At 73.2% G+C, this 115,343-nt stretch carries 100 protein-coding genes, 1 pseudogene and 3 riboswitches (1 of these 104 running past the window's edge); of the genes and pseudogenes, 36 read left to right on the top strand and 65 right to left on the bottom strand.

The genetic code is table 11. From position 1 onward, the window contains the following. Positions 1-3,337, bottom strand: the 5' portion of a protein-coding gene (dnaE, locus tag BLU95_RS27880) for a DNA polymerase III subunit alpha (RefSeq protein WP_093862385.1). Its footprint begins 221 nt before the window's first position; 3,337 of the gene's 3,558 nt are visible here — the first part of the coding sequence; the start codon lies at positions 3,335-3,337; its stop codon lies off the left edge, out of view. Positions 3,338-3,527: 190 nt separating this feature from the next. Between dnaE and BLU95_RS27875 the strand changes: the two genes are divergently transcribed. Then, on the top strand, positions 3,528-4,856 hold the full coding sequence (locus BLU95_RS27875; protein WP_093862384.1) for a DUF2252 domain-containing protein: 1,329 nt from the start codon (positions 3,528-3,530) through the stop codon (positions 4,854-4,856). Positions 4,857-4,858: 2 nt separating this feature from the next. Here BLU95_RS27875 and BLU95_RS27870 read toward each other — a convergent pair whose 3' ends face one another. Beyond that, positions 4,859-5,992 (bottom strand): hypothetical protein, encoded by a 1,134-nt coding sequence (locus tag BLU95_RS27870; RefSeq protein WP_159425010.1) that lies wholly within the window; start codon positions 5,990-5,992, stop codon positions 4,859-4,861. Positions 5,993-6,272: 280 nt separating this feature from the next. Between BLU95_RS27870 and BLU95_RS27865 the strand changes: the two genes are divergently transcribed. Continuing rightward, a complete protein-coding gene (locus BLU95_RS27865) occupies positions 6,273-6,518 on the top strand; it encodes a hypothetical protein (protein ID WP_093862382.1) in 246 nt (81 codons plus the stop codon). Between the two features lie 429 nt (positions 6,519-6,947). On the opposite strand, the pseudogene BLU95_RS27860 reads toward BLU95_RS27865, so the two are convergent. Continuing rightward, positions 6,948-7,076: pseudogene (locus BLU95_RS27860) on the bottom strand (dienelactone hydrolase family protein); the annotation flags it as partial. 21 nt (positions 7,077-7,097) lie between these two features. Between BLU95_RS27860 and BLU95_RS27855 the strand changes: the two are divergent. The 3 genes from BLU95_RS27855 (at position 7,098) to aspS (ending at position 9,294) form a co-directional block, all read left to right on the top strand. Further along, positions 7,098-7,493, top strand: a complete 396-nt coding sequence (locus BLU95_RS27855) for a DUF5753 domain-containing protein (protein ID WP_093862381.1) — start codon at positions 7,098-7,100, stop codon at positions 7,491-7,493. Beyond that, a complete protein-coding gene (locus BLU95_RS27850) occupies positions 7,490-7,717 on the top strand; it encodes a DUF397 domain-containing protein (protein ID WP_093862380.1) in 228 nt (75 codons plus the stop codon). The genes BLU95_RS27855 and BLU95_RS27850 overlap by 4 nt, the downstream gene beginning before the upstream one ends. A gap of 269 nt (positions 7,718-7,986) precedes the next feature. Continuing rightward, complete coding sequence (gene aspS, locus BLU95_RS27845) at positions 7,987-9,294, top strand: aspartate--tRNA(Asn) ligase (protein WP_093862379.1); 1,308 nt, start codon at positions 7,987-7,989, stop codon at positions 9,292-9,294. A gap of 70 nt (positions 9,295-9,364) precedes the next feature. Here the strand turns inward: aspS and BLU95_RS27840 are convergent, their stop codons facing one another. After that, on the bottom strand, positions 9,365-9,949 hold the full coding sequence (locus BLU95_RS27840; protein WP_231977820.1) for a dienelactone hydrolase family protein: 585 nt from the start codon (positions 9,947-9,949) through the stop codon (positions 9,365-9,367). Between the two features lie 193 nt (positions 9,950-10,142). Here BLU95_RS27840 and BLU95_RS27835 point away from each other — a divergent pair, with 193 nt between their 5' ends. Further along, positions 10,143-11,777: an alkaline phosphatase D family protein gene (locus BLU95_RS27835; protein ID WP_093862378.1), complete on the top strand. Its 1,635-nt coding sequence runs from the start codon at positions 10,143-10,145 to the stop codon at positions 11,775-11,777. Positions 11,778-11,868: 91 nt separating this feature from the next. Here BLU95_RS27835 and BLU95_RS27830 read toward each other — a convergent pair whose 3' ends face one another. The 6 genes from BLU95_RS27830 to BLU95_RS27805 form a co-directional block, all read right to left on the bottom strand. Next, positions 11,869-12,735 carry an ABC transporter permease gene (locus BLU95_RS27830; RefSeq protein WP_093862377.1) on the bottom strand — a complete coding sequence of 289 codons (867 nt, stop codon included), beginning with the start codon at positions 12,733-12,735 and terminating at the stop codon, positions 11,869-11,871. After that, positions 12,732-15,557, bottom strand: coding sequence for an alpha/beta fold hydrolase (locus BLU95_RS27825; RefSeq protein WP_093862376.1), 2,826 nt, complete (start codon positions 15,555-15,557; stop codon positions 12,732-12,734). Before BLU95_RS27825 ends, BLU95_RS27830 begins: the two co-directional genes overlap by 4 nt. A gap of 179 nt (positions 15,558-15,736) precedes the next feature. Further along, complete coding sequence (locus tag BLU95_RS27820) at positions 15,737-16,198, bottom strand: GNAT family N-acetyltransferase (RefSeq protein ID WP_093862375.1); 462 nt, start codon at positions 16,196-16,198, stop codon at positions 15,737-15,739. Between the two features lie 102 nt (positions 16,199-16,300). Further along, positions 16,301-17,239: an RluA family pseudouridine synthase gene (locus tag BLU95_RS27815; protein ID WP_093862374.1), complete on the bottom strand. Its 939-nt coding sequence runs from the start codon at positions 17,237-17,239 to the stop codon at positions 16,301-16,303. Between the two features lie 70 nt (positions 17,240-17,309). Continuing rightward, positions 17,310-18,029 carry a signal peptidase II gene (lspA, locus tag BLU95_RS27810; protein WP_231977819.1) on the bottom strand — a complete coding sequence of 240 codons (720 nt, stop codon included), beginning with the start codon at positions 18,027-18,029 and terminating at the stop codon, positions 17,310-17,312. A 210-nt stretch (positions 18,030-18,239) separates the two neighbouring features. Continuing rightward, positions 18,240-18,749: a TraR/DksA family transcriptional regulator gene (locus BLU95_RS27805; RefSeq protein ID WP_231977818.1), complete on the bottom strand. Its 510-nt coding sequence runs from the start codon at positions 18,747-18,749 to the stop codon at positions 18,240-18,242. A gap of 580 nt (positions 18,750-19,329) precedes the next feature. Here BLU95_RS27805 and ileS point away from each other — a divergent pair. Next, a complete protein-coding gene (ileS, locus tag BLU95_RS27800) occupies positions 19,330-22,461 on the top strand; it encodes an isoleucine--tRNA ligase (protein WP_093862371.1) in 3,132 nt (1,043 codons plus the stop codon). 212 nt (positions 22,462-22,673) lie between these two features. Here the strand turns inward: ileS and BLU95_RS27795 are convergent, their stop codons facing one another. From BLU95_RS27795 to rsmH, 16 genes are all read right to left on the bottom strand, one after another. After that, positions 22,674-24,023: a DivIVA domain-containing protein gene (locus BLU95_RS27795; protein WP_093862370.1), complete on the bottom strand. Its 1,350-nt coding sequence runs from the start codon at positions 24,021-24,023 to the stop codon at positions 22,674-22,676. Between the two features lie 59 nt (positions 24,024-24,082). Beyond that, the gene (locus BLU95_RS27790) at positions 24,083-24,364 is read right to left on the bottom strand and encodes a YggT family protein (RefSeq protein ID WP_030391443.1); all 282 of its coding nucleotides are present in this window, start codon (positions 24,362-24,364) and stop codon (positions 24,083-24,085) included. Positions 24,365-24,457: 93 nt separating this feature from the next. Beyond that, entirely contained in the window at positions 24,458-25,060 is a 603-nt protein-coding gene (locus tag BLU95_RS27785; RefSeq protein WP_030391444.1) for a cell division protein SepF, read from the bottom strand. 227 nt (positions 25,061-25,287) lie between these two features. Then, positions 25,288-26,094: a YggS family pyridoxal phosphate-dependent enzyme gene (locus tag BLU95_RS27780; RefSeq protein WP_093862369.1), complete on the bottom strand. Its 807-nt coding sequence runs from the start codon at positions 26,092-26,094 to the stop codon at positions 25,288-25,290. Beyond that, the gene (pgeF, locus tag BLU95_RS27775; protein WP_173862143.1) at positions 26,094-26,825 is read right to left on the bottom strand and encodes a peptidoglycan editing factor PgeF; all 732 of its coding nucleotides are present in this window, start codon (positions 26,823-26,825) and stop codon (positions 26,094-26,096) included. Before pgeF ends, BLU95_RS27780 begins: the two co-directional genes overlap by 1 nt. After that, positions 26,822-28,051: a cell division protein FtsZ gene (gene ftsZ / locus BLU95_RS27770; RefSeq protein ID WP_093862368.1), complete on the bottom strand. Its 1,230-nt coding sequence runs from the start codon at positions 28,049-28,051 to the stop codon at positions 26,822-26,824. Before ftsZ ends, pgeF begins: the two co-directional genes overlap by 4 nt. Before the next feature lie 408 nt (positions 28,052-28,459). Continuing rightward, complete coding sequence (locus BLU95_RS27765; protein WP_093862367.1) at positions 28,460-29,236, bottom strand: cell division protein FtsQ/DivIB; 777 nt, start codon at positions 29,234-29,236, stop codon at positions 28,460-28,462. Further along, on the bottom strand, positions 29,229-30,335 hold the full coding sequence (murG, locus tag BLU95_RS27760) for an undecaprenyldiphospho-muramoylpentapeptide beta-N-acetylglucosaminyltransferase (protein WP_053648156.1): 1,107 nt from the start codon (positions 30,333-30,335) through the stop codon (positions 29,229-29,231). Before murG ends, BLU95_RS27765 begins: the two co-directional genes overlap by 8 nt. A gap of 6 nt (positions 30,336-30,341) precedes the next feature. Continuing rightward, entirely contained in the window at positions 30,342-31,685 is a 1,344-nt protein-coding gene (gene ftsW / locus BLU95_RS27755) for a putative lipid II flippase FtsW (protein ID WP_093862366.1), read from the bottom strand. Positions 31,686-31,791: 106 nt separating this feature from the next. Further along, positions 31,792-33,264: a UDP-N-acetylmuramoyl-L-alanine--D-glutamate ligase gene (gene murD / locus BLU95_RS27750; protein WP_093862365.1), complete on the bottom strand. Its 1,473-nt coding sequence runs from the start codon at positions 33,262-33,264 to the stop codon at positions 31,792-31,794. After that, the gene (gene mraY / locus BLU95_RS27745) at positions 33,261-34,322 is read right to left on the bottom strand and encodes a phospho-N-acetylmuramoyl-pentapeptide-transferase (RefSeq protein ID WP_030391452.1); all 1,062 of its coding nucleotides are present in this window, start codon (positions 34,320-34,322) and stop codon (positions 33,261-33,263) included. The genes murD and mraY overlap by 4 nt, the downstream gene beginning before the upstream one ends. Continuing rightward, positions 34,322-35,722, bottom strand: coding sequence for a UDP-N-acetylmuramoyl-tripeptide--D-alanyl-D-alanine ligase (locus BLU95_RS27740; protein ID WP_093862364.1), 1,401 nt, complete (start codon positions 35,720-35,722; stop codon positions 34,322-34,324). The genes mraY and BLU95_RS27740 overlap by 1 nt, the downstream gene beginning before the upstream one ends. Next, the gene (locus tag BLU95_RS27735; protein WP_093862363.1) at positions 35,719-37,380 is read right to left on the bottom strand and encodes a UDP-N-acetylmuramoyl-L-alanyl-D-glutamate--2,6-diaminopimelate ligase; all 1,662 of its coding nucleotides are present in this window, start codon (positions 37,378-37,380) and stop codon (positions 35,719-35,721) included. The genes BLU95_RS27740 and BLU95_RS27735 overlap by 4 nt, the downstream gene beginning before the upstream one ends. 6 nt (positions 37,381-37,386) lie before the next feature. Beyond that, on the bottom strand, positions 37,387-39,762 hold the full coding sequence (locus BLU95_RS27730; RefSeq protein ID WP_093862362.1) for a peptidoglycan D,D-transpeptidase FtsI family protein: 2,376 nt from the start codon (positions 39,760-39,762) through the stop codon (positions 37,387-37,389). Continuing rightward, a complete protein-coding gene (ftsL, locus tag BLU95_RS43395; RefSeq protein WP_197698625.1) occupies positions 39,759-40,373 on the bottom strand; it encodes a cell division protein FtsL in 615 nt (204 codons plus the stop codon). Before ftsL ends, BLU95_RS27730 begins: the two co-directional genes overlap by 4 nt. Before the next feature lie 45 nt (positions 40,374-40,418). Beyond that, complete coding sequence (gene rsmH / locus BLU95_RS27720) at positions 40,419-41,393, bottom strand: 16S rRNA (cytosine(1402)-N(4))-methyltransferase RsmH (RefSeq protein ID WP_093862361.1); 975 nt, start codon at positions 41,391-41,393, stop codon at positions 40,419-40,421. 506 nt (positions 41,394-41,899) lie between these two features. Here rsmH and BLU95_RS27715 point away from each other — a divergent pair. The 4 genes from BLU95_RS27715 to BLU95_RS27700 all read left to right on the top strand — a co-directional run bounded on the left by BLU95_RS27715 (position 41,900) and on the right by BLU95_RS27700 (position 47,553). Then, the gene (locus BLU95_RS27715) at positions 41,900-42,442 is read left to right on the top strand and encodes a beta-class carbonic anhydrase (protein WP_093862360.1); all 543 of its coding nucleotides are present in this window, start codon (positions 41,900-41,902) and stop codon (positions 42,440-42,442) included. Positions 42,443-42,801: 359 nt separating this feature from the next. Next, entirely contained in the window at positions 42,802-43,788 is a 987-nt protein-coding gene (locus BLU95_RS27710) for an AAA family ATPase (protein WP_400742832.1), read from the top strand. Position 43,789: 1 nt separating this feature from the next. Further along, positions 43,790-45,112 carry a DUF58 domain-containing protein gene (locus tag BLU95_RS27705; protein ID WP_231977817.1) on the top strand — a complete coding sequence of 441 codons (1,323 nt, stop codon included), beginning with the start codon at positions 43,790-43,792 and terminating at the stop codon, positions 45,110-45,112. After that, a complete protein-coding gene (locus BLU95_RS27700) occupies positions 45,109-47,553 on the top strand; it encodes a transglutaminase TgpA family protein (RefSeq protein ID WP_093862359.1) in 2,445 nt (814 codons plus the stop codon). Before BLU95_RS27705 ends, BLU95_RS27700 begins: the two co-directional genes overlap by 4 nt. Before the next feature lie 88 nt (positions 47,554-47,641). Here BLU95_RS27700 and BLU95_RS27695 read toward each other — a convergent pair whose 3' ends face one another. The 3 genes from BLU95_RS27695 to BLU95_RS27685 all read right to left on the bottom strand — a co-directional run bounded on the left by BLU95_RS27695 (position 47,642) and on the right by BLU95_RS27685 (position 49,910). Next, entirely contained in the window at positions 47,642-48,034 is a 393-nt protein-coding gene (locus BLU95_RS27695) for an SCO2097 family morphological protein (protein WP_045938200.1), read from the bottom strand. A 408-nt stretch (positions 48,035-48,442) separates the two neighbouring features. Continuing rightward, positions 48,443-49,195, bottom strand: a complete 753-nt coding sequence (locus tag BLU95_RS27690; protein ID WP_093862358.1) for a methyltransferase domain-containing protein — start codon at positions 49,193-49,195, stop codon at positions 48,443-48,445. Between the two features lie 106 nt (positions 49,196-49,301). Beyond that, on the bottom strand, positions 49,302-49,910 hold the full coding sequence (locus tag BLU95_RS27685; RefSeq protein WP_159425009.1) for an SAV_6107 family HEPN domain-containing protein: 609 nt from the start codon (positions 49,908-49,910) through the stop codon (positions 49,302-49,304). 548 nt (positions 49,911-50,458) lie between these two features. On the opposite strand from BLU95_RS27685, the gene BLU95_RS27680 reads away from it, so the two are divergent. Beyond that, positions 50,459-51,094, top strand: a complete 636-nt coding sequence (locus BLU95_RS27680) for a DUF4126 domain-containing protein (RefSeq protein ID WP_093862357.1) — start codon at positions 50,459-50,461, stop codon at positions 51,092-51,094. A gap of 9 nt (positions 51,095-51,103) precedes the next feature. Then, positions 51,104-52,615, top strand: a complete 1,512-nt coding sequence (locus BLU95_RS27675; RefSeq protein WP_093862356.1) for a phytoene desaturase family protein — start codon at positions 51,104-51,106, stop codon at positions 52,613-52,615. A 78-nt stretch (positions 52,616-52,693) separates the two neighbouring features. Here the strand turns inward: BLU95_RS27675 and BLU95_RS27670 are convergent, their stop codons facing one another. Both BLU95_RS27670 and metF read right to left on the bottom strand, forming a co-directional pair. Next, positions 52,694-53,686, bottom strand: a complete 993-nt coding sequence (locus tag BLU95_RS27670) for a hypothetical protein (RefSeq protein ID WP_093862355.1) — start codon at positions 53,684-53,686, stop codon at positions 52,694-52,696. A gap of 155 nt (positions 53,687-53,841) precedes the next feature. After that, positions 53,842-54,756, bottom strand: coding sequence for a methylenetetrahydrofolate reductase [NAD(P)H] (metF, locus tag BLU95_RS27665; RefSeq protein WP_093862354.1), 915 nt, complete (start codon positions 54,754-54,756; stop codon positions 53,842-53,844). 219 nt (positions 54,757-54,975) lie between these two features. On the opposite strand from metF, the gene BLU95_RS27660 reads away from it, so the two are divergent. Further along, positions 54,976-56,082, top strand: a complete 1,107-nt coding sequence (locus BLU95_RS27660; protein WP_231977816.1) for a polyprenyl synthetase family protein — start codon at positions 54,976-54,978, stop codon at positions 56,080-56,082. A gap of 54 nt (positions 56,083-56,136) precedes the next feature. Here the strand turns inward: BLU95_RS27660 and thiE are convergent, their stop codons facing one another. From thiE to BLU95_RS27645, 3 genes are read right to left on the bottom strand one after another with little or no spacing between them, the layout of a single operon-like run. Further along, positions 56,137-56,781: a thiamine phosphate synthase gene (thiE, locus tag BLU95_RS27655; RefSeq protein ID WP_231977815.1), complete on the bottom strand. Its 645-nt coding sequence runs from the start codon at positions 56,779-56,781 to the stop codon at positions 56,137-56,139. After that, entirely contained in the window at positions 56,778-57,143 is a 366-nt protein-coding gene (locus BLU95_RS27650) for an Rv2175c family DNA-binding protein (protein WP_093862352.1), read from the bottom strand. Before BLU95_RS27650 ends, thiE begins: the two co-directional genes overlap by 4 nt. A gap of 55 nt (positions 57,144-57,198) precedes the next feature. Continuing rightward, a complete protein-coding gene (locus BLU95_RS27645) occupies positions 57,199-58,428 on the bottom strand; it encodes an NAD(P)/FAD-dependent oxidoreductase (RefSeq protein ID WP_400742009.1) in 1,230 nt (409 codons plus the stop codon). 110 nt (positions 58,429-58,538) lie between these two features. Further along, positions 58,539-58,651, top strand: a riboswitch (TPP riboswitch). On the opposite strand from BLU95_RS27645, the gene thiO reads away from it, so the two are divergent. The 4 genes from thiO (at position 58,646) to pknB (ending at position 62,745) form a co-directional block, all read left to right on the top strand. After that, complete coding sequence (gene thiO / locus BLU95_RS27640) at positions 58,646-59,809, top strand: glycine oxidase ThiO (protein WP_093862350.1); 1,164 nt, start codon at positions 58,646-58,648, stop codon at positions 59,807-59,809. It overlaps the preceding riboswitch by 6 nt. Next, positions 59,806-60,039, top strand: coding sequence for a sulfur carrier protein ThiS (thiS, locus tag BLU95_RS27635; RefSeq protein WP_093862349.1), 234 nt, complete (start codon positions 59,806-59,808; stop codon positions 60,037-60,039). The genes thiO and thiS overlap by 4 nt, the downstream gene beginning before the upstream one ends. A gap of 3 nt (positions 60,040-60,042) precedes the next feature. Continuing rightward, on the top strand, positions 60,043-60,840 hold the full coding sequence (locus tag BLU95_RS27630) for a thiazole synthase (protein WP_093862348.1): 798 nt from the start codon (positions 60,043-60,045) through the stop codon (positions 60,838-60,840). 108 nt (positions 60,841-60,948) lie between these two features. Beyond that, a complete protein-coding gene (gene pknB, locus BLU95_RS27625; RefSeq protein WP_093862347.1) occupies positions 60,949-62,745 on the top strand; it encodes a Stk1 family PASTA domain-containing Ser/Thr kinase in 1,797 nt (598 codons plus the stop codon). A gap of 41 nt (positions 62,746-62,786) precedes the next feature. On the opposite strand, the gene BLU95_RS27620 is transcribed toward pknB, so the two are convergent. Continuing rightward, a complete protein-coding gene (locus tag BLU95_RS27620; RefSeq protein ID WP_093862346.1) occupies positions 62,787-63,416 on the bottom strand; it encodes a sulfite oxidase-like oxidoreductase in 630 nt (209 codons plus the stop codon). Between the two features lie 217 nt (positions 63,417-63,633). Here BLU95_RS27620 and bfr point away from each other — a divergent pair, with 217 nt between their 5' ends. Continuing rightward, entirely contained in the window at positions 63,634-64,113 is a 480-nt protein-coding gene (bfr, locus tag BLU95_RS27615) for a bacterioferritin (RefSeq protein WP_030391478.1), read from the top strand. 52 nt (positions 64,114-64,165) lie between these two features. Here the strand turns inward: bfr and BLU95_RS27610 are convergent, their stop codons facing one another. Together BLU95_RS27610 and BLU95_RS27605 are read right to left on the bottom strand one after the other, a co-directional pair. After that, positions 64,166-64,450, bottom strand: coding sequence for a (2Fe-2S)-binding protein (locus tag BLU95_RS27610; RefSeq protein WP_093862345.1), 285 nt, complete (start codon positions 64,448-64,450; stop codon positions 64,166-64,168). Positions 64,451-64,603: 153 nt separating this feature from the next. Continuing rightward, positions 64,604-65,941 carry a class II 3-deoxy-7-phosphoheptulonate synthase gene (locus BLU95_RS27605; RefSeq protein WP_030391480.1) on the bottom strand — a complete coding sequence of 446 codons (1,338 nt, stop codon included), beginning with the start codon at positions 65,939-65,941 and terminating at the stop codon, positions 64,604-64,606. A 310-nt stretch (positions 65,942-66,251) separates the two neighbouring features. Here BLU95_RS27605 and BLU95_RS27600 point away from each other — a divergent pair, with 310 nt between their 5' ends. Then, positions 66,252-68,189 carry an anthranilate synthase family protein gene (locus tag BLU95_RS27600; protein ID WP_093862344.1) on the top strand — a complete coding sequence of 646 codons (1,938 nt, stop codon included), beginning with the start codon at positions 66,252-66,254 and terminating at the stop codon, positions 68,187-68,189. Positions 68,190-68,271: 82 nt separating this feature from the next. On the opposite strand, the gene BLU95_RS27595 is transcribed toward BLU95_RS27600, so the two are convergent. From BLU95_RS27595 to BLU95_RS27585, 3 genes are read right to left on the bottom strand one after another with little or no spacing between them, the layout of a single operon-like run. Next, on the bottom strand, positions 68,272-68,970 hold the full coding sequence (locus tag BLU95_RS27595; RefSeq protein WP_093862343.1) for a response regulator: 699 nt from the start codon (positions 68,968-68,970) through the stop codon (positions 68,272-68,274). A 25-nt stretch (positions 68,971-68,995) separates the two neighbouring features. Continuing rightward, positions 68,996-70,213, bottom strand: a complete 1,218-nt coding sequence (gene macS / locus BLU95_RS27590) for a MacS family sensor histidine kinase (RefSeq protein ID WP_400741991.1) — start codon at positions 70,211-70,213, stop codon at positions 68,996-68,998. Positions 70,214-70,250: 37 nt separating this feature from the next. Then, the gene (locus tag BLU95_RS27585) at positions 70,251-71,069 is read right to left on the bottom strand and encodes a lysophospholipid acyltransferase family protein (RefSeq protein WP_093865174.1); all 819 of its coding nucleotides are present in this window, start codon (positions 71,067-71,069) and stop codon (positions 70,251-70,253) included. A 286-nt stretch (positions 71,070-71,355) separates the two neighbouring features. On the opposite strand from BLU95_RS27585, the gene BLU95_RS27580 reads away from it, so the two are divergent. Further along, entirely contained in the window at positions 71,356-72,150 is a 795-nt protein-coding gene (locus tag BLU95_RS27580; RefSeq protein ID WP_093862342.1) for an alpha/beta hydrolase, read from the top strand. Between the two features lie 10 nt (positions 72,151-72,160). After that, entirely contained in the window at positions 72,161-73,009 is an 849-nt protein-coding gene (locus tag BLU95_RS44395) for a hypothetical protein (RefSeq protein ID WP_231977814.1), read from the top strand. Between the two features lie 256 nt (positions 73,010-73,265). Here BLU95_RS44395 and BLU95_RS27570 read toward each other — a convergent pair whose 3' ends face one another. The 5 genes from BLU95_RS27570 to BLU95_RS27550 all read right to left on the bottom strand — a co-directional run bounded on the left by BLU95_RS27570 (position 73,266) and on the right by BLU95_RS27550 (position 77,669). Further along, a complete protein-coding gene (locus tag BLU95_RS27570) occupies positions 73,266-74,030 on the bottom strand; it encodes an endonuclease/exonuclease/phosphatase family protein (protein WP_093862341.1) in 765 nt (254 codons plus the stop codon). A gap of 159 nt (positions 74,031-74,189) precedes the next feature. Beyond that, positions 74,190-75,134 (bottom strand): ROK family glucokinase, encoded by a 945-nt coding sequence (locus BLU95_RS27565; protein ID WP_093862340.1) that lies wholly within the window; start codon positions 75,132-75,134, stop codon positions 74,190-74,192. Positions 75,135-75,326: 192 nt separating this feature from the next. Further along, complete coding sequence (locus BLU95_RS44390) at positions 75,327-75,686, bottom strand: DUF5304 family protein (RefSeq protein ID WP_093862339.1); 360 nt, start codon at positions 75,684-75,686, stop codon at positions 75,327-75,329. A gap of 319 nt (positions 75,687-76,005) precedes the next feature. Further along, positions 76,006-77,178, bottom strand: coding sequence for an ArsA family ATPase (locus BLU95_RS27555; protein ID WP_093862338.1), 1,173 nt, complete (start codon positions 77,176-77,178; stop codon positions 76,006-76,008). Positions 77,179-77,213: 35 nt separating this feature from the next. Then, positions 77,214-77,669, bottom strand: a complete 456-nt coding sequence (locus BLU95_RS27550; protein ID WP_093862337.1) for an SRPBCC family protein — start codon at positions 77,667-77,669, stop codon at positions 77,214-77,216. A gap of 338 nt (positions 77,670-78,007) precedes the next feature. Between BLU95_RS27550 and BLU95_RS27545 the strand changes: the two genes are divergently transcribed. Continuing rightward, positions 78,008-79,801 (top strand): AMP-dependent synthetase/ligase, encoded by a 1,794-nt coding sequence (locus tag BLU95_RS27545; RefSeq protein ID WP_093862336.1) that lies wholly within the window; start codon positions 78,008-78,010, stop codon positions 79,799-79,801. Positions 79,802-79,858: 57 nt separating this feature from the next. Here the strand turns inward: BLU95_RS27545 and BLU95_RS27540 are convergent, their stop codons facing one another. Further along, positions 79,859-80,995: a glycosyltransferase family 4 protein gene (locus BLU95_RS27540; protein ID WP_093862335.1), complete on the bottom strand. Its 1,137-nt coding sequence runs from the start codon at positions 80,993-80,995 to the stop codon at positions 79,859-79,861. 255 nt (positions 80,996-81,250) lie between these two features. Between BLU95_RS27540 and BLU95_RS27535 the strand changes: the two genes are divergently transcribed. After that, positions 81,251-82,681, top strand: a complete 1,431-nt coding sequence (locus BLU95_RS27535; RefSeq protein WP_173862141.1) for a glycosyltransferase 87 family protein — start codon at positions 81,251-81,253, stop codon at positions 82,679-82,681. A gap of 75 nt (positions 82,682-82,756) precedes the next feature. Here the strand turns inward: BLU95_RS27535 and BLU95_RS27530 are convergent, their stop codons facing one another. The 6 genes from BLU95_RS27530 to BLU95_RS27505 form a co-directional block, all read right to left on the bottom strand. Beyond that, the gene (locus BLU95_RS27530; RefSeq protein ID WP_093862334.1) at positions 82,757-83,713 is read right to left on the bottom strand and encodes a hypothetical protein; all 957 of its coding nucleotides are present in this window, start codon (positions 83,711-83,713) and stop codon (positions 82,757-82,759) included. 236 nt (positions 83,714-83,949) lie between these two features. Further along, positions 83,950-85,014 carry a C40 family peptidase gene (locus tag BLU95_RS27525; RefSeq protein WP_093862333.1) on the bottom strand — a complete coding sequence of 355 codons (1,065 nt, stop codon included), beginning with the start codon at positions 85,012-85,014 and terminating at the stop codon, positions 83,950-83,952. Positions 85,015-85,278: 264 nt separating this feature from the next. Beyond that, on the bottom strand, positions 85,279-86,433 hold the full coding sequence (locus BLU95_RS27520) for a C40 family peptidase (protein WP_093865171.1): 1,155 nt from the start codon (positions 86,431-86,433) through the stop codon (positions 85,279-85,281). 10 nt (positions 86,434-86,443) lie between these two features. After that, positions 86,444-86,596, bottom strand: a riboswitch (cyclic di-AMP (ydaO/yuaA leader). Positions 86,597-86,939: 343 nt separating this feature from the next. Further along, positions 86,940-87,983 (bottom strand): C40 family peptidase, encoded by a 1,044-nt coding sequence (locus BLU95_RS27515; RefSeq protein ID WP_093862332.1) that lies wholly within the window; start codon positions 87,981-87,983, stop codon positions 86,940-86,942. 212 nt (positions 87,984-88,195) lie between these two features. Then, complete coding sequence (locus BLU95_RS27510) at positions 88,196-89,734, bottom strand: NYN domain-containing protein (protein ID WP_400741963.1); 1,539 nt, start codon at positions 89,732-89,734, stop codon at positions 88,196-88,198. 135 nt (positions 89,735-89,869) lie between these two features. After that, positions 89,870-90,133 carry a hypothetical protein gene (locus BLU95_RS27505; RefSeq protein ID WP_093862331.1) on the bottom strand — a complete coding sequence of 88 codons (264 nt, stop codon included), beginning with the start codon at positions 90,131-90,133 and terminating at the stop codon, positions 89,870-89,872. 201 nt (positions 90,134-90,334) lie between these two features. On the opposite strand from BLU95_RS27505, the gene BLU95_RS27500 reads away from it, so the two are divergent. Both BLU95_RS27500 and BLU95_RS27495 read left to right on the top strand, forming a co-directional pair. Next, positions 90,335-91,213: a rhomboid family intramembrane serine protease gene (locus BLU95_RS27500; RefSeq protein ID WP_231977813.1), complete on the top strand. Its 879-nt coding sequence runs from the start codon at positions 90,335-90,337 to the stop codon at positions 91,211-91,213. Beyond that, the gene (locus BLU95_RS27495; protein ID WP_030391503.1) at positions 91,210-91,491 is read left to right on the top strand and encodes an Lrp/AsnC ligand binding domain-containing protein; all 282 of its coding nucleotides are present in this window, start codon (positions 91,210-91,212) and stop codon (positions 91,489-91,491) included. The genes BLU95_RS27500 and BLU95_RS27495 overlap by 4 nt, the downstream gene beginning before the upstream one ends. 33 nt (positions 91,492-91,524) lie before the next feature. Here BLU95_RS27495 and BLU95_RS27490 read toward each other — a convergent pair whose 3' ends face one another. From BLU95_RS27490 to BLU95_RS27480, 3 genes are all read right to left on the bottom strand, one after another. Next, complete coding sequence (locus tag BLU95_RS27490; RefSeq protein WP_093862329.1) at positions 91,525-92,889, bottom strand: aminotransferase class V-fold PLP-dependent enzyme; 1,365 nt, start codon at positions 92,887-92,889, stop codon at positions 91,525-91,527. Between the two features lie 54 nt (positions 92,890-92,943). Further along, a riboswitch (SAM riboswitch) is annotated at positions 92,944-93,061 on the bottom strand. Positions 93,062-93,169: 108 nt separating this feature from the next. Then, complete coding sequence (gene trpD / locus BLU95_RS27485) at positions 93,170-94,246, bottom strand: anthranilate phosphoribosyltransferase (RefSeq protein ID WP_093862328.1); 1,077 nt, start codon at positions 94,244-94,246, stop codon at positions 93,170-93,172. Positions 94,247-94,420: 174 nt separating this feature from the next. Next, the gene (locus tag BLU95_RS27480) at positions 94,421-94,846 is read right to left on the bottom strand and encodes a hypothetical protein (RefSeq protein ID WP_093862327.1); all 426 of its coding nucleotides are present in this window, start codon (positions 94,844-94,846) and stop codon (positions 94,421-94,423) included. 396 nt (positions 94,847-95,242) lie between these two features. Here BLU95_RS27480 and ctaE point away from each other — a divergent pair, with 396 nt between their 5' ends. From ctaE to BLU95_RS27455, 5 genes are all read left to right on the top strand, one after another. Then, positions 95,243-95,863, top strand: a complete 621-nt coding sequence (ctaE, locus tag BLU95_RS27475; RefSeq protein WP_030301107.1) for an aa3-type cytochrome oxidase subunit III — start codon at positions 95,243-95,245, stop codon at positions 95,861-95,863. A gap of 187 nt (positions 95,864-96,050) precedes the next feature. Next, entirely contained in the window at positions 96,051-96,860 is an 810-nt protein-coding gene (gene qcrC / locus BLU95_RS27470) for a cytochrome bc1 complex diheme cytochrome c subunit (protein ID WP_093862326.1), read from the top strand. After that, the gene (gene qcrA / locus BLU95_RS27465) at positions 96,857-97,927 is read left to right on the top strand and encodes a cytochrome bc1 complex Rieske iron-sulfur subunit (protein ID WP_093862325.1); all 1,071 of its coding nucleotides are present in this window, start codon (positions 96,857-96,859) and stop codon (positions 97,925-97,927) included. Before qcrC ends, qcrA begins: the two co-directional genes overlap by 4 nt. Then, entirely contained in the window at positions 97,924-99,582 is a 1,659-nt protein-coding gene (qcrB, locus tag BLU95_RS27460) for a cytochrome bc1 complex cytochrome b subunit (RefSeq protein ID WP_093862324.1), read from the top strand. Before qcrA ends, qcrB begins: the two co-directional genes overlap by 4 nt. 124 nt (positions 99,583-99,706) lie before the next feature. Further along, positions 99,707-100,102, top strand: a complete 396-nt coding sequence (locus BLU95_RS27455) for a GntR family transcriptional regulator (RefSeq protein WP_093862323.1) — start codon at positions 99,707-99,709, stop codon at positions 100,100-100,102. A gap of 20 nt (positions 100,103-100,122) precedes the next feature. Here the strand turns inward: BLU95_RS27455 and BLU95_RS27450 are convergent, their stop codons facing one another. The 4 genes from BLU95_RS27450 to ctaC form a co-directional block, all read right to left on the bottom strand. Continuing rightward, complete coding sequence (locus tag BLU95_RS27450) at positions 100,123-101,382, bottom strand: L,D-transpeptidase (protein ID WP_093862322.1); 1,260 nt, start codon at positions 101,380-101,382, stop codon at positions 100,123-100,125. 170 nt (positions 101,383-101,552) lie between these two features. Then, entirely contained in the window at positions 101,553-101,969 is a 417-nt protein-coding gene (locus BLU95_RS27445; RefSeq protein WP_045938258.1) for a cytochrome c oxidase subunit 4, read from the bottom strand. Beyond that, the gene (gene ctaD, locus BLU95_RS27440) at positions 101,969-103,744 is read right to left on the bottom strand and encodes an aa3-type cytochrome oxidase subunit I (protein ID WP_093862321.1); all 1,776 of its coding nucleotides are present in this window, start codon (positions 103,742-103,744) and stop codon (positions 101,969-101,971) included. Before ctaD ends, BLU95_RS27445 begins: the two co-directional genes overlap by 1 nt. Further along, on the bottom strand, positions 103,741-104,595 hold the full coding sequence (ctaC, locus tag BLU95_RS27435; RefSeq protein WP_093862320.1) for an aa3-type cytochrome oxidase subunit II: 855 nt from the start codon (positions 104,593-104,595) through the stop codon (positions 103,741-103,743). The genes ctaD and ctaC overlap by 4 nt, the downstream gene beginning before the upstream one ends. A 364-nt stretch (positions 104,596-104,959) precedes the next feature. Here ctaC and BLU95_RS27430 point away from each other — a divergent pair, with 364 nt between their 5' ends. Beyond that, entirely contained in the window at positions 104,960-106,354 is a 1,395-nt protein-coding gene (locus BLU95_RS27430; protein ID WP_093865169.1) for a cysteine desulfurase/sulfurtransferase TusA family protein, read from the top strand. On the opposite strand, the gene BLU95_RS27425 is transcribed toward BLU95_RS27430, so the two are convergent. Beyond that, positions 106,347-107,324 (bottom strand): carbohydrate kinase family protein, encoded by a 978-nt coding sequence (locus BLU95_RS27425; protein ID WP_093862319.1) that lies wholly within the window; start codon positions 107,322-107,324, stop codon positions 106,347-106,349. The two genes, BLU95_RS27430 and BLU95_RS27425, sit on opposite strands and share 8 nt — an antisense overlap. A gap of 264 nt (positions 107,325-107,588) precedes the next feature. Between BLU95_RS27425 and BLU95_RS27420 the strand changes: the two genes are divergently transcribed. Beyond that, positions 107,589-107,807 (top strand): hypothetical protein, encoded by a 219-nt coding sequence (locus BLU95_RS27420; protein ID WP_093862318.1) that lies wholly within the window; start codon positions 107,589-107,591, stop codon positions 107,805-107,807. 125 nt (positions 107,808-107,932) lie between these two features. Further along, positions 107,933-108,676 carry a hypothetical protein gene (locus tag BLU95_RS27415; protein ID WP_093862317.1) on the top strand — a complete coding sequence of 248 codons (744 nt, stop codon included), beginning with the start codon at positions 107,933-107,935 and terminating at the stop codon, positions 108,674-108,676. A 119-nt stretch (positions 108,677-108,795) separates the two neighbouring features. Here BLU95_RS27415 and erpA read toward each other — a convergent pair whose 3' ends face one another. Beyond that, a complete protein-coding gene (gene erpA / locus BLU95_RS27410) occupies positions 108,796-109,149 on the bottom strand; it encodes an iron-sulfur cluster insertion protein ErpA (RefSeq protein ID WP_030391519.1) in 354 nt (117 codons plus the stop codon). 244 nt (positions 109,150-109,393) lie between these two features. On the opposite strand from erpA, the gene BLU95_RS27405 reads away from it, so the two are divergent. Then, positions 109,394-110,263, top strand: coding sequence for a GNAT family N-acetyltransferase (locus BLU95_RS27405; protein ID WP_093862316.1), 870 nt, complete (start codon positions 109,394-109,396; stop codon positions 110,261-110,263). 95 nt (positions 110,264-110,358) lie between these two features. On the opposite strand, the gene BLU95_RS27400 is transcribed toward BLU95_RS27405, so the two are convergent. From BLU95_RS27400 to BLU95_RS27390, 3 genes are all read right to left on the bottom strand, one after another. Further along, on the bottom strand, positions 110,359-111,726 hold the full coding sequence (locus BLU95_RS27400) for a pyridoxal phosphate-dependent decarboxylase family protein (protein WP_093862315.1): 1,368 nt from the start codon (positions 111,724-111,726) through the stop codon (positions 110,359-110,361). A 233-nt stretch (positions 111,727-111,959) separates the two neighbouring features. Continuing rightward, complete coding sequence (locus tag BLU95_RS27395) at positions 111,960-112,424, bottom strand: Lrp/AsnC family transcriptional regulator (protein WP_093862314.1); 465 nt, start codon at positions 112,422-112,424, stop codon at positions 111,960-111,962. A 172-nt stretch (positions 112,425-112,596) separates the two neighbouring features. Next, positions 112,597-113,520 (bottom strand): NADP-dependent oxidoreductase, encoded by a 924-nt coding sequence (locus BLU95_RS27390; RefSeq protein WP_173862139.1) that lies wholly within the window; start codon positions 113,518-113,520, stop codon positions 112,597-112,599. Between the two features lie 201 nt (positions 113,521-113,721). Between BLU95_RS27390 and nadA the strand changes: the two genes are divergently transcribed. Next, the gene (gene nadA / locus BLU95_RS27385) at positions 113,722-114,906 is read left to right on the top strand and encodes a quinolinate synthase NadA (RefSeq protein ID WP_369826238.1); all 1,185 of its coding nucleotides are present in this window, start codon (positions 113,722-113,724) and stop codon (positions 114,904-114,906) included. A 133-nt stretch (positions 114,907-115,039) separates the two neighbouring features. Here the strand turns inward: nadA and pspAA are convergent, their stop codons facing one another. Next, the gene (gene pspAA, locus BLU95_RS27380) at positions 115,040-115,333 is read right to left on the bottom strand and encodes a PspA-associated protein PspAA (protein ID WP_093862313.1); all 294 of its coding nucleotides are present in this window, start codon (positions 115,331-115,333) and stop codon (positions 115,040-115,042) included. Positions 115,334-115,343 lie beyond the last annotated feature (10 nt).

Raw genomic sequence — 115,343 nt, 5'->3', positions numbered from 1 at the left:
CGTCCGGGATGATGATGACGATCGGCGGCTCGGCGTGCGCGTTCGACAGGTCGGGGGCGCTCAGTTCCATCCCCATCAGCCGCGGCACGTCCTCCCGCTTGTCCACCTTGCCGCGGACGAACACCACCGCGTCCTCGACCAGTTGCGCGGACACCAGCTGGTAGCTGGCCGGGAAGAACATGCAGTCGATCGAGCCCGCCAGGTCCTCGACCGTCGCGATCGCCCAGGCGTTGCCCTGCTTGGTCATCTTCCGCTGGAGGCCCGAGATGATGCCGCCGATGGTGACGATCGTCCCGTCCGGCCGCTCGGCGAGCTCCGCCACCGCGCAGTCCGCCTTCTCCGCGAGCACGTGCTCGATGCCGTGCAGCGGGTGCGAGGAGACGTACAGGCCCAGCATCTCCCGCTCCTGGGCGAGCAGGAAGGACTTCTCCCACTCCTCCTCGGAGAAGACCACGTCCAGCCCGAAGGTCGGCTCGTCGCTGGTCGCGTCACCGCCGAAGAGGTCGAACTGCCCCTCCGCCTCCTTGCGCTTGATGCCCACCACGTTGTCGATCATCGGCTCGAACTCCGCGCTCAGGCCCTTGCGGGTGTGCCCGAGCGAGTCGAAGGCGCCGGCCTTGATCAGCGACTCGACGGTCCGCTTGTTGCAGACCACCGACTCCACCTTGTCCAGGAAGTCCGGGAAGGAGGCGAACTTCCCCTTGGCCCTCCTGGTCCGGATCATCGACTCCACGACCGGCCCGCCGACGTTGCGGATGGCGGTCAGGCCGAACCGGACCAGGGTGTCCCCGTGCGGCGTGAAGTCGGAGTCCGACTCGTTGACGTCCGGCGGGAGCACCTGGATGCCCATCTTGCGGCACTCGTTGAGGTAGACCGCCGACTTGTCCTTGTCGTCCTTGACCGAGGTCAGCAGGCCCGACATGTACTCGGCCGGGTAGTTGGCCTTGAGGTACGCCGTCCAGTACGAGACCAGCCCGTACCCCGCCGTGTGCGCCTTGTTGAACGCGTAGCCGGAGAAGGGGACGAGGACGTCCCACACCGCCTGGATCGCCGCGTCCGAGTAGCCGCGCTCCCGGCAGCCCTTCTGGAACGGGACGAACTCCGCCTCCAGGATCTCCTTCTTCTTCTTGCCCATCGCCCGGCGCAGCAGGTCGGCCTGGCCGAGCGAGTACCCGGCGAGGATCTGCGCCGCCTTCTGCACCTGCTCCTGGTAGACGATCAGGCCGTAGGTGGGCCGGAGCACCTCCTCCAGGGGAGCCTCCAGCTCCCGGTGGATCGGGGTGATCTCCTGCTGGCCGTTCTTGCGCAGCGCGTAGTTGGTGTGCGAATTGACGCCCATCGGGCCCGGCCGGTACAGCGCCAGTACGGCGGAGATGTCCTCGAAGTTGTCCGGCTTCATCAGCCGCAGCAGCGAGCGCATCGGGCCGCCGTCGAGCTGGAAGACACCCAGCGTGTCGCCCCGGGCCAGCAGTTCGTAGGTCGGCTTGTCGTCCAGGGGCAGCTCGAGGAGGTTGATCCTGACGCCCTTGTTCTTCTCGATCGCCTTGACGGCGTCGTCCATGATCGTCAGGTTGCGCAGGCCGAGGAAGTCCATCTTGAGAAGGCCGAGGCCCTCGCAGGTGGGGTAGTCGAACTGCGTGATGGTGACGCCGTCGGTGTGCCGGGTCCAGACCGGGATGTGGTCGGTCAGCGGCTCGGCGGACATGATGACGCCCGCCGCGTGCACACCGGGCTGGCGGATCAGGCCCTCGATGCCGCGCGCGGTGTCGATCACCTTCCGCACGTCGGGGTCGTTCTCGTACAGCCCGCGGATCTCGCCGGCCTCGCTGTAGCGCGGGTGGCTGCTGTCCGTGATGCCGGACAGCGGGATGCCCTTGCCCATGACGTCCGGCGGCATCGCCTTGGTGATCCGGTCACCCATCGCGTAGGGGTAGCCGAGGACCCGCGAGGAGTCCTTGATGGCGGCCTTCGCCTTGATGGTGCCGTAGGTGACGATCATGGCGACCTTGTCGGATCCCCACTTCTCGGTCACGTACCGGATCACGTCACCGCGCCGGCGCTCGTCGAAGTCGATGTCGACATCGGGCATGGAGACGCGCTCGGGGTTGAGGAAGCGCTCGAAGATCAGGCCGTGCGGGATCGGGTCGAGGTCGGTGATGCCCATCGCGTAGGCGACCAGCGAACCGGCCGCCGAACCGCGGCCGGGGCCCACCGCGATGCCCTGCCCCTTGGCCCACATGATGAAGTCCGCGACCACGAGGAAGTACGCCGGGAACCCCATCTGCACGATGGTGTCCATCTCGTACTCGGCGAGCTTGCGGTGCTCGTCGTCGTACCCGTTCGGGAAGCGCCACTCCATGCCCTGCCACACCTGGGACCGGAAGAAGTCCGCCTCGGAGTCGAAGCCCTCCGGGATCGGGAAGCGCGGCATCAGGTTGCGGAACTCGAACATGCCCGCGGTGTCCACCCGCTCGGCCACCAGCAGTTGGCTGTTGCGGCAGCCCTCCTGCCAGGCGTCGGACCCGTCCAGCGCGTACATCTCGGCGGCCGACTTGATGTAGTAGCCGGTGCCGTCGAACCGGAAGCGGTCCGGGTCGGAGAGGTTCTTCCCGGTCTGCACGCAGAGCAGCAGGTCGTGGGCGCCCGCGTCGGCCTCGGTGGTGTAGTGCGAGTCGTTGGTGACCACCGGCGGGATGCCGAGCCTGCGCCCGATCTCGATCAGCCCGTCCCGGACCCGCTTCTCGATGTCGAGGCCGTGGTCCATCAGCTCCAGGAAGTAGTTCTCCCTGCCGAAGATCTCCTGGTACTCGCCGGCCGACCGCAGCGCCTCGTCGAACTGCCCGAGGCGCAGCCGGGTCTGCACCTCGCCGGACGGACAGCCGGTGGTCGCCATCAATCCGCCGGACAGTTCGGAGATCAGCTCCTTGTCCATCCGCGGCCACTTGACCAGCCAGCCCTCGGAGTACGAGCGCGAGGTCAGCTTGAAGAGGTTGTGCAGGCCCTCCTTGTTCCGGGCCCAGATCGTCTTGTGGGTGTAGGCACCGGACGCCGAGACGTCGTCCTTCTTCTGGTGCGGCTGGCCCCACAGGATCCGCTTGGTGTTCGAACGGGACTCCGGGGCGACGTACGCCTCGATGCCGATCACCGGGGTGATGCCCGCGTCGGTGGCCTGCCGGTGGAACTCGGCGGCGCCGTACATGTTGCCGTGGTCGGTCATCGCGACATGGGTCTGCCCGAGCCGCTCGACCTCCTTGAACATCTGCTTCAGCCGGGCTGCGCCGTCCAGCATCGAGTACTCGGTGTGGACGTGCAGGTGCGCGAACGGCTGATCGCTCAAGGCGGGGCCTCCGTAGCTCGTGCTGGCAGATGGGCCGGCGAACGCGCAGGTCACAGAGGGTTCCCGAAAGAAATGAACAAGGCCCGAGCCACTGACCGGACCCGGACCGCCACTCACGCGTTCACGCTCCCTACTCTAGCCCTCAGGCCCTCGACTCCCCTTATCCACCCACCGCAAGGGAACCGCCACCATGCCCCATCAGTCGCCCTCCGCCACCGACCGTGCGGATACCGTCCTCGGCGTCTTCGACACGGCGTTCGGCGAACTCCTCGCCCAGGACCCGGCGGCCTTCCGGGTGAAGTTCCGCAAGATGGCCGCCTCCGCGTTCGCCTTCTACCGGGGCACCGCCGCCCTCTACTACGCGGACCTCACCACCGCCCCGTTCGATTCCTACGGCGCGTCCTTCCTCGACGACCGCACCCGCCGGGTCTGGATCCACGGCGACCTGCACGCGGAGAACTTCGGCACCTACCTGAACGCCGAGGGCCGGCTCGTCTTCAACGTGAACGACTTCGACGAGGCCTACGTCGGCGCCTTCACCTGGGACGTCCAGCGGCTCGCCGCCTCGCTCGCCCTGATCGGCTACGCCAAGGCCCTGTCGGACGCGACCATCACCGAACTGGTCACCGCCTTCGCCGGGGCGTACCGGGCCCGGATCGCCGCCCACGTCACTTCCGGCGACGCCGACCCGTACACCCTGGACACCGCCACCGGCCCGATCCTCGACACCCTGCGGAAGGCCAGGCTGCAGACCCGGGTCTCGCTGCTCGACGGCGACACCGTGGTCGAGGACTACGACCGCCGCTTCCGCCTCGGCGGCGGCGCGTTCGCACTGGACGAGCCCACCAAGAAGGAGGTCCTCGCCGCCTTCGAGCGCTACCTCGCCACCCTGCCGCCGTCCTCGCGGGTCAGCCCGACCGCCCTGCGGGTCAAGGACGTGGTCGGCCGCCGCGGCATCGGCATCGGTTCGGCGGGCCTGCCGTCCTACAACGTCCTCCTCGAAGGGCACACCGACGCCCTGGAGAACGACGTGATCATCTACATGAAGCAGGGCCAGACCCCGGCGGTCGCCCGCCATGTCACCGACCCCGCCATCGCCGGCTACTTCGAGCACGAGGGCCACCGCACGGTGATCTCCCAGCGCGCCCTGCAGTCCCACAGCGACCCCTGGCTCGGCCACACCACGCTGCGCGGCCGCGGCCAGCTGGTCGCCGAGGTGTCCCCGTACGCGACCGACCTCGACTGGCGGGACCTCAACGAGCTCCCCGACCTGCTGGCGGTCACCGAGTACCTGGGCCGCGCCACCGCCACCATGCACGCGGCGGCGGACGAGTCGTCCAGCGGCCACACCCTGGTCCCGTTCTCCACCGAGCACGCCATCCACGAGGCCATCGGCCGCGACGAGGCCAGCTTCACGCAGATGCTGGTCGACTTCGCCCACGCCTACGGTGCTCAGGCCCGCGCCGACCACCAGCTCTTCGTCGACCTCTACCGCAACGGCCGCATCCCGGGCCTGTAGCCCTACCCCGTCAGGGCCGCCAGCCTCTCCGAGGCGGCGGCCCTGACCTCTGCCTCCTCCAGCGCGTCGTCCCTGAGGTACACCAGCCGCTCCCTCACCTCGGGCCGGTCCGGCGCGTGCCGGACCCCCAGCAGTCGGGCATCGCCCTCGCAGTCCCAGAGGCACTCCACGTACACCGACTCCAGTCCGGTCGGATCGATCTCCGCGAGTGCCTCCAGATAGCTGACCCGCTCGTAGGAGTGCGGCGTCCACAGCCACAATCGCCTGAGCAGAGACACCGCCCCACGGGCCTCGGCCCCGAACCGCGCCAGCCCGTCGGCCGTCCGCTTCGGCCCGCACCACCGCCGCTCCACCCAGTCCCGCTCCAGGTCCGCAACCAGCACGGGCACGTCCTCGGCCTCCCCGCACGCGGCCAGCACGTCGTGCCCCCGCCGCCGCAACCACTCCGGTTCCGTCGCTACGGCCCACTCCCTCGCGGCGGGCACCGCCAGCGCCCCGAGCTTGTCGACCACCCCGATCAGCGGCCACAACATGTACTTCCCGTCCGCCGTGCCCAGCGACGGCACCAGCGGGATCACTCCGGGCTCCGGCCCCCGGTCGTCGATCACATCGAGCGCGGCGGCCCTGCGCTCCTCCGACTCCTCGGGATCCGCCAGCAGCTCCAGCAGCCGGGCGTTGTCGACCTCCGCGAACGGCTTGCGCTCCCGGGACCCGTGCACCGGCCCCGGACCGGCCAGCCCCCACCGGTACCACGGCTCCCCCCACCGGTCCTCCGGGTCCCGCTCCGCCCGCTCCCGCCCGGTCTCCGCCAGGTCGTCCCACCACTCCACCGGCCACCGGCACGCCATCTCCTCCAGCACCGCGACCCAGTGCTCCCCCTCCTTCACGTAAGCCCGCAGGGCGTCCCGGGCCTCCCCCGACCCGCCCAACGCCAGCAACCCCAGCACCCGGGCCGCCCGCTCATTGGCCGTCTCCCCCAAGCCCAGGCCCTCCACCACCGGCCCGAGCGGCAAGCCCAGATCCCGCACCAGCCGCGCCAGGTACAGCCCCCGCTCGTCGACCGAGTCCCACCGCCAGTCCCACCGGACGCACCCGTAGACGATCTCCGCCGCGCCCGCCGGATCCTCCAGAGCCATCCGCGCCCCGAGCCCCCGCCCCCGCTGCACCAGCCCGATCAACGACCCCGCCGGCGCATACCGCCCGTCACTCATCCTCGTCACACCCCCATCCTCCCCCGGGCCATTCAGCAGCCGGACACCTCCACCAAGGCGCAGACCACCTCCATCACCACCAGCACCGCGCCAGCCCCACCGTCTCCGAGCGCACCATCGACGGCCGCCTCCTCGTCGACTTCGGCGACGCCCCCGTCTCCACCCTCCTCAACCTCCTCGAACTGCTGCGCGAGGTGACCCGGGAGTGAGCACCTTCCTCGTCGGCGCCGCCTTCGCCGTCCTCCTCGCCCTCGCCATCGCCACCGTGATCACCGGCATCGTCACCGCCCTCAGGATCGGCCCGCCCCCACCCCCGATCACCCGCCACGGCCACTGGGAACCCCACACCCACCCCGACGGCACCACCGAACACACCTGGACCCCCCACCAGACCGATCCCAAGAACCCACAGCCAGCAAGGGGCCACCAGGAAAGACCTCCCTCGGAGTGAGAAGTCGGGACCGGCGACTTCCCACTCCGATCCCGGCTGTGCACCTCGGAACAACCGGCTGCACGTGGGAAGTCGGCCGTTCCGACTTCTCACGCCCCCGGTGACGCAGCTCGGCCCCGGTGGCTCCCTTGCCACGCGCAAGGGAGCCACCGGATTCGGCTTTCACGATGTGCCCCAGCAGTAGGAAGTCGACCTCGTCGACTTCCTACTGCTCCTGCCCCTCGACCTCACCGGGGAACGGCCGGATATGAGCGGCTGTCCCTCGCTCGGTTCGAGCGAGGGACAGCAGGCGCCAAGCCGGGCGAATCAACCCCACCCACCGCTCGCTCGTACTTCCCCGGTTAGCCCCTTGCGGACAGCAAGGGACCACCGGAACAGAACGCTCAGATCAGGAAGTCGGCCGCGCCGACTTCCTGCGCGACAGACGCCCTACGCGGCGTCCAGCTCCGCCAGGAAGTCCAGCGCGACCGCCCACGCCTGCTCCGCCGCCTCGGCGTCGTAGTCGGGCAGCTCCGGGTCGGTGAAGAGGTGCCCGGCGCCGCGGTAGCGGTGCACCTCGAAGCCCTCGTCGAGGTACGGATGGGCCGCCACCACCTGCTGGAGGCCGAGAACGCCATCAAGCTGTGGGCCGTGATCGACGAGGCGGCGCTTCACCGGATTCCCGAACCCGCCGTACTCTGCGGCCAACTCGAGCACCTGCTCGCCATGGCAGAGCGGACGAACATCACCGTGCAGTTCCTGCCCTTCAGCGCAGGACTTCACCCGGGCCTCGACGGCCCGTTCGTCCTGATGGGCTTTCCCGACCCCAACCCGGAGGTCGTGTGGATGGAGAATGGGCCCAACTCGGTGTACTGCGAGGGTGCGGACGAGGTCGACCACTACACCGAGGTCTTCGACCACCTGCGAGCACGCGCTCTCGGCCCGCCCGAGACCCATGCCCATCTGACCGGCTTGCTCAAGGAGAAGCGCACGTGATCAACAAGCCCGACCCCGCCGAGATCGACTTCTCCGATGTCATCTGGGAGAAGTCCCCGTTCAGCGGCGGCAGCGACAACTGCGTCGAGTTCGGCGTGATCGGCCGGTTCATCGCCATCCGAGACTCCAAGACCCCGACCCGGACCCCACTCGTCTGCACCCGCGCCGAAATCGGCGCCCTCCTCGACGGCGCGAAGTCCGGCGCCTTCGACCACCTGCGCTGAACCCACTCCCACGGCCGCCTTCGTCGCACCCGACGAAGGCGGCCGAACTCTTCCCACATGACCCTCCGATGCCGACGGAACCGCCGCCCTGGGCCGACCGGCTCCCCCGATATTTTGCAAAGTCCCCCGTCGCTCCATCGCGACGGGCATAAATCCGGAGGCACCCGCGCGACCCCTCCGGTTATGGTGACGCCAGTCCCCCGGGCGGCCGTCTACCGCCCGATCCAGTGGCGCGACCAACGCGCCCCGCAATCAGGGAGTTGCCGGCCATGACGCGTACCCTCGTCGCAGACCTTTCCAGCCACCTCGACGGGACGGTCACCGTCCACGGCTGGATCAACACCCTCCGCCTCCAGCGGCGCATGCAGTTCGTGCTGGTCCGCGACCACACCGGCCTCGTCCAGGTCACCCACGCCCGGGGCGGCGAGGGTGACGCGATCGAGGCGGCCTTCGAGAGCGTCACCACCGAGTCCGCCGTGAAGATCACCGGCAGGGTCGTCGGCAACCCCCAGGTCAGGCTCGGCGGGCTGGAGATCGTCCCCGAACGCGTCGAGGTCGTGTCGCGCGCCGAGCCGAAACTGCCCATCGACGAGAGGACCGGCCCGGACCAGCGGCTCGACTGGCGCTTCCTCGACCTCCGCAGGCCCTCGCAGCAGCTCGTGTTCGCCGTCCAGACGACGGTCGAACAGGCCATGCGCGAGGTCACCGCCGAGGAGGGCTTCACCGAGCTCCACACCCCGAAGCTCATGGGCACCGCCTCCGAGTCCGGGGCGGAGGTCTTCAAGGTCGACTACTTCGACCGCACCGCCTACCTCGCGCAGTCCCCGCAGTTCTACAAGCAGACGGCGATCGCCGGCGGCATCGACAAAGTCTTCGAGATCGGCCCCGTCTTCCGTGCCGAGCCCTCCTTCACCTCCCGCCATGCCACCGAGTTCACCGGCGTCGACGCCGAACTCGCCTGGATCGACAGCGTGGAGGACGTCATGGCCTTCGAGGAGCGGCTCCTGCGGCGGGTCCTCCGGCGGGTCTCGGAGCGCCATGCCGAGGCCGTCGCCGAATACTTCGGCGCCCGGGTCGTCGTCCCCGAGCAACCGTTCCCGCGCATCACGATGGCCGACGCCCTCACCCGGCTCCGGGCCACCGGCTGGGACCCTGAGGGTGTCAAGGAGGACCTCGACCCCGAGGGCGAGCGCAGGCTCTCCGCGCTCGTCGCCGAGGAGACCGGGCACGAGTTCGTGTTCGTCACCCGCTTCCCCGCCTCGGTCCGCCCCTTCTACCACCTGCGGCCCGAGGACGACCCGACCGTCACCGAGTCCTTCGACCTGCTGTGGAAGGGAGTCGAGATCACCACCGGCGCCCAGCGCGAGCACCGCCACGAGCGCCTCGTCGCCCAGGCCCGCGAGAAGGGCATGGAGATCGGGCCGCTCGCCGGTTACCTCGACTGCTTCCGCTTCGGCACCCCGCCCCACGGCGGATTCGGGCTGGGTCTCGGCAGGCTCCTGATGCTCCTGCTCGACGCACCCGGCCTTCGCGAGGTCACGTTCCTGTTCCGCGGCCCGCACCGACTGGAGCCGTGAGATCCGGGCCGACCGGCGCCGAGCCTCGCGCAGGAAGTCGGCCAGGCCGACTTCCTGCGCGACAGACGCCCTACGCGGCGTCCAGCTCCGCCAGGAAGTCCAGCGCGACCGCCCACGCCTGCTCCGCCGCCTCGGCGTCGTAGTCGGGCAGCTCCGGGTCGGTGAAGAGGTGGCCGGCGCCGCGGTAGCGGTGCACCTCCACGTCCGCGCCCGCCTTGCGCATCCCCAGGTACCAGGCGTTCAGCCAGTCCTCCGACTCGAACGGGTCCGGCTCGGCCACGTGCAGCTGGACCGGGATCGCGGTGGCCGCGTCCTCGCGGATGTCCGAGGTGCCGTGCAGGAGCAGCAGGCCGAGGGCCTTCTCGTCGGCGAGAGCGAGGTTCTGGGCGAGCGAGCCGCCGAGCGAGAAGCCCGCGTAGACGAGCGGCGTCCCGGAGCCCAGCAGCGGAGCGGCGACCCCGACGGCGCGGCGCAGGAGTTCGTCGCTGCCGATCTCCTCCTTGAACGCCATACCCTCCTCGACGTCGTCGAAGGTCCGCCCTTCGAAGAGGTCGGGGGTGTGCACGGTGTGCCCGGCGGCGCGCAGCCGGTCGGCGGCAACCTGGACGGCGGGGCGCAGGCCGTACACGGAGTGGAGGAGCAGGACGTGTGCCACGGGCGGGACTTCCTTGCGACGGGGGCCGGAACAGCCTCCCATCATCGCGCATGTCCGCCGGGTGACCGCGCCCACCCGGCGGGGTGGCGGGACGTCACGCCGTGGTGAAGTGACAACGAACAGTCAGTTCAGCATATGGAACACCGCGTTACCCGCCGGTAGCCTGTCCGCCGTGACTGACCTTGTCAATGACATGACCGCCGCCCGCCCCCACCGACGCCAGGTGCTCAAGGCCACCGCCGTCGTCGCGGGCGCCGCCGCCCTGCCGCTCGCCCTCGGCGCCGCCGCCCAGGCCGCCACCGTCCCGCAGTTCCTCCACGGCGTCGCCTCGGGCGACCCGCTGCCCGACGGCATCCTGCTCTGGACCCGGGTCACCCCGGCCCCCGAGGCCGTGCCCGGCTCCGGCCTCGGCGCCGACACCGAGGTCCGCTGGGAGATCGCCGCCGACAAGGGCTTCGCCCGGATCGCCGCCGGCGGCACCGTCACCAGCAACGCCGCCACCGACCACACCGTCAAGGTCGACGTCCGCGGCCTCGCCCCGGACACCGCCTACTGGTACCGCTTCACGGCCGGCGCGACCGTCTCCCCCGTCGGCCGCACCCGCACCACCCCGGCCGCCGACGCCGCCCTCGACCGGCTCCGCTTCGGCGTCGCCTCCTGCGCCAACTGGGAGGCCGGCTACTTCTCCGCGTACCGCCACCTGGCGGCCCGCGGCGACCTCGACGCCTTCCTCTTCCTCGGCGACTACATCTACGAGTACAAGAGCGGCGAGTTCTGCGCCCGCGGCTCCGTGGTCCGCCCGCACGCCCCCGCCCACGAGATCCTCAGCCTCGCCGACTACCGCACCCGGCACGGCCGCTACAAGACGGACGAGGACCTCCAGGCGCTGCACGCGCAGGTCCCGACCATCGCGATCTGGGACGACCACGAGTTCGCCAACGACGCCTGGTCCGGCGGCGCCGAGAACCACACCCCGGGCGCCGAGGGCGACTGGGCGGCCCGGGTGGCCGCCGCGAAGCAGGCCTACTTCGAGTGGATGCCGGTCCGCCCCTCCATCGCCGGCACCACCTACCGCCGCCTGCGCTACGGCAAGCTCGCCGACCTGCACCTGATGGACCAGCGCTCGTTCCGCTCCCAGCAGGTCAAGGTCGGCAACGGCGACGTCGACTCGGCCGACCGCACCCTGACCGGCCGTGCCCAGATGGACTGGCTGAAGTCCGGTCTCGCCGCGTCCGACACCGCCTGGCGCCTGATCGGCAACGAGGTGATGATCTCCCCGGTCGCCCTCTTCTCGCTGCCGGACTACCTGCTGCGCCCGCTGGCCAAGCTGCTCGGCCTGCCCGGCGAGGGCCTGGCGATCAACACCGACCAGTGGGACGGCTACACCCACGACCGCCGTGAGCTGCTCGGCCACCTGAAGTCGAACGGCATCACCAACACCGTCTTCCTGACCGGGGACATCCACTCCGCCTGGGCCTCGGACGTCCCGAACGAGGCCGCCACCTACCCGCTGTCGGGCAGTGTCGCCACCGAGTTCGTGGTCACCTCGGTCACCTCGGACAACATCGACGACTTCCTCAAGGTCGCGCCGCAGACCCTCTCCCTGGTCGCCGCCGCCGCGATCAAGGCCGCCAACCGCCACGTCCAGTGGGTCGACCTCGACTCCCACGGCTACGGCGTCCTGGAGGTCACCCCGGCCCAGACCCAGATGGACTACTACGTGCTCTCCGACCGGACCCGCAAGGACGCCACCACCAAGTGGTCGCGCTCCTACCGCACCCGGTCCGGCACCCAGCAGGTCGAGCGGGTCTACTCCCCCGTCAAGTAGTCCCACGGGTCGAGCAGGCCCACGAACGACGGACCCCGCCCGCCGTCCCCCGGCGGGCGGGGTCCGCCTCCCAGGGTCCGCCCCCGCACCGCTACGACACCACGTCCTTGCGCGCGAAGCCCCGGAACGCGAGCGCCAGCAGCACCACCGCGTAGGACAGCGACAGCGAGACCCCCTGCACCATCCCGCCCCACTCCATCCGCGGCTGCAGGGCGTCCGCCCACGCCCACTGCCAGTGCGCCGGCAGCCAGGCCCGCAGGTCGCCGAGGGCGGTGATGGCGTCCAGCACCCCGGCGACGATCGAGGCGAACACCGCCCCGCCGACCGCCCCCAGCGGCGCGTCCGTGGCGGTCGAGAGCCAGAACGCCAGCGCCGCGATCACGACCTCGCTGAGGAACACGAACGCCACCGCCACCGCCAGCCGGGGCAGTGCCTCGCCCGCGGTCAGACTCGCCCCGGCCGGCAGCCGCAGGTCGCCCCAGCCGTACGCCGCCGTGCCGACCGCCAGCCCGACCAACGGCAGCAGCACCACGGCGGCCGCCGAGAACAGCAGCCCGACCAGGAACTTGCGCATCAGCAGCCGCGCCCTCGGCACCGGCGCCGCCAGCAGGTACCGCAGCGAGGACCAGCTGGCCTCCGAGGCCACCGTGTCGCCGCAGAACAGCGCGACCGGGATCACCAGCATGAAGCCGGTGCCCATGAACAGCATGGTGGTCGCGAAGTTCGGCCCGGACGAGGTCGCGAGCTCGATGAACGTGGTCCGGTCGGCCCGCCCGGGCGTCCCGGCCACCGCGAACGCCGCCAGGACGACCAGCGGCATCCCGGCCAGCACCGCGCCGATCACCATCGTGCGGCGCCGCCGCAACTGGCGGACCACCTCCACCCGGAACGGCAGCGTCCGCCCGGGCCGGTAACCGGCCGCGTGGTCCGCCGACACCTCAGCAACCGCGGCGCTCACGCCGCACCTCCGATCAGTGACAGGAACGCGTCCTCCAGCCGGCGCTGCGGCCCGGCCGACTCCACCGGCACCCCGAGCCGGACCAGCTCGGCCAGCAGCCGGCTCGCCGCCATGCCGTCCAGCCCGACCAGCAGCCCGCCCTCGACGGCCTCCGCCGCGGCGACCCCGTCCAGCGCGGCGACCTTGTCGGCCGCCGCCGCCAGCTCCGCCGCGTCGTACGACGCCGCGGTGCCGATCAGCAGCTGCGAACCCGCGCCGACGATCTCCGCGACCGCGCCCGTGGTCACCAGCCGGCCCCGGTCCATCACCACCAGGTCGGTGCAGCTCTGCTCGACCTCGGCCAGCAGGTGGCTGGAGACGATGACGGTCCGCCCGGCCGCCGCGTACCGGATCATCACCTCGCGCATCTCGCGGATCTGCGGCGGGTCGAGCCCGTTGGTCGGCTCGTCGAGGATCAGCAGGTCCGGCAGCCCCAGCATGGCCTGGGCGATCGCCAGCCGCTGCCGCATGCCCTGCGAGTAGGTGCGCACCGCCCGGTCCAGCGCCTCGCCGAGCCCGGCGATCGCCAGCGCCTCGTCCAGGTGGGCGTCCGCCTCCGGACGGCCGGTGGCCTGCCAGTAGAGCCGCAGGTTGGCCCGCCCGGTGAGGTGCGGCAGGAAACCCGCGCCCTCGACGAAGGCGCCGACCCGGGACAGCACGGGTGCGCCGGGCCGGATCAGGTGGCCGAAGACCCTGATCTCGCCGGCGTCCGGCCGGATCAGCCCCATCAGCATCCGCAGGGTGGTGGTCTTCCCGGCGCCGTTGGGGCCGAGCAGGCCGAGCACCTGACCCCTTTCCACCCGGAAGCCCAGCTCGCGGACGGCGTACCGGTCGGCGGCACCCTTGTAGCGCTTGCTCAGGCCGGTGATCACCAGCGGCACCCCGGCGAGCGCCGGGTCGTACCCGGGTCCGTGCGCGCGCCGCCCGGCCCCGGCCGCCCGCAGCCGCGGCACCAGCACCAGCCCGGCGGCCAGCGCGAGCGCGACCAGCGGCAGCACCCAGGTGCGGTTCGGCAGCGGCGCGGCCTCGGTGACCAGCCCGTCCACCGTGGGCAGGGTGACCGGCCCGGTGACGGCCGCCCGGTAGGTGGCCGGCTCGACCGGCGAGGCGTACGCGAGGTCGGTGGAGGCGAGCACCAGCCGCAGCCGGTGCCCGGCGTCGAAGGTGTGGTCGACGGTGGGCAGCGCCACGGTGACGCTCCGGCCGTCGGGGGCGTCCGCCCCGGTCACCCGCAACGGGGCGGACAGTTGCTGCGGCAGGCTCTGCTTGCCGTCGGGGGCGACGTCGTACAGCTTGGCGAAGAGCACCGCGTCCGGCCGGTCGGCCCGGACCCGGACCGGCACCGTCGGCTGCCCGGTCAGGTGGACCGAGGAGTCCAGCGGCGCCGACTCGAAGGTGGCGAACTGGCCGGGGAAGTCCAGCGCGAGGCCGGCGCCCAGCGCGGACGCCTGGCCGAGCAGGCCGCCGAGGCCGGGCAGGGCGGAGATGTTGGACGGCGCCCCGCCGGGCGGGTTGGCGAAGGCCTGCTCGGGTGCGCCGTCCGGGGCCTTCAGCTCGAACCGCCGCGAACCGGTGCCGCCGAGGCCGGGGTAGCTGTCGGCGGTCGCGCCGCGCAACACCGCCTGGAAGCCGGTCGAGTCGACCCCGCCGGTCCGGGTCACCCGGAACGCCGCGCCGGCCCCGCCGGTGCTCGCGCCCCCGTCACCCTTCAGATAGTGGTCGAACCAGGCCGTGACCCGGTCGTCCACCCGGTCGCTGGTGTCGGTCGCGCCGTCGTGCCCGCCCGCGAACCAGTCCACCGCCACCGGGGCGCCGTTGGCGGCCACCGCCTTGGCGATCGCGTCGCCCTGGTCGAGCGGGAACAGCGAGTCCTGCTGGCCCTGGACCACCAGGGTGGGCGCCTTGAGCCGGCCCGCGACCGAGGAGGGGCTGGACCGGTCGAGCAGGGCCACGGCCTCCGGGTCGGCCCGCCCGGCGGTCGCCACCCGGTCGTACATCCGGCACAGCTCGTCCAGGAACCGCCCGCAGCCGACCTGCCCGTCGCCCTGCTCGGGGGCGAGGGCTGGACGCGCCGCGCCGCCGGACGGGCCGAGTTCGCCCACCGAACCGGTGGTGAAGAAGATCCCGGACCACAGCTTCTTGAACACGCCGTCGACCGCGCCCGAGCCGCGCACCCCCTGCGGGAACAGCGCGTCGGCCAGGTTCCACCAGGTGATCGCACTGGCCACGGCGTCGATCCGGGGGTCGTAGGCGGAGCCGAGCAGCGCCACCGCGCCGCCGTAGGAGGCGCCGGTGATGCCCACCCGAGGGTCGCCGGGCCCGTCCAGCTGGACCTCGGGGCGCTGCGCCAGCCAGTCGACCAGGTGCTTGACGTCCTCGACCTCGCGGTCCGGCGCGTTCAGCCCGATCTTCCCGCCGGAGCGGCCGAAGCCGCGCGCCGACCAGGTCAGCACCGCGTACCCCTGCCGGGCCAGCTTCCGGGCGCGCTCCCGCTCGCCCTCCTTGGAGCCGCCGAAGCCGTGCCCGAGCAGGACGGCGGGGCGCGGGCCGCTGCCGGTGGTGAAGAAGGAGGTGTCGAGCTGGACGATCTGCGAGCTGCCGGGGGTCTCGGCCATCGCGAGGAAGCGGTCCTCCTGGCGGACGGCCTGTTCGCCCCCGGCGGCGACGGCCGCGGCCGTCCCGACCGCGACGACGGCCGTCAGGGCCACCGCCCCGGCCACCAGTCTCCGTCCGGCGACCGTCCCACGGCCTCGCCACCGGCGCCACGCCCCTCCGAGCTCCATGGGCGTGATCGTAGTCGCCCCCGGAGTAGGCGTCCGATAAGAACAGCGGCCCCCGGACGCGCACGGCCCCGGGAACGCGCGGCCCCCGGACGCGCACGGCCCCGGGAACGCGCGGCCCCCGGACGCGCACGGCCCCCGGGAGCTCTCCCGGGGGCCGCGCCCTGCCTCGTCCCCCGGTGCTACAGCACCCGGGTCATCGTCCGGTGCGGAATCCCGGCGTCGTCGTACACCGGCCCCTCGGCCGTGTACCCGAGGCGCTCGTAGAACCCGAGCGCCTGCACCTGGGCGTGCAGCTCCATCTCGCGCGCGCCGTGCTCCCGACCGGCGGCCTCGACGGCCCGCACCAGCTCGGCGCCGAGCCCGGTCCCCCGGGCGGTCTTCAGCACGGCGAGCCGGCCGAGCAGCACCCGGCCGGCGACCCCGCCGGTGATCCCGAGCGCCTGCTCGCCGAAGATCAGCCGCGCCGTGCCGACGGGCTCACCCTCCGGTCCGACCGCCAGCAGGTGTTCCGAGGTGGGGTCGAGGTCGTCCCACTCCTCCTCCTCGGCGATCCCCTGCTCGACGATGAAGACCTCCCGCCGGACCTCGTGCACCAGCGCGAGGTCCGCCTCCCCCCGCGCGACCCTGATCGTCACCGTCATCCCGGTTCCCCTCGACTCTCCGACCCGGCCCTGCGGATCGGCCCTGCCACTCGGCGCTGCGAATCGGCCCTGCGAATCGGCTCTCCGGCCGGACGCTCCGGCTCAGCTCTCCGACGCGATGATGTCCAGCGCCTTCCGCAGGTCCGCGGGGTACTCGCTGGAGAACTGCACCCACTCGCCGTCCGACGGGTGCTCGAAGCCGAGCGAGACGGCGTGCAGCCACTGCCGGGTCAGCCCGAGCCGCTTGGCGAGGGTCGGGTCGGCCCCGTAGGTGATGTCGCCGACGCAGGGGTGCCGCAGCGCGGACATGTGCACCCGGATCTGGTGGGTGCGGCCGGTCTCCAGCTTGATGTCCATCAGCGAGGCGGCCCGGTAGGCCTCGATGAGGTCGTAGTGGGTGACCGACGGCTTGCCCTCGCGGGTGACGGCCCACTTCCAGTCCGCGCTGGGGTGGCGCCCGATCGGCGCGTCCACGGTGCCGCTCAGCGGGTCCGGGTGGCCCTGCACGAGCGTGTGGTACTTCTTCTCGGTCACCCGGTCGTGGAACTGCCGCTTGAGGTCGGTGTAGGCGCGCTCCGACTTGGCCACCACCATCAGCCCGGAGGTGCCGACGTCGAGCCGGTGCACGACGCCCTGGCGCTCGGCCGCGCCGGAGGTGGAGATCCGGTAGCCGGCCGCGGCCAGCCCGCCGATCACGGTGGGGCCGGTCCAGCCCGGGCTCGGGTGCGCGGCGACGCCGACCGGCTTGTCGACGAGCACGATGTCCTCGTCGTCGTGGACGATGCGCATGCCGTCGACCGGTTCGGCGACGATCTGCACCGGCGCGGCGGGGGCCGGGATCTCGACCTCCAGCCAGGAGCCGGCGGTGACCCGGTCCGACTTGCCGGCGACGGCGCCGTCGAGCGTCACCTTGCCGTCGGCGGCCAGCTCGGCGGCCTTGGTCCGGGAGAAGCCGAACATCCGGGCCAGGGCGGCGTCGAGGCGTTCGCCCTCCAGGCCGTCGGGAACGGGGAGGCTTCGGGTCTGCGCTGCGGTACTCACCCGTACGAGTATGCCGGACGCGCGGGCCCTCGCCCGCGCCGCGCCCGGCGGGGGCGGAGGCCGCAGCGCCCTACTCGCCCTTGTCCGCCCGCTCGCCCTTCTCCGCCCGCTCGCCCTTGTCCGCCTGCTGGTGCACGGTGCCGTCCGGGTTGCTGCCCCGGAAGGAGAGCAGGACGACCAGGATGCCGCCGCAGACGATCGCCGAGTCCGCCAGGTTGAAGACCGCGAAGTGCTGGACGGAGATGAAGTCGACCACGTGCCCGCGGAAGACCCCGGGCGAGCGGAACAGCCGGTCGGTCAGGTTGCCGAGCGCGCCGCCCAGCAGCAGGCCGAGCGCGATCGCCCAGGGCAGGCTGTACAGCCGCCGGGCGATCCGCCAGATCACCACGATGACGGCCGAGGCGATCATGGTGAAGACGACGGTCAGCGCCTGCCCCATGCCGAAGGCGGCGCCGGAGTTGCGGATCACCTGGAAGGTCACCACATCGCCGATCACCTTGATCGCCGAGTGGTTCTCCAGCCGGGCCACGACCAGCAGCTTGCTGCCGAAGTCGACCAGGAAGGCGAGCAGCGCGACGACCAGGAGCACGCCGATCCGCCTGCGCCCCTTCGGCTCCTCCGCCCCGGCCGGCTCGACCGGGAGCGACGCCGGAGCCTGGACCGCGGCCTGGACCGGGGCCGGAGCCGGGAGGGACTCCTGGGCCGGTGCGGGGGCCGCGGCCGCCTCGGGGGCCGCCGGCCGGGCCGGAGCCGCGTCACCGGGCCCGGCCACGTCCCCGGCCGGGGCCACGACGTCGGCGGGCGTGGGGACGGAGTCGTCCCGCGTCTGGGGGGAACCTTGCGTACTGATGATCCGCTCCGCTGCCGTGACGTGGGGGGCCGATGGGCCGGTGGGAAGCCCGATCTCCGACGGATCGTCCGACGGATCAGGCGACGTTACGGGGTCGAGCCTACGGCAAGCCCGACCCCTCCCGTCGTCCCGGTCGGCCGCCCGGAGCGGTCAGCGGCGTTCCTGCTTGGCCTTGCACTGGACGCAGAGCGTCGCCCGCGGGAAGGCCTGCATCCGTGCCTTGCCGATGGCCTGGCCGCAGGACTCGCAGGTGCCGAATCCGACGCCCTCCAGCCGGGCCAGCGCGTGCTCGGTCTGGGCGAGGCTGTCGCGGGCGTTGTTGGCCAGCGCCACCTCGCTCTCGCGCGAGATGTTCTTCGTACCGGCGTCCACCTGGTCGTCGCCGGCTCCGTCGTTGGAGTCCCGCATCAGACCGGTGATGGCCGCCTCGGCCGCGTCGATCTCCTGCTGGAGCCGCTCCAGATCGTTGATCAGCTCGGCGTGCAGCTCGCGCACCTCCTCGGAGGTCCACGGGTCCTCGCCGGGCCGGACCGGCAGCTCGGCCGGGTCGACCGACTCGGCACCGCCGGTACGGGCGGTGGCCCCGGCCGGCGTACGGGTGCGGCCGGGGGCCACGAGAGTGGTGTCGGTGGTGTTCTTGCGCCGTGCGGTAGTGGTCACGGTCCCCTCCCCTGGATCGCCTGCCACGGCCTTGCGTGCCCGCTTGGTGGCGGTACCCGCGACGGTTGTCTTCTCAGCCATGGCTTCGACCCCATCTACGAACGAATCGAGCCGCCGGTTCCCGGCGGCCTCCAGTGCCGGAACGATAATCCCGATCAAAAATGGTCACAACATGACATACCGACGCCTCACCATGATCCCACCCAGCCAGCCGCCACACGCGACACGCCCATCGCGCCGAACAGAGTTGTGCCCCCCGCCCCGGCGCGCCGAAACCGACTTGCGACGGCCGATACACTGGGCCTGCAAGGCGCAGATGGGGACGAGTACCGCAGTACGCAGCCACCAGCGACCCGGGGACGGTGCGAGCCCGGGGGTGTGCACCGCGCGAAGATCACCCCGGAGCCGCCGGAAGAACGGTCCGCGATCCCCTTCGTCGGCCCGCTAGACCCGGCAGCAAGCCCAAACAAGAGGGCCGCGGACAGCATCGCGGCCAAGGAGGGTGGTACCGCGGGGCGGCATGCCGTCTCGTCCCTCCGTCGGATCCCGTCCATGCATCCGCCGGAGGTAGACGCCCGTCATGGCCAGCTCCTACAACCCCGTCCCCGCGCAGGTCGACCTGCCCGCCCTCGAACACCGGATCCTGTCGTTCTGGCAGGACAACAAGGTCTTCCAGCGCAGCCTGGAGCAGTCCGAGGGCCGCCCCGAGTGGGTCTTCTACGAGGGCCCGCCGACCGCCAACGGCATGCCCGGCGCCCACCACATCGAGGCCCGCGTCTTCAAGGACGTCTTCCCCCGGTACCGGACGATGAAGGGCTACCACGTCGCCCGCAAGGCCGGCTGGGACTGCCACGGCCTCCCGGTGGAGCTCGCCGTCGAGAAGGAGCTCGGCTTCTCCGGCAAGCAGGACATCGAGGCGTACGGCATCGCCGAGTTCAACGCCAAGTGCCGCGAGTCGGTGACCCGCCACACCGACGCCTTCGTCGAGCTCACCAACCGGATGGGCTACTGGGTCGACCTCGACCAGGCCTACCGCACCATGGACCCGTCCTACGTGCAGTCCGTCTGGTGGTCGCTCAAGCAGATCTTCGACAAGGGCCTGCTGGTCCAGGACCACCGGGTCGCCCCCTGGTGCCCGCGCTGCGGCACCGGCCTCTCCGACCACGAGCTGGCCCAGGGCTACGAGACCGTCGTCGACCCCTCGGTCTTCGTCCGCTTCCCGCTGACCAGCGGCCCGCTGGCCGACCGGGCCGCGCTGCTGGTCTGGACCACCACCCCGTGGACCCTGGTCTCCAACACCGCCGCCGCCGTCCACCCCGAGGTCACCTACGTGGTGGCCACCGACGGCACCGAGCAGCTGGTGGTCGCCGAGCCGCTGCTGGCCAAGGCCCTCGGCGAGGGCTGGGAGGCGACCGGCGAGTCCTTCACCGGCGCCGAGATGGAGCGCTGGGCCTACCGCCGCCCGTTCGACCTGGTCGAGATCGAGAACGCGCACTACGTCCTCAACGCCGAGTACGTCACCACCGAGGACGGCACCGGCATCGTCCACCAGTCGCCCGCCTTCGGTGCCGACGACCTCGCCACCTGCCGCAAGTACGGCCTGCCCGTGGTCAACCCGGTGCTGACCGACGGCACCTTCGGCCCCGAGGTCCCGCTGGTCGGCGGCCAGTTCTTCAAGAAGGCCGACGAGGCCCTGGTCGCGGACCTCCAGGAGCGCGGCCTGCTCTTCCGCCACCTCCCGTACGAGCACAGCTACCCGCACTGCTGGCGCTGCCACACCGCGCTGCTCTACTACGCGCAGCCGTCCTGGTACATCCGCACCACCGCGGTCAAGGACGCGATGATCCGGGAGAACGAGGCCACCAACTGGTTCCCGGACACCGTCAAGCACGGCCGCTTCGGCGACTGGCTGAACAACAACATCGACTGGGCGCTCAGCCGCAACCGCTACTGGGGCACCCCGCTGCCGATCTGGCGCTGCGAGGAGAACCACCTCACCTGCGTCGGCTCGCTGGCCGAGCTGTCCGAGCTCACCGGCACCGACCAGAGCGGCCTCGACCCGCACCGCCCGTTCATCGACGAGGTCACCTTCGACTGCCGCGAGTGCGGCGGCACCTCGACCCGTGTGCCCGAGGTCATCGACGCCTGGTACGACTCGGGCTCGATGCCCTTCGCCCAGTACGGCTACCCGTACCAGAACAAGGAGCTGTTCGAGAAGCGCTACCCGGCGCAGTTCATCTCCGAGGCGATCGACCAGACCCGCGGCTGGTTCTACACCCTGATGGCCGTCGGGACCCTGGTCTTCGACAAGAGCTCGTACGAGAACGTCGTCTGCCTGGGCCACATCCTGGCCGAGGACGGCCGCAAGATGTCCAAGCACCTGGGCAACATCCTGCAGCCGATCCCGCTCATGGACCAGCACGGCGCCGACGCCGTCCGCTGGTTCATGGCCGCCGGCGGCTCGCCCTGGTCGGCCCGCCGGGTCGGCCACGGCACGATCCAGGAGGTGGTCCGCAAGACCCTCCTCACCTTCTGGAACACCGTCGCCTTCCAGGCCCTGTACGCCCGCACCTCCGGCTGGGCGCCGTCCGCGGCCGACCCGGCCCCGGCCGACCGCCCGCAGCTGGACCGCTGGGTGCTCTCCGAGCTGAACGCCCTGGTCCGCGACGTCGACGCGGCCTTCGAGGCCTACGACACCCAGCGCGCCGGCAAGCTGCTCTCCGCCTTCGTCGACGACCTCTCCAACTGGTACGTCCGCCGCGGCCGCCGCCGCTTCTGGCAGGGCGACGCCGCCGCGCTCGCCACCCTGCACGAGGCGCTGGAGACCGTCACCCGGCTGATGGCCCCGCTCACCCCGTTCATCACCGAGCAGGTCTGGCAGGACCTGGTCGTCCCGGTCGTCCCGGACGCCCCGGCCTCGGTCCACCTGGCCTCCTGGCCGGAGGCGGACGAGTCGCTGATCGACACCGACCTCTCCCGCCACATGGCGCTGGTCCGCCGGCTGGTCGAGCTGGGCCGGGCCACCCGCGCCGAGTCGGGCGTGAAGACCCGCCAGCCGCTGTCCCGCGCGCTGGTCGCCGCCCAGGGCTGGGACGAGCTGCCGCAGGACCTGCGCGCGCAGATCGCCGAGGAGCTCAACGTCTCCACCCTGGAGTCGCTCGCGAACGTCGGCGGCTCGCTGGTCGACACCACCGCCAAGGCCAACTTCCGCGCGCTGGGCAAGCGTTTCGGCAAGGGCGTGCAGGACGTCGCCAAGGCGGTCGCCGCCGCGGACGCCGCCCGGCTCGCCGCCGAGCTGCGCGCCGGGGGCACCACCTCGGTCGAGCTGAACGGCGAGACGGTGGCCCTGTCCCCGGACGAGGTGATCATCACCGAGACCCCGCGCGAGGGCTGGGCCGTCGCCAACGAGTCCGGCGCCACCGTCGCGCTGGACCTCGCGATCACCCCCGAGCTCAAGCGCCTCGGTGTCGCCCGGGACGCGATCCGCCAGATCCAGGAGGCCCGCAAGAACTCCGGCCTGGACGTCGCCGACCGGATCGTGCTGCGCTGGCGCGCGAGCAACGACGAGACCGCCGAGGCCATCGCCGAGCACGGTGCCCTGGTCGCCGAGGAGGTGCTCGCCACCGACTTCGCCGCCGGCGCCGCCGACTGGGCGTCCGACACCTTCGCCGACGAGTCCCTCGGCCTCGCCTTCCAGCTGCGCAAGGCCTGACCCGGCTCCGGAGCCGCCGTCGCCCACCGGGCGGCGGCGGCTCCGCCGTTCCCCCTCCCGCCAGGAAGGCCCCCCACGGGAGGCGGCCCTGCCCGACCCCGCCCGCACGAAGGGCGGCCCCGCGCACCCATGGACGGCTCCGCGCACACGAAAGCGCCCCCTCCCCGACCCCGAAGGGTCGAGCAGGGGGCGCCCGTGCCGACGGCTACCGCTTAGTTGTCGCCGTCCTCGTCGATCAGGAAGCCCCGCATCGGAGCCGGCGCCTGCTGCATCGGCTGCGGCGGCTGCGGACGGACGGCCGCCATCGGCTGGGTCATCCCGGCCGGCTGCATCTGCGGCGCACCCGAGTTGCCCGCGGCCGACGGCCCGCCGAAGCTCGGCGCACCGTTCCCGCCGAAGGCGCTCTGCCCGCCGAAGGACGGCTGGCCGCCGAACGACTGCTGGCCACCACCGAAGCTCGGCGCCGGGCTCATCGCGCCGGCACCGGCCGGAGCCATCGACGACGCGGCCGGCGGCAGCGAAGCGGTGGCCGGGATCCGCGGCGGCGCGAGCGAGTCGTCCGCCTGCGACTCCAGCTGACGGAGCTGGGTCTCCAGGTAGGACTTCAGGCGCGTCCGGTACTCACGCTCGAACGCCCGCAGGTCCTCGACCTTGCGCTCCAGCGTGGCGCGGGCGGACTCCAGGGAGCCCATCGCGACGCGGTGCTTCTCCTGCGCGTCCCGCTCCAGCGCGTCGGCCTTGGCGCGGGCGTCCCGCTCCAGGCCCTCGGCGCGGCTGCGCGCCTCGCCGACGATCTTGTTGGCCTCGGAACGGGCCTCGGAGATCGCCTGGTCCGCGGTCTGCTGGGCGAGCGCCAGCACCCGCGCGGCGCTGTCGCCACCGGGGTTCTGCTGCTGCTGCATCGGGGCGCCCATCGGGCCGCCCATCTGCTGCGGGCCGCCCATGGGGCCGCCCATCTGCTGCATCTGCTGCTGGCCCATGCCCTGGCCCATCGGGTTGCCCATGCCCTGCGGGCCGCCGGGGCCGCCCATCGGCTGGAGCATCTGACCGCCCATCGGCTGGACCAGCTGCTGCTGGCCGCCCATGGTCTGGCCCATCTGCTGCTGGCCCATCTGCTGCTGCTGGCCGGGGCCGCCCATCGGGCCGCCCTGACCTGCAGGCAGCTGCGGGGCGCCGGACGGCAGGCCGAGCGGCTGGTTGCCCATCTGCTGCTGCGGACCGGGGCCCATCTGCTGCTGCTGCGGACCGCCCGGGCCCATCTGCTGCTGCGGACCGGGGCCGCCCTGCTGGCCGGGGACCGGCGGGCCGGATATGGCGGCCGGCACCGGGGCGCCGGGGCGCGCGTCCTGCGGCGGCTCCTTGCGCATGTTGGCCTGGTTCTGCGCGGCGGCACGGGTCGCTGCGGCCAGCTTGGCGCGCAGGTCCTCGTTCTCGCGGAGGAGACGGGTCAGCTCCGCCTCGACCTCGTCGAGGAAGGCATCGACCTCGTCCTCGTCATAGCCTTCGCGCAGGCGGACGGTCGTGAACTGCTTGTTCCGAACGTCCTCGGGGGTCAATGGCATCTCTTCACCTCAACGTGATCGTCGGCACACCGGCATCCTGTCGCATCGCTCACCTACGACTAGGGCCGCACAAGCGAGATCAGGACATACACAATGATCATCAGTACGAAGAAGGACAGGTCGAGCGCCACGCCCCCGAGACGCAACGGCGGAATGAACCGCCGCAGAAGCTTGAGCGGCGGATCCGTGACAGTGTACGTGGCCTCCAGGACCAGGACCATGGCCTTGCCGGGCCGCCACGAACGCGCGAACTGGAAGACCCAGTCCATCACCAGCCGCACGAGCAGGAACACCAGGAAGACGGTCAGTGCGTAATAGAGCACCTCCCACACGATCTCCATCGCGCTTCCCTCTCCCCGGTTGTCGGCCCTTGGGCCGCTCGCCTTGTCGCTGACTCACTGTCGATCAGATCCACACGTAAAGTCGTGGTCGGGTCAGCTCTGGTTGAAGAACCCACCCTCGGCGATCCGAGCCTTGTCCTCCGCCGTGACATCGACGTTAGCAGGCGACAGGAGGAACACCTTCTGCGTCACGCGCTCGATACTGCCGTGCAGACCGAAGACGAGTCCAGCGGCGAAGTCTACGAGCCGCTTGGCATCCGTGTCGTCCATCTCGGTCAGATTCATGATCACAGGAGTCCCGCCACGGAACTGTTCCCCGATGGTACGGGCCTCGTTGTAGGTCCTCGGGTGCAGCGTGGTGATGCGGTAGGGCTCTCGTTCGTTCACTACCTTGGGCATGATCACCGGGGCGCTCTTCTCCAGGTTGTGGCGGCGTTCGGGTGTGATGGACGACACTGGTGCCATCCTCGGGGTCTCCTGGCGGATCGGGACCGCGGCCGGCACCGGCTGCGGGGTGATGGAGGAGACCGGCGCGGGTGCCGGGGAGGCCGGCCGCGGAATGTCCTCGGTCCGTCCGGTCCGGATCGGCTCGGGGTCCGCGTCGTAGTCGTCGTCGGGGTCGTACCCCTGGCCGTCGTACGTCTCGTCCTCCACGAGGCCGAGGTAGACCGCCATCTTGCGCATTGCGCCGGCCATGCTCCTGTCTCCTCCGCTTGTGGTGGACCGACTCCGTCCCGACGGCCGGGCCGAACGGCCCCGTCCGCGGATTCCGCGGTCCGCCCACGACGCTTCGTCAGGCCGACGGCCAATCAGAGTTCGTGGATGAGGGCCGCGGAGCTGCGATCCACGGTTGGCTAGCGCTCCGATAAGCTGCTAGCTTCTGTCCTATTTTGTCCTGCAGTCTGATCTACTACCCGGTGACGTTACCTGAGGGGTGACCGCACTCCGAGTACCGCCGTTCCGACGCGCACATGTGTCGCTCCGGCGGCAATGGCCTGCTCCAGGTCGCCGCTCATCCCTGCCGAGACCATGGTGGCAGCCGGATGGGCCGCCCGTACGGCGGTTGCGATTTCCGCCAGCCGATCGAAGGCCGCCGCCGGATCGCCGGCCAGCGGACCCGCGAGCGGAGCGACCGTCATCACACCGTCCATGCGCAGTCCGGGCGTGTCGGCGATCGCGTCGGCCAGCGCGAGCACGTCCGCCGGGGCGACCCCGGCACGGTGCTCGCCCTCGCCGGCCTCCTTGTCCAGGGCCACCTGCACCAGGCAGCCCAGGTCGGCGCGTCCGGCCTTGACGACCGCCGCGCCGAGCGACTCCACCAGCCGCGCCCGGTCCACCGAGTGCACGTGGTCGGCGTACCGGACCACCGAGCGGACCTTGTTGGTCTGCAGCTGGCCGACGAAGTGCCAGTCAAGAGGAAGGTTTCTGCACTGCTCCGCCTTGGGTGCGGCGTCCTGGTCGCGGTTCTCCGCGACATCGGTGACGCCCAGCCCGGCCAGCAGCGCGGTGTCCTCGGCGGGGTAGGTCTTGGTGACCACGATCAGCCGGACCTCGTCGCGGGCCCGCCCGGCGGCGGCGCAGGCGTCGGCGATCCGCCGCTCGACGACCTCCAGGTTGGTACCGAGTTCCTCGTACCGGGCCCGTTGGCCCTCCGTCAGCGCGTCCAGCCAGGACTTGTCCGGGAATCGGGCGGAATCGCCCGGGAACGGTCCGTAGATGTCATTCGTCATCAGTGTGAAGAGCCCAACCAGACGTAGCTCGCGAGCCGGCCCGTGCGCTGCTCGCGCCGATAGGAGTAGTGGTCGGCCGATTCGAGGGTGCAGACCGGTGACAGCACCGGCCCGGTGACACCCGCGGCGGCCAGCTGGGCCGCGACTCCCGCCGGCACGTCCAGAGCCGGGGTCCCCCAGGAGGTCACCGCGTGTGCCGCGGGCACCCGCCCGGCGACCTCGGCCCGCAGCTGCGCGGGCACCTCGTAGCAGCGGCCGCAGACGGCGGGTCCGGTGGCGGCGGCGATCCGCGCGGGCTCGGCGCCGAGCGCCACCATCGCCCGGACCACGGCCGGCACCACACCGGCCGCGAGACCGGGCCGTCCGGCGTGGGCCGCGCCGACCACCCCCGCGACCGGGTCCGCCAGCAGCACCGGGGTGCAGTCCGCGGTCAGCACGGCCAGCGCCAGCGGCCGGTCGGTGACCACCGCGTCGACCGTGGGGGCCTCCCCCGCCGGCTGCCGCTCCGTCACCACGGCCACGTCCGCCCCGTGCACCTGGTTCATCCACACCACGTCGGCCTGGTCGAGGCCGAGCTCGCGGGCCGCGATCGCCCGGTTCTCCAGGACGGCCGCCGGGTCGTCCCCCACCGCGCCGCCGAGGTTCAGCTCCCCGTACGGCGAAGTGCTCACCCCGCCCCACCGACTGGTGAAGGCGAAGTGAGCACCGTCGCGGACCGCGTGGTCGATCACTTAAGGAAGTCCGGCACGTCGAGTTCCTCGGCCGGGCTCTCCACGAACGGCTGCCGGGCCGGCTGCACCTGCGGCGGCACCGGGGCGGCCGTGGTGGTGGCCGGCGACTCGGCCGGACGGGAGGAGGAGGCGCTGTCGCCCTCGGAGCGGGAGGTGACCGAGCCGATGCCGCCGTACGCGGGCCGGCCGGCCGGACGCTCCGGGGTGCCCGAGGAGGCCGGCGGGTTGGCCGGGGCCGCGCTCGCCTTGACCACCGGCTCGCGGACGATCGCCGGCGGCTGGCCGCCGTCGAAGCCCGCCGCGATGACGGTGACCCGGACCTCGTCGCCCAGGGCGTCGTCGATGACGGCACCGAAGATGATGTTGGCCTCGGGGTGGGCCGCCTCGCTGACCAGCTGGGCGGACTCGTTGATCTCGAACAGGCCGAGGTCGGAGCCGCCGGAGATGGACAGCAGCACACCGCGGGCGCCGTCGATCGAGGCCTCCAGCAGCGGAGAGGAGATCGCCATCACGGCGGCCGCCTTGGCGCGGTCCTCGCCGCGGGCCGAGCCGATGCCCATGAGCGCCGAACCGGCGTCCGACATGACCGACTTGACGTCGGCGAAGTCGAGGTTGATCAGACCCGGCGTGGTGATCAGGTCGGTGATCCCCTGGACACCGGAGAGCAGCACCTGGTCGGCGGAGCGGAACGCGTCCAGCACGCTGACCTGGCGGTCCGAGATGGACAGCAGCCGGTCGTTGGGGATGACGATGAGGGTGTCGACCTCTTCGCGCAGCGAGGCGATGCCGTCCTCGGCCTGGTTGGCGCGCCGCCGGCCCTCGAAGGTGAACGGACGGGTGACCACGCCGATGGTCAGCGCGCCCAGCGAGCGGGCGATGTTGGCGACCACCGGCGCGCCGCCCGTGCCGGTGCCGCCGCCCTCGCCGGCGGTGACGAAGACCATGTCGGCCCCCTTGAGGACCTCCTCGATCTCCTCGCGGTGGTCCTCGGCGGCCTTCCGGCCGACCTCGGGGTTGGCGCCGGCGCCGAGGCCCCGGGTGAGTTCACGGCCCACATCGAGCTTGACGTCGGCGTCGCTCATGAGGAGGGCCTGCGCATCGGTGTTGATCGCGATGAACTCGACGCCCTTGAGACCGACCTCGATCATCCGGTTGATGGCGTTGACACCACCGCCGCCGATACCGACGACCTTGATGACTGCGAGGTAGTTCTGCGGTGCTGCCACGTCGAAGGCCTCTCGCCTCGAATTTCCAGGTCGGCCCGAATGCCCGATCAGGGCCGGACCGACGGATGTCGATGGGTAGGGAGCCTGGTTCCTGACGTAATGTCCGAAATGCCGACCGCCGACCCCAACCCTAAACTTGACCTTTAGGGTTAGTGCTGTGCCTCTGTCACATCACCAGGGAACACAGTCTGGTGAGACAGGACACTAGGTGGCTCCGGCCACGTGTTTCAACGAACACGCCGAGCTTCCCTTTTTCTTTTGAGCCTATGTGATCATCGACCGGCGGATGACACCGGGGTGACCACCAAGGGTCGGGCCGCCACGAAGCCGCGTCAACCCCGCCCGCAGCCCGCCGCCGTCCTCCGGCGGCACGCTCCACGCGCACCCTTGCGCACAGAACCTACCGGATCATCCGGACACCGCAGGCGCGTCCGGAGCGCTCACATCGAAGTTCGTACCCTTCTGACGCAGCAGCGCCACCAGCACCCGGGCTTTGCGATCCGTCTGCTCGGGACTCCCCCAGCGCACCGTCGCACCCCCGGCCAACTGCAGCTGGATGTCGTCGAACGAGTGCACCAGAACGGCCCCGGCCCGCTGCCGGACCTCCTCCGGCAGCCCGGCCGCCACCGCCACCGCGCCCTCCACCAGCTGGTTCCGGCCGATCACCGACTCGGTGTCGAGAGCCTGCTGGCTGAGCCTCAGCTCCACCACCGGCACCCCGGACGGGGCGGCCGGCTCGGTGGCGAAGCTCACTCCGGCCGCGTCGACCTGGGTGAAGCGGCCGTCCTCGCCCTTCACCGCGGCGACCGCCGTGCGCTGGGTGACCTTCACCCGAAGGGTGTTCGGCCAGCCCCGCCAGACCTCCGCCCCGGCCACCCGGGGGATCGCCTCCACCCGCGCGCGGGCGTCGTCGAGGTCCACCCGGGCCAGCGGCCCCGAACCGACGCCGCCGATCGCCGTCCTGACCTCGTCGGCCGTCAGCCGCTCGTCCTGGAGGCCCTGCACCGCGACGGAGCGCACCTCCAGCACCGAGGAGAAGAAGACCAGCCAGGACAGCAGCCCCAGCAGCAGCGCGACCAGGGCGCCCAGCACCACCGCGCCCCGGCGGGAGAGCCGGAGCCGGGGAGCGTGCTCCCCGGCCTCGAACTCCTCGTCCAGGGGGTCGGCGAGCCGGGCGTCAGCCACGACGGCGGCCGCCCCGGGCGGCCTCGATGGCCTCGTAGACCATGCCGACGAGCAGCTCGTCGGCGTCCCGGCGGCCGAACTCGGCGGCCGACCGGCTCATGTCCCACAGCCGCTGCGGGTCCGTCAGGACCGGCAGCACGTTCTGCAGCACCCAGTCCGGGGTGAGCTCGGCGTCGTCGACCAGCAGGCCGCCGCCGGCCTTCACCATCGGCTGGGCGTTCAGCCGCTGCTCGCCGTTGCCGATCGGCAGCGGCACGAACGCGGCCGGCAGGCCGACCGCGGCCAGCTCGGCCACCGTCATGGCGCCGGCCCGGCAGAGCATCATGTCGGCCGCCGCGTAGGCGAGGTCCATCCGGTCCAGGTACGGCACCGCGCGGTACGGCGGCATCCCCGGGATGTCGTCCACCTGGGGCAGCTCGTTCTTGGGGCCGACCGCGTGCAGGATCTGCACCCCGTACTGCTGGAGCCGGGGGGCGATCGCGGTGATCGTCTCGTTCAGCCGGCGGGCGCCCTGCGAGCCGCCGGTGACCAGCAGGGTGGGCAGCCGCTGGTCGAGGCCGAAGTAGTGCCGCGCCTCCGGGCGGGCCGCGTTCCGGTCCAGGGTCGCGATGGTCCGGCGCAGCGGGATGCCGATGTAGCGGGAGTCGCGCAGCTTGCTGTCCGGCGTGGAGACGGCGACGAAGTCGCTGTACCGGGCGCCGATCTTGTTGGCCAGGCCGGGCCGGGCGTTGGCCTCGTGCACCACGATCGGCACCCCGGCCCGCTTGGCGGCCAGATAGGCGGGCATCGCGACGTAGCCGCCGAAGCCGACCACGGCGTCCGCGTTCACCCGCTCGATGATCTCCTGGGCGGCCCGGACGGTGCCGCGCAGCCGGCCCGGTACGGTGATCAGCTCGGGGGTGGGCTTGCGGGGCAGCGGGACGGCCGGGATCAGCTCCAGCTGGTAGCCGCGCTCGGGGACCAACCGGGTCTCCAGGCCGCGCTCGGTGCCGAGGGCGGTGATCCCGACGGACGGGTCGTGCCTGCGGAGGGCGTCCGCGAGGGCCATGGCCGGCTCGATGTGACCGGCGGTCCCCCCGCCGGCGAGTACGACATGCACCGAAATTCACCGCTCCCTGCGTGCCGGTCCTGGGACCGGGCGCGCTGTGGTTCGTCGTCGTGGCAGCACCCGGGCCAGCTGCTTCCTGATCCGGGAGTTCTTGCTCCGGGCGGCCAGGGCCGCCTTCGCGCCCGAGCTGCTGCGTGCCAGGCAGAGCAGCACCCCGATCGCGGACATGGCCGACAGCATGGCGGAACCGCCGTAGGAGAACAGCGGGAGCGGGACGCCCGCGATGGGCAGCAGTCCCAGCGCCGACCCCAGGTTGATCACGGCCTGAGCCATGATCCAGGTGGTGGCGGCCCCCGCGGCGTACCTGACGAAGGGATCCCTCGTACCGATGGCCACACGGATACCCGCGTAGCCTAGTGCCGCGAAGAGACCGATCACCGACAGCGTCCCCACCAGACCCATTTCCTCACCGGTGGTGGCGAAGATGAAGTCGGTGTGCGCCTCCGGGAGCTGGCCCCATTTCTCGACGCCGGCGCCGAGTCCGGAGCCGACCAGGCCCCCGAGGCCGAACGAGTAGACGCCGTGCAGGGCCTGGAAGCAGGCGCCGGCCGGGTCGAGCTTGGTCACCCCGATGCAGGACAGCCGCTCGGCCCGGTGCGGGACGGTGACGACCAGCGCGGTGCAGACCACCACGGCCACCCCGAGGGTGGCGACGAACAGCCGCATCGGTGCCCCGACCATCCAGAGCAGTCCGAACAGCATGGCCACCAGGATCATCGTGGTGCCCATGTCGCCGCCGAGCATGATCAGCACGATCAGCAGCAGGGTGCCGGGCACCAGCGGGATCAGCAGGTGCTTCCACTCGCCGAGGGTGCCGGTCTTCTGCTTGCGGGCCAGCAGGTCGGCGCCCCAGAGCACGAGGGCGAGCTTGGCGAACTCGGAGGGCTGGAACTGGAACACCCCGAAATCCAGCCAGTTCCGGTTGCCGTTGACCTCCATGCCGATGCCGGGGATCGCCACCAGCACCATGGCCCCGATCACGGCGAACATCACCGGGTAGACGATCACCCGCAGCACCGCCACCGGGACGAGGGCGAAGCCGAGCAGCAGCGCGAGGCCGAGCAGGACGGCGAGCAACTGCTTGTAGAAGTAGAACTGGGTCGAGCGGTGCTGGCCCAGCGCGAGGATCTGCGAGGCCGAGGAGACCATCATCAGACCGAGCACGACCAGCAGCAGCACCGTGCCGGCGATCAGCAGGTACGGCGTCAGCGGCCGGTCCAGGGCGTACCGCACCCGGGCCCGGAACGCCTGCAGCCGGGCCAGCGGACCGGCCGACTTGTAGGCGGTGGTGGTGGCCGAGATCACCCGCAGCGGCTCGGCCGGGCCGCCCTTCTCCGGCATGCCCGAACCACCCGCCCTGCCGCTCCCGGCCACAACGCTCCCCTTCTGTCGTGCCCCGTCGGCCTCCGGCGGGCGCGGCGACCGCGGCCGGAGGCCGTCCGCCGCGCTACCGGTCCCCGTCCGCCAGCTCCCGGACGGACGCGGCGAAGAGGTCTCCGCGCTCGCCGTAGTTGGTGAACATGTCCATCGAGGCACAGGCCGGGGCCAACAGCACCGTGTCACCCGTTCGGGCGAGCGAAGCGGCCGCGCGGACCACCTCGGTCATCGCCACCGCGCCAGTCTGGCCCTCGGCCGCCTCGATCACCGGGACATCCGGCGCGTGTCGCGCCAGCGCCTCCCGGATCAGCGCGCGGTCCTCGCCGATCAGCACGGCGGCCCGCAGCCGCTCGGCCGCGCCCCGGACCAGGTCGTCGAACTCCGCGCCCTTGGCCAGGCCGCCGGCGATCCAGACCACCGGCCGGTACGCGGCCAGCGAGGCCGCGGCGGCGTGGGTGTTGGTCGCCTTGGAGTCGTCGATCCAGGTGACGCCGTCGACCACCGCGACCTCGGCGATCCGGTGCGCGTCGGGGCGGAAGGCCCGCAGGCCCTCGCGGACCGCCTTCGGCTCCACCCCGTAGGCGCGGGCCAGCGCGGCGGCGGCCAGCGCGTTGCTGATGTTGTGCGGGGCCGGCGGGCTGACGTCCTCGACCGAGCCGAGCTCGGCCGCGTTCTTGGCCCGGTCGGACACGAACGCCCGGTCCACCAGCAGGCCGTCGACCACGCCGAGGTTCGACAGGCCGGGCGCGCCGAGGCCGAAGCCGATCGCCCGGCAGCCCTCCTCGACGTCGGCCTCGCGGACCAGCGCCTCGGTGGCCGGGTCGGCCAGGTTGTACACGCAGGCGACGGTGTTGCCCTGGTAGATCCGGCCCTTGTCGGCGGCGTACGCCTCCATCGAGCCGTGCCAGTCCAGGTGGTCCGGGGCCAGGTTGAGCACGGCCGCCGAGTGCGGGCGCAGCGAGGACGCCCAGTGCAGCTGGTAGCTGGAGAGCTCGACGGCGAGCACGTCGTACGGCTCCTCGGCGAGCACCGCGTCCAGCACCGAGACGCCGACGTTGCCGACGGCGGCGGTGCGCCGGCCGGCGGCGGTCAGGATCGAGGCCAGCATCTGGACCGTGGTGGTCTTGCCGTTGGTGCCGGTGACGGCCAGCCAGGGAGCCGGCTCGCCGGTGGCGGGGTGCGGCCTGCGCAGCCGCCAGGCCAGCTCGACGTCGCCCCAGATGTCGACGCCGGCCCGGCCGGCGGCCGCGAACAGCGGGCTGCTCGGCGGCCAGCCGGGCGAGGTGACGACGAGGCGGGTGCCCTCGGGCAGGGTGTCGCCGTCGCCGAGGCGGACGGTGACGCCGAGCGCCTCGAGCTCGGCCGCGCGGGCCTTCAGGCCCGCGCCGGAGCCGCCGTCGACGACCGTGACCAGCGCGCCGAGACCGTGCAGGACCCGGGCGGCGCTGATGCCGGAGACGCCGAGACCGGCGACGGTGACCGGCAGGCCGGACCAGTCCGGCAGGTCGGTGTCCGGGGCCCCGGACAGGTCGGCGTCGGTCATCCGGTCACCCATCCCGCGTAGAAGAGGCCGAGGCCGACGGCCACGCACAGGCCCTGGATGATCCAGAACCGGACCACGACCAGGACCTCGCTCCAGCCCTTGAGTTCGAAGTGGTGCTGCAACGGGGCCATCTTGAACACGCGCTTGCCGGTCATCCGGAACGAGCCGACCTGGATGATCACCGAGAGGGTGATGATCACGAAGAGGCCGCCCAGCAGGACGAGCAGGATCTCGGTGCGCGAGCAGATCGCCAGACCGGCCAGCGCGCCGCCGAGGGCCAGCGAGCCGGTGTCGCCCATGAAGATCTTGGCGGGCGAGGTGTTCCACCAGAGGAAGCCGAAGCAGGAGCCCATCAGGGCGGCGGCGACCACCGCGAGGTCCAGCGGGTCGCGGACGTCGTAGCAGTTGGCGGTGGCCGAGGAGACGTAGGCGCAGCTCTGGCCGTACTCCCAGACGCCGATGAAGGTGTAGGCGCCGAAGGCCATCACCGAGGCGCCGGTGGCCAGACCGTCCAGACCGTCCGTCAGGTTGACGCCGTTGGAGGTCGCGGCGATCAGGAAGTACGCGAAGATGACGAACAGGACCGGGCCGACGGCCCACTCGAAGTCCCGGACGAAGGAGAGGTGCTCCGAGGCCGGGGTACGGCCGGCGTTGTCGGGGAACTGCAGGGCCAGCACCGCGAAGGCCAGACCGACGATCGACTGGCCGGCCAGCTTGGCCTTGGCCCGCAGGCCGAGGGAACGGCGCTTGACGACCTTGATGTAGTCGTCGAGGAAGCCGACCAGGCCCAGACCGGTCGTCAGGAACAGCACCAGCAGGCCGGAGGCGGTCGGGCTCTCGCGCGTTATCGCCTTGGTGGCGAAGTAGGCGATCAGGGTCGCCAGGATGAACGCGATGCCGCCCATGGTGGGCGTGCCCTTTTTGCTGTGGTGCGCCTTGGGGCCGTCGTCACGGATGTACTGGCCGTAGCCCTGCCGGGCGAGCAGCTTGATCAGCGCGGGGGTGCCGGCCAGCGACAGGATCAGGCCGATCATGCCGGAGAAGAGGATCTGCTTCATTACTCGGCCGCACCGTCCGCGAGGAGGGCCTCGGCCACCTTCTCCAGCCCCACCGAACGGGACGCCTTCACCAGCACCACATCCCCCGGCCGCAGCTGACTGCGCAGCAGTTCGACCGCCGCGTCCGCGTCGGACACCAGCACCGACTCCTCACCCCACGAACCTTCGTTCCTCGCGCCCAGTTCCATGCAGGCCGCCTCGCGTCCGCCGACCGCCACCAGCTTGGTGACGTCCAGCCGGACGGCGAGCCGCCCGATGGCGTCGTGCTCGGCCAGGCTGTCCTCGCCGAGCTCCCGCATCTCGCCGAGCACCGCCCAGGTGCGACGGCGCTCCGGGCCGCGCCCCCCCATCGAGATCAGCGCCCGCAGCGCGGCCCGCATCGAGTCGGGGTTCGCGTTGTAGGCGTCGTTGACGACGGTGACACCATCGGCCCGGTCGACGACCTCCATGCGCCAGCGGGACAGCGCACCCGCCTCGCTCAGTGCTTCGGCGGTGTCGTCGACGGTCATCCCGAGCTCCGTCGCCACCGCTGCGGCGGCGAGGGCGTTCGAGACGTGGTGCTCACCGTACAGGCGCAGCTGCACGGGCGCGGAACCGGCCGGGGTGCTCAGCGTGAACGATGGACGTCCGGTGGAGTCGAGGCGAACATCCCGTGCCCGGACGTCGGCCTCGGCGGACTCGCCGAAGTACACCACCCGGGCCTTCGTCCGGGAGGCCATCGCGCGCACCAGGCGGTCGTCCGCGTTGAGGATCGCGACGCCGTCCGCGGGCAGCGCCTCGACCAGCTCGCCCTTGGCCTCGGCGATCGCCTCCTGGGAGCCGAACTCGCCGACGTGGGCCATGCCGACGTTGAGCACCAGGCCGATCCGGGGCGGGGTGATCGAGGTGAGGTACTCGATGTCGCCCTTGTGCCGGGCGCCCATCTCCAGCACCAGGTGCCGGGTGCCGTCCTCGACCCGCAGGGCGGTCATCGGGTGGCCGATCTCGTTGTTGAGCGAGCCCGGCGGGTAGACGGTGTCGCCCAGGCGCTGGAGCAGCTGGGCGATGAGGTCCTTGGTACTGGTCTTGCCGGCCGAGCCGGTCAGCGCGACCACGGCGGCGTCGGCGCGGCCGACCACGGCGCGGGCGAGCTTGCCCAGCGCGTCCACCACGCTGTCGACCAGGACGGTCGGGCCGCCGACCGGGCGGGAGGCCAGCACCGCGACGGCTCCGGCGGCGAGCGCCCGGTCCGCGTAGTCGTGGCCGTCCACGTTCTCGCCGACGAAGGCCGCGAAGAGCCCGCCGGGGCGGACCTTGCGGGAGTCGACCTCGACCGGGGCGGTCACCAGGGCGTCCGGGTCGGCGCCGGTCAGGGTTCCCCCGACTGCGGCGGCCACCTCGGCGAGGGTCAGTGCGATCACGGCTGGTCCACTCCTCGGGTGCCCTGGTTCTCCTGGCCGGCCGTGGTCCGCGCGATGGATTCGCGCAGCACCTCGCGGTCGTCGAAGGGGCGGATCTCGTCTCGTACGTACTGGCCGAGCTCGTGGCCCTTGCCGGCCACCAGCACGGTGTCGCCGGCCTGGGCCCGGGCGACGGCCAGCTCGATCGCCTCGGCGCGGTCCGGCACGACCAGGACGGCGCCGCGCTCGGCCTCGGGCACCGCGGCGGCACCGTTCAGCATGGTGGCGAGGATCGCCAGCGGGTCCTCGCTGCGGGGGTTGTCGCTGGTCAGGACCGCAGTGTCGGCGAGCCGGGCGGCGATGCCGCCCATCGGGGCACGCTTGTGCGGGTCGCGGTCGCCGCCGCAGCCGACCACCACGTGCAACCGGCCCTTGGTCACCTCGCGCAGCGAGCCGAGGACCGCCTCCAGGGCGTCCGGCTTGTGGGCGTAGTCGACCACCGCGACGTACGGCTGTCCGGCGTCCACCCGCTCCAGCCGGCCGGGCACCCCGGGGACGGCGGCGACGCCGGCGACGGCCGACTCCAGCGGGAGTCCGGCGGTGGCCAGCAGCACGATCGCGGCCAGCGCGTTGGCGACGTTGAAGGGGCCGGGCAGCGGGACCGCGGCGTCCGCCTCGACGCCGCCGGGGCCGAGCACCCGGAAGGTCGAGCCGACCGGGCCGAGCTGGACGTCCACCGCGCGCCAGTCCGCCTCCGGGGCGCCGGTGGCGGAGAAGGTGACGACCGGGATCTTCGCCTCGGCGGCGAGCCGGCGGCCGTAGGCGTCGTCCAGGTTGACCACGCCGGCGCGGGACTTGCCGGGCTGGAACAGCCGGGCCTTCGCCTGGAAGTAGTCCTCCATGTCCGGGTGGAAGTCGAGGTGCTCGGGGGTCAGGTTGTTGAACAGCGCGACGTCGTAGACCACGCCGTCGGTGCGGCCGTAGACCAGGGCGTGGCTGGAGACCTCCATGGTCACCGCGTCCGCGCCGCGCTCCCCCATCACGGCGAGGATCGCGTGCAGGTCGGTGGCCTCGGGGGTGGTGCGCTCGCTCTTGATCCGCTCGTCCCCGACCCGCATCTCCACGGTGCCGATCACCCCGGGGTGGCGCCCGGCGCCGCGCAGGCCGCCCTCGACCAGGTAGGAGGTGGTGGTCTTGCCGTTGGTGCCGGTGAGTCCGATCATCAGCAGCCGCTCGGAGGGGCGGTCGTAGACGGCCGCGGCGAGCTCGCCCATCCGGGCCCGGGGCCGGTCGACGACCAGCAGCGGCAGACCGGTGCCGGCCGCCAGCTCGGCTCCCGCCGGGTCGGTGAGCACCGCGACGGCGCCGGCTCCGGCGGCCTGTCCGGCGAAGGCCGCGCCGTGGTGGTTGGCCCCGGGGAACGCCACGTAGAGGTCGCCGGGGCGGACCTCGCGGGCGTTGTGGGTGACGCCGGTGACCTCGGGCCCCTCCACGGGGTCCAGGCCCAGCAGACGGGCGACCTCGGCGAGCGTCCGGGCACCGGTCCGCGCGGGGCGGGGCGGGCTCACGGTGTTTTGATCGGGTTTCGGCACGGCGGAGAGGCTATCCGCCGAAGGGTGTCCAGGGCCAAACCGGCCCTTTTGCGCACCGGCGGCCGCACCCGCCAGGTCGTTGTCCATGGTCGATCACGGCTTCCACTCGACGGGCAGGTTGGGCGCCTCGCTCCCGCTCGGCGGGACCTGGAGGGTCTTCAGGGTGAACTCCATCACCTGCTTGAACACCGGGCCGCACAGCTGGCCGCCGAAGTGGCCGTTGACCGGGTCCTGGATCACGCAGGAGACGGTGACCCGGGGCTGGTCGGCCGGCGCGAAGCCGATGAAGGAGGCGGTGTACCCGCGGTACCCGCCGTTCTTCGGGTCCACCCGGTTGGCGGTGCCGGTCTTGCCGGCGACCCGGTAGCCCGGGATCGCGGCCTTGCCGCCGGTGCCCTGCTCGTCGGAGACGACCGACTCCAGCATCTCGGTGAGGGTCTTCGCGGTCTGTTCGCTCACCACCCGCGACTGCGCGCCCGCCGGGGCCGGGGTGTACTTGCCGTCCGGCGCGGTGGTGCCCTGGACCACGCTGGGGGCCACCCGGACACCGCCGTTGGCGATGGTGGAGAACACCGAGGTCGCCTGGAGCGCGTTGACCGACAGGCCCTGGCCGAACGGGATGGTGTACTGCTTGGACGCCTTCCAGTCCTCCGGCTTGTCGAGCAGTCCGGCGGTCTCGCCGGGGAAGGCCAGACCGGTCTGCTGGCCGATGCCGAACTTCCGCAGGTAGTCGTAGAGGACCCGGTTGGCCTCGGGCTGGGTGGCGCCGAGGGTCTGGGCGGCCTCGATGGTGCCGATGTTGGAGGACTTGGCGAGCACGCCGGCGAGGGTCAGGTACCAGGTGTCGTGCTCGACGTCGTCCTTGAACGCCACGTCGCCGCGCACCAGCGGGTACGGCACGGTGACCTTGGTGTCCCAGGTGGCCTTGCCGGTGTCCAGCACCGCCGCCATGGTCATCAGCTTGGCGGTCGAGCCGGGCTCGTAGGCGTCCTGCAGTGCCGCGTTGCCGAGCTGCGAGTTCTTGGCCGTGCTCAGATCGTTCGGGTTGAATCCGGGCGAGGTCGCCATGGCCAGGACCTGGCCGTTCCTGACGTCCTGGACGATCACGTAGCCCTTCTCCGCCCCGGCGTTGGCGACCTGGTCGGTGATGGCCCGCTGGGCGGCCCACTGGATGTCCCGGTTGACGGTCAGCCGCAGGTCGGTGCCGGGTACGGCGGGCTCCAGCGAGCCGCCCGCGGTCGGCACCAGCCGGCCGCCGGCCTGGGCGTAGCTGCTGTGCCCCTCCTTGCCGGCCAGCTGCTTCTGGAACTGCTGCTCCAGCCCGCCGGCGCCCTCGCCCTCGGCGTTGACGAAGCCCACCAGGTTCGCGGCCAGCCCGTCGGAGGGGTAGACCCGCTTCTGGGTGTCCCGGTTGAAGACGCCGGCCAACGGGTTGACGCACTCGTTGTCGACCCGGGTCCGGCCGCCCTCGTCGGCGGGCTTGTTCAGCAGCCGCTTCTGGGCCTGGCAGGCACGCGAGCCGGCCTGCTTCTCCAGGCTGGACTTGAGGTCGGTGATCTGGTTCTTGACGTCCGGGGTCTGCTGGGCGGCGAGCCGCTTGTAGCGGGTCTTCGGGGTGCGCAGGTCGGCGGCGAGCTTCTCCTTGGGCAGGCCGAGGACCGGCGCCAGCAGCGCGGCGGCCTGCTCGGGGGCGTCGGGGAGGCCGGTCGCCTCGGGGGTGAACATCGCCGGGTCGGCGGTGATGTCGTAGGCGTCCACGGTGGTGGCCAGCGCGACGCCGTCGGAGGACGTTATCGAGCCGCGCTCGGCGGTGATCGGGATGTTCAGGTAGCGGTTGGTGTTGGCGTCGGAGGCCAGCGCGTCCGAGTCCAGCAGCTGGAGCTGGACCAGCCGCCCGGCGAAGACCGAGAACACCACCGACAGCACGACGGTGATCACCCGCAGCCGGCGGCGCGGGTCGGCCAGCCGGATCCCCCGGGACGCCGGACGGCGCTGCGGCGGGCGGCGGCGCGGCGGCGCACCGGCCGGCGGGCGCCCCTCCGCGCGGCGCTGCTGCGGGGGACGCACCCCGCGCACGGCCGGGCGGACCGTGGCGGCGGACGGCCGGCCGCCGCGCGCGGGGCGCCCCTGGGCGGACTGCGGACGGGGCTGACGGTTCCCGGCGGGCTGGTCCTTCGGCGACTGCCCGCGCGCGGCCCGGCCCCTGGCGGCGGACGGCTTCGGCGGCTGCGACCCGGCGGCCGCCGGCCTGGCCGGCTGCGACCTGGCCGGCTTCGGCGGCTTGGGCTCGGGCGGCTGGGGCTTCGCGGGCTGCGCCCCGGGGGGCGGCGGCTTGGGGCTGCGGGCCCGCCCGGCGGCCGGCGGCTTGGCGCCGGACTGTCCGCGCGGGGCACCCGAGCGCGGCGCGGCGCCCTTGATCGTCCGGCGCCCGCCGGCGCCGTCGCCGGAGGGCTGACGGGGCGTGCTCATCGGGCGCCACCCCCGCCCACGGCCGGGGCCGGCCCGGCCGGGCCGGGGTTGACCTGCACGGTGACGTCGCCACCGGTGCCCGGCCCGGCCGACGGCGCCGCGGTGGCGGCCGGCGCCGCCGGGGAGGGCTGGGCACTCGGCTGGGCGGTCGGCTGAGCCGTCGACCGGCCCGGCGCGGGCTGCTTCCCGGGCCACGGTTCCACGCTGGACCGTTTCACCGGCGGGCTGTCCTGGGCCGGCTTGGGCGTGCCGACCACCGCACCGCCGTTCGGCAGGTCGAGGAAGGCCATCCCGCCGGCCGGTACCATGCCCAGCTCGACGGCCCGGCGCGCCAGCGCGTCCGGCGCGGAGTTCTGGTCGATCTGGTGCTGGAGCCCCTGCTGTTCGTCGGTCAGCACGGTGGTCTGCCGGTTCAGCCGCGACAGCTCGAAGGAGCCCTCGTTGAGCGCGGTGTTCAGGGCGAGCAGCCCGAGCAGCCCCGCCCCGAGCAGCAGCACCACCAGCACCGCGAACGGCGTCCGCCCCCGTACCGACCGGCCCGGGCGCACGGTGATCCGCGCCCTGCCGCCCTGCCCGGGGAGCACCCGGCTCCCCGCCCCGCCTCCGGCCACCGGCCCCACCGTCTTCCTCCGCCCTTCGGACCGCCCCGGTTCCGGTCAGCCCCGGGTGCTTCGGTCCCTGATCCTCTCCGCCACCCGCAGCCGCACGGGTGCGGCACGCCGGTTCTCCTCGATCTCCTCCTCGGTGGCCTGCTCGGCACCGCGGGTGATCAGCTTGAGCCAGGGCTGGTGCTCCTCGGGGACGAACGGGAGCCCGGGCGGCGCGGTGCTGGTCGCACCGGCCGCGAGGTACTGCTTGACCAGGCGGTCCTCCAACGACTGGTAGGACATCACCACGATCCGTCCGCCGAGCGCCAGCACGTCCAGCGCCCCGGGGATCGCCCGGTCCAGCACCTCGAGCTCGCCGTTGACCTCGATCCGCAGCGCCTGGAACGTCCGCTTGGCCGGGTTGCCGCCGGTACGGCGGGTGGCGGCCGGGATGGCGTTGCGCACCAGATCGACCAGACGCGCGCTGTTGGTGAACGGTTCCTTCTCGCGCTCCCGGAGGACGACCGAGGCGATCTTCCCGGCGAACCGCTCCTCGCCGTACAGCTTGAGGATCCGGGCCAGCTGGCCGTGGCTGTAGGTGTTGAGCACCTCGGCGGCGCTGATCCCCCGGGTCTGGTCCATCCGCATGTCCAGCGGCGCGTCCTGCGCGTAGGCGAAGCCGCGGTCGGCCTCGTCCAGCTGCATCGAGGAGACACCGAGGTCGAACAGGATGCCGTCGGCCTTCGGGATGTCCAGGCGCTCCAGGACCTCGGGGATCTCGTCGTAGACCGCGTGCACCAGGGTGGCCCGGTCGCCGAAAGGGGCCAGCCGCTCGCCGGAGAGCTTCAGCGCGGCCGGGTCGCGGTCCACCGCGACCAGCCGGACGTCCGGGAACTGGGTGAGCAGTGCCTCGCTGTGTCCGCCGAGGCCGAGCGTGGCGTCCACCACGACCGCGCCGGGCCGGGAGATCGCCGGGGCCAGCGCGTCCATGCACCGCTGCAGCATCACCGGGACGTGCTTGGGACCCGGATCGTTGGTGCTCATGCGCTGTGGCGCCCTTCCTCGGTGCGGAAGCCGCCCGACGTCCGGGCAGCCCCGACCATTCTGTCCCACCGGGAGACGGAGCCGTCGCACGGGCCGGGCCGCGCGGCCCGTGGTCCCCGCCCGCTCCTGGGGAAGGCCGTGTCCGCCCGGCGCCGGGGAAGGTGCGCCAGGTGGTACGGGGAGCGGGTGGAGGCCGCGGGCCGCGTCGGTCGCGCACGGCCGGAAAGGCCCGGTTGACGGGCCTCGGCGGGTGTGCTCCACTGCGCCGCAACTCTATCGCGCGCGCCCCTCCAGTCAATGGTCCGCTCCGGCGCACCACCCGGGCGGCGGTACGGATCACCGCAGGTCGCGAGGGTGCTCGTGGCACGTGCCGGGTGCCCGGTCGCGACCGGACGGACGGCGGGCGCCCCGGCGGACGGCGTTGTCGACATGCCCTCGGTCACAGGCGTCCGCTCTGTAGCAATCGGCCCCACCACGACCGGGCAAATCGCACTAACGTCTTCACCATGACAGTGACACCCGACCGGCCCACGCCGACCGCCGCTGCCGATTCCGCCACCCCGGCCGTCATCGACCGCTTCGTCGCCGCCAACCGCGACTACGCGGTGACCTTCCGGGACGGCGGCATGGACGCCCGCCCCGTGCAGAAGATCGCCGTGGTGGCCTGCATGGACGCCCGCCTCGACCTGTTCGCCGCCCTCGGCCTCGAACTGGGCGACGCCCACGTCATCCGCAACGCGGGCGGCGTGGTCACGGACGACACCATCCGCTCCCTCACCATCAGTCAGCGCGCCCTCGGCACCCGCTCGGTCGCGCTGATCCACCACACCGGCTGCGGCCTGCTCGGCCTCACCGAGGACTTCCGGCGCGAGCTGGAGCTGGAGGTCGGCCAGCGCCCGCAGTGGGCGGTCGAGGCCTTCGTGGACCTCGACGGCGACGTCCGGCAGTCCATGCAGCGGGTCCGCACCTCCCCGTTCCTGCCGCACACCGACGACGTGCGCGGCTTCGTGTTCGACGTCCACACCGGTCTGCTGCGCGAGATCGACTGATCCCCCGCCCGGCCGGCCCGGCCGACGGTGTCCGGGCCGCCGGACACCCCGGTCCGGCGCCGGGGGAACGGGCGGGCGGCCCGCCCGGAGGCGGGCGGACGGCAACAGGGTGACTTCCTCCGCCGCGCAGGGGAGAATGCGCCTGCCGGTCTGACCCCGAACCACCTGGGGAGGCCTGCCGCAGGCCGTATCCCGGCACCGGCTCCCCCACGGAACCGCGACCGGGGACGCCGCGTCCAGCATGGGGTGGGGGCCGGGCTCGGACGGAGCCGGTCGTTGGTGTGCCAGGGAGCGTACGGGTGACGAGCTACAGCGATCAGGCCGGTCTCAACGGTCGTGCGGGAGGCGACCTGGAGGCGGTGGAACACCGCCCGATCGGTCTGCCGGAACTCGCCGCCGTCGTCGACCGGATCCGGGCCAACATCGAGAGCGTGATCGAGGGCAAGCCGGAGGCCGTCCGGATCGCCCTGACCGTCCTGCTCGCCGAGGGCCACCTGCTGCTGGAGGACGTGCCCGGCGTCGGCAAGACCATGCTGGCCAAGGCGCTCGCCCGCTCGGTCGACTGCACCGTGCGACGGATCCAGTTCACCCCGGACCTGCTGCCCTCGGACGTCACCGGCACCAACATCTTCGACCAGCAGCAGCGCGACTTCGAGTTCCGCCCCGGCGCGATCTTCGCCCAGATCGTGGTCGGCGACGAGATCAACCGCGCCTCGCCGAAGACCCAGTCCGCCCTGCTGGAGTCGATGGAGGAGCGCCAGGTCACCATCGACGGCACCAGCTACCAGCTGCCCTCGCCGTTCATGGTGGTCGCCACCCAGAACCCGGTCGAGATGGAGGGCACCTACCCCCTCCCGGAGGCCCAGCGGGACCGCTTCATGGCCCGGATCTCGATGGGGTACCCCAGCGCCGAGGCCGAGTTCGCCATGCTCGACGTGCACGCCGGCGCCAGCCCGCTGGACGACCTCCAGCCGGTCGCCCACGCCTCCGACATCCTCAAGCTGATCGACCTGGTCCGCACCGTGCACGTCGCCGACCCGGTCCGCCGCTACGCCGTCGACCTGGTCGCCGCCACCCGCACCAGCCACGAGCTGCGCCTCGGCGCCTCCCCCCGGGCCACCCTGCACCTGGTCCGGGCCGCCCGCGCCGCCGCCGCCCTGGACGGCCGCGACTACGTCACCCCGGACGACATCCAGCGCCTCGCCGTGCCGGTGCTCGCCCACCGGCTGATGCCGACCGCCGAGACCCAGCTCAGCCGCCGCACCTCGGAGCAGATCGTGACCGACCTGGTCGCCCGCCTCCCGCTGCCGCGCCCGCAGGGCGGCCCGGCCGTCCGGAGGGGCTGAGGTGGGCCCGTCCGGCGAACCGTCGGGCCTGCGCGCCGGCCTGCGCGGCCTCACCACCCGGGGCCGCTCCTTCCTCGCCGCCGGACTGACCGCGGTGGTCTGCTCGTACCTCCTCGGCCAGGACGCGCTGCTGCGCGTCGGGGTGCTGCTCGCCGCGCTGCCGCTGGCCGCCGCGCTGCTGCTGGCCAACACCCGCTACCGGGTCGCCAGCGGCCGCCGGCTCAGCCCGCACCGCTCGGTGGCCGGCCAGGAGGCCCGGGTGCACCTGCGGGTGGACAACGTCTCCCGGGTGCCCACCGGCCTGCTGCTGCTGGAGGACAAGGTCCCGTACGTGCTCGGGCCCCGGCCCCGGTTCGTGCTGGACCGGGTCGAACCGCGCGGCCACCGCGAGGTCTCCTACCGGGTCCGCTCCGACCTGCGCGGCCGCTACCCGCTCGGCCCGCTCCAGCTGCGGCTCTCCGACCCGTTCGGGATGTGCGAGCTGAACCGTTCCTTCGCCGCCTCCGACGTGCTCACCGTCGTCCCCCAGGTGCTGCCGCTGCCGCACGTGCGGCTCACCGGCGAGTTCGCCGGGCAGGGCGAGAGCCACAGCCGCTCGCTCGCGCTGGCCGGCGACGACGACGTCATCCTGCGCGAGTACCGGGCCGGCGACGACCTGCGCCGGGTGCACTGGAAGTCCACCGCCCGCTACGGCGAGCTGATGGTCCGGCGCGAGGAGCAGCCCCACCGGGCCCGCGCCACCGTGCTGCTGGACACCCGCGAGACCGGCCACCGCGGCAGCGGCCCGGCCTCCTCCTTCGAGTGGGCCGTCGCCTGCGCCGCCTCGGTCTGCGTCCACCTGCTGGAGCGCGGCTACCAGACCCGCCTGCTCACCGACACCGGCCACGCCGTCCCCGGCGTCCAGGCCGACAACGGCCACACCGCCGCCGACACCTCCGGGGTGATCCTGGACGCGCTCGCCGTGGTCGACCTCTCCGACGGCGCCGGGCTCTCCCGCGCCGAGGAGCCGCTGCGGGCCGGCGGCGAGGGTCTGGTGGTGGCCGTCCTCGGCGAACTGGACGAGGAGCAGACCGCCCGGCTCGCCCGGCTGCGCGGCCGTACCGGCGGCGCCGTCGTCCTCCTGCTCGACACCGGCACCTGGGCGGGCCTGCGCCTGCTCTCCCCCGACACCGGCGGCGAGGAGTTCCGCGACCGGGCCCGCCGGCTGCGCGAGGCCGGCTGGACGGTACTGACCGTCCGCGCCGGCGACTCCCTCCCCGACCTCTGGCGCGCCGCCGACCGGCCCGAGTCGTCCGCCCCCTACCGAGAAGAGGCCGGCGCGTGACCACCCGGGCCAAACTGACCGTTTACTCGGCGCTGGCCACCGCCCTGGCCGCGCTCTGCCTCACCCCGCTGCTGACCACCAAGGGCTGGATCGCCCACGCCTTCCTGGTGGTCGTGGTCGTCGCGGCGGTCGGCGCCGGGCTGCGGCGCACGCCGTTCTACCGGTGGACCGTCCCGGCCGGCCAGCTGCTGGCGCTCGCCCTGCTGCTGCTGATCGGCTTCGCCTCCTCGGCCGCGGTCTTCGGCGGCCTGGTGCCCGGCCCCGAGTCGGTCCGGCTGCTCGGCCGGATCCTCTCCCAGGGGTTCCACGACGTCCGTGACTACGCCATCCCCGCTCCGCCCAGCCCCGGGCTGCGGCTCATCCTGGTCGCCTCGGTCGGTCTGATCGCCGTCGTGGTGGACACCGTCGCGGTCACCTACCGGCGCTCGGCCCTGGCCGGGCTGCCGCTGCTCGCGCTCTACTCGATCGGCAACGGCCTGGCCGGGGACGACGGCAACTGGCTCTGGTTCGCCACCGCCGCCGCCGGCTACCTGGTGCTGCTCTTCGCCGAGGGCCAGGACCGGGTCTCCCGCTGGGGCCGGATCTTCCGGGGCTCCGAGCGGGACGGCGAAGGGAGCGGCACCCTGGGCCGGAGCGGCCAGCAGGTCGGCGTCCTGGCGCTGGCGCTCGCCCTGCTGCTGCCCGTGTTCCTGCCGCGCTGGGACTCCGGCCTGGTGCACAGCGGCACCGGCACCGGCACCAGCACCGGCGGCGCGGTCAGCAGCCTGGACCCGCTGATCACCCTGACCGGCGCGATCCCCAAGCCGCGCAACGTCGAACTGTTCAGCTACAAGTCCGAGAGCCCGGCCGCCGACTCCACCTATCTGCGCACCGGTTCGCTGGACGTCTTCGACGGCGTCAGCTGGAAGCGCGGCGCGGCCGCCACGGTGCCGTTCACCGGCACCTTCCCCGCCCCCGAGGGGCTGGGCAGCATCGACCTGGCCGAGCAGCTGAAGGCCGAGGTCCGGATCGGGCCCCAGCTGGACGACGCCTGGCTGCCGATGCCCTACCCGCCGGTCGGCGTCACCCTCCGTGACAACTCCGCCTGGCAGCTCGACCCGGTCACCTCCAGCCTCCTGCCCGCCAGGGAGAAGGCGATCAAGGGCCTCAACTACACGGTGACCGCACTGGACGTCCGGCCGACCGCAACCGTCCTGCGCACCGTGCCGGCGCCGCCCGAGCGGATCCGCGACCAGTACCTCGTGGTACCGCGCGACCTGCCGCCGGTGGTGCGGGACACCGCCCTGCGGGTCACCGGGAAGGCGAAGACCGGGTACGACAAGGCCGTCGCCCTGCGCGACTGGTTCACCGGCCCCGAGTTCGCCTACGACGCCACCACCAGGACCGACAGCGGCAGCGACGCGATGAAGGACTTCCTGGAGCGCCGCCGCGGCTTCTGCGTCCACTTCGCCTCCACCATGGCCGTGATGGCCCGCATCCTGGGCGTCCCGGCCCGGGTCGCGCTCGGCTTCACCCCCGGCAACACCAAGGGCAACAACGTCTACGCGGTGACCGACGCGATGTACCACGCCTGGCCCGAGCTCTACTTCGAGGGCTACGGCTGGCTGCGCTTCGAGCCCACGCCGACCCGCGGCGTCCAGCCCGACTACTCGGACCCGGTCTCCGCCCCGGCCACCCAGCCGACCACCCAGCCGACCGTCGAGCCGCAGGCCAGCGCGCCGGTCCAGCTGCCGTCCGCCAACCCGGACTGCGACGCGAAGCTGCGCCGGACCGGTGACTGCGGCGACCGGCAGCAGAGCGCCGGAGGCGCCGGCGAGGAGTCCTGGCTGCTCTCCGGGAAGGTCCTGACCGCGCTGGCCGCGGTCGCGCTGGTGCTGTTCCTGCTGCTCACCCCAATGGTCTGGCGGGCCCGGCTGCGCCGGCGCCGGCTGGGCGGCGGCGGGCGGCGGCGCCCCGGCGGGCCGGGACCGGTCCCGCTCACCGACGCGCAGGTGCTGGCCGCCTGGGACGAACTGATCGACTCCGCCTGGGACCTCGGCATCCCGCCGGACGAGTCGCGCACCCCGCGCGCCGCCGCCCGCCGGATCGCCGAGGCCGGCGAGCTGGACGAAGACGCGACGGCGGCCGCCGGCCGGGTGGCGGTGGCCACCGAACGGGTGCTCTACGCCCGCTCCGCCGAGGTCGGGGAACCGCTCGCGGCCGACGTCAGGACCGCCAGGAACGGCCTGCGGGCGCACGCCGGCCGGCGCGGCCGGATCCGGGCCCTGCTGCTGCCGGCCTCCTCCGCGCAGTTGCGGTGGCGGATCTCGGAAGCCCTGCTGACGGCCCGGCTGGCGGTCGGGGGCCGGATCGCCCGGGCGGTCGGCGCGGTCACCGGGCCGGTCCGCCGGCTGACCGCCCGCCGCCCCGGCCGGGGCGGGAGCGGCGGCACCGGGTCCTGAACCGGGGCCCGGACGCACCGAGGGCGGGCAGTCGGTCGACTGCCCGCCCTCGGTGCGTCCGTACCGGCGGCGGTACGGACCTCAGGTCTCAGAATCCGCCACCGGTCTGCTCGTCACGCCGACGCTGCCAGCGCTGCTCGACCCGGTCCATCATCCCGGCCTTGCGGCGCGGCACGGCGGCCGGACCGGGGTGCTGGGCCTGCCCGGCGGGACCGCGGCGCCAGCCGGTCACGGCGAAGACGGCGCACCCGAGCATCACCAGGAAGCCGACCACACTGACCCAGATCTGATTGGGTACGACCATGCCGCCCATCAGCAGGCCGATACCGACCACGAAGCCGCCGACGGCGAGATAGACCCGTCGACGGGTGTAGGTGCGCAGACCGGTTCCCTCGAGCGCCGTAGCGAATTTGGGATCTTCGGCGTACAGCGCTCGCTCCATCTGGTCGAGCAGTCGCTGCTCGTGCTCCGAGAGCGGCACGGAGTCCTCCTACTCGTCGGTCGCGGGTGCGACCGGTCCGCCGCCCCGGTCGGGGTGGCAAGTCCAATCAGCCTTCAGAACACGCGGTCGGACGCCTGTGCGGGGGCCCGGGCCCGTGTCGTCCATATGCCCCGAGCATCCGGCGGTCATGCTTTCCGGCTTTACCCAGATCATACGGTCCACGGGCTCGCGACGGAGTGGTCGACCACGCGTGGACCCGGCCACTTCGGCGGCTCCTCGCCGCACCACGCTCAACGCGGCGGGGGCCGGACTAGTGCCCGATCCGATGGAATCGGTCCGGACCTGGGGAGATCCCGAGGAGAAGGCGGGGAAACGAGCGGGGGACGCACCGTCGGTCCGTCGGCGAACAGTGGGAGTTCCGTGGGCGAACGGCGGTGGTCCGCCCGGTCAGCCCAGGGTGGCCAGCAGGTGGAGCTGGGTCGCCACGGCGTGGAAGGCCGGCTGCCCGGCGGCGGCCTCCTCCAGCTTGAGCAGCGCCTCCATCGCGCCGGGCTCGGTGTCCACCAGCACACCCGGGACGAGGTCGGCGAAGACCCGGACGCCGTGCACCGACTCGACCCGCAGGCCGGCCCCGACCGCCAGCCGGTCGAGCTCCTCGCCGGTGAAGCGGCGCGGCATCGGGTCCTGCTCGCCCCAGCGGCCGTCGGCGGCGCCCAGCACCGCGCGGGCGTCGTCGAAGTGGCCGCCCAGTGCCCGGGCGAGCACCGCGCCGTTGCGGTTGGCGGCCAGCAGGCTGACGAAGCCGCCCCGGCGCAGGGTCGCGGCCAGACTGCCGAGCGCCTCCGCCGGGTCGTCCACGACCTCCAGCACACCGTGGCAGAGCACCGCGTCGACGGTGCCCGGCGGGACCAGCTCGGGAAGCGTCTGGGTGTCGCCCTGGACGGCGCGGACCAGATCGGTCACGCCGGCCTCGGCGGCCCTGCGCTCCAGGGCGAACAGCGCGTCCGGGCTCGGGTCGACCACGGTGACGCGGTGGCCCAGCCGGGCCACCGGCACGGCGAAGTTGCCGGTGCCGCCACCGGTGTCGACCACGTCGAGCACCGGCTGGTCCAGCTCGGCCACCCGCTTCTCCAGGGCGGCCCGCACCACCTCCCACACCACGGCGGTACGCAGGGCGCTGCGGGGACGCGTCGGGTACAAGGCGAGGCTCCTTGGCACGTGCAGGGTCGATCGGGTTGTCCCCAACCTTAGACCGACCGCTCCCCCTCCCCCGTCCCCCGCCCCGCCCCGATCGGTCCCGTCCCGGTCAACCGGCCTCCCGGGTGCCGGCGTCCGCGCCGTTCTCCCCGCCTCCGCCGCCTCCGCCCGTGCCGTCCAGCGGCAGCCGCGGGGCGGGCGGGGCGGCCCGCAGGCCGAGCAGGCGCTCGACCAGCCGGAGGAACAGGGCGGAGTTGCGGATCAGGTCGTCGGCGTCACGGGCCGAGGCCGCGCCCCTGATGCCCGCCTCGGCGGCCGCCCTGCGGCGCGCGCCCGCGGCGAAGTACGGCGCCCACTCGGCGAGCTCGGGCGCCACCTCGGGCAGCACCTCCCAGGCGCTGCGGATCGCCCGTCGGCGGCGTTCGCTCTTCTCCGGGCGGCCACGCACGGCGAGCACCGCCGCCACCGTGCGCAGCGCCGCGAGGTGCGCGGCGGCGTACCGCTCCAGCGGGTCCGGCAGGGAGCGGGCACGGTCGAGGGTGCGATGGGCCTCGGCCAGCAGGTCGAGTGCGGCCGGCGGGGCGGCGAGGCGGCGCAGCACCGGGTCGGCCCCGGTGTCGGCGGACGGACGGTGGGCGGAGGGGCGCGGCGCGGCCCCCGGTCGGTAGGCGGCGGAGTGGAGGCGGGCGGTGACGTGCTCAGGGTGACTGATGGTCATGGTCTCCCCCGTTCCGAGGCAGCGCGCGGACCGGGTGGTCCGTGCTCCTCCATCGTGAACGGCACCACTGACAATCCGGCCCGGTGGCGGTCCCGCCCACCGGTGGGCCGCCCGGCGACGGTCCGCCGCCCGCCCGGTGGCCGAAGCGCCGTCCCCCACGGACGGCGCTCCGGAGCTCCCGGTCCCCCGGAGATGCCGGTCCCCCCTGACCCGCTCCGCCGCCCCGTGCCGGCGGTGCGCGGTCTCCGACCGGCTCCGGGGCGGACACCCCTCGACACGCTTCCGCCGGTCCCCCGTGACCGCCGGACGCCGATCGTCCGCCCCTCGGGCCGCAGGCGCCCGACGCGCCGCCGTCCCGGTGCCACCACTGTGACGTCCTCGCAGGTCGCGGGGCATCCGTGCAGGTACTCAATCGGGCGTCTGAGTATCCGTACTCAGACGCCCGGGGACGGGAACCGCGGGCCCCGGCGGCGGCGTCCCGGTACGGTACGGCGAGGGCCGGATCGAACACCGGACCGGATCGCGAGCAGGAAACGGACGGGGAGCCGATGACGATCGTCCCGCTGATCTTCACCAGCGGACTGGCGAGCGGGATCAACGCGTACGCGGTGGTCCTGCTGCTCGGCCTGCTCGGCCGGTTCGGCGGGGCCGACTCGGTGCCGCCGGCCCTGGAGCGCACCGACGTGCTGATCGCCGCCGCCGTGCTCTTCCTGCTGGAGGCGGTGGCCGACAAGATCCCGTACGTGGACACCGTCTGGGACGCCGTCCACACCGTGGTCCGCCCGATCGCCGGCGCCACCGTCGGCGCCCTGATCGCCGCCGCCACCACCGACCCGGGCTCGCTGGGCGAGGTCGCGGCGGGCGCGATGGGCGGCACGACGGCGCTGGTCAGCCATCTGGTGAAGGCCTCGCTGCGGATGGCGGTGAACACCTCGCCCGAGCCGGCCAGCAACATCGTGGTCTCCCTGGCCGAGGACATCTCGGTGGCCGGCCTGGTCACCCTGGCGATCTTCCACCCCTGGCTGGCCGCCTCGATCTCCGCCGTACTGCTGCTGGTCGGCATCCTGCTGGTGTGGTTCGCGATCAACCGGATCCGCGCCTTCCGCGCCCGCCGCCGCGAACGCCGCGCCGCCCGTGCGGCCGCCGGCCGACCGGTGGCGGAGGAGGCTCCGTACCGGATCTAGGATCGAGGCATGGCACGGATCGTCATCATCGGCGCAGGAATGAGCGGACTCGCGGCGGCCTCGCGGCTGGCGACCCTCGGGCACAAGGTGACGGTCTGCGAGGCGCGCGACACCTACGGCGGCATGGTCGGCCGCTACGAGCGGGACGGCTTCGCCTTCGACACCGGCCCCGGTCTGCTCACCCTCCCCGCCGTCTACCGCGACCTCGCGCTGAAGACCGGACGGGAGCCGCTGGAGGAACTGGTGCGGCTGCGCCCGGTCGATCCGGAGAGCCGGCACCTCTTCCCCGACGGCACGGCAGTGTCCCTCCCCAACGCCTCCCGGGGCGGGGTGGTCCAGGCACTGGACGAGGCCTTCGGCCCCGGAGCCGGGCAGCGCTGGGCCACCGTGCTCAACCACGGCCGCACGGTCTGGGAGGCCACCCGCCGCCCGCTGCTGGAGGAGCCGCTGCCGGCCGACCCGAGGCCGCTGTACGCCGACCCGTACCCGGTGCCGGACGCGGCCCCGGTCCGGCGCGGTCTGTTCGGCCGTCGGCGCGGCCGGCGCGACTGGACCCTCGCCGACGTCGCCGCGACCGAGCTCGGCGGCCACCCCGGGCTGACCGCCCTGCTGCACGAACACGCGCTGCGGTTCGGTCTCGACCCGCGCACCGCCCCGGCCGGGACCACCGTGCTGCCGTACATGGAGCAGTCCTTCGGCGTCTGGTACGTCGAGGGCGGCCTGCGCGCGCTGGCCGACGCCTTCTTCCGCCGCTGCGAACAGCGCAAGGTGGAGTTCCGGTTCGGGACGCCGGTCGCCCGAGTGGTCGTCGAGGACGGCCGGGTGACCGGTGTGCAGACCAAGGGCGACCGGATCGACGCCGACCTGGTGGTCTCCTCGATCGACGCCCGGGTGCTGCACACCCAGTGGATGGGCCCGGCCGAGAGCTCGGACGACTGGCCCGCCTCGGCCGAGCGGCTGCACGGCGTCCCCGGCCGGGTCAGCGTGCTGCTGGCGCTGCGCGGCGAACGCCCGGAGGGCACCGCGCACCGCACGGTGGTGCACGCCGCCGACCCGGCCGCCGAGCTGGCGGGGGTGTTCGGCCCGGGGGTGCCGCCGGACTACCGGCCGACCGTCCAGGTGCTGCGGCCCGACGACCCCTCGCTGCACCCGGCGGGCCACGAGGCGGTGGTGCTGACCGCGACCACGCCCTCGCTCGACCTCGACTGGGGCGTCCCCGGCGTCCCGGAGGCCTTCGCCGACCGGATGCTCGACCAGGTCGACGCGGCCGGCCTGGGCCTGCGCGAGCGGATGCTCTGGCGGGTGGTCCGCACACCCGAGCACACCGAGCGGGAGACCGGCTCCTTCTTCGGCTCCGTCCCTCCCCCGGCGCTGGCGGGCCTCGGCGGCGGCCTCCTCCAGGCCCCGAACGAGGACCACCCGGGCCTCTACCTGACCGGCGGCGCCGCCCACCCCGGCGGCGGACTGGCCCGGGTCGGCATGTCCGCCTGCATCGTGGCCAACCTCATCGGCCCGGCCTGAGCCCCGCCGACCGTCGCGCAGCGACCGTCACGCACCGACCGAGCAGGCCCCCGAGCAGCTCCCGTCGGGACCGCGGGCTCAACCCTGGTGCTGCTGCCAGGTGGGCTGCTGCTGGTAGCCGTACTGGTCGTACTGCGGCTGCTGCGGGATCCCGGTGGTGTGCTGCTGGTCGGGCTGCTGCTGGGCCTGCCACTGCTGCTGTTGCTGCTGGTCGTAGCCGTACTGGCCGGCCTGCTGAGGGTCGTTCAGCGGGTCGTGCTGCTGCTCGTGCGGCTGGGGCTGCTGCTGGTAGGCCACGTAGGGGTCCGGCTGCTGCTGGTAACCGCCGTACGGGTCCTGCTGCTGGTAGCCGCCGTAGCCCTGGTCGTAGCCGAAGACCGGCTGCTGCTGGGCCTGCCACTGCTGCTGTTGCTGCTGGTCGTAGCCGTACTGGCCGGCCTGCTGCTGGAGCTGCTGCGCCGGGTCGTAGCCGCCCTGGTAGGCCTCCGCGTAGGCGTCCTGGTGGGACTGCTGGGGCACCGCCTGGGTGTTCCCGACCGCGTGGAGCACCTCGGTCTGCTGCTGCTCGTAGTAGCTGGCGGCGTACACCCCGTCGGTGGCCAGCTCCTGCATCTCGAAGGCGGCGGTCTGCTCGACCGGCGCCTCCTCCGGCGGCCGGGGCGCGCTGTCCGCGGCCGGCCGGGCCTCCTCGACGGCTCCGACCTCACCGACCCGCTCCGCCGCGACCACGGCCGCGGCGGCGACCGCGCCGCCGCCGGTGAGCGCGCCGAGCAGCGGCACCTTGGCGAGCGGTCCGGGCAGGCTCCCGTCCGCGCGGCGCAGCGACCAGCCGGCCGCGTACCCGCGCTTCACCGAGAGGGTCACGAAGGTCTGGCCCACCGCGAACATCGCGGCGCCGCCGCCGATCACCGGGACCGAGCCCATCGCCATGCCGCCGGCCACCGCCAGGAAGCCGACCAGGGCGAGACCGCGCCAGTGCAGCGGGGCCCGGTTCTGGAACAGCAGCTCGGCGACCAGCCAGAGCGCCACCACCGCCAGCGCGGCGTACAGCAGCAGGTACCCGATCCCCATCCCGCCCGCTACCTCCAGTCGCGTGCCCGCGCCCGCCGCGCGTGTGCGGCGACTGTACCCGTTCAACGGCCCGGGTACCGCATCGCGTTCCCACCCGTCGGGGCTACCGGGAAGGGTGCCCGCGGCGGTGCCCCGAGGGGTGGGAAGCGCGCAGCTCAGCGCTGGTGCAGACCGAGGTTCTGGTAGATCTCGAGGGTCGCGGTGGAGTGGTTCAGGGTGATGAAGTGCAGGCCGGGGGCGCCCTCGGCGAGCAGCCGCTCGGACATCGCGGTGGCGTGCTCCATCCCGACCTCGCGCAGCGCCGCCGGGTCGTCGATGACGGCGCGCAGCCCGGCCTCCAGCTCGGCCGGGAAGGGCGAGCCGCTCAGCTGGGGGAACCGCTCCAGCTGCCGGGCGTTGGTGACCGGCATGATCTCCGGGATGATCGGTGTCTCGCAGCCGGCGGCCGTCACCCGGTCGCGCAGCCGCAGGTAGTCGTCGACCTCGAAGAACATCTGGGTGATGGCGTAGTCGGCACCGGAGCGGATCTTCGCCACGAAGTGCCGGATGTCCTCGTCCCAGTCGGTCGACCGCGGGTGCATGTTGGGCGAGGCCGCCACGCCGACGCAGAAGTCGCCGATGCCCTTGATCAGCTCGACCAGCTCGTACGCGTAGGTGACGCCCTCCGGGTGGCTGACCCACTCGCCCATCGGGTCGCCGGGCGGGTCGCCGCGCACCGCGAGGACGTTGCGGACGCCCTGGTCGGCGTACTGGCCGATGATGTTGCGCAGTTCCGCGACCGAGTGGTCGACGGCGGTCAGGTGGGCGACCGGGGTGAGCGTGGTCTCGGTGGCGATCCGGCCGACCATGTTCACCGTGCGCTCCCGCGAGGAGCCACCGGCGCCGTACGTCATGCAGACGAAGTTGGGGTCGAGCGGTTCGAGCCGCCGGATGGCGTCCCAGAGCTTCTGCTCGCCCACCTCGGTGCGCGGCGGCATGAACTCGAAGGAGAAGGACCGCTTTCCGGCCGCCAGCAGGTCGCGGACGGTCTGTGCGCGGTCCGGTCTGGTCGAAGCGATACCGAGTGCCATGGTGGCAGGTTAGCCGTCGGCCGAAGGGCGCGGACAACTCCGTCCCATGTTTTGAGACATCGGACGGACAAGGGGCGGACCCCGGGCCGACGGCACCGGTGGCGGATCCGGCACCCCCGTGAACAGCGTTTCACCCGTCCGGCCGAAACCGGCCCGTACGGCTGTTCTCCTCCGCCCCGGATACCCTTGCTGCACCACCGCTACCTCCGGAGCCCCATCGTGACCTCGTCCAGCCCGCGGCCGGCCAACCCCATTGACATGGAGGACGTGCGCGAGCGCGTCAACGCCGCCCTCGTCGGCTTGATGGACGGCCAGTCGGCCCTGCTCAGCAAGGTCTCCCCGCAGCTGGACCCGGTCACCGACGCGCTGCGCGACTTCCTGCTGGACGGCGGGAAGCGGCTCCGCCCGGCCTTCTGCTACTGGGGCTGGCGCGGTGCGGGCGGCCCGGCGCGGGGCGAGGGAATCACCCGGGCGGCGGCGGCGCTGGAGCTGCTTCAGGCCAGCGCGCTGGTCCACGACGACCTCATGGACCGCAGCGACACCCGGCGCGGCCTGCCCTCCGTGCACCGCCGCTTCGAGGCGCTGCACCGCGCCCGGGGGTGGCGCGGCGACCGCGAGCAGTACGGTGCCTCGGCCGCGGTGCTGCTCGGTGACCTGCTGCTGATCTGGTGCGACGAGCTGTTCCTGAACTCCGGCCTGGAGCCGGAGGCGGTGCTGGCCGCCAAGCCGATGTTCGACCTGATGCGCACCGAGGTCATGGTCGGCCAGTACCTGGACGTGCTGGAGCCGGTCGCCGGGGACTCCGCCGACGGCGGCGCGCTGGAACGGGCGCAGACCGTCCTGCACTACAAGTCGGCCAAGTACACGATCGAGCGGCCGCTCCAGGTCGGCGCGATGCTCGCGGGCGCCGAGCCCCGGCTGGTGGAGGCCTACGGGGCGTTCGGCCTGCCGCTGGGCGAGGCGTTCCAGCTGCGGGACGACCTGCTCGGTGTGTTCGGCGACCCGGCGGTCACCGGCAAGCCGACCGGCGACGACCTGCGCGAGGGCAAGCGGACGCTGCTGGTCGCGCACGCCATGCGGGGGCTGCCGGCCGACGAGGCGCGCCGGCTGGACGAGCGGCTGGGCGCACCCGACCTGACCCCCGCCGAGGTCGCCGGGCTGCGCGAGCTGGTGGCCCGCAGCGGGGCACCGGAGCGGGTGGAGCGGCGGATCGACGAGCTGATGGGCCAGTCGCTGGCGGCGCTGGAGGCGGCCCCGCTGGCGGACGGGCAGGCCCGGACGGCCCTGCTGGCGCTGGCCGAGGCCGCCACCGTCCGCAAGTACTGAGCCGGACGGCGGCGGCCCCGAAAGGCCTCGGGACCTCGGGGCGGGAGCCCGGGATCAGACGGCGCGCAGCCGCCGGGCGAACTCGGCGGCCGCCGCGCCCGGGTCCTCGGCCGCGGTGATGGCCCGCACGACCACCACCCGACGGGCCCCGGCGGCCAGCACCTCGTCCAGGTTGCCGAGGTCGATCCCGCCGATGGCGAACCACGGCCGCCCGGTGGACAGCTTCGCCGCGTACTCGACCAGACCGAGGCCCGGCGCGAAGCGGCCCGGCTTGGTCGGGGTCGGCCAGACCGGACCGGTGCAGAAGTAGTCGACGCCGGGCTCGACGGCCGCCGCGTCCACCTCGGACTCGGCGTGGCAGGAGCGTCCGATCAGCACGTCCTCGCCGAGGATCGCGCGGGCGGCGGGCACCGGCAGGTCGTCCTGCCCGAGGTGCAGCACGTCGGGACCGGCCGCGTGGGCGACATCGGCCCGGTCGTTGACCGCGAGCAGCTTGCCGTGCCGGCGGCAGGCGTCCTCGAAGACCTCGAGCGCGGCCAGCTCCTGCTTGGCCTCCAGGCCCTTGTCCCGGAGCTGGACGATGTCCACGCCGCCGGCCAGCGCGGCGTCCAGGAACCCGGCCAGGTCGCCCTGCTCGCGCCGGGCGTCGGTGCAGAGGTACAGCCGGGCGTCGGCGAGCCGGCCGCGCCGGTCGGTCACCACGCCATCGCCTGGGCCCGCCGCTTGACCTCGGTGGCCCGGTTCTCGCAGAGCGCCTGCATCGGGGTGCCGGGCAGCGAGGGGTCCTCGGTGAACATCCACACCAGGATCTCGTCGTCGCTGAAGCCGCTGTCGCGCAGCACCGTCAGCGTGCCGATCAGGTGCTTGACCGGGCCGGTCTCGTCGATGAACGCCGCCGGGACCTGCAGCGACTTGTTGGGGCCGCGGCGGACGGCGATCAGGTCACCCTTCTTGACCATGCTGCGGACCTCGGTGATCACCAGGCCCCACCGCTCGGAGATGTCGGGCAGGTAGAGCCACGCGGGGACCAGGGATTCAATCTTGGCTTCGATCTCACTCACCCCACCAGACTGCCACCTCCGCGGCCCCCCGCGCACCAATCGGCCTCCCCGGCGGCTACCCGGCGACGGCCGACTTCAGCGGAACGGCCGGGTCGGCCGCCCGGGCCGGGTCCAGGACGGCGCCGCGCTCGACCAGCCGGCGGCCCTGGGTCAGGTCGCGCGGCCGGTCCACCGCGAGCAGCGCCCGCAGCACGCCGTCGCGCAGCCACAGCACCGTCCAACCGGCGTCGTCCGGCGAGCCGCGCCACAGCAGTTCGTCGTCCGCGCCGTGCCGCCCGGCGTACTGCACCATCCGTCCGAACTGCTCCGACCAGAAGTACTGCACCGGGTCGTACGGCGGCGCGTCCGTACCGAGCAGGGTGGCGGCGGCGGCCTCGCCGGACTGCAGCGCGTGGTCCCAGTGCTGGACGGTCAGCCGGGTGCCGGAGCGCGCCGAGGGGTAGCCGACGCAGTCGCCGGCCGCGAGCACGCCGGGCACGGTGGTGCGCAGCCGCTCGTCCACCAGGACGGCGCCGGCCGCGTCCAGCGCGACGCCGGTGCCGGCCAGCCAGCCGGTGGCCGGGCGGGCGCCGATGCCGACCACGACCTCGTCCGCGGGCAGCCGAGAACCGTCGGCGAGCAGTACCGCGCCCGGTTCGACGGCGGCCACGCCGGTGCCGCAGCGCAGCACCGTCCCGGCCTCGGCGTACCAGCCGGCCATCGCCCGGCCGACCTCGGTGGGCAGGGCGCCGGGGACGGGCGCCGGCCCGGCCTCGACCACGGTCACCTCGCAGCCCGCCGCCCGGGCGGCGGTGGCCACCTCGGCACCGATCCAGCCCGCCCCGACCAGCACCAGGCGCAGGCCGGGACGGAGCAGGGCGCGCAGCGCCAGCGCGTCGTCCAGGGTGTGCAGCAGGTGGGCCCGCTCGGCTCCGGGCAGGACCCGCGGTTCGGAGCCGGTGGCGATCAGCAGCGCGTCGTACCGGACGTCCCCGGCGTCGGTGTGCAGGGTGCCGGCGGTGCCGGGTCCGCCGTCGGGGGTGAGTCCGGTGGCGCGGCGGCCGGTGAGGAGTTCGACCTCGAGCTGCCCGAAGTCGAGGTCGAGGGCGGTGCTGTCGGTCTTTCCGAGCAGGACGTCCTTGGAGAGCGGCGGCCGGTCGTAGGGAGCGTGCGGCTCCTCGCCGACCAGGGTGATCCAGCCCTGCCAGCCGTCCCGCCGCAGCACCGCGGCGCACTGCGCCCCGGCCAGGCCCGCGCCGACCACGACCACCCGATCCGTCCGTCCCGTACCGCTCAGCTCAGCCACGTCCGTCACTGTACTGAGCCCGGTCGTAGGCCCTCCGACCCAGGACCGCCTCCCGGTCCGGGCCCGTCACGGGCACCTTCAGCCCCCCGACCCCCCCGGAGTTAAGGTGGGGGCACCATCACGGGAGCCCGGCGGACCGGGCTGAGAGGCGGGCTGGCACGGCCCGCGACCGTCCGAACCTGATCCGGGTCATACCGGCGAAGGGAGAGCAGCGACTTTGACACGCTTGGCATCGGGCGACCGCGCCGAGGTGCTGGTGGTCGGCGGCGGGATCATCGGGCTCGTGGTCGCCTGGCAGGCGGCCCGGCGGGGCCTCGGGGTCACCGTGCTCGACCCGGCCCCCGGCGGCGGCGCCGCCCGGGTCGCGGCCGGCATGCTCGCCCCGGTCACCGAACTCCAGTACGGCGAGGAGCCCCTGCTCCGCCTCGGCATGGCCTCCAACGAGCGCTGGGCGGCCTTCGCCGCCGAACTCACCGAGGCGAGCGGCGGCCTGGACACCGGCTACCGGCAGTGCGGCACCCTCGCCGTCGCGCTGGACTCCGACGACCGCGAGGAACTGCGCGAACTGCACGCCTTCCACCGGCGGCTCGGCCTGGACTCGCAGTGGCTCACCGGCCGCGAGGCCCGCCGGCTGGAGCCGATGCTCGCCCCCGGCGTGCGCGGCGGACTGCACGTCACGGACGACCACCAGGTGGACGGCCGCCGGCTGGCCGCCGCCCTGGTCCGGGCCTGCGAGCGGGCCGGCGTGGTGCTGCGCCGCGCCGAGGCCGCCGGGCTGCTGGTCGAGGGCGACCGGGCGACCGGCGTCCGGCTCACCGACGGCACGGCCCTCACCGCCGGGCGGACCGTGCTCGCGGCCGGCTCGCGCAGCCACCTGCTGGCCGGACTGCCCCCCGGCGTGCTGCCCGCGATCCGCCCGGTCAAGGGCCAGGTGCTGCGGCTGCGGGTACCGGCGGCCTACCGGCCGTTCCTGTCCCGCAACGTCCGCGCCGTCGTGCGCGGCGGCCACATCTACCTGGTGCCGCGCGCCGACGGAGAGCTGGTGATCGGCGCGACCACCGAGGAGCAGGGCCACGACACCACGGTCACCGCCGGCGGCGTCTACGAGCTGCTGCGCGACGCGCACGAGCTGGTGCCCGGCATCACCGAGCTGCCGCTGGTCGAGACCGGCGCCGGACTGCGGCCCGGCTCGCCGGACAACGCGCCGCTGCTCGGCCCGACCGCCCTGCCCGGCCTGGTCGCCGCCACCGGCCACTACCGCAACGGCGTGCTGCTGACGCCCGTCACCGGCGACCTCCTCGCCGAGTACCTGGCCACCGGCGACCTGCCGGAACTCGCCCGCCCGTTCTCCCCCCACCGATTCACGAAGGTCCCGGCATGAGCCCCCGCACCAGCGACACCACCCCGAACGTCCGGCTGAGCGTCAACGGCGAGCAGCGCGAGGTCCCCGCCTCGACCACCCTGGCCGAGGTGGTCGCCACCCTCAGCGAGGCCCACTCCGGGGTCGCCGCCGCCCTCAACGAGACCGTGGTGCCGCGCACCCGGTGGCCGCTCACCGCACTGTCCGCGGGTGACCGGATCGAGATCCTCACCGCCGTCCAGGGAGGCTGACCGATGGCCGACGACCTTCTCACCATCGCCGGGACGTCCTTCTCCTCCCGGCTGATCATGGGCACCGGCGGCGCCCCCAGCCTGGAGGTCCTGGAGCAGGCCCTCCAGGTGTCCGGCACCCAGCTGACCACGGTGGCGATGCGCCGGGTCGACGCCACCACCCAGGGCTCGGTGCTCGACGTCCTGACCCGCAACGGCATCCGCGTGCTGCCCAACACCGCGGGCTGCTTCACCGCCGGCGAGGCCGTGCTGACCGCCCGGCTGGCCCGCGAGGCGCTCGGCACCGACTGGGTGAAGCTCGAGGTGATCGCCGACGAGCGGACCCTGCTGCCGGACCCGATCGAGCTGCTGGACGCCGCCGAGACCCTGGTCGACGACGGCTTCACGGTGCTGCCGTACACCAACGACGACCCGGTGCTGGCCCGCAAGCTGGAGGACGTGGGCTGTGCGGCGATCATGCCGCTGGGCTCGCCGATCGGCTCCGGCCTGGGCATCCGCAACCCGCACAACTTCCAGCTGATCGTCGAGGGCGCCGGGGTCCCGGTGATCCTGGACGCCGGCGCCGGCACCGCCTCGGACGTCGCGCTGGCGATGGAACTGGGCTGCGCCGCGGTGATGCTGGCCTCCGCGGTCACCCGGGCCCAGGACCCGGTGCTGATGGCCGACGCGATGCGGCACGCCGCCGAGGCCGGCCGGCTCGCGTACCGGGCCGGCCGGATCCCGCGCCGCTTCCACGCCGAGGCCTCCTCCGCGATGGCCGGCCGCGCCGACCTCGACACCCGCGAGCGCCCGGCGTTCTGACGGCGGTCCCGACGTCCGGCCGGTGTCACAAAGCGGGCACAGAGCGGCCCCCGGAGCGGTGTCTCCGGGGGCCCTCCGATCCCAACGGCCTAGACTCGCCGGGTGGACATGGCTTTGCGCGACCCCCTGATCGGTACCCTGCTCGACGGCCGGTACCGGGTCGAGCGACGGATCGCCGCCGGTGGGATGTCCACCGTCTACCGGAGCACCGACACCCGGCTCGACCGGGTCGTCGCGCTCAAGGTCATGCACGCCTCGCTGGCCGGGGACGCCGCGTTCACCGCCCGCTTCATCCGCGAGGCCAAGGCCGTCGCCCGGCTCGCCCACCCCAACGTGGTCAACGTCTTCGACCAGGGCGCGGACGGCGGCCATGTCTTCCTCGCCATGGAGTACGTGCCCGGCCGCACCCTGCGCGACCTGCTGAACGACCGCGGCGCGCTCTCCATCCGGGCCGCGCTGGACATCCTGGAGCCGGTGCTCGCCGCGCTCGGCGCCGCCCACCGGGCCGAGCTGGTGCACCGCGACGTCAAGCCCGAGAACGTCCTGATCACCGACGACGGGCTGGTCAAGGTCGCCGACTTCGGCCTGGTCCGGGTGCTGAACGCCGCCGACGGCGCGGCCTCCTCCAGCACCTCGACCACCGACACCGTGCTCGGCACCGTCTCCTACCTGGCGCCCGAACAGATCCGCCCCGGCGCCGAGACCGACCGGCGGGTGGACGTCTACGCGGCCGGCATCCTGCTGTACGAGATGCTCACCGGCTCCCGTCCGCACACCGGCGAGAACCCGGTCCAGGTGATGTACCGGCATCTGCACGAGGACGTCCCGCCGCCGTCCGCGACGGTGCCCGGGGTGGTGCCCGAACTGGACGCGATAGTGGCCGGGGCCTGCGCCCGTGACCGCGAGCTCCGCCCGTACGACGCGGTGGAACTGCTCGCCGCGCTCCAGCGGGTCCGCCGCGGGCTCACGCCGGCCCAGCTGGACGCCGAGCCGCCCGCCTCCACCCGCCCCAGCCCCCGGTACCCGACCGGCGAGGCGACCTCGGTGCTCACCCCGGTGGCCCCGGCGGCCCCGGTCGAGCGCACCAGTGTGCTGGACGTGCCGCCGGACGTCATGGAGCAGCTGCTCACCGAGCCCCGTCCGTACGACGAGCCGCCGCCGGTCCGGACGCCCCGCGCCCGCCGGTCCGGGGCCGGACGCCGCTCCGGGTCCGCCCGACGGCGGCTGCCGCGCAAGCCGCTGATCTGGGCGGCCGTGCTGACCACCCTGGTGCTGCTGGTCGGCGGGGCGACGTACGCGATCTCGGGCGCGGTGTACGGCACGGTGCCGGGTGTGCTCGGCAAGGACCGGGCCGAGGCGGAGCGGATCCTGGACGCCGCCGGCATGCACGGGCGGATCACCGAGGTGTACAGCGAGACCGTCCCGGCCGGCCAGGTGGTCGCGGCCGCCCCCGGGGTCGGCACCCGGTCCCGGAAGAGCGACGTCGTGACGCTCACCGTCTCGCGCGGCCCGAAGCGCATCGCCGTGCCGGACCTGGTCGGCAAGCCGTCCGCGCAGGCCGCCTCGGCACTCGCCGGAACGCAGCTGGCGGCCGGCACGGTGACCTCGGTGTTCAGCGACACCGTGCCGGAGGGTTCGGTGATCAGCAGCTCGCCCGCCGCCGGGGAGCAGGTGGCGGAGAACACGCCGGTGGCGCTGGTGGTCAGCAAGGGCATGGTGGCGGTGCCGGACGTGACCGGGATGAGCAAGGAGGCCGCGGAGAAGGCGCTCCAGGCGGCCGGGTTCGCGATGCAGAGCAGCGGGGTCAACCTGTTCGGCACCGGCAAGGTGACCGGTCAGTCCCCGGCGGCCGGTGAGCGCAAGCCGCAGCGCACCGTGGTGACGGTCACCTTCCCGTTCTTCTAGGAACGGCCCGTCCGGGCCGCGGCGACCCCCGCGCACGCGCCCTACCGGAGCGGACCGTCGCCCGCCTCCTCCTGGTGGGAGTACCGCTGCTCCCGCCACGGGTCGGCCCGGTTGTGGTAGCCGCGCTCCTCCCAGAAGCCGCGCCGGTCGGCCCGCATGTACTCGACCGCCCGGACCCATTTGGGTCCCTTCCACGCGTACAGCCGGGGGACGACCAGTCGGACCGGGAAGCCGTGCTCGGCGGTGATCGTCTCGCCGTTGCGGTGGGTGGCGAGCAGGGTGTCGGGGGCGGCGAAGTCGGCCAGCCGCAGATTGGCGCTGTAGCCGTACTCGGCCCAGACCATGACGTGGGTGACGTCCCGGTCCGGCGGCACCAGGTCGAGCAGCAGCGCGGCGGCCACGCCGGTCCAGTCGCTGTCGAGCACCGAGAACCGGGTGACGCAGTGCAGGTCGGCCCGGACCGTGGTGCGGGGCAGGGCGTCGAAGGCCTCGAAGTCCCAGCTGTGCTTCTCGGCCGAGGCGGTCGCGCCGAACACCTGGAGGTCCCAGGTCAGCGGCTTGAACCGGGGTACCGGTCCGTAGTGCAGGGCGGGCCAGCCCCGCTGGACCCGCTGGCCCGGCGGGAGCCGGGGGTCAGACGGCGACGACGGTTCTTGCTCGGACTGACCCATGGATCCATGGTGACAGACGGCGGGCAGCGGGCCGCGCGCGCCCCTTTGCCACCTCGCACGCCCCGCTCGTACAGCTCAAGGCGCTGGCAAATCGGATATTCCGACACATGTCCTAGTGAGTGTGAACTTACTGGAATTTCTTCCCACCCCGGTGCCAGGATGCCTGCAGCCGGAGGGTAACGGCCGTGTCCCGCACGCACAGCAGGAAGGCAACGCCATGAAGGGCGACACCGAGGTCATCGAGTTCCTCAACGAACAGCTCACCGCCGAGCTGACCGCGATCAACCAGTACTTCCTGCACGCCAAGATGCAGGAGAACTTCGGCTGGACGAAGCTCGCCAAGTACACCCGGCACGAGTCCTTCGACGAGATGAAGCACGCCGAGGTGCTCACCGACCGGATCCTCTTCCTGGACGGCCTGCCCAACTACCAGCGGCTGTTCCACGTCCGGATCGGCCAGACGGTCAAGGAGATGTTCGAGGCGGACCGGCAGGTCGAGGTCGAGGCGATCGACCGGCTGAAGCGCGGGATCGTGGTGATGCGCGCCAAGAACGACGTCACTTCGGCGAACATCTTCGAATCGATCCTGGAGGACGAGGAGCACCACATCGACTACCTCGACACCCAGCTCGAGCTGCTGGAGAAGCTCGGGGAGGCGCTCTACCTCGCGCAGCTGATCGAGCAGCCGGAGTCCTGACCGGGGCCGGAGCACCGGGCGGGACCGGGCACCGCGGCCCGCAGGCCGGGGCTCAGGCGACGCGCAGCGTCACGACCGGCGCCGCCGGTACCGGTGCCGGCTCGGGCTCCCCGGAGTCGGCGCCCGGGTCGGCCAGGCCGAGCTTGGCGGCCAGCCGGGCGGTCGGGCACGGCCGGGCACCGTGCTCGCCGAGCAGTGCCTGGATGCGCCGGACGCAGGATCCGCAGTCGGTGCCGGCCTTGCAGCCCTTGGCGATCCGGCGCGGGGTGTCGGCTCCCGCGTCGATCGCCCGCTTCACCTGGTCCTCGGTGACCGCATGGCACATGCACACGTACATCGCGGTCTCTCCCGGGGTGAAGCGAGTGGATCTTGACTAAGGCTTGCCTTAGTTCACTAAGCCTCACCTTACCCGCCGATCCGGGTACGCAAAAGCCTCTCCGGCCGGGGAAAACCCCAGGCCGGAGAGGCTTCGGTCACATCCGGGACGGTCTCAGACGGTGCCGCGGTACATCTCGGCGACCAGGAAGGCCAGGTCCAGCGACTGGCTGCGGTTGAGCCGCGGGTCGCAGGCCGTCTCGTAGCGCTGGTGCAGGTCGTCGACCAGCACCTCGTCGCCACCGCCGACGCACTCGGTGACGTCGTCGCCGGTCAGCTCCACGTGGATGCCGCCCGGGTGGGTGCCGAGCGCCCGGTGCACCTCGAAGAAGCCCTTGACCTCGTCGAGCACGTCGTCGAAGCGGCGGGTCTTGTGCCCGCTGGACGCCTCGAAGGTGTTGCCGTGCATCGGGTCGCAGATCCAGACCGGCTGCGCGCCCGAGGCGGTGACCTTCTCCACCAGGGTCGGCAGGGCGTCGCGGACCTTGCCCGCACCCATCCGGGTGATGAAGGTGAGCCGTCCGGGCTCGCGCTCCGGGTCCAGCTTCTCGATCAGGGTGAGCGCCTCGTCGACCGTGGTGGTCGGGCCGAGCTTCACACCGATCGGGTTGCGGATCTTCGAGGCGAACTCGATGTGCGCGTGGTCCAGCTGCCGGGTGCGCTCGCCGATCCACACCATGTGGCCGGAGACGTCGTACAGCTCGCCGGTGCGCGAGTCCACGCGGGTCAGCGCGGTCTCGTAGTCCAGGACCAGCGCCTCGTGGGACGAGAAGAACTCGACGGTCCGGAACTCCTCCGGCGCGACACCGCAGGCGTTCATGAACGCCAGCGCGTTGTCGATCTCGCGGGCCAGCTGCTCGTAGCGCTGACCGGCCGGCGAGTTGCGCACGAAGTCCTGGTTCCAGGCGTGCACCTGGCGCAGGTCCGCGTAGCCGCCGGTGGTGAAGGCACGCACCAGGTTGAGCGTCGCGGCGGACGCGTTGTACATCCGCTTCAGGCGCTCCGGGTCCGGGATCCGGGACTCGGGGGTGAACTCGAAGCCGTTCACCGAGTCGCCCCGGTAGACCGGCAGGGTCACGCCGTCGCGGGTCTCGGTCGACTTCGAGCGCGGCTTGGAGTACTGGCCGGCGATCCGGCCGACCTTCACCACCGGCACCGAGGCCGCGTAGGTGAGCACGGCCGCCATCTGCAGCAGGGTCTTGAGCTTGTTGCGGATGTGCTCCGCGGAGACGCCGTCGAAGGCCTCGGCGCAGTCGCCGCCCTGCAGCAGGAACGCCTCGCCCCGCGCCACGGCACCGAGTCGGGCGCGCAGCTGGTCGCACTCGCCGGCGAAGACGAGCGGCGGATACGAGGCGAGGTCCGCAAGGGTCTTGCGCAGAGCCTCTTGGTCCGGCCATTCGGGCTGCTGCGCCGCGGGCAGGGTTTGCCAGGTGTGGGGATTCGTCACGGTCACGCGGTCAAGGCTACGGGGTGCGGCAACCGAATTGTGACCACCGCCCGAGGGATGAGACACCTCTCGGACAATCGGGTGACGGGCCTCACGCCGCCCCGGGGATCCGCTAGGCTCGGTCCCGTGAACACGCCGCACACCCGATCCTGGTGGTGGGCCGACCCTTCGGGTGGCCCACAGTCAGCGCGTTCCTAGACGCACACGACGGCCGCCCCCCGGGGCGGCCGTCGGCGTTCCACCAGCCGGTCGGCAGCCTCCCGGAGCGGAAACCCCACCCCGCCGCAGAAGCCACCCCGGAAGGAACGCCGCCACCGTGACCAGTGCCGCCGACCTGCTCGCCCGCCTCACCGCCGCCGACGCACCGGCCTTCGCCCTGCTGCACCGCCGCACTCCCCGCACCGCGCCGGACACCGTCGAGATCCTGCTCGGCACCGTCGGCAGCCACGACCGGCTGGCGGACCTGCCGGTCCGCCACGGCGTCCCCGCCGACGGCCCGGTCCACGACCTGCTGGCCCTGGTCCCCTACCGGCAGATCCGCGAGCGCGGCTTCGAGGCGCACGACGACGGCACCCCGCTGCGGGCGCTCTCGGTCACCGAGCAGTACGCCCTGCCGCTGGCCGAGGTCACGGACGCGCTGCCGCAGCTGCCGGTCTCCCTGACCGACGGCGGCTTCGACATCGACGACGCCGAGTACGCCGAGATCGTCCGCCGGGTGATCGAGGACGAGATCGGCCGCGGCGAGGGCGCCAACTTCGTCGTCCGCCGCGACTTCACCGCGACCCTGGAGGACTTCTCGCCCGCGCTGGCCCTCACCCTGTTCCGGCGGCTGCTGGAGCAGGAGCGCGGCGCCTACTGGACCTTCCTGGTGCACACCGGCGACCGGGTGCTCGTCGGCGCCTCCCCCGAGGTGCACGTCCGGCAGAGCGGCGGGACGGTCGTGATGAACCCGATCTCCGGCACCTACCGCTACCCCGCCGCCGGCTCCGACCTGGACTCGCTGATCTCCTTCCTCCACGACCCCAAGGAGCTCGAGGAGCTGACCATGGTGGTCGACGAGGAGCTCAAGATGATGTGCACCGTCGGCGACCTCGGCGGCCAGGTGCTCGGTCCCCGACTGAAGGAGATGTCCCACCTCGCGCACACCGAGTACGAGCTGCGCGGCCGCACCTCGCTGGACGTCCGCGAGGTGCTGAAGGAGACCATGTTCGCCGCCACCGTCACCGGCAGTCCGGTGCAGAACGCCACCCGGGTGATCAAGCGGTACGAGCGCGGCGGGCGCGGCTACTACTCCGGCGCGCTCGCCCTGATCGGCCGCTCGGCCAGCGGCGGCCAGCTGCTGGACTCCCCGATCTGCATCCGCACCGCCGACATCGACCCGGCCACCGGCCGGCTCGCGGTCCGGGTCGGCGCCACCCTGGTCCGGCACTCCGACCCGGACGGCGAGGTCGCCGAGACCCACGCCAAGGCCGCCGGGGTGCTCACCGCGATCGGCGCCCGCCCGGCCCCGGCCCGGACCCCCGGCCGCAACGGCCCGCGACTCGCCGACCACCACCGCGTCCAGGCGGCGCTGGACGCCCGCCGGGCCGGCCTCGCCCCGTTCTGGCTGCGGATGCAGCAGCCGGCCCGGATCACCGAGGAGCTGGAGACCCTCGTCGTCGACGGCGAGGACACCTTCACCGCGATGCTCGGCCACCTGCTGACCTCGCTCGGCCACCGGGTCACCGTGGCCCGGTTCGACGAACCGGGCCTGCGCGAGCGGGTCGCCGCGCACCCCGGCGCGCTGGTGCTCGGCCCCGGTCCGGGCGACCCGGCCGCCGCCGACGACCCCAAGATGGCCGTGCTGCGCCCGATCGTCACCGACGCGCTGGCCGCCGTCCGGGAGGGCCGGCGGACCGCCCCGCTGCTCGCCGTCTGCCTCAGCCACCAGCTGCTGTCCGGCGCGCTCGGGCTGCCGCTGGCCCGCAAGGCGGTGCCGTACCAGGGCGCGCAGGAGAGCGTGGACCTCTTCGGCGAGCAGCGGACGGTCGGCTTCTACAACACCTTCACGGCGCGCTGCACCGACGCCGACGCCGCCCGGCTGGCCGCCGCGGGCGTCGAGGTGGCCCGGGACCCGCTGACCGGGGACGTGCACGCGCTGCGCGGCCCGGGCTTCGCCGGACTGCAGTTCCACCCCGAGTCGGTCCTCACCAGGGACGGCGTGGAGATCGTCGCCGGGCTGCTGCGCGGGGCGGTGGCCGGCGTACCGCGCTGAGCCGCCGTCACCGGGCCGACGGCGTACCTGTCGGGCGGGGTGGGCCGGGCGGGGTGGTGCGGCCGCACACCCCGCCCGGGCGTCACACCGCGTCGTCCAGCCCCTGCTCGATCGCGTACCTGACCAGCTCGACCCGGTTGTGCAGCTGGAGCTTGCCCAGGGTGTTCTGGACGTGGTTCTGCACCGTGCGGTGGGACAGCACCAGCCGATCGGCGATCTGCTTGTACGACAGCCCCTTCGCGACCATCCGCAGCACCTCGGTCTCCCGGGCCGTCAGCTGCGGGACGACCGGCGCGGCCGGGGCGGGCGGCTCGGCCGCCAGCCGGCGGAACTCGCCGAGCACCAGCCCCGCCAGGCCGGGGGTGAACACCGCGTCGCCGACGGCGGTGCGGCGCACCGCGTCCAGCAGTTCCTCCCGCCCGGTCGACTTGACCAGGTAGCCGGTCGCACCCGACTTCACCGCCTCCAGGACGTCCGCGTGCTCGCCGCTCGCGGACAGCACCAGCACGCGTGCCGACGGGTCGTGCCCGACCACCTGGCGGCAGACCTCGGCACCGGACAGACCGGGCAGGTTGAGGTCGAGCACCACGACCTGCGGGGAGCAGGCGCGGGCCCGGCGGACGGCCTCCTCGCCGTCCCCGGCGGTGGCCACCACGTCGAGCCCGGCCTCGGCGAGGTCCCGGGAGACGGCGTCGCGCCACATCGGGTGGTCGTCCACCACCATCACCCGCACCGGGCGGTCGGCGGCCGCCTGCTGATCCGTCGACAGGTCGGTGGTCATGCGCGGAACCCTTTCGCGGGAGGTGTCACAGGAGGCCGGCCGGGGCGCCGGACGCGGTGCGCGGGACCCTGAGCTCCACCTCGACGCCCTCCCCGGGCGCCGAGTACAGCTCCGCGGTGCCGCCGAGGTCCAGCAGCCGGCCCCGGATCGACTGGGAGACGCCCAGCCGCCCGGCCCGCTCCGCCTCGCCGAGCCGCCCCGGCGCGAAGCCGGGACCGTCGTCGCGGATCGAGACCGTGACGGCCTCCGGCTCGTCCTCGACCAGGATCCAGGCCCGCGCCCCCGGCCCGGCGTGCCGGCGCACATTGTCCACCGCGGCGCCGACGGCGGCGGCCAGCTCACCGGCGGCCCGTCCGGGCAGCAGTACCGGGGTGCCGGGGGCCGAGACGGTCACCCGCTCGTCGGTGCACGGGGCGAGCAGGGCGCGGAGGTCCTGCGGCTCCTCGGGCGCGCGCTGCTCGGGCAGCGGTCCGCCGCTCATCAGCGCGCGCAGGGCGCGTTCCTGCTCGCCGGCCAGCCGCCCCAGCTCGGTGAGGCCGGCGCCGCCGGCCGGGGCCTCGCTGCCCCGGCGCTGGACGAGGGCGAGCACCTGCAGCACCCCGTCGTGGATGTCCCGGGAGAGCCGCTCCCGCTCCCGGGTGGCCGCCTCGACCTGGAGTGCCCGGGTGAGCGTCGCCTCGCTGGCCCGGGCCAGTTCGATCACGTAGCCGATCGCACAGCCGGCCACCATCAGCAGCACGATGTTGTGGAGGTTGTCGCCGGTCGCGCCGCCGTGGCCGAGGATGTTGGCCACCCCGATCACCGAGCCGGCCGCCGCCGCCCAGCGCCAGCCGCCCCGGCCGGCGAAGCCGAGCACGGTGCCGGCCGCCCAGATGGTGGGCAGGGTCGGCGCGCCGTGGCTGATCCGGGAGGGCTCGTCGATCATGCCGCTCATCACGATGCCGGTGACGACGAGCGTGAGATCGGTGGCGAGCACGTACCAGGTGCAGCGCTGCGGGCCGGAGAAGGCCCGGGTGGAGGCGAGCGTCCAGAGGGTCAGCGCGCCGAGGTAGATCCAGCCCGCGACGGGGTGCAGGAACTCCAGGTAGGAGTCGAAGTAGCGCAGCAGCGCGTACACCAGGGCGAGCACCCGGAACGAGGAGATCGCCCGCCAGAGCGGCAGTTCGACGGACATGCCGCCCGCCGCCACCGCCGCGCCGACCGCGCCCGGGCGCGCCGCTCCGGCTCCGCCGCCGTCCGTCATCCCCGTCGCCCTCCCCCGGCGCCGGACCGGCCCCGGCTCAGGCCGGCCCGGTCTCCTTCTGCTGCTCCTGCGCGGCCTTGTCCTGCTCGGCCTTCTCCAGCTTCTCCGCCTCGGCCTTCTCGGCCTTGGCGGCGGCCTGCTCGGCCTTCTGCACGGCCTTGCGCTCGGCGTCGGCCTTCTTCTTGTCGTCGGCCAGCTGCCGCTTGGCGGCGGTCGCGTAGATGTCCACGTACTCCTGGCCGGACAGCCGCATGATCTCGTACATCACCTCGTCCGTCACCGAACGGAGGATGAAGCGGTCGTTCTCCATGCCGTGGTAGCGGGAGAAGTCCAGCGGGCGGCCGATCCGGATGCCCGGGCGGGTGCCGAAGTTCGGGACCACCTGGCCGGGCGGCTGCACCTTCTCGGTGTCGATCATCGCGACCGGGATGACCGGCGCGCCGGTGGCCAGCGCGACCCGGGCCAGGCCGCCGACCTTGCCCCGGTAGAGCTTGCCGTCGGGCGAACGGGTGCCCTCCGGGTAGACGCCGAACAGCTCGCCCCGGTCCAGCACGGCGATCGCCGAACGGATCGCCGCCTCGCCGGCGCCGCGCACGCCCGAGCGGTCCACCGGGAGCTGGCCGACGCCCTTGAAGAAGGCGGCGGTCAGCCGGCCCTTGATGCCGGGCGTGGTGAAGTACTCCGCCTTGGCGATGAAGGTCACCCGGCGCTTGATCAGCGCGGGGAAGAAGAAGGAGTCCGAGAACGAGAGGTGGTTGCTCGCGATGATCGCGGCACCCTCGGTGGGGATGTTCTCCTCACCCTCGATCCACGGCCGGAAGAAGATCCGAAGCAGTGGCGCGACGATCATCTTCATCAGTCGGTAGAACAACCCGGGCCTCCTGTATTGCGGACCGGTCGATCCTAATGCCCTTCGGTGTCCGCCCGTGCCCCGCCCCGCCCCGACGGGGTGTCCCGGGGGCGGTGCGGCCCGCTGCCCGGCGGGGGTGTACGGGGCGGGCGGGCACGTGGGACGATGCGAATTCCGCAGCCTCCGGTGCCGGCCGGTCCCCGGACGCTCCCGCACGTCCAGCGCGTACCGCTCGTACCGGCGCCACCTCCGGCGCCACCGTCCAGCGTCCTCGCCCGCGAAGGAGCCCGCCATGCCGCTGCTGCCCGGCGCCGAACCGTACCGCCACCGGGGCGGGCCGGTGGGCGTCCTGCTCTGCCACGGGTTCACCGGCTCCCCGCAGTCGCTGCGGCCGTGGGCGGAGGACCTGGCCCGGGCCGGGCACACCGTCGCGCTGCCGGTGCTGCCGGGCCACGGCACCCGCTGGCAGGACATGCAGCTCACCCGCTGGGAGGACTGGTACGCGGAGGTCGAACGGGAGCTGCTCGCGCTGGCCGGGCAGTGCGAGCGGGTCTTCGTCGTCGGGCTCTCGATGGGCGGCGGGCTGGCGCTGCGGCTGGCCTCGGTGCACGGCCCGAAGATCGCCGGACTGGTGCTGGTCAACCCGTCGGTGCGGTCGGACAACCCCGCGAGTGTCATTCTGCCGGTGCTGCGCCACCTGGTGCCGAGCGTGCCCGGGGTCGCCAACGACATCGCCCGGCCCGGCGCGGACGAGCTGGCCTACGACCGCACCCCGCTGCACGCCGCCTGGTCGCTGGCCCGGCTGTGGAAGGACGTCCAGGCCCGGCTGCCCCGGGTGACCCAGCCGGTGCTGCTCTTCCGCAGCCCGCAGGACCACGTGGTCTCGGCGGCCAACTCCGAGCTGGTGCTGGCCCGGATATCCTCGACCGATGTGACGGAGCGGCTGTGCCAGCGCAGCTACCACGTCGCGACGCTGGACCACGACGCGGGGGAAATATTCGCGGCCGCCCAGGACTTCATCCGACGGTTGGCTCCCGCGCACGCGGCGGGCGTCATCCCGGTGAAATCCGACCACCACCAAGGCTGAAGGGCCGGAAGTGCACGAGAGCAGCACGGCGGGCGGCGAGGACGACGCGCCCCGCGAGGACGGTGCGACCACGGGCGGCGCGCGGCCGGGCGCCGGGCGGGCCGACGGCGAGCAGACGGGCCGGGGCCCGGCCGGGGGCGCGGCGGCCCCGGCCACGGGCGGCGAGGCGGCGACGGCCGGCGCGTCCGGGGCCGGGCCGGGGTCCGCGTCGGGTCCGGCTCCGGGCCCGGGCTCGGCTCCGGGCCCGGCCTCCGGCTCCGCCGAGGCCCCGGTGGCGGGCGAGGGCGGCGGGGCGGCCGAGCCGTCCCGGACGCGGCGCGCGCCCGAGCGCAGCCAGGCCGAGCAGGACGAGATCTTCGCCGCGCTGGTCGCCCAGTTCGACGACCCGGTGGACCTCAACAACCCCAACTGGCCCGAGGTCGAGAACCTCCGGGCGCGCGGCGAGCTCAAGGGCTTCAAGGACCCCTCCGGCGCCGACCGGCTCCCCGGCGACCCCGGTGACCTCTCCGACCTGGCGCCCCAGCCGCGCCCCCGCTCCGGCCGTCCGGTGATGCCGGCCGCCGGGGCCGCCGGGCCGCGCGACTTCGAGCTGTCCGAGGAGACCGACGAGGGTCACTTCGTCCCGCCGGAGCCGCCGCCGCTGCCCGAGGCCGACACCACCGCCAAGTTCGCCTGGCTGGCCGTGCTCGGCGGGCCGGCGCTGCTGCTCTTCGACGCGGTGGTCTGGCGCGAGGTCTCCGGCTGGCCGGCCTGGGTCGGGGTCGCCTCCTTCCTCGGCGGGTTCGCCACCCTGGTGGTCCGGATGAAGGACCGCGACGAGGACGAGCCCGAGGACCCGCACGGCGGCGCCGTCGTCTGACCCCTTCGACCCCTTCGCTGCCCGCGCCCCGGGCGGTCCCCGGGCGTCCGTCGCACGGCGCCGGGCCGGGCCGGGCCGGGCCGGGCAACGACACGGTCGACGGCGGGTCCGGCACCGACACCCTGAACGGCCCCTCGGACACCGGCAGTTGCACCGCGGCGGCGGGTGACCCGGTCATCGGCCGCCCGTAGCGCGTGTCCTTCGGTACGCCCGCGCGGTGCGGCACCCGGGAGGTGTGCCGCGCCGCGCGGCGGTGTCAACGGCCGGCCGGACCCGGCCCCGGTGCGGGCGGCCGGAGCACGGCCAGCACCGGCAGGTGGTCGGTGGCGGCCCGCAGGTCGGCCCCGGTGACGCCGGGCAGCCCGTGCGGGACACCGCAGGCCAGCACCTCGATGTCGGGGGTGGCGAAGACGGCGTCGAGCCGCTGGTAGGGGTTCTCCGGGACGGAGGTCATCTCGCCGCCCCAGGGCGCCACCCGGTACCCGTCCTGGAGCCGGGCGGCCAGCGAGCGCCAACCGGGCCCGTCCGGGTGCTCGTTGAAGTCCCCGGCGATCACTCCGGGTCCCGCGTACCGCAGTTGCCCGGTGAGCAGTCCGAACTGCCGCAGCCGCTCGTCCGCGTCCAGGCTGAGGTGGCAGCTGGTGACGGTGAACGGCGCCGTGCCGGCCACCTCGACCAGCGCGGTCGCGAAGCCGCGCGCGTGCAGCCCCCTGGTCTTCGGCAGCAGCCGGTCGTGGACGGCCAGCACCCGGACGCCGGGCCGACCGAGCAGCAGCGGCCCGGCGGCGATCCGGCCGCCGCCGCTCAGCACCACGGTGCCGGTCGCCCGGGCGAGCCGACCGGCCTGCCCCTCGGGGCGCCAGTAGCGCGGCGACTCCTGTACGCAGACCAGGTCCGGTTCGCAGGCCCGGATCACCCGGGCGAGCGCGTGCCGGTCGTCCCGCAGGGAGCGGATGTTGTAGCTGAGCAGCCGGATCCGGCCCGGTGCGGGCGGCGGCAGTTCGGCCGGTGCGGTGGTCATCGCTGGTCCTCCCCTGGGCGTCCCGGACGACGCTACCGCCCGGGAGGCCGGCGCCGCCGACGACGCGGCATCCCGCGGGGGCGGGAAACAACGGCGGCCCGGTCCGCGGGGAACCGGGCCGCCGGTCGGCGGTGCGGGAGGCGGGTCGGACCGTGCGGGTCACACCGTCCGGGCCAGGTCGGCCGCGCCGGCGATCCCGGCGGCCGAACCGGTCGAGGCGAGCACCACCTCGGCCCGCGGGCGGTGCACCCCGCCGGTCAGGTAGTGCTCGAAGGCCTTGGCGACCGGGTCGAGCAGCAGCCGGCCGGAGTCGGAGACGCCGCCGCCGAGGACGAACACGGCCGGGTCGAAGAGCGCCGCGAGGTCGGCCATCCCCCGGCCCAGCCAGTCGGCCAGCTCGGCGTAGCACTCCAGGGCGAGCGGGTCGCCCTCCTCGGCGGCCTGGGTGATGTGGATGCCGCGGATGGTCTCGGCGACGCCGTCGTTGAGCTCCAGCATCCGCTTGCCGCGCACGGCGTCCTCGGCGGCGCGCTCCCGGCCGTACCGGCGCAGGGCGCGACCGGAGCCGTACTGCTCCCAGCAGCCCCGGCCGCCGCAGCCGCAGGGCAGGCCGTCCGGGACCATGTTGAGGTGGCCGATCTCGCCGGCCACGCCGAACCGGCCCCGGTGCAGCCGGCCGTCCAGGACGAGGCCGCCGCCGATGCCGGTGCCGACGGTGATCAGCACCATGTCGCTGTGGCCGGCCGCGGCACCGAAGCGGTACTCGGCCCAGGCGGCGCAGTTGGCGTCGTTCTCGACCACCGCCGGCAGGCCGGTCAGCTCCTCGACCCGGCCGCGCAGGGGCTCGTCCTCCCAGGCGATGTTGGGGGCGAAGATCACCGTCGAACGCTCGCGGTCGACGAAGCCCGGGGCTCCGATGCCCGCCGCGGTCACGTCGGGGAACTGCTCCTTGAGTTCGCGCACGGCCTGCGCGATGGCGTCGACCGCCCACTGCGGGTCGGCCGGGGTGGGCACCCTGGTCCGGGCCAGGATCTCGCCGGCCTCGTCGACCACGCCTGCCGCGATCTTGGTCCCGCCGACGTCGACGCCGATGGTCAGAGCCATGTGTCCCTCAGCTATTCACTCGTTCCCGCTGGACGGAACGCTACCGCCCAACCATGCCCCCGTACACACCGTCGCATACATTAACCGAAGACAATCCCGGGCCAACCCGGCCCAGCTCCTTCAAAAGTCGTACATTTTCACCGGTGGCATCACAGGGTGAAGCCAGGACGTGACCCGGAGGGGATCAGGGGTTCACTGCTTGGCGGACGGTCCCTCAGCTGCGTCGTCGAGGTCCACCCGTTCGGCGCGGGCCGGCTCCCCGGCGGTCCAGCGGTGCTCGTGACCGACCACGGCGGCCCGGTAGGCGGCCAGCAGCTCGGCACCGGCGGCGGCCAGACCGGTACCGGCGGCGGCGAGGTGCCCGTACACCTCGGGCTGCTTCTCGCGCAGCCGGTCGGCGAGCCCGGCCAGCGAGATCAGGGTCTCGGCGCTCGCCTCCTGGGCCTTCTCGCCGACGACGGAGGCGAACCGGCGCACCTCGTCCACCAGCGGGCCCAGTTCCGGCCCGAACGGGTGCTCGGCGGTGGGCTCGGTCCGGTCGGTGGTGGTCATCGCGCGCGCCTCCTCAGCAACGGTGCCCGCACCCGCGGCCACCCGCCCCGACGCTACCGGACCCCGTCGGGCCCCCCGCACGGAAGACGAGCGCGCGCCCCGCCCCGCGCCCACGAGGGAGGCGAGGGGGCGACAACACCGCCCCGAGCCCCATCACGGAGGCGAGCGGGCGACAACACCGCCCCGAACCGAAGGGGCGCGCCGGTGCCGAAAGGGAGAGCGTGAGGGAGCGGAGCGAGGGAGCGCCGACCGTCGGCGCCGGACCGAAGCGCCCCGGAGGCGAGCGGGCGAAAACACAGCCCCGGAGGCGAGCGGGCGACTAACGCGGCCAGAGGGCCGGATCGGGAGCGAAGCGGATCGACAGCAGCCCGTCCCGCAGGCCCGCGCCGGCGACCGTGCACCGCCGCAGCGCCGACGGCAGGGCCAGCACCCGGCGGTGCGCGCCCAGGCCGACCACCAGCTCGTCCCCGCGCCGGACCAGGTCCAGGTCCTCCCGCACGGCGCCGGGCAGCGCCAGGTGCCAGACCAGCAGGCCGTCCGCGGCCAGCCGGTCCTCGACGGTCCACGGCCCGGCGGCCCGTGCCTCCGGGCCGGACCCGGCACCGTAGAGGCGGTCGGCGACGGCCTCCAGGGTGGCCTCGGCGGGCCCGGTGGTCAGCAGCGGGATGCCGTCCAGGGTGGCGGCCAGCGCGGTCAGCTCGTCCCGGCGGCGACCGGCCAGGGCGGCCAGCCACGGGTCGGGCGATTCGGCGGCGGCGTCCGGCAGCACGCCGTGCACCACCACGGCGTCCGGGCAGTGGCCGTGCAGAGCGAGACCGGCCCGGATCCGCCGCAGTTCCGCGAAGGGGTGGGCGTCGGCGGCGGTGACCAGGCGGACGCTGGTGCCGGGCGAGGTGATCGCGGCGCGGGCCGCGGCGAGCGCGCCGGCGGCCTTGGTGCGGGTCTCGTACAGCCAGTCGGCAGGCATCGGGACCCCGGCGAGGCCGGCCAGCAGGGGCCGCAGGGCCCGGGCGGCCTGGCGCTGCTCGGGGACGAGCCGGGCCAGGTAGCGCTCCAGCTGCTCGGGCAGGGCGAGGGTGGCGATCAGGTCGGCCGGCGGCGGGGCGAGCACCACCAGGACCTCGGCCTCGACGGCGGGCAGCGCCCGGAGCAGGGCGAGCCGGGCGGTGCCGGGCAGCGCGGTGAGTTCCTCGGGATCCAGCGGGTCGGCTCCGAGCAGGTCGAGCGCGGGCTTGAGCCGGCCGCCGATCTCGTCGAGCGCGTGCCGGAAGGCGGCCTGCTCGTCGGTCCTGGCGACGGCCAGACCGGGCGCGTACCCGGCCGGCTCGGCCTCCAGCCGGACGCCGAGCACGGCGTCCAGGGTGCGGTGCGGGTCGTCGGCCGCGAGGAGCAGGGTGCGCCGGCCGCTCCGGGCGGCGTGCAGGGCGGTGGCGGCGGCCACCTCGGGCGCCGCCGGGTCGCCGCTGACCAGGATGGTGCGTGTCGCCGTCATGCCGTACCGCCCCTGTTCGTCCGCGCCGCCGGGCCTCAGCCCGCCGTGCCCGCGGCGGTGTCCTCGACCCGCTTCTTCAGGCCGGCCAGGGCCCGGTCGATGATGACCTTCTCGGCCTTGCGCTTGATCATGCCGAGCATCGGGATCTTGACGTCCACCGCGAGCTGGTAGGTGACCTCGGTGCGGTCGGCGCCGAGCGGGGCCAGGGCGTAGGAGCCGTCGAGCGAGCGGAGCATCTGGCTGCGCACCAGGGTCCAGGCGCACTCGCGGTCGCCGTCCCAGGTGTAGGCGAGGACGTGCTCGTCGCGGATGGCACCGGCGTCGAGGACCAGGCGGACCTGGGCGGCGCGGCCGTCGTCGGCGGTCTCCAGGACCTCGATCTCCTTGACCTCGCCGGTCCAGGCCGGGTAGGCGGCGAAGTCGGCGATCACGGCCATGACCGTCGCCGGGGTCGCGTCGATGGTGATGCTCGACCTGGTGTGCTCCGCCATGGAATGGCCCTCCGCGTCGTCCCGTGCTGGTCCGGCCGAGGCTGCTCGGCCGGGTGCGCCCGGAGCAGGCTATCGCGCCCCGCGATCCGGCCGGTCCCTCGGTACGCCCCGGGGCGCCCGGGTGCGCCCCCGTCGCCGGAGCGCACGGTCCGTGGCCGACGGCTACCGGCCGGTCACCTCCGGGCTGCCGTAGGGTGCCATTCGAACGACCCGGTCCCGACCTGGTCGGAGGGGTCAAGGTGTGACACTTCGAACACCGGAGCCGACCCCCCTGGTCGAAGCTGCCTACCGGGCAGTAACGTCCTGCCGTCCCGCAGCGTCGCGAACGAGGAGCAGTCTTGCTCGACTTCAGCCTTCCGGCCCTCTACCAGGTACCGAGCGGCGGTAACCTCTCCGACCTCGTGCACCAGAACGCCGAGCGGCACCCCGATGTCGCGGTGCTCAGCCGCAAGGTGGACGGCCAGTGGCAGGAGTTGACCGCCGCCCAGTTCCAGGTCGAGGTCCGGGCGGCCGCGAAGGGCCTGATCGCCGCCGGTGTCGCGCCGGGCGACCGGGTGGGCGTCATGTCCCGCACCCGGTACGAGTGGACGCTGCTGGACTTCGCGATCTGGACCGCCGGCGCGATCACGGTGCCGGTGTACGAGACCTCCTCCGCCGAGCAGGTCGAGTGGATCCTCGGCGACTCCGGGGCGGTCGCGGTGTTCACCGAGACCGACACCCACACCGCCGTGGTCGCGGAGGTCCGGGACCGGCTGCCGGAGCTGCGGCACACCTGGCAGATCGAGGGCCCGGCGCTCGCCGCGCTGGCGGAGTCGGGCCGCGAGGTCACCGACGCCACCGTCACCGAGCGCCGCTTGGTGGCCGACGCCGACTCGATCGCCACCATCGTGTACACCTCGGGCACCACCGGTCGCCCGAAGGGCTGCCAGCTGACCCACGGCAACTTCATGGCCGAGTGCGGCAACGTGGTGGAGCGCCTGGCCCCGCTGTTCCGCACCGGCGAGAGCTCCGTCCTGCTCTTCCTGCCGCTGGCCCACGTGCTCGCCCGGATCGCCGAGATCGCCCCGGCGATGGCCCCGATCAAGCTCGGCCACGTCTCCGACATCCGGGACGTCACCGCCGAACTGGCCGCCTTCCGGCCGACGCTCATCCTGGGTGTGCCCCGGGTCTTCGAGAAGGTCTACAACACCGCCCGGGCCAAGGCGCAGGCGGACGGCAAGGGCAAGATCTTCGACAAGGCCGCCGACACCGCGATCGCCTACAGCCGGGCGCTGGACGCGGGCGGCGCGGGCCTGCTGCTCAAGCTCAAGCACGCCGTCTTCGACAAGCTGGTCTACAGCAAGCTGCGGGCCGCGCTCGGCGGCCGGGCCACCCACGCGATCTCCGGCGGCGCCCCGCTGGGCGAGCGGCTCGGGCACTTCTACCGGGGCATCGGCTTCACCGTGCTGGAGGGCTACGGCCTGACCGAGACCTGCGCGGCAACCGCCTTCAACCCCTGGGACAAGCCGAAGATCGGTACGGTCGGCCAGCCGGTCCCCGGCGCCGCCGTCCGGATCGCCGAGGACGGCGAGGTGTTCTTCAAGGGACCGCACGTCTTCACCGGCTACTGGAACAACCCGCAGGCCACCGCCGACACCCTGAAGGACGGCTGGATCGCCACCGGGGACATCGGCTCGCTGGACGACGAGGGCTATCTGACCATCACCGGCCGCAAGAAGGAGATCATCGTCACCGCGGGCGGCAAGAACGTCGCCCCGGCCGTGATCGAGGACCGGATCCGGGCGCACGCCCTGGTCGGCGAGGTCATGGTGGTCGGCGACCGCAAGCCCTTCGTGGCCTGTCTGATCACCGTCGACGAGGACTTCTTCCCGAACTGGAAGCAGCTCAACGGCAAGCCCGCCGGGGCCACGGTGGCCGACCTGCGCGAGGACCCGGACCTGCTGGCCGCGCTGCAGCAGGCCGTGGACGACGGCAACGCGGCGGTCTCGCAGGCCGAGGCGGTGAAGAAGTTCCGGCTGCTCGACACCGTCTTCTCCGAGGAGAGCGGCCATCTGACGCCCTCGCTCAAGCTCAAGCGCAACGTCGTGCTGAAGGACTACGCGGCCGACGTCGAGGCGATCTACCGCAAGTAGGACCGCCCGTCGCCCGTGCGGCCCGCCCCGGACCCCGGGGCGGGCCGTCCGCGCGTCTCAGCCCGCCAGCAGCGAGGTCAGCCGCCCGGCCAGCAGGTCCCAGCGCCAGGAGCGGTCCACCCAGCGCCGCCCGGCCTCGCCCATCCGCCGCCGCAGCTCCTCGTCCCGCAGCAGCCGGACGATCCGCTCCGCCGCCGCCGAGGGCGTGCCGCCCGGCACCACGTAGCCGGTCTCGCCCTCCAGCACCGCGTCCGGCGCGCCGCCGGAGTCCCCCGCCACCACCGGCAGACCGGTGGCCGAGGCCTCCAGGTAGACGATGCCGAGCCCCTCGACGTCCAGTCCGCCGCGCCGGGTGCGGCACGGCATGGCGAAGACGTCGCCGGCGCCGTAGTGCGCGGGCAGCTCCTCCCACGGCACCGAGCCGGTGAACCGGACGGCGGAGCGCACGCCCCGGGCGTCCACCAGCTTCTCCAGCTCCGCCCGGTACGGGCCGCCGCCGACGATCAGCAGCACGGCGTCCGGCACCTCGGCGAGGATCTGCGGCATCGCCTCGATCAGGGTGTCCTGCCCCTTGCGCGGCACCAGCCGGGAGACGCAGACCACCACCGGCCGGTCCGCCAGCCCGAGCCGCTCGCGCACCGCGGCACCGCCGGAGTCCGGGTGGAAGGTCCGCTCGTCCACGCCGGGCGGCAGCTGCGCCATCCGCGCGGCCGGCTCCGGGCCGACCGCCGCTGCGATCCGGGAGCGGGTGTACTCGCCGAGGTAGGTGAGCACGTCGGTGCCCTCGCCGATCCGGCGCAGCAGCTGCCGGGCCACCGGCAGCTGGGCCCAGGCGGCCTCGTGCCCGTGGGTCATGCCGAGCAGCCGGCCGGCCCCGGCCCGGCGCAGCGCGGGGGCCATCAGCCCGAGCGGCGCGGCGGCGCCGAACCAGACCGAGTCGCAGCCCTCCGCCCGCAGGATCTCGGCCGCCCGCCGGGTGACCCGGGGTGTGGGAACCATCACCTTCGTGCGGTCGCGGACCACCGGGAAGGGCTGCTCGGCGTCGAAGCGCGCGACCTCGGTGCCGTCGCGCCAGGTGGAGGCGTACACCACGATGCTTCCTGCGGGCTGACGGACGGCCATGTTGTGCACGAAGGCCTGGATGCCGCCGGGCCTCGGCGGGAAGTCGTTGGTGACGATCAAGGTCTTGTGCATCAGGCCACGGCTCGCTCGGTCGGGGGGTGCTCGGTGTACCGCTGGGTGATCCGTACGATAGGTCAACACGACGACCCGCCGGGAACGGATCCACGCAAGGCAACCGTTCCCTCCCCGGGTCTGTCCTAGGACAAGGGTGGTCGGCGCGTCCGGCCCGGCCCCGCGGTGGCGGCCGGCCCCGACCCCGCCCGGACTGCCCGGGCGTCCGTCGCGCGGCGCCGCCGACGGAACGTCCGAGACGAACGAGGGAGCGCAGTGGAGTTGGCCCCGGCCACCGAGTCCGGTACACCCAGCGGCGCCGAGGGCTCCGGCACGGCGCTCGCCGTGCGCCGCGAGCCCGTGCAGCGCACCACGCGCCCCTCCGGCCGTTCCGGCGCGCTGCTGGCGCTCGGCGCGAGCTGGGTGGCCACCCGGACGCTGCTGCTGCTCCTGGTCACCGGCGTGCTCCGGATGCCCGGCGGGGACATCACCGCCGACGTCTGGCTGATCTACCACGGCTGGTACGGCGTCCTGCAGACCGGCACCTTCCCGCTGGACGACGTGACCTGGCAGTACCCGCCCGGCGCCGCCCTGGTGATCCTGCTGCCCGGCCTGCTGCCCTGGTCGTACCTGGTGTCGTTCTGGGTGATCTGCGGCATCGCCGACGCGCTCGCGATGGGCCTGCTGGTCCGCACCGGGCTGCGCAGGGGCCGGGCGCTGACCGGCGCCTGGGTCTGGGTGGCCGGCGTCCCGCTGCTCGGCCCGATGATCTACAACCGCTACGACGTGATCGTGACCGCGATCGCGGTGGCCGGGCTGCTGGCGCTGATCCGCCGGCCGGCGATCGGCGGTCTGCTGCTCGGGCTCGGCGGCATCGTCAAGATCTGGCCGCTGCTCGGCCTCATCGGCACCCCCTCCGGCCGCCGTACCCGGCGGTCCTGGACGGCCGCGGCCGCCACGACCGCCTCGATCGGCTTCCTGCTGGCGGCGGGGATGAACGGCGCGTTCGAGTTCCTGACGTTCCAGAAGGACCGCGGCATCGAGGTGGAGTCGGTCGGCGCGCTGCCGATCCACTTCGCCCGGATCGCCGGGAGCTGGGACGGCAAGGTGATGATGAACTACGGCTCGGTCGAGATGCTCGGGCCGTGGGTGCCGCTGGTCAGCAAGGTGATGCTGGCGGGTACCGTGCTCGGCTTCGGCTGGCTGCTGCTCTGGCGGTTCACCGCGCGCCGGCGCAACGCCGCCACCATGTACGACGCGGCGCTCGCCGCACTGCTGATCTTCACCGTGACCAGCCGGGTGATCAGCCCGCAGTACCTGGTCTGGCTGGTCGGCGCGGCGGCGGTCTGCCTGACCGTGCGCGGCACCAGCCAGCGGCCGGTGGCGCTGCTGATCCTGGCCGCGACCCCGCTGACGCTGGTGGAGTTCCCGCTGGTCTTCGGCGACGTGGTCGCCAGCAGGCCCGGCGCGATCGCCGTCCTGACCGCCCGCAACGTGCTGCTGCTGGTCGCGACCGTGCTGTCCTGCGTCCGGCTCTGGCGCTCGACCCGGCGCACCGACCGGGTGCCGGCCACCGTGGTGCTGCCCCGCGCCGAGCCGGTGCCGGCCGTCTCGTTCTCGGTGCGGCCGGGCATCGCGTACGAGCAGGACCTGCTGGACGGCATGGACCGGCCCGCGGCGCCGGCCGCGCCCGGCGAACGGCGCTGACCGGGACGACGCCGCGCCAGGGGCGGACGCGGCCCGGCGTCCGCCGGGGCGCCCCGTCCCGCCGGGGCCCGGAACTCAGCCCGCCAGGGCCCGGACCTCGGCCAGCCAGAGGCGGGTGAACCCGTCCAGCCCGAGGCCCAGCCGGTCCCGGAACAGCCCGTCCAGCCACGCCTCCCGGTCCGCGCCGGGGGCGGCCGCGCCGACGGCCCGGTAGAGCGCCACCAGGCGCTGCGGGCCGTACCGGCGGGCGATCAGGTCGCAGGCCAGCCAGGACTGCTCGTAGGCCTGTGCCAGGCCTTCCCCGCCGGCCGTGAGCGCGGCGTCCGCGGGCAGCGCGGCGGGCAGCCGTCCGGCCGTGACGTCCCGGGCCAGCTCCGGCGCGATCTGCCGGGCCGAGCGCCCGGAGTCGCGGTAGCCGGTCCAGTCGGCGACCCCCTCGGACAGCCAGAGCGGGGTCCAGGCCCGGGTGTCGGCCCGGGTCGCCACGTGCACCGCCTCGTGGGTCACCACCACCTGCCGGCCGAAGTCGCTCAGCCGCGCGAACACCCCGGGGTTGACCAGCACCCGGTCGGCCGGGGCGTGCAGGGGCGCGCCGGGCGCCGAGACGGTGACCGCGGCGAGGTCCGACCAGCCGGGCCGGTCGTCCGCCAGCAGCCGCGCGAACTGCTCCCCCGTGGCGGGCAGTTCGAGCAGCAGCCGACCCGCCCAGGCGCTGCCCCAGAGCGCCTCGACGGCGGACACCGCCCGGTCGCCGACGGCGGCCGCCGCAGCGCGCGCGGCCTGCCCCGCGCCGTCCGCGCCGTCCACGTCGTCCACCCCGAGCACCAGGCAGCGCGCCCCGGCGGCGGCCCCGACCGGGCCGAGGTCCCACAGCGGCGGCGGCCCCCCGGCGGCCTCCTCGCGTTCGATCCGCCGGCCGGCGGCGGTGCGCAGCAGCGTCAGCCGACGCGGGTGCACCACCGGCCGCTCGTCGTACCCGGTCACCGTGACGGTCAGTTCGGCGGTGGCGGTGGACCGCCCGGCCCGGTCCACCGGGCCGAGCAGCAGGTTCCGGTAGTCGGCGCGCAGCGGCAGCGGGGGCGGCCCCTCGCCCAGCGCCCGGGCCCGCCCGGCGAGCAGCGCCGAGACCTCGGCGTACTCGTCCGAGGCCGCCGAGGCGGGCCGCGCGGGGACGGCGCCGGGCAGCGACAGCTGGGCGAGGCCGCCGGCCGCGAGCAGCAGGGCGGTGCGCCGGGACGGGCCTCGGCCGCCGGCACGGTCCGGGCGGCTCAGAGCCGGATCACCCCCGAGACCGGCATGGCGTTGACGCTCTCGTAGCGCACCCGGGCACCCGGGTAGGGGGCGTGTACGATCACCCCGCCGCCGGCGTACATCCCGACGTGGTGCATGTCCCGGTAGAAGATCACCAGGTCTCCCGGCCGTGCTTCGGAGATGCCGACCCGCCGGCCGGCGTACGCCTGGGCCTGCGAGGTGCGCGGCAGGGTCACTCCCGCCTGCCGCCAGCTGTAGTACATCAGACCGGAGCAGTCGAACGCCTTGGGCCCGGTGGATCCGTAGACGTAGGGCGAGCCGATCATCCGCACCGCGGCGGCCAGCGCGGCGCCGCCGCGTTCGGAGGCGGGCGGGGTGGTGCCGAGGTCGAGCCGGTCGGTGCCGCGGGTGGCGCGCTGCTCGGCCTCGCGGGCGTCCTGGGCGGCGAGCCGGGCGCGTTCGGTGGCGCCGAGGCTGTTGAGCAGCCGCTGCGCCCTGGCGAGCCGCTGCTGGATCTGCTGCTTGCCGTCGGCCAGCGCCTTGCGGGTCTGTTCCAGCTCGGCGAGCTTCGCCGAGGCCTCGGCCCGACGCTGGTCGAGCACCCGCTGACGGCCCAGCACCTCGTGCAGGGTCTCGTTCTGCCGCTCGGCGGCCTGGTCGAGGGTGCGGGCCCGGGAGAGGTAGCCCTCCGGGTCGGTGGAGAGCATCAGCTGGACGGTCTGCGCCATGCCGCCGCCCCGGTACTCCGCGCCGGCCACGGTGGCGAGGTCGCCGCGCAGCTGGTTGAGCTCGTCCTGGGAGACGGCGATCTGCTGCTGGAGCGTGCCGGTCTCGTGCTGGAGCCGCTGCTGGGCCTCCTGGGCGGCGTTGAAGCGCTCCGAGGCCTGCTCGGCCTCGTCGTAGAGCTGCTCGACCTGGGCCTTGACGTCCTTGCGGTTCGCCGGGGCGTCGGGCGCGCCGGGAGCCGCCTGCGCGGTGCCGCCGGTCGCCACGCCCAGCGCGGTGGTGGCCGCCGCGGTGAGCACCAGCGCCCGGGCGAGCGTGTGAGCACCTGACAGCGGGGAACGGCGGTGCGCGGTCATTCGACGTCGGCTCCGATCCTGGGCCCGGACCCGCCGCCGCACCGGACCGGTCGGCTGTCGAAGCGGGCATCCGGTGGCAGACGTTAGCGAGTCAGGGCAACCGTTTCCAAACCCCTCCGAACCCGAATATTCGGTCACCGATCGGACATCAGACCGGTTCGCCCGCCGGGCCTTCCGGCGACCGGGCGACGACCGGGGGCAAAGCCGCAGGCCCGGCCTCCCCTCGGGGAGACCGGGCCTGCCGGGATTCTGCCGACCCGGGGGTCAGAGGCGCACGATGGTGTTGACCGGCATGTTGGACGCCGACTCGTAGCGGACCGACGCGCCCGGCTTCGGGGCGTGGATGACCTGGCCACCGCCGACGTAGATGCCGACGTGGTGGCGGTCGCCGTAGAAGATCACCAGATCGCCGGGCTGGGCCTGGGAGATGTCCGAGCCGATCCGGGTCCCGGCGTTGGCCTGCTCCTGCGAGGTGCGCGGCAGCGACACACCCGCCTGGGCGTACGCCCAGCCGGTGAGGCCGGAGCAGTCGAAGGAGTTCGGGCCGGTGGCGCCGTAGACGTACGGGGCGCCGAGCTTGCTCTCGGCGGCGGCGATCGCGGCGGCGGCGCGCGAGCCGTTGGCGGCCGGCGCGGCCGGCCTGGCGGGCGCCGAGGCGGCGGGAGCCGGGGAGCTCAGGTCGCTGCGGCTGGTGTCGCGGGTGGCGCGCTCGGCGTCCGCCTTGGCCTTGGCGACCTTGGCGGCCTCGGCCTTGGCGGCGTCCGCCTTGGCCTTGGCCTCGGCGGCGGCCTTCTCCTCGGCCGCGCGCAGGGCCTGGCGCTCCTGCTCGGTGAGCGTGTTGAGCAGCTGCTGGGCCTTCGCCAGCTTGCCCTGGACCTCGTCCTTGGAGGTCTTCAGCTGCTGGGTGGTGGACTCCAGCTCACCGAGCTTGGTCTGGGTCTCGGTGCGGTCCTGGTCGAGCCTGCGCTGCTGCTCCTGGAGCTCCTTCAGCGCGCCGGACTGGGTGGAGCCGGCCTGGTTGAGGGCGTCGGCCTGGCTGAGGAAGTTGTCCGGGCTGGCGGACAGCATCAGCTGGACGGTCTGCGATATGCCGCCGGTGCGGTACTGCTCGCCGGCGATCTCGGAGAGGCCGCCCTGGGCCTCCGTCACCACGGCCTGCTGGCGGGCCACCTTGTCCTGCAGCTCGGCGACCTGCTTCTGCAGCTCCTGCTGCTTGGCCTGGGCGCCGTTGTACTTCTCGGTCGCGACCTCGGCCTGCTCGTTGAGCTGGTCGACCTGCTCCTTGACCTGGTCCTTGGTCGGCGCGGGGTCGGCGTGGGCGCCGGACTGCGCGGAGAGGGCGACGGCAGCGGCGGCGAGACCGGTCATGATCGAGACCCGGGTGCGGCCGGCGGGCTTGGGACGACGATGGGACGCCACGAAGGCGGACTCCTTCTTCCTCATCCGCCTACCGGGTGAGCTGACGGGTTCGGGCGGAAGCGTGCCCTACGACGCCTCACCGTCCGCGCGAGCGGCCGACCTGGCGCCGATTCACCCCGGAGGAACGTGGTTCCCCGGCTCCGCTCCACAGCGGACCCCCGACTGCTGGGTCTGGTTCGGGCGGGCACCTGCGGCCCCGCCCGGCTGCTTCGCGAACTCGGCGGCGAACCCCACCGCCACCCAGGCTGGGTGATCGACTGTGCGAGGTTCGAAGCACGACCCTAGTAACAGATCCGTGATCCGTTCAAATCCTTGTCAGAAAAAAGCCAGAAGAATACCCAAGTTCCTTTGTGAATATGACCGAGTGTGATCACATCCCCACATCAGGCTGATCATTTCCACCTGGACGGCCTAATGCCCGACCCAAACCCCAACGCCACCCCCGGTCGGGGGTGGCGCTGATCACAGGGGCCGGAAACCGCCCCCGGGGGTGTCGTGGCGGAGCGTCAGACCCGGCGGATCGCGTTGATCGGCATGGCGTCGGCCTTCATCACCTTCACCACGTCACCGGTGTGCGGCGCGTGCACCACCATGCCGTTGCCGATGTACATACCGACGTGGCTGCGGTCGGCGCGGTAGATGATCAGGTCGCCCGGCTGCGCCTCGGCGAGGGACGGCACCCGGCTGCCGTAGTTGGCCTGCGCCTGCGAGGTGCGCGGCAGCGAGACGCCGGCCTTGGCGTAGGACCAGACCATCAGGCCGGAGCAGTCGAAGGTGTTCGGGCCGACGTCGCCCCAGCCGTACGGGGAACCCTGCTTGCTCATCGCGTTGGCGACGGCCGACCCCGCCATGCCACTGGCCTGGGGCAGGCTGGCCGGGTCGGTGCGCTCGCTGCCGCGCGAGGCGCGGTCGGACTGCTGCTGCGCCGCCTTGACGGCCGCGCGGTCGGCGGCGCTGAGCGAGTTCAGCAGCTCCTGCGCCTCGCGGAGCTTCTTGCCGACCTCGGTCTTGGACTGGTTCAGGTCCTTGGTGGTGCTGTCCAGCGAGGCCAGCACGGCGGCGGCCTCGGCCTTCTGCTGGTCGAGCCGGCGCTGCTGGTCCTGCAGCCCCTTGAGCGCCTCGGCCTGGCTGGAGCTGGCCTGCTGCACGCTGGAGGCCTTGTCCAGGTACCCGGACGGGTCGGAGGACAGCATCAGCTGGACGGACGGGTCGATGCCGCCGGTGCGGTACTGCTCGCCCGCCACCGCGGCCAGCCCCGACTGAAGCTGGGTCATCTGCTCCTGGCCGCGCGCGACCTGGTCCTGGAGCTGGTCCGCCTGCTTGCGCAGCTGGTCGGCCCGCTCCTTGGCGCCGTTGTACCGCTCGGTGGCCTGCTCGGCCTCCTCGTTCAGCTGGTCGATCTGCGCCTTGACGTCGTCCTTCTTCGGCGACGGGCTCGGCGCTGCGTGGGCGGCGACCTGGGCGGAGAGAGCGACCGCGGTCGCAGCGGCCGCGGTGAGCACGGAGACCCGCGCGCGGCTCGGCTGCTTGGGACGGCGGTGGGAGGCCAAGAGGACCGGCTCCTTCTTCCAATGGCCTCACCCGTTGGGGTGAGAATCCGGAAAATAGGTTTGACGCCAGACCCTAGTGAAGATCCACGTTTCGCGCCACTCCCACGATTGCGTGAACCTGCCGCCCGCACCCGGACTTCACGAAACCCGCACAAGACCGCAATCCCGGCGCTGACCAGCCGTCATTGCCGTCGGCCCGCACCGCGCGGGACCTACGGACGGGCCAGCCGGTTCAGCAGCAGCACCGAGGCGACGGGGCGCGCGCCGGCCTTCCGCACGCCGTCCGCGACCTCCTTGTCCGCCGACACCACCACCACCGGGCGGCCCTGCGGCTCCGCCCGGACCAGCCGGCGGATCAGCTCGTCCGCCGTCTCGCCGGTCCGGCTGAACCGCACCCGCACCCCGCGCGGCGGCGCCATGATCACCGGCACGTCGAGGTCCTGGCCGTCGAACACGCAGGTGACCTCCGCCTGGGTGCGCTGCGCCAGCATCGCCAGTCCGCCCAGCAGCCGGATCCGCTGCTGCTCCAGCGGCAGCGTCGGATAGCCCGTCTTGGTGACGTTGTAGCCGTCCACCACCAGATGGACCTGCGGGATCGCCAGCAGCTGGTCCAGCAGCGCCGGGTCGTCCTCGGCCAGCCCGCGCCGCGCCACGTCGTGCGGCGAGGCCGAACCCGGCACCACCGCCTCCACCAGGTCCGCCGGGCGGATCTGGGAGACCGGCAGCGCCAGCTCCCGCTGGAGGCCCTGGGCCGACTGGAGCACGGTGTCCAGCAGCAGCCGCAGCCGCATGTCCTCGACGCCGCGCCCCTCCCGGGCGGAGCGCCGGCCCTGCTCGGCGGAGTTCTCCAGCTCCGTGACCCGGTGCCGCAGCCGCCGCGCCTCGGTCTCCGCCGCGCCGCGCTCGGCCGCCGCCTGCGTCCTGACCGCCTCCAGCTCGGCGGCGACCTTCCGGGTCTCCGCCTGGGCCCGCCGGGTGTCGCTCTCCAGCGAACGCAGCCGCCGGCGCAGCGACTCGGCCTCCTTGCGGACGTCCTCCGACTCGGCCCGCTGCCGCTCCAGGTCGGACCGCGCCGCGGCCCGCAGCTCGGCCAGCTCCGCCTGCAGCTTCTCGACCAGCCGGGTCGCCTCGGCGACCGCGCCCTCGGTGCCGGCCCGCTCGGCCTCGTCGCCGGCCTCCGCGACCAGCCGGCTCCACCCGGCGGAGCGCACCAGATAGGCGGCCGCCGCCACGTCCATCGGGTCGGCGGCGCCCGGCACGGTGCCCGCTTCCAGGGCCCGGACCAGGTCCGGCTGACCCAGCCGCAGCCGCTCCGCTATCCGCACCCGGAAGGCCGGCTCCGCCTCCAGCGCCGCGGCCAGCGCGGTCGCCGCGTACTTGGCCCGGCGGGCGGGGGTGAACTTGGCGTACTGGCGCAGCGACTGGGGCAGTTCGCCGAGCGGCAGACCGCCGAGCGCGTCGGAGGCCAGACCGACCACCCGTCGGCGCACCCCCTCCGGGAGCGGCCGGTCCAGCGTCTCGGCGACCGGCCCCGACACCTCCGGCCCGTCCGGTCCCGCCGACGGGTCCGGGCCGCCCGCTCCGCCGTCCGCTGCCGCCGGCTCCTCACCGGCGCCGGACTCCTCGCCCGCGGGCGCCTCCGCCGGGGCCCCGGCGCCGGAGGGGGCGGCCACTGCCGCGTCCGGCGCCTGCGCGTCCACAGCGGGCTGCCGCCCCTGCGGCCCGGCGGGCTCCTTCGCTGCGTCCACCACGTCCTCGGCTCCGATCCTGGTCCAGCGGGGTACGGCCGCAGGCCGCCACCCCCGTCACACTCCGCGCGTTCTCTCTGTATTGTCCCGTGCGGCGGGCGGCCACGCCGCTCACCGCCCACCGCACGGACCGGGCGGTCAGCCCTGCCCGGGAGCGCCGTCCGCGCCGTCCGCGCCGGGACGGGCCACCAGCTCGACCTGGTCCACGGCGTTGCACCAGCGGCAGCGCACCGACTCCACGGTCTCGCTGAGCACCTGGGTCTCCTCGACCTTGGACTCGCCGGCCAGGTCGAAGTGCAGGAACTCGGTCACCCGGGCGGTCCGGGTCACGTCGAAGCGGGTCAGGTTTCCGCAGAGCGTGCAGCGCCAGCGCGTCTCGGCGGTCAGAGCGGGGACGGTCATCGGGGGTCCTCTCGGGTGGTCCCGGAACGGGCTCAGGCGCTCCCCCCGGAGCCCCGGCGTCGGCGGCGGGAGGCGGGAATGCCCGCCCCAAGCCTATTGCCTGGGGCAACCTTCCCGGCCACCGGCCGAGCACTCCCGGGCGGTAGCCCACCTGCCGTAACCACGCGGTGCCCGCCCGGAACCGGGGGGATGCTGGAGCCCATGGCGATCCCGGTCCCCCACCCCGGCGCGCACCGCGGCCGACCGGCCGCCGCCGCTCCGGCCGTCTGCTACGCGCTGATCGCGCTGAACACCGCGGTCTTCCTGCTCGGACCGGCCGCGGGGCTCAACCCCCTCTACGGCCGGGACCAGGTCCGGGTCTGCGCCGAGCAGCGCTACGAGCAGCGCTGGGGGGCCGTCCCCGCCGAGCTCCTGACCGGTCACCCGCTGACCGCGGACCAACTTGCCGAGGCCCCCGAGCCGGTGCCCGGCTGCCCGGCCTCGGCGACCCCCGGCAAGCACCCGGCGCTGTCCGTGCTCAGCGCGCTCTTCCTGCACGCCGGCTGGCTGCACCTGCTCGGCAACCTGCTCTTCCTCCACGTCTTCGGCCCCACCGTGGAGCGACGGCTCGGCCGCCCCCGGTTCCTCCTCTTCTATCTGGCGGCCGGCGCGCTGACCACCTACGGCTTCGCCCTGGCCGAGGCGCACTCGGCGGACTCGACCCGGGTGCTGATCGGCGCCTCGGGGGCGATCTCCGCCGTGCTCGGCTCCTACCTGCGCTTCCACCCGCACGCCCGGGTCACCACGCTCGTCCCGCTGCTGCTCTTCCTGCCGCTGCGGTTCCCGGCCTGGCTGGTCCTGGGCCTCTGGTTCGCGCTCCAGTGGTGGTCGGTGCACTCCGCCGGACCGGGGGTGGCGTACCTGGTGCACGTGATCGGCTTCGTGGCGGGCTTCCTCTACGCCTGCACCCTGGCCGAGCGCCGCACCCGCCCCCGCCGGACCCTCCGCCGCCCCACCCGCCCGGGCCGCCCCCGCCCCCGCGACGCCGTGACCGACGCCCGCTACCCTGGCGGCACCTCACAAAGGAGTACGCCACCGTGATCACCGCCATCGTCCTGATCAAGACCAGCGTCGACCGCATCCCGGAGATCGCCGAGGCGATCGCCGCCATCGAGGGCGTCAGCGAGGTCTACTCGGTGACCGGCGGCTACGACCTGGTCGCGATGGTGCGGGTGCGCCGGCACGACGACCTCGCCGAGGTGATCCCCGGCCGGCTGAACAAGGTCCCGGGCGTGGCGCACACCGAGACCCAGATCGCCTTCCGCACCTACTCCCAGCACGACCTGGAGGCCGCGTTCGCGATCGGCCTGGAGGAGTAGCGGCCGACCGCGGGCCCGCTCCCCGACGGGGCCTCAGCCCTCCCGGCGGGTGTCCGCGACGCAGCGGCCGCCCTCGTTCCGGTAGCTCCACGCCGCGCCGTCCGTGACCAGCTCGCGGACGGCGGTCAGGAACCGGTCCACGTGCTCGTCCGGGGTGCCGGCGCCGAAGCTCACCCGGATCGCGTTCAGGCTGCGCTCGCCCGGCAGTGAAGCCTCCGGCGCGCCGCACTCGGAGGGCGCGGCCTCCTCGTCGCCGAGCAGCGTGCGCACCAGCGGGTGGGCGCAGAACAGACCGTCCCGCACGCCGATGCCGTACTCGGCGGACAGCGCGGCCGAGAAGTGCGAGCTGTTCCAGCCCCGGACGACGAAGGACAGCACGCCCACCCGGTCGGCGTCGGCACCGAACAGGTTCAGCACCCTGACCTCGGGGATCTCCGCCAGACCGGCCTTCAGCCGGGCCACCAGCACCCGCTCGCGCGCCTCCAGCGCGTCGAACCCGGCCTCGGTGAGCGCCCGGCAGGCGGCCGCGATCGCGTACACGCCGATGACGTTCGGGGAGCCCGCCTCGTGCCGGGCCGGGCCGGTGTGCCACTGCACGGCCACCGAGCCGTCGGTCTCCCGGGCCACGGTACGGGTGGCGCCGCCGCCGGCCAGGTAGGGCTCGGCCTCGTCCAGCCAGTCGGCCCGGCCGGCCAGCACCCCGGCGCCGAACGGCGCGTACAGCTTGTGGCCGGAGAAGGCGATCCAGTCGACCCCCAGCTCGCGCACCGAGACCCGGTGGTGCGGGGCCAGCTGCGCGGCGTCCAGCACCACCCGGGCGCCGTACCGGTGGGCGGTCCGGGTCAGCTCGGCGACCGGCCAGAGCTCGCCGGTGACGTTCGAGGCACCGGTGACGCAGAGCAGCTTCGGGCCCTCGGGCGCACCGGCGAGCGCGGCGTCGAACGCGGCGACCGCCTCGGCGTGCGAGCGGGGGGCGCGCAGACAGGTGACGGTCAGACCGGCGTGCGCCCACGGCAGCAGCGAGGCGTGGTGCTCGGTCTCGAAGGCGAACACCTGGGTCCCGGCCGGGACGGCGCCGGCCAGCAGGTTGAGCGAGTCGGTGGTGGCGCGGGTGAAGACCACCTGGTCGCCCTCGCGCAGGTCCAGGAACTCGGCGACGGTCCGGCGGCTCTGCTCGAACAGGTCGGTGGAGAGCTGGGACAGGTAGCCGGCGCCGCGGTGCACGCTGCCGTAGTACGGGGCGTAGGCGGCGACCTCGTCCCAGACCCGCTGGAGCGCCGGGGCGCTGGCGGCGTAGTCGAGCGCGGCGTAGGCGACCTTGTCGCCGTTGGCGAGCGGGACCTCGACGTCGTGGCCGAGCACGGCGAGGGGGGTGCTGAGATCGGTGGCGAGAGACATGGGGATGCACTCCGTCTACGGGTCAGGGACCCCGGGAGTGCGTGATGATCCGGGTGTCCGCGCTTGCCACGCGGACGGCTCGCCGCACGGCCCGGTCCTCACCCAGGGCACCCCGCCACGGACGGAGGGTTGCCGGACAGCAAGCTGGGGCTTGTCGCTGTCGCTCATGACCTGGCCAAGACTCTAGGTCGGCTCCACCCCTCGGTCAAACAGCGGTCCACATCCCGGACACACGTCGGGGCCCACCGGGAGGATTCCCGATGGGCCCCCAACGGCCCTGTCACACCCGGGCGGTGGCCTCGGACCAGTGCTTCAGCAGGTCCCGCGCGGCACCCGAGTCGACGGCCGCCGCGGTACGCCGCATGGCCGCGCCCAGCTGCTCGGCGAGCGGCGCGTCGGTGAGGTCCAGCGCCACCAGCGCGGCCGCCGCGTTCAGCAGCACCGCGTCCCGCACCGGACCGTGCTCCCCGGCGAGCATCCGGCGCGCGACCTCCGCGTTGTACGCCGGGTCCGCGCCGCGCAGCGCCTCGATGCCGACCGGCTCGATGCCGACCTCGCGCGGGTCGAAGACGGTCTCGGTCACGGCGCCGTCGCGGACCACCCACACCCGCGAGGTGGTGGTGATGGTCAGCTCGTCCAGTCCGTCGTCGCCCCGGAAGACCAGCGCGGTGGCACCGCGCCGGGCGAGCACCCCGGCGATCAGCGCCGCCAGCCGGGTGTCGAAGCAGCCGATCGCGTGCGCCGTCACCCGGGCCGGGTTGGTCAGCGGCCCCAGGATGTTGAAGGCGGTGGGCACCCCGAGGTCGCGCCGGGCCGGCGCGGCGTGCCGCATCGAGGGGTGGAAGGTCGCGGCGAAGCAGAAGGTGAGCCCGACCTCCTCGGCGATCTCGGCGACCCGGCGCGGCCGGAGGTCCAGGCTGATGCCCAGCTTCTCCAGCACGTCCGAGGAACCGCTCGAGGAGGAGGCGGCCCGGTTGCCGTGCTTGACCACCTTGGCACCGGCCGCGGCGGCGACGATCGCCGACATGGTGGAGATGTTGACGGTCTTGGCCCGGTCGCCGCCGGTGCCGACGATGTCCACCGCCGGGCCGGGGATGTCCAGCGGCTCGGCGTGCGCGTACATCGAGTCGACGAGTCCGGAGATCTCCTCGACCGTCTCGCCCTTGGCCCGCAGCGCCACCATGAACCCGGCCACCTGCACCGGGGAGGCCTCGCCGCTCATGATCCGGTCCATCGCCCACGCGGTGGCCGAGCGGTCGAGGTCCTCTCCCCTCAGCAGCGCCGACAGGATGTCCGGCCAGGAGCGGACCACCTGCGCGGGGTCGCTCCCACCGTTCGCAGGCTGCACGTTCACCATGGCTGACTCCGGCTCTCGCTGCCCCGGCTACCCGGGGAAGGACGTAGGGACGGAGTCAGCCTATCGAGCGGCGGCCCGCCGGGGCTCCGCCGTTCACCCTTCTTCTCTCGCAGTGAGACGCCGGACCGAACGCCGGGTGGAACGCCGGACGGAACACGGGCCGGGGACCTGCCCCTAGCGGACGGCGGGCGCCCGCTTGGCCAGCCTGGCCCGCAGCAGCGTGGCGGCGGCCTCCGCCAGCGCCACCGGGTCCACCGGCTGGGAGATCGCCGCGTCGGCCCGGCTCCAGGCGGCCAGCCAGGAGTCCTGCGGCCGGCCGATCAGCACCAGCACCGGCGGGCAACCGTAGATCTCGTCCTTCAGCTGCCGTCCGAGCCCGAGCCCGCCGGCCGGCACCGCCTCGCCGTCCAGGACGCAGAGGTCGACGCCGCCCTTCTCCAGCGCCTTGAGCACCGCGGGGGTGGTCGCGCACTCCAGGTAGGCCAGCTCCGGGAGGTCCTCCGCGGGCCGCCGCCCGAGAGCGGTCAGCACCTGCTCGCGGGTGGTTCGGTCGTGGCTGTAGACGAGAACGGTCAGCGTCTCGTCGGTCGTGTGCGCCATGGGCCCTGCTCCCTCACGTGTGATCCGGACCACGTTCGCCTGTCCCCGGATGCTACTCCCGATCACCGCCCGCCGAGCCCCTCCCGCGCGATCTCGTCCCGACCGCGCCGCGTCCGCGACTGGTCCGGCCGGAGCAGGGCGCGTCACCCCCGCCCGCGCGGTCCACCCGTACGGCGGACGAGTGGAACTTCCCCTTACCCCCGAAGCCCCCCGGACGCCCGCCACGACACGCCGGACGGGGTCCGGACGGGCCCTTCGAGCAACCGTCAGAAAAGGGACACGCCGCTGCTCAGCGGCAGTCCGGACGCCCCGTCGGGCCCCAGGGGGGCATACCGCACGCACCGGACACTCCGAGGGTGACCCCCCGACGTGAAGACGGAATAAGGGACCGACATAATGTCCGTCGTGGCGACAGCAACAGCAGTAGAAACCGGGCACGCGCACGGATCGGTCAACCGGCCGAACATGGTCAGCGTCGGAACGATCGTCTGGCTCAGTTCCGAGTTGATGTTCTTCGCGGCCCTCTTCGCGATGTACTTCACGCTCCGCTCCGTCAAGGGGCCGGAGTTCTGGACCGAGAAGGCGCACGCCCTCAACGTGCCGTTCTCCTCGGTCAACACCACGATCCTGGTGCTTTCCTCGCTCACCTGCCAGCTCGGCGTCTTCGCCGCCGAGCGCGGGGACGTGAAGAAGCTCCGCTCGTGGTTCGTCATCACCTTCGTGATGGGCGCGATCTTCATCGGCGGCCAGATCTTCGAGTACACCGAGCTGGTCAAGAAGGACGGCCTGTCGCTGTCCTCCGACCCGTACGGCACGGTGTTCTACCTGACCACCGGCTTCCACGGTCTGCACGTGACGGGTGGTCTGATCGCCTTCCTGCTGGTCCTGGGACGGACGTACGCAGCCAAGCGCTTCACGCACGAGCAGGCCACCGCCGCCATCGTGGTGTCGTACTACTGGCACTTCGTCGATGTCGTGTGGATCGGCCTGTTCGCGACCATCTACCTGATCAAGTAACCAGCTGATCAGGTCGCTGGCCACCGGCCCCGGGTCCCGCCCTCACCGGCGACGGCCCGATTTCGCCGGTGGCGACGCTCCCACCGACCGACCGCGCGCGCAGCCTTGGACAGGCAGCCTCGTGCCGGCCAGACCGGCCGCCGGGTGCACCCACCAGTCGACCAGATCCTGACACCGGGGTTATTCCGTGAAAAAGCTCTCCGCACGACGGCGCCACCCACTGGCGGCGCTGGTCGTCCTACTTCTCGCCCTGGCGGCAACCGGGGGGCTGTACGCCGCGTTCGCGCCCGCCGGCAAGGCGCAGGCCGACGTGGCGGCGCAGTCGCTCGCGATCGATGAGGGCAAGAAGCTCTTCGCCGTGGGCTGCTCCTCCTGCCACGGCCTGAACGGGCAGGGCAGCAGCGACGGCCCGAGCCTGGTCGGCGTCGGCTCCGCCGCGGTCGACTTCCAGGTGGGCACCGGCCGTATGCCGGCCCAGCAGCCCGGCGCCCAGGTGCCGCGCAAGCCGAACATCTACTCGCAGGCGGAGATCGACCAGCTCGCCGCCTTCGTCGCCTCGCTCGGCCCCGGTCCGGTCACGCCGACCGAGGAGCAGTACACCTCGACCAACCCGGACGACCTGTCCAAGGGCGGCGAGCTGTTCCGCACCAACTGCGCCCAGTGCCACAACTTCGCCGGCCAGGGCGGTGCCCTCACCCAGGGCAAGTACGCCCCGTCCCTGGAGGGCGTGGACGCCAAGCACATCTACGAGGCCATGCAGACCGGCCCGCAGAACATGCCGTCGTTCCCGGACACCACCATGCCCGAGGAGCAGAAGAAGCAGATCGTGGCCTTCGTCCGCCACACCACCAACGATGAGCCCAACCCCGGCGGTCTCACGCTCGGCAGCCTCGGTCCGGTGACCGAGGGCCTGTTCGGCTGGATCTTCGGTCTCGGTGCGCTCATCGCGGTCGCGATCTGGGTCGCCGCCCACACCACCAAGGCCAAGAAGTCATGAGCCACGACATGTCAGAAGAGAAGCTCCCGGAGTCCCACGGCTCCGCCGGGCACCACGAGGTGGCCGCCCACGGCGATCCGTTCGCCGACCCGGGCCTGCCGGCCCACGAGCCGCGTCGCACCGACATCGACGAGCGGGCCGCCAAGCGGGCCGAGCGCCAGGTGTCGCTGATGTTCGTCGTCTCGATGCTCGCCACGATCGGCTTCATCGCCTCGTACGTGGCCATCGACCCGGACAAGATCGTCTACATCTGGCCGCTGGGCCACGTCAGCGCGCTGAACTTCGCGCTCGGCATGACCCTCGGTGTCGCGCTGTTCCTCATCGGCGCGGGCGCGGTCCACTGGGCCCGCACCCTGATGTCGGACCACGAGATCCCGGCCGAGCGTCACCCGATCGAGGCCGACGACGAGGTCCGCGCCGACGTCATCGAGCAGTTCCGGACCGGTGCCGCGGAGTCCGGCTTCGGCCGCCGCAAGATGATCCGCAACACCCTCATCGGTTCGATGGCCCTGGTGCCGCTGTCCGGTGTGGTCCTCCTGCGCGACCTGGGCCCGCTGCCCGAGGACAAGCTGGAGCACACCGGCTGGGAGGAGGCGACCGACGCCAAGCCCCTGCAGCTGATCAACATGAACACCAACCAGCCGATGAAGGCCGAGGACATCATCACGGGGTCGCTGACCTTCGCGATGCCCGAGGGCCTGCACACCCACGACGAGGACTTCCAGCAGCGCATCGCCAAGGACGCCCTCATGCTGGTGCGCATCGCGCCGGAGGACATCAAGGACGACAAGTCCAAGGAGAAGGGCTTCGAGGGCATCCTCGCCTACTCCAAGATCTGCACCCACGTCGGCTGCCCGATCAGCCTGTACGAGCAGCAGACCCACCACGCGCTCTGCCCCTGCCACCAGTCGACCTTCGACCTGGCGGACGGCGCGCGCGTGATCTTCGGCCCGGCCGGCCACCCGCTGCCGCAGCTGAAGATCACCACTGACGAGAAGGGCTTCCTGGTCGCCCACGGCGACTTCGACGAGCCCGTCGGCCCGAGCTACTGGGAGCGTGCTCGATGAGCAGTACGAGCAGCACCACCTCCGGCGCCAAGCCCGCCAGCACGCGCGCCAAGCCCGCGAACAAGTGGGAGCAGGCCGCGGACTGGACGGACGGTCGGCTGGGGATCTACTCCCTCGCCAAGACCAACCTGCGGAAGATCTTCCCGGACCACTGGTCCTTCATGCTGGGCGAGATCTGCCTCTACACCTTCATCATCATCATCCTGACCGGTGTCTACCTGACGCTGTTCTTCAAGCCCTCGATGGGCGAGGTCATCTACAACGGCTCGTACATCCCGCTCAAGGGCATCCCGATGTCCGAGGCGTACGCGTCGACGGTGGACATCAGCTTCGAGGTGCGCGGCGGTCTGCTGGTCCGCCAGATCCACCACTGGGCGGCCCTGGTCTTCGTCGCGGCGATGTTCGTGCACATGATGCGCGTCTTCTTCACCGGCGCGTTCCGCAAGCCCCGTGAGATCAACTGGGTCTTCGGCTTCCTGCTGCTCGTCCTGGGCATGTTCGACGGCTTCTTCGGCTACTCGCTGCCCGACGACCTGCTCTCCGGCACCGGTATCCGGTTCATGGAGGGCGCCGTCCTGGCGACCCCGCTGATCGGCACCTACGTCCAGATGTTCCTGTTCGGGGGCGAGTTCCCCGGCCACGACATCGTGCCGCGGTTCTTCACCATCCACGTGCTGCTGATCCCAGGCATCATGCTCGGCCTGCTGGTGGCGCACCTGATCCTGGTCTTCTACCACAAGCACACCCAGTGGGCGGGCCCGGGCAAGACCGAGAAGAACGTCGTCGGCATGCCGCTGATGCCGGTCTACATGGCCAAGGCCGGTGGCTTCTTCTTCCTGGTGTTCGGTCTGATCGCGGCCATCTCGGCGATCGCCTCGATCAACCCGATCTGGGCGTACGGCCCGTACCGTCCCGACCAGGTGTCCACGGACGCCCAGCCTGACTGGTACATGGGCTTCTCCGAGGGCCTGATCCGCATCATGCCGGGCTGGGAGGTCAGCCTGTGGGGCCACACCCTGAACCTCGGTGTGGCGATCCCGCTGATGGTCCTCTTCCCGGCGGTGCTGGTCTCGATCGCCGCCTACCCCTTCATCGAGGGCTGGATCACCGGCGACAAGCGCGAGCACCACATCCTGGACCGCCCGCGCAACGCCCCGGTCCGCACCGCGCTGGGTGCCGCCTGGATCAGCCTCTACCTGGTCCTGCTGGCGGCGGGTGGCAACGACCTGTTCGCCACCCACCTGCACCTGTCGATCAACTCGGTCACCTACTTCGTCCGCGTGGGCATGTTCGTGGTCCCGGTCATCGTCTTCATCGTCACCAAGCGCTGGTGCCTCGGCCTCCAGCGCCGCGACAAGGAGAAGGTGCTGCACGGCCGCGAGACCGGCGTCATCAAGCGCCTGCCGCACGGCGAGTTCGTCGAGGTGCACGCCCAGCTGCCGCAGAAGGACCTGCACAAGCTCACCGCGCACGAGCAGATCGAGCCGTTCGAGCTGCCGGCCGAGACGGACGAGAACGGCGTGGCCAGCAAGGCCAACGTCCTCGACCGCACCCGGGCGAAGCTCTCCCGCGGCTTCTACGGCGAGGGCAGCCAGATCCCCAAGCCGACCTCCGAGGAGCACCACGAGATCACCAGCGGCCACGGCCACCACTGATCCCGTACGCACCCCGCGTCGCACCCCGAGGGCCGCTGACCAGAGTTCTTCTGGTCGGCGGCCCTCGGGCTTTCCCGGTACCCGGGGGCGCCCCGCGGCGCCCCTCCGAACGTCAGGAGCCCCTGTGCAGCTGTCCGTCGACCCCGCCGCCACCACTCCCCCGTACGAGCAGATCCGGGCCCAGATCGCCGAACAGGCCCGGACCGGCGAGCTGGCGACCGGACTGCGGCTGCCCACCGTCCGCGCGCTGGCCGAGCAGCTCGGGCTGGCGGCCGGGACGGTCGCCCGCGCCTACCGGGAGCTGGAGACCGACGGGGTGGTGGAGACGCACGGCCGGCGCGGCACCCTGATCGCCGCGGTCGGCGACTCCGCCCACCGGCTGGCCGCGGCGGCCGCCGCCGAGTTCGCCGAGCGGGTCCGGCGGCTCGGGGTGCCGGCCGCGGACGCCCTGGCCGCCGCCGACAACGCGCTGCGGCTGGCCTACCGGGAGGAGGCCGGCGAGGGCCCGCAGGGCCCCTGAGGGCCCCCGGGGGGCCGCCCTCAGAGCTGCGGGGCGATCATCCCGCCGGCGGGGGCCCTGGTGGCCGGTGTGGTGGTGCTGACGGGCTGCCCGAGGGCGCTGTGCCCGACCCACTCGCCCCAGCCGACGTTCCAGTCCCCGAAGCCGTTGCCGAACGGCTCCATGCTCTTGCCCCGGCTGTTCACCACCGTCACCAGGTCCCCCACCCTGGTGTTCTGGTAGAACCAGTGGGCGTTCTCGGTGCTCATGCCGGTACAGCCGTGGCTGACGTTCTCCACGCCCTGGGAGCCCACCGACCAGGGTGCCGCGTGCACGTACTCGCCGCTCCAGGTGACCCTGGTGGCCCACTCGACGTCGAGGTCGTAGGACTCCTGGCTGCCGGCCGCTATGCCGATCGTCTCGCCGCTCATCCGGACCTTGCGCTCCTGGCCGAGCACCACCTTGACGCCGTTGCGGGTGTCGAAGCCGGGCTTGCCGGTGGTGACCGGGATCGTCCGGACCACCTGGCCGTCGCGCTTGAGGGTCAGCTCGTGGGCCGCCGCGTCGACCACCGTCTCGACCCGCTCGCCGATCCGCATCGCCAGGGTCGCCCGGTCGCCGCCGTACAGGCCGTCGGAGATCCGGCCGCCGGTGGCCTCGAAGGCCAGCGCGACGACGGTGCCGGTGGGCCAGTACTCCTCGGGGCGGAAGTGCAGGTTCTTGTCGTCCACCCAGTACCAGGCGCCGGTCACGGCGGGCTGCGAGGTCACCGTCAGCGCCCGCTCCACCTCCTGGCGGGCCTGCGGGTCCTTGACCGCCTCGGAGAGCTGCACGGTGAGCGGCTGGCCGACCCCGTAGACGCCGCTGCCGGAGGAGTCGGGGCCGAGCTTGGCGGTCAGCAGCCGCTGGGCGGCCAGGGTGGCGAACCCGGAGGTGGTCTCGCCGCGTCCGCCGCCGCCGTCGGCGGCGGCGATCCGCACGGTGTAGGCGGTGGCCGCCTTCAGCCGGCCGGTGGTCCGCCAGCTGCGCTGGTCCTCCGAGAGCTGCCCGGCGACGATCCGGCCGTCCGGGCCGACCACGGTGACGTCGGTCAGCCGGCTGCCCGGCTCCGCGGTGACCGTGACCGGCTGCGAGGGGTCCACCTTGTCCGTGGCGGAGAGGTGGACCAGCCGGGCCGCGTCGACCTTGCGGACCGGGTCCGCGACCTCCTCGCCGCCGGAGGTGCAGCCGGCCAGCGGGGCCAGCACAACGAGGGCCAGCGTGATGCCGCCGAGACCCGCGATTCCGCGCCTGTCGGCCATGACCGCCTCCCAGGGGTTCGCACGATTGGTCAGATCGTAGGAACCCCCTCCGGCTGAGCGACATCCGAACGGCGTCCGGTTGGGCCGGCGGGGTGAGGCGGTCACTCCGGGGACGCAACAGGGCCGGGCTTCCCGTGCGGGAAGCCCGGCCCTGTGGGAGAGAACCGGTCCTACTGGTTCTGGTTCTCGCCCCGGTAGAACTCGAAGACCCAGCCGAAGAGGCCGATCAGGATGACCGGGATCGACCAGTAGAGCAGCCACCAGCCGAAGATCACGCCGAGGAAGGCCAGCGCGCCACCGACCGCCAGCGAGAGCGGCTGCCAGCTGTGCGGGGCGAAGAAGCCCAGCTCGCCGGAGTCGTCCGCGACCTCGGCCTCGGGGTTGTCACCCGCGCCGCTGTCCACCCGGCGGGCGGTGAAGGCGAGGTAGTACCCGATGAAGGCGCACAGCGCGAAGGCGAGGAAGAGCGCGGTGGTGCCCGCGGCCTCGATGCCGTGGTCGGAGCTGTTGGTCCACAGGCCGTAGGTGATCGCCATGGCCAGTACGAAGACCGCCAGGCCCAGGAAAATCTTGCCCTGTTCCCTCATCAGGCGTCGCCTTCCTTCTTGCCCTTGCCGAGCTTCGGGGCGTCGTACTTCGCCGGGGTCACACCGGCGAAGTGCTTGGCCGGCTCACCGTGGTACTCCAGGTAGTCCAGCGCGGCGATCTCCGGGTAGTGGAGGTCGAAGGCCGGGGATTCGGAGCGGATCCGGGGCAGGGTGAGGAAGTTGTGCCGCGGCGGCGGGCAGGAGGTCGCCCACTCCAGCGAACGGCCGTAGCCCCACGGGTCGTCGACGGTCACCTTCTCGCCGTACTTCGCCGTCTTCCACACGTTGTAGAGGAACGGCAGGATCGACAGGCCGAGCAGGAACGAACCGATGGTCGAGACGGTGTTCAGGGTGGTGAACCCGTCGGCGGCCAGGTAGTCGGCGTAGCGGCGGGGCATGCCCTCCGCGCCGAGCCAGTGCTGCACCAGGAAGGTGGTGTGGAAGCCGATGAACAGCGTCCAGAAGGTGACCTTGCCGAGGCGCTCGTCGAGCATCTTGCCGGTCATCTTCGGCCACCAGAAGTGGAAGCCGGCGAACATCGCGAAGACGACGGTGCCGAAGACCACGTAGTGGAAGTGGGCGACGACGAAGTACGAGTCCGAGACGTGGAAGTCGATCGGCGGGGAGGCCAGCAGGACACCGGTCAGACCGCCGAAGAGGAAGGTGACCAGGAAGCCGACCGTCCAGAGCATCGGGGTCTCGAAGCTCAGCGAGCCCTTCCACATGGTGCCGACCCAGTTGAAGAACTTCACACCGGTCGGGACCGCGATCAGGAAGGTCATGAAGGAGAAGAACGGCAGCAGCACCTGTCCGGTGACGTACATGTGGTGGGCCCACACCGTCACGGACAGACCGGCGATCGCGATGGTGGCCGCGATCAGGCCGGAGTAGCCGAACATCGGCTTGCGGCTGAAGACCGGGATGATCTCCGACACGATGCCGAAGAACGGCAGCGCGATGATGTACACCTCGGGGTGACCGAAGAACCAGAACAGGTGCTGCCAGAGCAGCGCGCCACCGTTGGCCGGGTCGAAGACGTGCGCCCCGAACTTGCGGTCCGCCTCCAGGGCGAACAGCGCGGCGGCGAGCACCGGGAAGGCCAGCAGGACCAGCACGGCGGTCAGCAGGACGTTCCAGACGAAGATCGACATCCGGAACATCGTCATGCCGGGCGCGCGCATGCAGATGATCGTGGTGATGAAGTTGACCGCACCGAGGATCGTGCCGAAGCCGGAGAAGGCCAGACCCATGATCCACATGTCGGCGCCGATGCCCGGCGAACGGACCGCGTCGGAGAGCGGCGCGTAGGCGAACCAGCCGAAGTCGGCGGCACCCTGCGGGGTGAGGAAGCCGGCCACCGCGATCAGCGAGCCGAACAGGTACAGCCAGTAGGCGAACATGTTCAGCCGCGGGAACGCGACGTCAGGTGCGCCGATCTGCAGCGGCATGATCCAGTTCGCGAAACCGGCGAAGAGCGGCGTCGCGAACATCAGCAGCATGACCGTGCCGTGCATCGTGAACGCCTGGTTGAACTGCTCGTTCGACAGGATCTGGGTCCCGGGACGAGCCAGCTCGGCGCGCATGACCAGGGCGAGGATGCCGCCGATCAGGAAGAAGGCGAACGACGTGCCCAGGTACAGCGTGCCGATCGTCTTGTGGTCAGTGGTGGTCAGCCACTTGATGATGGTGGAACCCGGCTTCCGGGTCCGCTGCGCCCCGACCGTGACGGCCCCGGCGCCCCCGCCGGCCGCGGCGGGCTCGTTGAGGATGGTCACTTCTCTTCACTTCCCATGGTCGTGATGCCGGAGGGCACCGCGCCGGTCTGACCCTTGGCCCGGAGGTCCTTCAGGTGCTGGTCGTACTCGGCACGGTCGACGACCTTCACGTTGAACAGCATGCGCGAGTGGTCGACGCCGCAGAGCTCGGCGCACTTGCCCATGTACTCACCCTTGACGGTCGGGGTGACCTCGAACTTGTTGACCACACCCGGAACGACGTCCATCTTCATCATGAAGTTGATGGGCCAGAAGTCGTGGATCACGTCACGCGAGGTGAGGCGGAACTGCACCGTCTCGTTCACCGGCAGGTAGAGGGTCGGCGGCTCGCCGGGGGTACCCACCTCGTACGCGGCCTGCTGGTTGGCCGGGTCGGGGTTCTCGGTGTTCTCGTAGTTGAACGCCCAGCTCCACTGGAAGCCCACCACGTTGACCATGTGCTGTGGCTTCTCGGAGACGGAGATCAGCTTCGACTCGTCGCGGGCGACGAAGTAGAAGAGGACCGACACGATGATGATCGGGACCGCGGTGTAGAGCGCCTCGATGGGCACGTTGTACCGGGTCTGCGGGGGGACCTGCACACCGGTGCGGCTGCGCCGGTGGAAGATCACGCTCCAGATGATCAGACCCCACATCAGTACGCCGACCACCAGCGCCGCGATCCAGGAGCCCTGCCACATGTGGAGGACCATCGGCCCTTCCTTGGTGACGGGGCTCGGGAGGCCAAGCCTGGGGAGGTCGTTGGCCGAGCAGCCGGTGGCGGTCGCGATGACGAGGCCCAGTGCCAGCGCCTGAGGCAGCTTCCGCCGCATCGTGCGCCGCGGCGAGCGGTCGGAGCCGTTGGGACTCACGTAGCGCCTTCCCGAAGTCTCGCCCGCCTTCGCGTCGCCCCGGGGAGGCTTTCCCTCCCCGGCGACCCGACCACGGGCACGGTTTGAATGCTTATGCGGGCCAAACCCTACTCCAGCCTTATGCGCTGCTGACGGGCAGGTCCCAGTAACGCGCCGCCCGAACACCCGATCAGGCCCGGCAGGGGCTGCGCCGCAGGTCATCCTAGGCATTAGGGGTCCGTACGCCCGATCGAGGGATGACCTCCGACAACGTGGTGACGCCCCGTCGGGAGCGGACTATCCGGACATTCGGGATGATCGACTGACGGGGGGTGAGGCGCCCTCGGAACCCCGGACACACCCGTCCGTGTCGTTAAATGTGACCGTGTACTTCGATGTGGCCTCCACCGCACCGCTCCACCCCGTCGCACGGCAGGCGCTGACCGCCGCCCTGGACGAGGGATGGGCCGACCCCGCCCGGCTCTACCGCTCCGGGCGCCAGGCCCGGATGCTGCTGGACGCCGCGCGGGAGACCGTGGCCGAGGTGATCGGCTGCCGGGCCGACGAGATCGCCTTCACCTCGAGCGGGACCCAGGCCGTCCAGCTCGGGGTGCTGGGCGCGCTGCGCGGCAACCGGCGGCGCGGCGGGCACCTGACGCACTCCGCCGTCGAGCACTCCAGCGTGCTGCACAGCGCCGAACGGCACCTGGCCGAGGGCGGCGAGGTGACCGCCGTGCCGGTGGACCGGCACGGCCGGGTCGACCCGGAGGTCTTCGCCGCCGCGCTGCGGCCGGACACCGCGCTCGCCGTGCTGCAGTCCGCCAACCACGAGGTGGGCACGGTGCAGCCGGTCGACGAGGTGGCCGCGCTCCGCGGCGGGGTGCCGCTGCTGGTGGACGCCGCGCAGAGCGCCGGGCGGACGGACCTGCCGACCGGCTGGTCGCTGCTCACCGCCAGCGCGCACAAGTGGGGCGGACCGGCCGGGGTCGGGGTGCTCGCGGTGCGCAAGGGCGTCCGCTACGTCTCGCCGCTGCCCTCCGACGAGCGGGAGGCGGGCCGGGTTCCGGGCTTCGTCAACGTGCCGGCGATCGTCGCGGCCGCGGCCTCGCTGCGCGCGGTACGGGCCGAGGCGGAGCGGGAGAACGCCCGGCTGCACGAGCTGGTCGAGCGGATCCGGACCCGGGTGCCGCGGCTGGTGCCCGAGGTGGAGGTGGTCGGCGACCCGGTGCGGCGGCTGCCGCACATCGTCACCTTCTCCTGTCTGTACGTGGACGGCGAGGTGCTGCTGGGCGAACTGGACCGGGCCGGGTTCGCGGTCTCCTCCGGCTCCTCCTGCACCTCGTCCACGCTGACCCCGAGCCATGTGCTGGCCGCGATGGGCGTGCTCACCGAGGGGAACGTCCGGGTCTCGCTGCCGTTCGGCACCACCGGGGCGGACGTCGACCGCTTCCTGACCGTGCTGCCGGAGCTGGTGGCCGGCGTCCGCGCCCCGCTGGGCCTGGACCTGCCCGCACCCGCCGCGGCCCGGGAGCACGACGGGGGGCCGCTGGTCCTGGACGCGCTGGGCAAGCGGTGCCCGCTGCCGGTGATCGAACTGGCGAAGCGGATCGGCGAGGTCCCGGTGGGCGGCACGGTCGTGGTGCTGGCCGACGACGAGGCGGCCCGGCTGGACGTGCCGGCCTGGTGCGGGATGCGCGAGCAGGAGTACCTGGGCGAGGCCCCGGCCGCCGAGTACGGCGGCGACCGGGGCTCGGCCTACCTGGTGCGGCGGGTCAGTTGACCAGGTGCGCGCGGACCTCGGCGCCGGCCTCGTCGCCGTAGGCCGCGACGAAGCGCTGCAGGAAGTCGTGCGGGCGCAGCTCGTACTCCTGGGTGCCGACGGTCTCGATCACCAGGGTGGCCAGCATGCAGCCGAGCTGGGCGGCGCGCTCCAGCTCCAGCTCCCAGGACAGACCGGCCAGGAAGCCGGCCCGGAAGGCGTCGCCGACACCGGTCGGGTCGGCCTTGGTGGTCTCGGGGGCGCAGCCGACCACGATCGGGGACTCGCCCTTGCGCTCGATCCGGACGCCCTTGCTGCCGAGGGTGGTGATCCGGGTGCCGACCCGGGTGAGGATCTCCTCCGCGTCCCAGCCGGTCTTGGACTCGATCAGCGCGGCCTCGTACTCGTTGGTGAAGAGGTACGCGGCGCCGTCGACGATCTGGCGGATGTCGTGGCCGTCGAGGCGGGCCAGCTGCTGCGACGGGTCCGCGGCGAAGGCGTAGCCGCGGGTGCGGCACTCCTGGGTGTGGCGGACCATCGCCTGCGGGTCGTCCGCGCCGATCAGCACCAGGTCGAGGCCGCCGACGCGGTCGGCGATCGGCTTGAGCTCGATGTTGCGGGCCTCGGCCATGGCACCGGTGTAGAACGAGGCGATCTGGTTGTGGTCCTCGTCCGTGGTGCACATGAAGCGCGCGGTGTGCCGGGTCTCGGAGATGTGGACGGACCGGCAGTCCACGTTGTTGCGCTCCAGCCAGCTGCGGTACTCCGCGAAGTCCGCGCCGGCCGCGCCGACCAGGACCGGGCGCAGGCCGAGCACGCCCATGCCGAAGGCGATGTTCGGCGCGACGCCGCCGCGGCGGATGTCGAGGGTGTCGACCAGGAAGGACAGCGACACGGTGTGCAGCTGCTCGGCGACCAGCTGGTCGGCGAACCGGCCGGGGAAGGTCATCAGGTGGTCGGTCGCGATCGAACCGGCGACGGCGATACGCACGGGGTCTCCTCAGGATGGCAGCGGGGCCATGGAACAACGGGGGTGGAACCCACCCACGGTACCCGGCGCGCCCGGGGCCCCAGCAAGACGCCGGGTGCGATCCCGGCCGACTGCTGTCACCCGCCACCCCCGAAGGTGTACTACCCCGGGGTAGCTCTGGTGACTGCCGGACGCCCGGCCTAGGGTCGCAGTCAGGGGCTCCTCCCGGCCCCGACCGGGACCGTGGCGGCGCTGCCACGGCAGGTGGATCGGAGTTGATGGCCGATGTTGCCCAGTCACCACCCGCTGCGGGTTCCGCCCGCCCTGCTCGGCGACGCCGACGGTGAGTCGCTCGACGCGCTGGTGGACTCCTCGCACCGGCTGCGGCGTTTCTGGCCGCTGCTGGCGACCGGCCCGCAGGACAGCGCGCCGGCCGGCTCAGGCTTCCGCGTCCCCTCCCGGGCCCGGCGCGTGGTCGCGTCGATGCCCGAGTACGGGTCCTGAGCGGGGCTGCCCAGGGTCCCGGGGGACGGCGGGGACGGACGGGGAACCGGAATCGTCCGGGCCACGTCACATCCCCGCGGTGCGGCCGCCGAGGCGTACCGCTGAGCCCTCGGGAGGAAGTTCAGATGGATCTGGAGAGCATGCCCAGGCGTTCCGGCCGGGCCCGCGCGACGGCGCTGGCCGGCCTCGCCCTGGCGGCGGTGGCCGTCCTGGCCGGGTGCGACGGCGGGACCAAAGCGGCTTCGGACACGGCGGCCTCCGGCGCGGAGCGGGCCCCGGCGAGCGCTTCCGCCTCGCCCGGCGCGGCCACCGGCAGCGCGGACCCGGCCGCCCCGGCCGCGACCTCGGCCCCGACCGCGCCGACCCCGGTGACCACGCCGCCGGTCGACCCGACGGTCACCGCCCCGGACCCGAGGCCGGCCAGTCCGGCGCCCGCCACCAAGCCGGCGGCGCCCGCGACGACCCCCACCCCGGCGCCCACTCCCCCGGGCGGCAACGGCATCGCGGTGGGCGAGCCGCCGCCGAACGGCACCGGGAGCGGCTCGCCGGTGCACCCGGCGATCACCTACCGGGTGGACGGCAACAAGCTGACAATCTGGTTCTACGGCGGCATCTGCCAGCGCTACGCGCTCAAGGCCGACGAGTCCAAGCCGGGCCGGGTGGACGTCCGGGTGACCACGGCGGCGCCGGTCCCGGCCGGACAGGCCTGCGCCGAGCTCGCCAAGCGGCAGACCGTGACGGCCGACCTGAAGCAGCCGCTCCAGGGCCGGGCGGTGACCGATCTGGCGACCGGGCAGGAGGTGCCGCTCGAGGCGGACGCCAAGATCGGCCCGGATCCGGTGGTCCCGGACGTCCCCGGCAACCCGTGACCCCGGCGCGGACCGCGCGCGGACACGACGAAGGCGGCCCCCGGGATCCCGGGGGCCGCCTTCGTGCCGGACCGCTGTCGACCTGCTGACCGGGGACCGGCCGGCCGACCGCGGACCGACTAGCTGAACGAGTCGCCGCAGGCGCAGGAGCCGGTGGCGTTCGGGTTGTCGATCGTGAAGCCCTGCTTCTCGATGGTGTCGACGAAGTCGACGGTGGCGCCACCCAGGTACGGGGCGCTCATCCGGTCGGTGACGACCTTCACACCGTCGAAGTCCTTCAGCACGTCACCGTCGAGCGAGCGCTCGTCGAAGAACAGCTGGTAGCGCAGGCCCGAGCAACCGCCGGGCTGGACGGCGACGCGCAGCGCCAGGTCGTCCCGGCCTTCCTGCTCCAGCAGGCCCTTGACCTTGGCCGCGGCGGCATCGGTGAGGAGGATGCCACTCTCGACGGTGGTCTCGTCCTGGACGGTCATCTGCGTTCTCCCGGTCTTGACGACGGTCTGCCGCCAGTACCAACCGACGGCCGTCCGGATTCATTTCCCGGACGACGGAGTGTTTTCGGTGGATTCTCGGCGGCGGTGTTCCGTGGGCCGGGCGTGCACCCGTTCCCCATACGCCTTCCATGCTCGCACACCGGCGGCCCCGGGCCGCATCCCGCTCGGACCGATCCGGGCGAACCGGCCCCGCGGCGCGGGCCCGGCGGTCAGGATGGTGGGTATGCTCCTGCGCCCGCTCCAGGACTCCGCCGCCGACGCGGAAGCGGTCCGGCACATCGCCGCCGCCGCGTTCGCCTCGCTCCCCGACGCCCCGCCGCTCACCGGGCCGCCCCCGGCGTCCGTGTTCCAGCTGGCCCGCACCAGACACCTCGCGCGCACCGATCCGCAGGGCTGCTGGATGGCCGAGCTGGACGGCGGGCCGGTCGGCGCGGTGCTGGCGCTGCGCCGCGAGGGCGTCTGGGTGCTGGCGCTGCTCGTGGTGCTGCCGCAGGCGCAGGGCAAGGGGGTGGGGCGGCTGCTGCTGGAGCGGGCCCTCGCGCACGGGCGCGGCTGTCTGCGCGGGATGCTGTGCGCCTCGCCGTCGCCGGCGGCGGTGCGGCGGTACCGGCTGGCCGGGTTCACGCTGCACCCGGCGATGCAGCTGACCGGGCGGGTGGACCGGTCCCGGCTGGTCGACCCGGGGGACCTCCCGGTGCACCCCGGCAACGCCACCCACCGGCACCTGCTGGACTCGGTGGACCGGCGGCTGCGCGGAGCCGCGCACGGCCCGGACCACGAACTGCTGCTCGCGCACTGCGAGGAGGTGCTGGTCGCGGACACCCTGGCGGGCAGCGGCTACTGCTACCGGGAGGGCGGCGAGGTGCGGCTGCTGGCGGCCACCTCGAAGCGGATCGCCACCCGGCTGCTGCGCGAGGCGCTGGCCCGGGTGCCGGAGGGGGTCGAGGCGCGGGTGGAGGCGCTGACCGCCGAGCAGGAGTGGGCGCTGGACGTCGGCCTCGAGCTGGGCCTGTCGGTGGCGACCCGGGGGTACCTGGGGCTGCGCGGGATGCGCCCGCCGGCGCCGTACATCCCCGACGGCGGGCTGCTCTAGGGGCGCTCCTCCGGATCACGCCGGACGCGCGCGACCCCCGCCGGGCCGGGGCCGGGCGGGGGTCGGTGCGCTTCGGGGCGGGTGCGCCGCGGGTGTCACTCCATGGTGTCGAGGATCTCCTTGACCATCTCCATGGTGGTGCCCGGGTGCAGGAAGGCGAAGCGGGCGACCGTCTCGCCGTCCCAGCCGGTCGGGGTGACGAAGCCGATCTGGTCCGCGAGGAGCTGCTGCGACCAGCGGTAGTAGTCGTCGTTGGTCCAGCCGTTGCGCTTGAAGCAGACCGCGGACAGCTGCGGGTCGAACAGCAGCTCCAGGTGCTCGCTGTCGCGGATCAGCTGCGCGGTCTCCCGGGCCAGCGTCAGGCCGGCCTCGATGGCGTCGGTGTACGCCTGGACGCCGTGCACGGCCAGCGAGAACCACAGCGGCAGACCGCGGGCGCGCCGGGTCAGGTGGTAGGCGTAGTCGGTGGGGTTCCACTCGTCGCCCTCGGTGTGCAGCACGTCCAGGTAGGAGGCGTCCTGGGTGTGCACGGCACGGGCGAGCTGCGGGTTGCGGTAGATCAGCGCGGCGCAGTCGAACGGCGCGAACAGCCACTTGTGCGGGTCGACGACGAAGGAGTCGGCGTGCTCGATGCCGTTGTAGCGCTCGCGGACGGAGGGGGCGAACAGGCCCGCGCCGCCGTAGGCGCCGTCGACGTGGAACCACAGCCCGCGCTCGCGGGCGACCTCGGACAGGCCCTGGAGGTCGTCGACGATGCCCTCGTTGGTGGTGCCGCCGGTGCCGACGACGGCGATCACCGTCTCCGGGTTCGGGTCGGCGGCCAGGGCGGCGCGCAGCGCCTCGCCGGTGAACCGGCGGTCGACGGTCGGGACCTTGAACGCCTCGACGCCGATGATGTTGAAGGTGTTCTTCACCGAGGAGTGCACCTGGTCGGCGACCGCGATCCGCAGCCGGGCCTCCGGCCCGACGTTCAGCCGGCGGCGGGCGGTGTCCCGGGCGACGACCAGGGCGGAGAGGTTGCCGGCCGAACCGCCGGAGACGAAGGTGCCGCCGGCCGAGTCCGGCATGCCCGCGCGGTCGGCTATCAGGCGCAGCACCTGGTTCTCGGCGGCGATCGCGCCGGCCGCCTCCAGCCAGGAGATGCCCTGGAGCGAGGCGCAGGAGACCACCATGTCGAAGAGCAGCGCGGCCTTGGTGGGGGCGCACGGGATGAAGGACAGGTAGCGCGGGCTGTCGGCGGAGATCACCGCGCGGGAGAGCTCGTGGTCGTAGAGCTTGAGCACGTCGGCCGGGTCGTTGCCGTCCTGGTTGAGCAGGCCGGACAGCTGGGCGCGCAGGTGCTCGCCGTCACCGGGGTGGTCGAGCGGGACGGGGTCGTACTGCAGCCGCTCGCGCATGTAGTCGAAAACCAGGTCGACCAGGTCGCTGTCGGGCCGGTGCATGCGGTCGGGGGCTGCGGACACGGGTGTCCCTCTCGGCTGTGGGGGTCGGGGAGGGTCCGGTGGAACGGGGGGGGTTGGCACCGCACGGCCGGACATGATCAGCGTAGGCAGCGGCGGGCCCTCCCCGCGCGTCGGAACGCGGCCGGTCGGGCAGCTTTCGGGCGTCTTCGGCGGGCCCCGCGCAGGATTCCTGCGCGGGGGGCGAAATGGGCCGAACGGGGAGGTTCCCGCAGGGCGTGCGCCGCGGTCGCGCGCTAGCCGATCAGCTGGGAGAGGACCACCGAGGAGCGGCTGCGCTGGACGCCGGGCTCACGGCGGATCCGCTCGATGACCGCCTCCAGGTGGCGCATGTCGGCGGCCCGCAGGTGGACCAGCGCGTCCGGATCGCCGGTGACCGTCCAGGCGGCGACCACCTCGGGGAACTGCCGCAGGCTGGCGAGGATCTCCTCGGGGGCGGTCCGCTCGCGGCAGTAGACCTCGACGAAGGCCTCGGTCTGCCAGCCGAGCACCGAGGGGTCGAGCACCACGGTGAAGCCGCGGACCACCCCGCGCGCCCGCAGCCGGTCGATCCGGCGGCGGACGGCGGTGGCGGAGAGGTTGACCTGGAGCCCGATCTCGGCGTACGAGGCCCGGCCGTCCCCTGCCAGCCGGGCGAGCAGGAGGCGGTCGGTCTCGTCCAGGGAGGCCCCGGCCGTCTCGTTCGCTGGGCTGCTGCTCATCGGTGCGGGGCTCCACGGGTCGTGCGGCGTCGGGATCGGGGCGGGCCCTCGCCCGCCGGGGGACGGCGGCGGCCCGCCGAAACGGTTCGGCTCCATTCTGGCGGATGTCAGGAGCGAGTTCACCGCTGGCGGATGACAACGGGAGGACGTCCGCCGGTCGGCCGGACGGCGCTCAGCCGGTGAGCAGGACGATCTTGCCCCGGGTGCGGCCCTCGGCACTCAGCGCCTGGGCGGAGGCGGCCTGGGCGAGCGGGAAGGTGGAGGCGACGGTCACGGTCAGCCGTCCCTCGTCGGCGAGCGCGGCCAGCTCGGCGAGCCCGGCGGCGTCCGGGCGGACCCAGACGTACCGGCCGCCGCGGGCCTTGACCCCGAAGTCGGCGATCGAGGCGATCCGCGCCGGGTCGGCGACGAGTCCGGCCGAGACCTCGACGGCGTCCCCGCCGACCAGGTCCAGGGCCGCGTCCACCCCCTCCGGGGCCAGCGCCCGGACCCGCTCCGCCAGTCCCTCGCCGTACCGGACCGGCTCGGCGCCGAGCTCGCGCAGATAGTCGTGGTTGCGTTCGCCGGCGGTGCCGATCACCCGGGCCCCCAGGGCGCGGGCGATCTGCACGGCCAGGTGGCCGACCCCGCCGGCGGCGGCGTGCACCAGGACGGTGTCACCGGGGCCGACCCCCACCGCCCGCAGCGACTGGAGGGCGGTGAGCCCGGCCAGCGGCAGTCCGCCGGCCTGCGCCCAGTCCAGCGCGGCCGGCTTGCGGGCCAGGGTGCGGACCGGAGCGGCCACCAGCTCGGCATAGGTGCCGTGCTCGACCGTGTCCTTGCGCACATAGCCGTAGACCTCGTCGCCGGGCGCGAACTCGGTGACGCCGCCGCCGACGGCCCGGACCACGCCCGCCGCGTCCCAGCCCATCACCAGCGGGAAGTGCGCGTCGAGCAGGCCGTCCAGCAGCCCGTCCCGCACCTTCCAGTCGACCGGGTTCACCCCGGCCGCCCTGACCTGCACCAGTACCGAGTCCGGGCCGACCTTCGGGTCGGGGAGGTCGGTGTACTCGACGGCCTCGGGGCCGCCGTAGTGGTGGATCGCGATTGCCTTCATGCCACCAGCGAAACCCGGCCGGACCTGAATCCGGTTCCGGCCACGCCGGGCGGGCCCGGGAAGGCTCCGAACCGGCGAGCGGTTCTCGTCACATCGACAGGATGGCCATCGTCACTCTGACGCTAACCGGTTATCATAGATTGCGTCAGTTAGACGAAAAGGCTGCACCGCTTGATCGGCCGCACAGAAGGGCACCCGCCCGTGACCACCACCATCACCGAGACCTACGGCGTCGACCCCACCCCGACGCCGCTCGCTCTGCTGCTGCTCGGCCGCCAGGCCGACCCGAACAGCGAGCGCGGCGTCGAGTGCCCCGGCGACCTCCCCCCGGCCTCCGACCCGGACCTGGTCGAGCGCGCCCGCGCCGCCAAGGCCGCGCTCGGCGACCGCGTCTTCATCCTGGGCCACCACTACCAGCGCGACGAGGTGATCGAGTTCGCCGACGTCACCGGCGACTCCTTCAAGCTCGCCCGGGACGCCGCGGCCCGCCCGGAGGCCGAGTACATCGTCTTCTGCGGTGTGCACTTCATGGCCGAGTCGGCCGACATCCTCACCGGCGACGCCCAGCAGGTCGTCCTGCCGGACCTCGCCGCGGGCTGTTCGATGGCCGACATGGCCACCGCCGAGCAGGTCGCCGAGTGCTGGGACGTGCTGACCGACGCCGGGATAGCCGACGTGACCGTCCCGGTCTCGTACATGAACTCCTCCGCCGACATCAAGGCCTTCACCGGCCGGCACGGCGGCACCATCTGCACCTCCTCCAACGCCCGGCGGGCGCTGGAGTGGGCGTACGAGCAGGGCCAGAAGGTCCTGTTCCTGCCCGACCAGCACCTGGGCCGCAACACCGCGGTGCGGGACATGGGCTTCTCGCTGGACGACTGCGTCGTCTACAACCCGCACAAGCCGAACGGCGGCCTGACCGTCGAGCAGCTGCGGGACGCGAAGATGATCCTCTGGCGCGGCCACTGCTCGGTGCACGGCCGGTTCACCCTGGACTCGGTGAACGACGTGCGCGAGCGGGTCCCCGGCGTCAACGTCCTGGTGCACCCCGAGTGCCGGCACGAGGTCGTCGCGGCCGCCGACATGGTCGGCTCGACCGAGTACATCATCAAGGCGCTGGACGCCGCCGAGCCCGGTTCCAAGTGGGCCATCGGCACCGAGCTCAACCTCGTCCGCCGGCTCGCCAAGGCGCACCCGGACAAGGAGGTCGTCTTCCTCGACCGGGCGGTCTGCTTCTGCTCCACCATGAACCGGATCGACCTCCCGCACCTGGTGTGGGCGCTGGAGTCGCTGGTCGAGGGCCGGGTGCCGAACGTGATCAAGGTCGACCCGGAGACCGAGAAGTACGCCAAGGCGGCGCTGGACCGGATGCTGGCCCTGCCGTAACGATTCGCCCGGTCCGCGAGCGATCCGGTCCGGACAGCGAACGGTCCGGGCAGTGAGCGGTCCGGGCAGCGACAAAGGGCGGGCCCCCTCCGTGCGGAGGGGGCCCGCCCCCGTGTCTGGCGCGAGACGGCGGCTACTCGGGAATGCCCGGGATGAGGCCGTCGCCCTCCGCCCGCAGCATCTCGCGGACGTCCTCGATGGTGGCCTCGGAGTCCGGCAGGATCAGGTCGGACGGCTCCAGCGAATCGTCCGCCAGCGGGGTGCCGAACTCCCGCACGGCGCCGAGCAGCTCGGCGAGCGCCCGGCGGAAGTGTTCCTCGTCCCCCGACTCCAGTGCGGTGAGCAGCTCGTCGTCGAGCTCGTTGAGCCGGTTCAGATGGGCCTCGCCCACCTGGAACTGCCCCTCACCCATGACCCGCATGATCATGCCGTGCGTC

Source organism: Streptomyces sp. TLI_053 (assembly GCF_900105395.1).
In the GTDB taxonomy this organism is placed as follows: domain Bacteria; phylum Actinomycetota; class Actinomycetes; order Streptomycetales; family Streptomycetaceae; genus Kitasatospora.
Note: the sequence above shows the minus strand (reverse complement) of the source record. Positions and strands in the feature narration are given on the sequence as shown.

Coding starts and splice junctions, on each gene's coding strand:
- BLU95_RS27875 (WP_093862384.1), top strand. CDS start 3,528: ATGCCCCATCAGTCGCCCTCCGCCACCGACCGTGCGGATACCGTCCTC.
- BLU95_RS27870 (WP_159425010.1), bottom strand. CDS start 5,992: ATGGCTCTGGAGGATCCGGCGGGCGCGGCGGAGATCGTCTACGGGTGC.
- BLU95_RS27855 (WP_093862381.1), top strand. CDS start 7,098: ATGGGCCGCCACCACCTGCTGGAGGCCGAGAACGCCATCAAGCTGTGG.
- aspS (WP_093862379.1), top strand. CDS start 7,987: ATGACGCGTACCCTCGTCGCAGACCTTTCCAGCCACCTCGACGGGACG.
- BLU95_RS27835 (WP_093862378.1), top strand. CDS start 10,143: ATGACCGCCGCCCGCCCCCACCGACGCCAGGTGCTCAAGGCCACCGCC.
- BLU95_RS27825 (WP_093862376.1), bottom strand. CDS start 15,557: ATGGAGCTCGGAGGGGCGTGGCGCCGGTGGCGAGGCCGTGGGACGGTC.
- BLU95_RS27820 (WP_093862375.1), bottom strand. CDS start 16,198: ATGACGGTGACGATCAGGGTCGCGCGGGGGGAGGCGGACCTCGCGCTG.
- ileS (WP_093862371.1), top strand. CDS start 19,330: ATGGCCAGCTCCTACAACCCCGTCCCCGCGCAGGTCGACCTGCCCGCC.
- BLU95_RS27795 (WP_093862370.1), bottom strand. CDS start 24,023: ATGCCATTGACCCCCGAGGACGTTCGGAACAAGCAGTTCACGACCGTC.
- BLU95_RS27790 (WP_030391443.1), bottom strand. CDS start 24,364: ATGGAGATCGTGTGGGAGGTGCTCTATTACGCACTGACCGTCTTCCTG.
- BLU95_RS27785 (WP_030391444.1), bottom strand. CDS start 25,060: ATGGCCGGCGCAATGCGCAAGATGGCGGTCTACCTCGGCCTCGTGGAG.
- BLU95_RS27780 (WP_093862369.1), bottom strand. CDS start 26,094: ATGACGAATGACATCTACGGACCGTTCCCGGGCGATTCCGCCCGATTC.
- ftsW (WP_093862366.1), bottom strand. CDS start 31,685: ATGCCGGAGAAGGGCGGCCCGGCCGAGCCGCTGCGGGTGATCTCGGCC.
- murD (WP_093862365.1), bottom strand. CDS start 33,264: ATGACCGACGCCGACCTGTCCGGGGCCCCGGACACCGACCTGCCGGAC.
- mraY (WP_030391452.1), bottom strand. CDS start 34,322: ATGAAGCAGATCCTCTTCTCCGGCATGATCGGCCTGATCCTGTCGCTG.
- BLU95_RS27735 (WP_093862363.1), bottom strand. CDS start 37,380: ATGGACAACGACCTGGCGGGTGCGGCCGCCGGTGCGCAAAAGGGCCGG.
- BLU95_RS27730 (WP_093862362.1), bottom strand. CDS start 39,762: ATGAGCACGCCCCGTCAGCCCTCCGGCGACGGCGCCGGCGGGCGCCGG.
- rsmH (WP_093862361.1), bottom strand. CDS start 41,393: ATGAGCACCAACGATCCGGGTCCCAAGCACGTCCCGGTGATGCTGCAG.
- BLU95_RS27715 (WP_093862360.1), top strand. CDS start 41,900: ATGACAGTGACACCCGACCGGCCCACGCCGACCGCCGCTGCCGATTCC.
- BLU95_RS27685 (WP_159425009.1), bottom strand. CDS start 49,910: ATGACCATCAGTCACCCTGAGCACGTCACCGCCCGCCTCCACTCCGCC.
- BLU95_RS27680 (WP_093862357.1), top strand. CDS start 50,459: ATGACGATCGTCCCGCTGATCTTCACCAGCGGACTGGCGAGCGGGATC.
- BLU95_RS27675 (WP_093862356.1), top strand. CDS start 51,104: ATGGCACGGATCGTCATCATCGGCGCAGGAATGAGCGGACTCGCGGCG.
- BLU95_RS27670 (WP_093862355.1), bottom strand. CDS start 53,686: ATGGGGATCGGGTACCTGCTGCTGTACGCCGCGCTGGCGGTGGTGGCG.
- metF (WP_093862354.1), bottom strand. CDS start 54,756: ATGGCACTCGGTATCGCTTCGACCAGACCGGACCGCGCACAGACCGTC.
- thiS (WP_093862349.1), top strand. CDS start 59,806: ATGAGCCCCCGCACCAGCGACACCACCCCGAACGTCCGGCTGAGCGTC.
- BLU95_RS27630 (WP_093862348.1), top strand. CDS start 60,043: ATGGCCGACGACCTTCTCACCATCGCCGGGACGTCCTTCTCCTCCCGG.
- pknB (WP_093862347.1), top strand. CDS start 60,949: ATGGCTTTGCGCGACCCCCTGATCGGTACCCTGCTCGACGGCCGGTAC.
- BLU95_RS27620 (WP_093862346.1), bottom strand. CDS start 63,416: ATGGGTCAGTCCGAGCAAGAACCGTCGTCGCCGTCTGACCCCCGGCTC.
- bfr (WP_030391478.1), top strand. CDS start 63,634: ATGAAGGGCGACACCGAGGTCATCGAGTTCCTCAACGAACAGCTCACC.
- BLU95_RS27610 (WP_093862345.1), bottom strand. CDS start 64,450: ATGTACGTGTGCATGTGCCATGCGGTCACCGAGGACCAGGTGAAGCGG.
- BLU95_RS27595 (WP_093862343.1), bottom strand. CDS start 68,970: ATGACCACCGACCTGTCGACGGATCAGCAGGCGGCCGCCGACCGCCCG.
- macS (WP_400741991.1), bottom strand. CDS start 70,213: ATGACGGACGGCGGCGGAGCCGGAGCGGCGCGCCCGGGCGCGGTCGGC.
- BLU95_RS27585 (WP_093865174.1), bottom strand. CDS start 71,069: ATGAAGATGATCGTCGCGCCACTGCTTCGGATCTTCTTCCGGCCGTGG.
- BLU95_RS27580 (WP_093862342.1), top strand. CDS start 71,356: ATGCCGCTGCTGCCCGGCGCCGAACCGTACCGCCACCGGGGCGGGCCG.
- BLU95_RS27570 (WP_093862341.1), bottom strand. CDS start 74,030: ATGACCACCGCACCGGCCGAACTGCCGCCGCCCGCACCGGGCCGGATC.
- BLU95_RS27565 (WP_093862340.1), bottom strand. CDS start 75,134: ATGGCTCTGACCATCGGCGTCGACGTCGGCGGGACCAAGATCGCGGCA.
- BLU95_RS44390 (WP_093862339.1), bottom strand. CDS start 75,686: ATGACCACCACCGACCGGACCGAGCCCACCGCCGAGCACCCGTTCGGG.
- BLU95_RS27555 (WP_093862338.1), bottom strand. CDS start 77,178: ATGACGGCGACACGCACCATCCTGGTCAGCGGCGACCCGGCGGCGCCC.
- BLU95_RS27550 (WP_093862337.1), bottom strand. CDS start 77,669: ATGGCGGAGCACACCAGGTCGAGCATCACCATCGACGCGACCCCGGCG.
- BLU95_RS27540 (WP_093862335.1), bottom strand. CDS start 80,995: ATGCACAAGACCTTGATCGTCACCAACGACTTCCCGCCGAGGCCCGGC.
- BLU95_RS27525 (WP_093862333.1), bottom strand. CDS start 85,014: ATGACCGCGCACCGCCGTTCCCCGCTGTCAGGTGCTCACACGCTCGCC.
- BLU95_RS27505 (WP_093862331.1), bottom strand. CDS start 90,133: ATGACCGTCCCCGCTCTGACCGCCGAGACGCGCTGGCGCTGCACGCTC.
- BLU95_RS27500 (WP_231977813.1), top strand. CDS start 90,335: ATGGCGATCCCGGTCCCCCACCCCGGCGCGCACCGCGGCCGACCGGCC.
- BLU95_RS27490 (WP_093862329.1), bottom strand. CDS start 92,889: ATGTCTCTCGCCACCGATCTCAGCACCCCCCTCGCCGTGCTCGGCCAC.
- trpD (WP_093862328.1), bottom strand. CDS start 94,246: ATGGTGAACGTGCAGCCTGCGAACGGTGGGAGCGACCCCGCGCAGGTG.
- BLU95_RS27480 (WP_093862327.1), bottom strand. CDS start 94,846: ATGGCGCACACGACCGACGAGACGCTGACCGTTCTCGTCTACAGCCAC.
- ctaE (WP_030301107.1), top strand. CDS start 95,243: ATGTCCGTCGTGGCGACAGCAACAGCAGTAGAAACCGGGCACGCGCAC.
- qcrA (WP_093862325.1), top strand. CDS start 96,857: ATGAGCCACGACATGTCAGAAGAGAAGCTCCCGGAGTCCCACGGCTCC.
- qcrB (WP_093862324.1), top strand. CDS start 97,924: ATGAGCAGTACGAGCAGCACCACCTCCGGCGCCAAGCCCGCCAGCACG.
- BLU95_RS27450 (WP_093862322.1), bottom strand. CDS start 101,382: ATGGCCGACAGGCGCGGAATCGCGGGTCTCGGCGGCATCACGCTGGCC.
- BLU95_RS27445 (WP_045938258.1), bottom strand. CDS start 101,969: ATGAGGGAACAGGGCAAGATTTTCCTGGGCCTGGCGGTCTTCGTACTG.
- BLU95_RS27420 (WP_093862318.1), top strand. CDS start 107,589: ATGTTGCCCAGTCACCACCCGCTGCGGGTTCCGCCCGCCCTGCTCGGC.
- BLU95_RS27415 (WP_093862317.1), top strand. CDS start 107,933: ATGGATCTGGAGAGCATGCCCAGGCGTTCCGGCCGGGCCCGCGCGACG.
- erpA (WP_030391519.1), bottom strand. CDS start 109,149: ATGACCGTCCAGGACGAGACCACCGTCGAGAGTGGCATCCTCCTCACC.
- BLU95_RS27405 (WP_093862316.1), top strand. CDS start 109,394: ATGCTCCTGCGCCCGCTCCAGGACTCCGCCGCCGACGCGGAAGCGGTC.
- BLU95_RS27395 (WP_093862314.1), bottom strand. CDS start 112,424: ATGAGCAGCAGCCCAGCGAACGAGACGGCCGGGGCCTCCCTGGACGAG.
- BLU95_RS27390 (WP_173862139.1), bottom strand. CDS start 113,520: ATGAAGGCAATCGCGATCCACCACTACGGCGGCCCCGAGGCCGTCGAG.
- pspAA (WP_093862313.1), bottom strand. CDS start 115,333: ATGATCATGCGGGTCATGGGTGAGGGGCAGTTCCAGGTGGGCGAGGCC.